General features: G+C 56.5%; 110 protein-coding genes, 2 tRNA genes and 6 pseudogenes (1 of these 118 cut by a window edge). 42 read left to right on the forward strand and 76 right to left on the reverse strand.

Annotated features, from left to right (window positions below; genetic code table 11):
* Nucleotides 1–275 precede the first annotated feature (275 nt).
* Nucleotides 276–435, reverse strand: a pseudogene (locus tag ABLV76_RS02130) (LysR family transcriptional regulator); the annotation flags it as partial.
* A gap of 227 nt (nt 436–662) precedes the next feature.
* Between ABLV76_RS02130 and ABLV76_RS02135 the strand changes: the two are divergent.
* Entirely contained in the window at nt 663–1,055 is a 393-nt protein-coding gene (locus ABLV76_RS02135) for a cyclophilin-like fold protein (RefSeq protein ID WP_348878156.1), read from the forward strand.
* Nucleotides 1,056–1,182: 127 nt separating this feature from the next.
* Nucleotides 1,183–2,400: an MFS transporter gene (locus tag ABLV76_RS02140; RefSeq protein WP_074377612.1), complete on the forward strand. Its 1,218-nt coding sequence runs from the start codon at nt 1,183–1,185 to the stop codon at nt 2,398–2,400.
* A 204-nt stretch (nt 2,401–2,604) separates the two neighbouring features.
* Here ABLV76_RS02140 and ABLV76_RS02145 read toward each other — a convergent pair whose 3' ends face one another.
* From ABLV76_RS02145 to ABLV76_RS02185, 9 genes and pseudogenes are all read right to left on the reverse strand, one after another.
* The gene (locus ABLV76_RS02145; protein ID WP_049004716.1) at nt 2,605–3,408 is read right to left on the reverse strand and encodes a carboxymuconolactone decarboxylase family protein; all 804 of its coding nucleotides are present in this window, start codon (nt 3,406–3,408) and stop codon (nt 2,605–2,607) included.
* A 15-nt stretch (nt 3,409–3,423) separates the two neighbouring features.
* Nucleotides 3,424–4,134, reverse strand: coding sequence for an antibiotic biosynthesis monooxygenase (locus ABLV76_RS02150; protein WP_182937455.1), 711 nt, complete (start codon nt 4,132–4,134; stop codon nt 3,424–3,426).
* A 34-nt stretch (nt 4,135–4,168) separates the two neighbouring features.
* Complete coding sequence (locus ABLV76_RS02155) at nt 4,169–4,708, reverse strand: NAD(P)H-dependent oxidoreductase (RefSeq protein ID WP_064187701.1); 540 nt, start codon at nt 4,706–4,708, stop codon at nt 4,169–4,171.
* A gap of 87 nt (nt 4,709–4,795) precedes the next feature.
* On the reverse strand, nt 4,796–5,815 hold the full coding sequence (locus ABLV76_RS02160) for an aldo/keto reductase (RefSeq protein WP_114506069.1): 1,020 nt from the start codon (nt 5,813–5,815) through the stop codon (nt 4,796–4,798).
* Between the two features lie 2 nt (nt 5,816–5,817).
* A pseudogene (locus tag ABLV76_RS02165) lies at nt 5,818–6,389 on the reverse strand (NAD(P)H-dependent oxidoreductase).
* A gap of 151 nt (nt 6,390–6,540) precedes the next feature.
* Entirely contained in the window at nt 6,541–7,575 is a 1,035-nt protein-coding gene (locus ABLV76_RS02170; protein ID WP_080841544.1) for an amidohydrolase family protein, read from the reverse strand.
* A 102-nt stretch (nt 7,576–7,677) separates the two neighbouring features.
* A complete protein-coding gene (locus tag ABLV76_RS02175; protein ID WP_114506070.1) occupies nt 7,678–8,625 on the reverse strand; it encodes an aldo/keto reductase in 948 nt (315 codons plus the stop codon).
* 84 nt (nt 8,626–8,709) lie between these two features.
* A complete protein-coding gene (locus ABLV76_RS02180; protein WP_023341718.1) occupies nt 8,710–9,399 on the reverse strand; it encodes a type 1 glutamine amidotransferase domain-containing protein in 690 nt (229 codons plus the stop codon).
* A gap of 14 nt (nt 9,400–9,413) precedes the next feature.
* Nucleotides 9,414–9,716: a hypothetical protein gene (locus ABLV76_RS02185; RefSeq protein ID WP_053810270.1), complete on the reverse strand. Its 303-nt coding sequence runs from the start codon at nt 9,714–9,716 to the stop codon at nt 9,414–9,416.
* A 139-nt stretch (nt 9,717–9,855) separates the two neighbouring features.
* On the opposite strand from ABLV76_RS02185, the gene ABLV76_RS02190 reads away from it, so the two are divergent.
* Nucleotides 9,856–10,755 carry a LysR family transcriptional regulator gene (locus tag ABLV76_RS02190; protein WP_348878157.1) on the forward strand — a complete coding sequence of 300 codons (900 nt, stop codon included), beginning with the start codon at nt 9,856–9,858 and terminating at the stop codon, nt 10,753–10,755.
* Nucleotides 10,756–10,791: 36 nt separating this feature from the next.
* Here ABLV76_RS02190 and ABLV76_RS02195 read toward each other — a convergent pair whose 3' ends face one another.
* Nucleotides 10,792–11,700: a LysR family transcriptional regulator gene (locus tag ABLV76_RS02195; protein ID WP_114506072.1), complete on the reverse strand. Its 909-nt coding sequence runs from the start codon at nt 11,698–11,700 to the stop codon at nt 10,792–10,794.
* 213 nt (nt 11,701–11,913) lie between these two features.
* On the opposite strand from ABLV76_RS02195, the gene ABLV76_RS02200 reads away from it, so the two are divergent.
* The 3 genes from ABLV76_RS02200 to ABLV76_RS02210 all read left to right on the forward strand — a co-directional run bounded on the left by ABLV76_RS02200 (nt 11,914) and on the right by ABLV76_RS02210 (nt 15,138).
* Entirely contained in the window at nt 11,914–12,900 is a 987-nt protein-coding gene (locus tag ABLV76_RS02200) for an aldo/keto reductase (RefSeq protein ID WP_208527191.1), read from the forward strand.
* A 46-nt stretch (nt 12,901–12,946) separates the two neighbouring features.
* Nucleotides 12,947–14,128 (forward strand): aldo/keto reductase, encoded by a 1,182-nt coding sequence (locus ABLV76_RS02205; protein WP_049004066.1) that lies wholly within the window; start codon nt 12,947–12,949, stop codon nt 14,126–14,128.
* Between the two features lie 65 nt (nt 14,129–14,193).
* Nucleotides 14,194–15,138, forward strand: a complete 945-nt coding sequence (locus ABLV76_RS02210) for an SMP-30/gluconolactonase/LRE family protein (RefSeq protein WP_135683560.1) — start codon at nt 14,194–14,196, stop codon at nt 15,136–15,138.
* A gap of 51 nt (nt 15,139–15,189) precedes the next feature.
* Here ABLV76_RS02210 and ABLV76_RS02215 read toward each other — a convergent pair whose 3' ends face one another.
* The gene (locus ABLV76_RS02215; protein WP_348878158.1) at nt 15,190–16,227 is read right to left on the reverse strand and encodes an aldo/keto reductase; all 1,038 of its coding nucleotides are present in this window, start codon (nt 16,225–16,227) and stop codon (nt 15,190–15,192) included.
* Between the two features lie 283 nt (nt 16,228–16,510).
* Between ABLV76_RS02215 and ABLV76_RS02220 the strand changes: the two genes are divergently transcribed.
* From ABLV76_RS02220 to ABLV76_RS02235, 4 genes are all read left to right on the forward strand, one after another.
* Nucleotides 16,511–17,398: a LysR family transcriptional regulator gene (locus tag ABLV76_RS02220; RefSeq protein ID WP_135719735.1), complete on the forward strand. Its 888-nt coding sequence runs from the start codon at nt 16,511–16,513 to the stop codon at nt 17,396–17,398.
* Nucleotides 17,399–17,754: 356 nt separating this feature from the next.
* On the forward strand, nt 17,755–19,638 hold the full coding sequence (locus tag ABLV76_RS02225) for a beta-glucoside-specific PTS transporter subunit IIABC (RefSeq protein ID WP_348878159.1): 1,884 nt from the start codon (nt 17,755–17,757) through the stop codon (nt 19,636–19,638).
* A 34-nt stretch (nt 19,639–19,672) separates the two neighbouring features.
* On the forward strand, nt 19,673–21,076 hold the full coding sequence (locus tag ABLV76_RS02230; protein ID WP_049004055.1) for a glycoside hydrolase family 1 protein: 1,404 nt from the start codon (nt 19,673–19,675) through the stop codon (nt 21,074–21,076).
* 164 nt (nt 21,077–21,240) lie between these two features.
* Entirely contained in the window at nt 21,241–22,743 is a 1,503-nt protein-coding gene (locus ABLV76_RS02235) for a carbohydrate porin (RefSeq protein WP_348878160.1), read from the forward strand.
* A 110-nt stretch (nt 22,744–22,853) separates the two neighbouring features.
* Here the strand turns inward: ABLV76_RS02235 and ABLV76_RS02240 are convergent.
* From ABLV76_RS02240 to budA, 4 genes and pseudogenes are all read right to left on the reverse strand, one after another.
* A pseudogene (locus ABLV76_RS02240) lies at nt 22,854–22,982 on the reverse strand (IS110 family transposase); the annotation flags it as partial.
* 148 nt (nt 22,983–23,130) lie between these two features.
* Complete coding sequence (locus ABLV76_RS02245) at nt 23,131–23,901, reverse strand: (S)-acetoin forming diacetyl reductase (protein WP_004151179.1); 771 nt, start codon at nt 23,899–23,901, stop codon at nt 23,131–23,133.
* Nucleotides 23,902–23,924: 23 nt separating this feature from the next.
* A complete protein-coding gene (gene alsS / locus ABLV76_RS02250) occupies nt 23,925–25,604 on the reverse strand; it encodes an acetolactate synthase AlsS (RefSeq protein WP_004202990.1) in 1,680 nt (559 codons plus the stop codon).
* Nucleotides 25,605–25,613: 9 nt separating this feature from the next.
* Complete coding sequence (gene budA, locus ABLV76_RS02255; protein ID WP_002908205.1) at nt 25,614–26,393, reverse strand: acetolactate decarboxylase; 780 nt, start codon at nt 26,391–26,393, stop codon at nt 25,614–25,616.
* A gap of 106 nt (nt 26,394–26,499) precedes the next feature.
* Between budA and ABLV76_RS02260 the strand changes: the two genes are divergently transcribed.
* A complete protein-coding gene (locus ABLV76_RS02260) occupies nt 26,500–27,372 on the forward strand; it encodes a LysR family transcriptional regulator (RefSeq protein ID WP_004145376.1) in 873 nt (290 codons plus the stop codon).
* A 19-nt stretch (nt 27,373–27,391) separates the two neighbouring features.
* Here the strand turns inward: ABLV76_RS02260 and ABLV76_RS02265 are convergent, their stop codons facing one another.
* Genes ABLV76_RS02265 through ABLV76_RS02290 form a run of 6 tightly spaced genes read right to left on the reverse strand, consistent with a single transcriptional unit; the run spans nt 27,392 to nt 33,116 of the window.
* Nucleotides 27,392–28,162: a 3-hydroxybutyrate dehydrogenase gene (locus ABLV76_RS02265; protein ID WP_004202988.1), complete on the reverse strand. Its 771-nt coding sequence runs from the start codon at nt 28,160–28,162 to the stop codon at nt 27,392–27,394.
* A gap of 23 nt (nt 28,163–28,185) precedes the next feature.
* Entirely contained in the window at nt 28,186–29,580 is a 1,395-nt protein-coding gene (locus ABLV76_RS02270) for a GntP family permease (protein ID WP_196531944.1), read from the reverse strand.
* Between the two features lie 44 nt (nt 29,581–29,624).
* Nucleotides 29,625–30,548 (reverse strand): 3-hydroxyacyl-CoA dehydrogenase family protein, encoded by a 924-nt coding sequence (locus tag ABLV76_RS02275; protein ID WP_130972211.1) that lies wholly within the window; start codon nt 30,546–30,548, stop codon nt 29,625–29,627.
* Between the two features lie 11 nt (nt 30,549–30,559).
* Nucleotides 30,560–31,741, reverse strand: coding sequence for an acetyl-CoA C-acetyltransferase (locus ABLV76_RS02280; RefSeq protein WP_043519898.1), 1,182 nt, complete (start codon nt 31,739–31,741; stop codon nt 30,560–30,562).
* Between the two features lie 9 nt (nt 31,742–31,750).
* Nucleotides 31,751–32,407 carry a CoA transferase subunit B gene (locus ABLV76_RS02285; protein WP_049003325.1) on the reverse strand — a complete coding sequence of 219 codons (657 nt, stop codon included), beginning with the start codon at nt 32,405–32,407 and terminating at the stop codon, nt 31,751–31,753.
* A gap of 1 nt (nt 32,408) precedes the next feature.
* On the reverse strand, nt 32,409–33,116 hold the full coding sequence (locus ABLV76_RS02290) for a CoA transferase subunit A (RefSeq protein ID WP_004202983.1): 708 nt from the start codon (nt 33,114–33,116) through the stop codon (nt 32,409–32,411).
* Between the two features lie 140 nt (nt 33,117–33,256).
* Here ABLV76_RS02290 and ABLV76_RS02295 point away from each other — a divergent pair, with 140 nt between their 5' ends.
* Nucleotides 33,257–34,147: a LysR family transcriptional regulator gene (locus tag ABLV76_RS02295; RefSeq protein ID WP_017899570.1), complete on the forward strand. Its 891-nt coding sequence runs from the start codon at nt 33,257–33,259 to the stop codon at nt 34,145–34,147.
* A 44-nt stretch (nt 34,148–34,191) separates the two neighbouring features.
* On the opposite strand, the gene ABLV76_RS02300 is transcribed toward ABLV76_RS02295, so the two are convergent.
* Nucleotides 34,192–34,332 (reverse strand): hypothetical protein, encoded by a 141-nt coding sequence (locus tag ABLV76_RS02300; RefSeq protein ID WP_348878161.1) that lies wholly within the window; start codon nt 34,330–34,332, stop codon nt 34,192–34,194.
* Between the two features lie 289 nt (nt 34,333–34,621).
* On the opposite strand from ABLV76_RS02300, the gene ABLV76_RS02305 reads away from it, so the two are divergent.
* Nucleotides 34,622–35,530, forward strand: a complete 909-nt coding sequence (locus ABLV76_RS02305; RefSeq protein ID WP_004202981.1) for a DUF535 family protein — start codon at nt 34,622–34,624, stop codon at nt 35,528–35,530.
* Between the two features lie 60 nt (nt 35,531–35,590).
* On the opposite strand, the gene ABLV76_RS02310 is transcribed toward ABLV76_RS02305, so the two are convergent.
* On the reverse strand, nt 35,591–36,808 hold the full coding sequence (locus ABLV76_RS02310; RefSeq protein ID WP_004202979.1) for an MFS transporter: 1,218 nt from the start codon (nt 36,806–36,808) through the stop codon (nt 35,591–35,593).
* A 236-nt stretch (nt 36,809–37,044) separates the two neighbouring features.
* Nucleotides 37,045–37,506, reverse strand: a complete 462-nt coding sequence (locus tag ABLV76_RS02315; protein ID WP_048324517.1) for a helix-turn-helix domain-containing protein — start codon at nt 37,504–37,506, stop codon at nt 37,045–37,047.
* 60 nt (nt 37,507–37,566) lie between these two features.
* Between ABLV76_RS02315 and ABLV76_RS02320 the strand changes: the two genes are divergently transcribed.
* The 4 genes from ABLV76_RS02320 (at nt 37,567) to chrA (ending at nt 41,619) form a co-directional block, all read left to right on the forward strand.
* Nucleotides 37,567–37,803: a tautomerase family protein gene (locus ABLV76_RS02320; protein ID WP_049003323.1), complete on the forward strand. Its 237-nt coding sequence runs from the start codon at nt 37,567–37,569 to the stop codon at nt 37,801–37,803.
* A gap of 197 nt (nt 37,804–38,000) precedes the next feature.
* A complete protein-coding gene (locus ABLV76_RS02325) occupies nt 38,001–39,194 on the forward strand; it encodes an MFS transporter (protein ID WP_228290302.1) in 1,194 nt (397 codons plus the stop codon).
* A 129-nt stretch (nt 39,195–39,323) separates the two neighbouring features.
* Entirely contained in the window at nt 39,324–40,283 is a 960-nt protein-coding gene (locus tag ABLV76_RS02330; RefSeq protein WP_077268162.1) for a chromate resistance protein ChrB domain-containing protein, read from the forward strand.
* Nucleotides 40,252–41,619 carry a chromate efflux transporter gene (chrA, locus tag ABLV76_RS02335; protein ID WP_155009017.1) on the forward strand — a complete coding sequence of 456 codons (1,368 nt, stop codon included), beginning with the start codon at nt 40,252–40,254 and terminating at the stop codon, nt 41,617–41,619. Before ABLV76_RS02330 ends, chrA begins: the two co-directional genes overlap by 32 nt.
* 136 nt (nt 41,620–41,755) lie before the next feature.
* Here the strand turns inward: chrA and ABLV76_RS02340 are convergent, their stop codons facing one another.
* The 10 genes from ABLV76_RS02340 to ABLV76_RS02385 form a co-directional block, all read right to left on the reverse strand.
* Entirely contained in the window at nt 41,756–42,238 is a 483-nt protein-coding gene (locus ABLV76_RS02340; RefSeq protein WP_004202969.1) for a hypothetical protein, read from the reverse strand.
* Nucleotides 42,239–42,346: 108 nt separating this feature from the next.
* Entirely contained in the window at nt 42,347–43,711 is a 1,365-nt protein-coding gene (locus tag ABLV76_RS02345) for a patatin-like phospholipase family protein (RefSeq protein ID WP_004202968.1), read from the reverse strand.
* 273 nt (nt 43,712–43,984) lie between these two features.
* Nucleotides 43,985–45,406 carry an FAD-binding oxidoreductase gene (locus ABLV76_RS02350; protein WP_348878162.1) on the reverse strand — a complete coding sequence of 474 codons (1,422 nt, stop codon included), beginning with the start codon at nt 45,404–45,406 and terminating at the stop codon, nt 43,985–43,987.
* Between the two features lie 26 nt (nt 45,407–45,432).
* Nucleotides 45,433–46,248, reverse strand: a complete 816-nt coding sequence (locus ABLV76_RS02355; RefSeq protein ID WP_348878163.1) for an ABC transporter permease — start codon at nt 46,246–46,248, stop codon at nt 45,433–45,435.
* 1 nt (nt 46,249) lies between these two features.
* Complete coding sequence (locus tag ABLV76_RS02360; RefSeq protein ID WP_032431880.1) at nt 46,250–47,080, reverse strand: ABC transporter ATP-binding protein; 831 nt, start codon at nt 47,078–47,080, stop codon at nt 46,250–46,252.
* The gene (locus ABLV76_RS02365) at nt 47,077–48,060 is read right to left on the reverse strand and encodes an ABC transporter substrate-binding protein (protein WP_116397436.1); all 984 of its coding nucleotides are present in this window, start codon (nt 48,058–48,060) and stop codon (nt 47,077–47,079) included. The genes ABLV76_RS02360 and ABLV76_RS02365 overlap by 4 nt, the downstream gene beginning before the upstream one ends.
* The gene (locus ABLV76_RS02370) at nt 48,060–48,941 is read right to left on the reverse strand and encodes a creatininase family protein (RefSeq protein ID WP_023318467.1); all 882 of its coding nucleotides are present in this window, start codon (nt 48,939–48,941) and stop codon (nt 48,060–48,062) included. Before ABLV76_RS02370 ends, ABLV76_RS02365 begins: the two co-directional genes overlap by 1 nt.
* Nucleotides 48,938–49,417 (reverse strand): RidA family protein, encoded by a 480-nt coding sequence (locus ABLV76_RS02375; protein WP_048324511.1) that lies wholly within the window; start codon nt 49,415–49,417, stop codon nt 48,938–48,940. Before ABLV76_RS02375 ends, ABLV76_RS02370 begins: the two co-directional genes overlap by 4 nt.
* Nucleotides 49,407–50,690 (reverse strand): amidohydrolase family protein, encoded by a 1,284-nt coding sequence (locus ABLV76_RS02380; RefSeq protein WP_064177734.1) that lies wholly within the window; start codon nt 50,688–50,690, stop codon nt 49,407–49,409. Before ABLV76_RS02380 ends, ABLV76_RS02375 begins: the two co-directional genes overlap by 11 nt.
* An 11-nt stretch (nt 50,691–50,701) precedes the next feature.
* On the reverse strand, nt 50,702–51,670 hold the full coding sequence (locus ABLV76_RS02385; protein ID WP_004202954.1) for a PDR/VanB family oxidoreductase: 969 nt from the start codon (nt 51,668–51,670) through the stop codon (nt 50,702–50,704).
* Between the two features lie 207 nt (nt 51,671–51,877).
* Between ABLV76_RS02385 and ABLV76_RS02390 the strand changes: the two genes are divergently transcribed.
* From ABLV76_RS02390 to ABLV76_RS02410, 5 genes are all read left to right on the forward strand, one after another.
* A complete protein-coding gene (locus ABLV76_RS02390; protein ID WP_002908057.1) occupies nt 51,878–52,777 on the forward strand; it encodes a LysR family transcriptional regulator in 900 nt (299 codons plus the stop codon).
* A 294-nt stretch (nt 52,778–53,071) separates the two neighbouring features.
* A complete protein-coding gene (locus ABLV76_RS02395; RefSeq protein WP_043519923.1) occupies nt 53,072–54,061 on the forward strand; it encodes an ABC transporter substrate-binding protein in 990 nt (329 codons plus the stop codon).
* Between the two features lie 11 nt (nt 54,062–54,072).
* Nucleotides 54,073–55,491 carry an amidohydrolase family protein gene (locus tag ABLV76_RS02400; RefSeq protein ID WP_048294994.1) on the forward strand — a complete coding sequence of 473 codons (1,419 nt, stop codon included), beginning with the start codon at nt 54,073–54,075 and terminating at the stop codon, nt 55,489–55,491.
* A gap of 20 nt (nt 55,492–55,511) precedes the next feature.
* Complete coding sequence (locus ABLV76_RS02405) at nt 55,512–56,501, forward strand: 2OG-Fe(II) oxygenase family protein (protein ID WP_072140470.1); 990 nt, start codon at nt 55,512–55,514, stop codon at nt 56,499–56,501.
* 688 nt (nt 56,502–57,189) lie between these two features.
* Nucleotides 57,190–58,098, forward strand: coding sequence for an SIR2 family protein (locus tag ABLV76_RS02410; RefSeq protein ID WP_348878164.1), 909 nt, complete (start codon nt 57,190–57,192; stop codon nt 58,096–58,098).
* A gap of 581 nt (nt 58,099–58,679) precedes the next feature.
* Here the strand turns inward: ABLV76_RS02410 and ABLV76_RS02415 are convergent.
* Complete coding sequence (locus tag ABLV76_RS02415; RefSeq protein WP_052469718.1) at nt 58,680–59,822, reverse strand: HNH endonuclease; 1,143 nt, start codon at nt 59,820–59,822, stop codon at nt 58,680–58,682.
* Nucleotides 59,823–60,286: 464 nt separating this feature from the next.
* A complete protein-coding gene (locus ABLV76_RS02420) occupies nt 60,287–61,210 on the reverse strand; it encodes a LysR family transcriptional regulator (protein WP_064189789.1) in 924 nt (307 codons plus the stop codon).
* Between the two features lie 116 nt (nt 61,211–61,326).
* Between ABLV76_RS02420 and ABLV76_RS02425 the strand changes: the two genes are divergently transcribed.
* The 3 genes and pseudogenes from ABLV76_RS02425 to ABLV76_RS02435 all read left to right on the forward strand — a co-directional run bounded on the left by ABLV76_RS02425 (nt 61,327) and on the right by ABLV76_RS02435 (nt 64,092).
* A complete protein-coding gene (locus tag ABLV76_RS02425; protein ID WP_348878165.1) occupies nt 61,327–62,859 on the forward strand; it encodes an MFS transporter in 1,533 nt (510 codons plus the stop codon).
* Nucleotides 62,860–63,018: 159 nt separating this feature from the next.
* Nucleotides 63,019–63,132, forward strand: a pseudogene (locus tag ABLV76_RS02430) (LuxR family transcriptional regulator); the annotation flags it as partial.
* An 822-nt stretch (nt 63,133–63,954) separates the two neighbouring features.
* A complete protein-coding gene (locus tag ABLV76_RS02435) occupies nt 63,955–64,092 on the forward strand; it encodes a hypothetical protein (RefSeq protein ID WP_229583961.1) in 138 nt (45 codons plus the stop codon).
* A 13-nt stretch (nt 64,093–64,105) separates the two neighbouring features.
* On the opposite strand, the gene ABLV76_RS02440 is transcribed toward ABLV76_RS02435, so the two are convergent.
* The 13 genes from ABLV76_RS02440 to ABLV76_RS02500 all read right to left on the reverse strand — a co-directional run bounded on the left by ABLV76_RS02440 (nt 64,106) and on the right by ABLV76_RS02500 (nt 76,532).
* The gene (locus tag ABLV76_RS02440) at nt 64,106–64,594 is read right to left on the reverse strand and encodes a DinB family protein (protein ID WP_094334033.1); all 489 of its coding nucleotides are present in this window, start codon (nt 64,592–64,594) and stop codon (nt 64,106–64,108) included.
* Between the two features lie 118 nt (nt 64,595–64,712).
* A complete protein-coding gene (locus ABLV76_RS02445; RefSeq protein WP_023318456.1) occupies nt 64,713–65,240 on the reverse strand; it encodes an anti-virulence regulator CigR family protein in 528 nt (175 codons plus the stop codon).
* Between the two features lie 368 nt (nt 65,241–65,608).
* Nucleotides 65,609–66,580: an oligopeptide/dipeptide ABC transporter ATP-binding protein gene (locus tag ABLV76_RS02450; RefSeq protein WP_130943852.1), complete on the reverse strand. Its 972-nt coding sequence runs from the start codon at nt 66,578–66,580 to the stop codon at nt 65,609–65,611.
* Nucleotides 66,577–67,557 carry an ABC transporter ATP-binding protein gene (locus ABLV76_RS02455; protein WP_023318454.1) on the reverse strand — a complete coding sequence of 327 codons (981 nt, stop codon included), beginning with the start codon at nt 67,555–67,557 and terminating at the stop codon, nt 66,577–66,579. Before ABLV76_RS02455 ends, ABLV76_RS02450 begins: the two co-directional genes overlap by 4 nt.
* Nucleotides 67,554–68,504: an oligopeptide ABC transporter permease gene (gene opp4C, locus ABLV76_RS02460; protein ID WP_017899542.1), complete on the reverse strand. Its 951-nt coding sequence runs from the start codon at nt 68,502–68,504 to the stop codon at nt 67,554–67,556. Before opp4C ends, ABLV76_RS02455 begins: the two co-directional genes overlap by 4 nt.
* A complete protein-coding gene (locus ABLV76_RS02465; RefSeq protein WP_004202926.1) occupies nt 68,501–69,460 on the reverse strand; it encodes an ABC transporter permease in 960 nt (319 codons plus the stop codon). The genes opp4C and ABLV76_RS02465 overlap by 4 nt, the downstream gene beginning before the upstream one ends.
* Before the next feature lie 44 nt (nt 69,461–69,504).
* A complete protein-coding gene (locus tag ABLV76_RS02470) occupies nt 69,505–71,208 on the reverse strand; it encodes an ABC transporter substrate-binding protein (protein WP_348878166.1) in 1,704 nt (567 codons plus the stop codon).
* 148 nt (nt 71,209–71,356) lie between these two features.
* Nucleotides 71,357–72,400, reverse strand: coding sequence for a methionine ABC transporter ATP-binding protein (locus ABLV76_RS02475; protein WP_114506145.1), 1,044 nt, complete (start codon nt 72,398–72,400; stop codon nt 71,357–71,359).
* Between the two features lie 52 nt (nt 72,401–72,452).
* On the reverse strand, nt 72,453–73,229 hold the full coding sequence (locus ABLV76_RS02480; protein WP_053810291.1) for a MetQ/NlpA family ABC transporter substrate-binding protein: 777 nt from the start codon (nt 73,227–73,229) through the stop codon (nt 72,453–72,455).
* A gap of 31 nt (nt 73,230–73,260) precedes the next feature.
* Nucleotides 73,261–73,935 carry a methionine ABC transporter permease gene (locus tag ABLV76_RS02485; RefSeq protein ID WP_004202921.1) on the reverse strand — a complete coding sequence of 225 codons (675 nt, stop codon included), beginning with the start codon at nt 73,933–73,935 and terminating at the stop codon, nt 73,261–73,263.
* Nucleotide 73,936: 1 nt separating this feature from the next.
* On the reverse strand, nt 73,937–75,163 hold the full coding sequence (locus ABLV76_RS02490; RefSeq protein WP_023318450.1) for an SfnB family sulfur acquisition oxidoreductase: 1,227 nt from the start codon (nt 75,161–75,163) through the stop codon (nt 73,937–73,939).
* Nucleotides 75,164–75,433: 270 nt separating this feature from the next.
* Nucleotides 75,434–76,117, reverse strand: coding sequence for a CatA-like O-acetyltransferase, family 1 (locus ABLV76_RS02495; RefSeq protein WP_004202919.1), 684 nt, complete (start codon nt 76,115–76,117; stop codon nt 75,434–75,436).
* A gap of 31 nt (nt 76,118–76,148) precedes the next feature.
* A complete protein-coding gene (locus tag ABLV76_RS02500) occupies nt 76,149–76,532 on the reverse strand; it encodes a VOC family protein (RefSeq protein ID WP_004202917.1) in 384 nt (127 codons plus the stop codon).
* A gap of 90 nt (nt 76,533–76,622) precedes the next feature.
* Between ABLV76_RS02500 and ABLV76_RS02505 the strand changes: the two genes are divergently transcribed.
* Complete coding sequence (locus ABLV76_RS02505; protein WP_004202915.1) at nt 76,623–77,393, forward strand: DeoR/GlpR family DNA-binding transcription regulator; 771 nt, start codon at nt 76,623–76,625, stop codon at nt 77,391–77,393.
* A 3-nt stretch (nt 77,394–77,396) separates the two neighbouring features.
* Here the strand turns inward: ABLV76_RS02505 and ABLV76_RS02510 are convergent.
* Nucleotides 77,397–78,027, reverse strand: a pseudogene (locus ABLV76_RS02510) (LysE family transporter).
* 249 nt (nt 78,028–78,276) lie between these two features.
* Between ABLV76_RS02510 and ABLV76_RS02515 the strand changes: the two are divergent.
* Complete coding sequence (locus tag ABLV76_RS02515; RefSeq protein ID WP_004202911.1) at nt 78,277–78,912, forward strand: carbonic anhydrase; 636 nt, start codon at nt 78,277–78,279, stop codon at nt 78,910–78,912.
* 47 nt (nt 78,913–78,959) lie between these two features.
* Here the strand turns inward: ABLV76_RS02515 and ABLV76_RS02520 are convergent, their stop codons facing one another.
* The 4 genes from ABLV76_RS02520 to ABLV76_RS02535 form a co-directional block, all read right to left on the reverse strand.
* Nucleotides 78,960–79,976: an NAD(P)-dependent alcohol dehydrogenase gene (locus ABLV76_RS02520; protein ID WP_348878167.1), complete on the reverse strand. Its 1,017-nt coding sequence runs from the start codon at nt 79,974–79,976 to the stop codon at nt 78,960–78,962.
* Nucleotides 79,977–80,128: 152 nt separating this feature from the next.
* Nucleotides 80,129–80,338, reverse strand: coding sequence for a YdgH/BhsA/McbA-like domain containing protein (locus ABLV76_RS02525; RefSeq protein WP_004202908.1), 210 nt, complete (start codon nt 80,336–80,338; stop codon nt 80,129–80,131).
* An 84-nt stretch (nt 80,339–80,422) separates the two neighbouring features.
* Nucleotides 80,423–81,139: a hypothetical protein gene (locus tag ABLV76_RS02530; RefSeq protein ID WP_017899536.1), complete on the reverse strand. Its 717-nt coding sequence runs from the start codon at nt 81,137–81,139 to the stop codon at nt 80,423–80,425.
* A 45-nt stretch (nt 81,140–81,184) separates the two neighbouring features.
* Nucleotides 81,185–81,619, reverse strand: coding sequence for a winged helix-turn-helix domain-containing protein (locus tag ABLV76_RS02535; protein WP_017899535.1), 435 nt, complete (start codon nt 81,617–81,619; stop codon nt 81,185–81,187).
* 400 nt (nt 81,620–82,019) lie between these two features.
* On the opposite strand from ABLV76_RS02535, the gene ABLV76_RS02540 reads away from it, so the two are divergent.
* Nucleotides 82,020–82,169, forward strand: a complete 150-nt coding sequence (locus ABLV76_RS02540) for a hypothetical protein (protein WP_002907802.1) — start codon at nt 82,020–82,022, stop codon at nt 82,167–82,169.
* Nucleotides 82,170–82,256: 87 nt separating this feature from the next.
* On the opposite strand, the gene ABLV76_RS02545 is transcribed toward ABLV76_RS02540, so the two are convergent.
* Together ABLV76_RS02545 and ABLV76_RS02550 are read right to left on the reverse strand one after the other, a co-directional pair.
* Nucleotides 82,257–83,093 (reverse strand): MBL fold metallo-hydrolase, encoded by an 837-nt coding sequence (locus ABLV76_RS02545; RefSeq protein ID WP_130972199.1) that lies wholly within the window; start codon nt 83,091–83,093, stop codon nt 82,257–82,259.
* A 7-nt stretch (nt 83,094–83,100) separates the two neighbouring features.
* Complete coding sequence (locus ABLV76_RS02550) at nt 83,101–83,616, reverse strand: hypothetical protein (RefSeq protein ID WP_049092634.1); 516 nt, start codon at nt 83,614–83,616, stop codon at nt 83,101–83,103.
* Nucleotides 83,617–83,772: 156 nt separating this feature from the next.
* On the opposite strand from ABLV76_RS02550, the gene ABLV76_RS02555 reads away from it, so the two are divergent.
* The gene (locus ABLV76_RS02555; RefSeq protein WP_032456178.1) at nt 83,773–84,657 is read left to right on the forward strand and encodes a LysR substrate-binding domain-containing protein; all 885 of its coding nucleotides are present in this window, start codon (nt 83,773–83,775) and stop codon (nt 84,655–84,657) included.
* A gap of 1 nt (nt 84,658) precedes the next feature.
* Here ABLV76_RS02555 and ABLV76_RS02560 read toward each other — a convergent pair.
* Nucleotides 84,659–85,578 (reverse strand): annotated as a pseudogene (locus ABLV76_RS02560) (AraC family transcriptional regulator).
* Between the two features lie 98 nt (nt 85,579–85,676).
* Between ABLV76_RS02560 and ABLV76_RS02565 the strand changes: the two are divergent.
* Entirely contained in the window at nt 85,677–86,429 is a 753-nt protein-coding gene (locus ABLV76_RS02565; RefSeq protein WP_348878168.1) for an SDR family oxidoreductase, read from the forward strand.
* Between the two features lie 121 nt (nt 86,430–86,550).
* Here the strand turns inward: ABLV76_RS02565 and ABLV76_RS02570 are convergent.
* Together ABLV76_RS02570 and ABLV76_RS02575 are read right to left on the reverse strand one after the other, a co-directional pair.
* Nucleotides 86,551–86,627: transfer RNA gene (locus ABLV76_RS02570), tRNA-Val, on the reverse strand.
* Nucleotides 86,628–86,631: 4 nt separating this feature from the next.
* A tRNA-Val gene (locus ABLV76_RS02575) sits at nt 86,632–86,708 on the reverse strand.
* Between the two features lie 253 nt (nt 86,709–86,961).
* On the opposite strand from ABLV76_RS02575, the gene ABLV76_RS02580 reads away from it, so the two are divergent.
* The gene (locus tag ABLV76_RS02580; RefSeq protein ID WP_004202897.1) at nt 86,962–87,540 is read left to right on the forward strand and encodes a TIGR00730 family Rossman fold protein; all 579 of its coding nucleotides are present in this window, start codon (nt 86,962–86,964) and stop codon (nt 87,538–87,540) included.
* 139 nt (nt 87,541–87,679) lie between these two features.
* On the opposite strand, the gene asr is transcribed toward ABLV76_RS02580, so the two are convergent.
* Both asr and mdtK read right to left on the reverse strand, forming a co-directional pair.
* Entirely contained in the window at nt 87,680–88,258 is a 579-nt protein-coding gene (asr, locus tag ABLV76_RS02585; protein ID WP_348878169.1) for an acid resistance repetitive basic protein Asr, read from the reverse strand.
* 177 nt (nt 88,259–88,435) lie between these two features.
* Entirely contained in the window at nt 88,436–89,809 is a 1,374-nt protein-coding gene (mdtK, locus tag ABLV76_RS02590; protein WP_004202895.1) for an MdtK family multidrug efflux MATE transporter, read from the reverse strand.
* A gap of 229 nt (nt 89,810–90,038) precedes the next feature.
* On the opposite strand from mdtK, the gene ABLV76_RS02595 reads away from it, so the two are divergent.
* Nucleotides 90,039–90,674 carry a riboflavin synthase gene (locus ABLV76_RS02595; RefSeq protein WP_004202894.1) on the forward strand — a complete coding sequence of 212 codons (636 nt, stop codon included), beginning with the start codon at nt 90,039–90,041 and terminating at the stop codon, nt 90,672–90,674.
* A gap of 35 nt (nt 90,675–90,709) precedes the next feature.
* Here ABLV76_RS02595 and cfa read toward each other — a convergent pair whose 3' ends face one another.
* Nucleotides 90,710–91,858, reverse strand: a complete 1,149-nt coding sequence (cfa, locus tag ABLV76_RS02600; protein WP_023318439.1) for a cyclopropane fatty acyl phospholipid synthase — start codon at nt 91,856–91,858, stop codon at nt 90,710–90,712.
* Nucleotides 91,859–92,152: 294 nt separating this feature from the next.
* Complete coding sequence (punC, locus tag ABLV76_RS02605; RefSeq protein WP_004202891.1) at nt 92,153–93,334, reverse strand: purine nucleoside transporter PunC; 1,182 nt, start codon at nt 93,332–93,334, stop codon at nt 92,153–92,155.
* A 112-nt stretch (nt 93,335–93,446) separates the two neighbouring features.
* On the opposite strand from punC, the gene punR reads away from it, so the two are divergent.
* Nucleotides 93,447–94,358 (forward strand): DNA-binding transcriptional activator PunR, encoded by a 912-nt coding sequence (punR, locus tag ABLV76_RS02610; protein ID WP_004202889.1) that lies wholly within the window; start codon nt 93,447–93,449, stop codon nt 94,356–94,358.
* Nucleotides 94,359–94,376: 18 nt separating this feature from the next.
* Here the strand turns inward: punR and purR are convergent, their stop codons facing one another.
* Nucleotides 94,377–95,402, reverse strand: coding sequence for an HTH-type transcriptional repressor PurR (gene purR / locus ABLV76_RS02615; protein ID WP_004202888.1), 1,026 nt, complete (start codon nt 95,400–95,402; stop codon nt 94,377–94,379).
* Between the two features lie 292 nt (nt 95,403–95,694).
* Between purR and ABLV76_RS02620 the strand changes: the two genes are divergently transcribed.
* On the forward strand, nt 95,695–95,787 hold the full coding sequence (locus ABLV76_RS02620; RefSeq protein ID WP_002907776.1) for a YnhF family membrane protein: 93 nt from the start codon (nt 95,695–95,697) through the stop codon (nt 95,785–95,787).
* A gap of 167 nt (nt 95,788–95,954) precedes the next feature.
* Nucleotides 95,955–97,124: an MFS transporter gene (locus ABLV76_RS02625; RefSeq protein ID WP_004202887.1), complete on the forward strand. Its 1,170-nt coding sequence runs from the start codon at nt 95,955–95,957 to the stop codon at nt 97,122–97,124.
* A gap of 59 nt (nt 97,125–97,183) precedes the next feature.
* Here ABLV76_RS02625 and sodB read toward each other — a convergent pair whose 3' ends face one another.
* Nucleotides 97,184–97,765 carry a superoxide dismutase [Fe] gene (gene sodB / locus ABLV76_RS02630; protein WP_004202885.1) on the reverse strand — a complete coding sequence of 194 codons (582 nt, stop codon included), beginning with the start codon at nt 97,763–97,765 and terminating at the stop codon, nt 97,184–97,186.
* A gap of 479 nt (nt 97,766–98,244) precedes the next feature.
* On the opposite strand from sodB, the gene ABLV76_RS02635 reads away from it, so the two are divergent.
* Nucleotides 98,245–98,730, forward strand: a complete 486-nt coding sequence (locus ABLV76_RS02635; RefSeq protein WP_004202883.1) for an AraC family transcriptional regulator — start codon at nt 98,245–98,247, stop codon at nt 98,728–98,730.
* Here ABLV76_RS02635 and ABLV76_RS02640 read toward each other — a convergent pair.
* Nucleotides 98,685–99,557 carry a C40 family peptidase gene (locus tag ABLV76_RS02640; protein ID WP_004189707.1) on the reverse strand — a complete coding sequence of 291 codons (873 nt, stop codon included), beginning with the start codon at nt 99,555–99,557 and terminating at the stop codon, nt 98,685–98,687. The two genes, ABLV76_RS02635 and ABLV76_RS02640, sit on opposite strands and share 46 nt — an antisense overlap.
* Nucleotides 99,558–99,897: 340 nt before the next feature.
* Between ABLV76_RS02640 and ABLV76_RS02645 the strand changes: the two genes are divergently transcribed.
* Nucleotides 99,898–100,245, forward strand: coding sequence for a Grx4 family monothiol glutaredoxin (locus ABLV76_RS02645; protein ID WP_002907768.1), 348 nt, complete (start codon nt 99,898–99,900; stop codon nt 100,243–100,245).
* A 47-nt stretch (nt 100,246–100,292) separates the two neighbouring features.
* On the opposite strand, the gene rnt is transcribed toward ABLV76_RS02645, so the two are convergent.
* The 4 genes from rnt to ABLV76_RS02665 form a co-directional block, all read right to left on the reverse strand.
* The gene (gene rnt / locus ABLV76_RS02650) at nt 100,293–100,940 is read right to left on the reverse strand and encodes a ribonuclease T (RefSeq protein WP_004202881.1); all 648 of its coding nucleotides are present in this window, start codon (nt 100,938–100,940) and stop codon (nt 100,293–100,295) included.
* Between the two features lie 137 nt (nt 100,941–101,077).
* Entirely contained in the window at nt 101,078–101,485 is a 408-nt protein-coding gene (gene gloA, locus ABLV76_RS02655; protein ID WP_004202879.1) for a lactoylglutathione lyase, read from the reverse strand.
* A 78-nt stretch (nt 101,486–101,563) separates the two neighbouring features.
* Nucleotides 101,564–102,661, reverse strand: a complete 1,098-nt coding sequence (locus tag ABLV76_RS02660) for an alkene reductase (protein WP_004202878.1) — start codon at nt 102,659–102,661, stop codon at nt 101,564–101,566.
* Nucleotides 102,662–102,714: 53 nt separating this feature from the next.
* Complete coding sequence (locus ABLV76_RS02665) at nt 102,715–103,314, reverse strand: TetR/AcrR family transcriptional regulator (protein WP_004202876.1); 600 nt, start codon at nt 103,312–103,314, stop codon at nt 102,715–102,717.
* 139 nt (nt 103,315–103,453) lie between these two features.
* Between ABLV76_RS02665 and ABLV76_RS02670 the strand changes: the two genes are divergently transcribed.
* From ABLV76_RS02670 to sodC, 3 genes are all read left to right on the forward strand, one after another.
* A complete protein-coding gene (locus ABLV76_RS02670; protein ID WP_017901094.1) occupies nt 103,454–103,696 on the forward strand; it encodes a DUF1289 domain-containing protein in 243 nt (80 codons plus the stop codon).
* Between the two features lie 48 nt (nt 103,697–103,744).
* On the forward strand, nt 103,745–104,641 hold the full coding sequence (locus tag ABLV76_RS02675; protein WP_004202873.1) for an aldo/keto reductase family oxidoreductase: 897 nt from the start codon (nt 103,745–103,747) through the stop codon (nt 104,639–104,641).
* A 69-nt stretch (nt 104,642–104,710) separates the two neighbouring features.
* Complete coding sequence (gene sodC, locus ABLV76_RS02680; RefSeq protein ID WP_017901092.1) at nt 104,711–105,232, forward strand: superoxide dismutase [Cu-Zn] SodC; 522 nt, start codon at nt 104,711–104,713, stop codon at nt 105,230–105,232.
* On the opposite strand, the gene ABLV76_RS02685 is transcribed toward sodC, so the two are convergent.
* From ABLV76_RS02685 to ABLV76_RS02695, 3 genes are read right to left on the reverse strand one after another with little or no spacing between them, the layout of a single operon-like run.
* A complete protein-coding gene (locus ABLV76_RS02685; protein ID WP_348878170.1) occupies nt 105,225–107,249 on the reverse strand; it encodes an FUSC family protein in 2,025 nt (674 codons plus the stop codon). The two genes, sodC and ABLV76_RS02685, sit on opposite strands and share 8 nt — an antisense overlap.
* A complete protein-coding gene (locus ABLV76_RS02690; protein ID WP_023318434.1) occupies nt 107,249–108,145 on the reverse strand; it encodes an HlyD family secretion protein in 897 nt (298 codons plus the stop codon). The genes ABLV76_RS02685 and ABLV76_RS02690 overlap by 1 nt, the downstream gene beginning before the upstream one ends.
* 10 nt (nt 108,146–108,155) lie before the next feature.
* The gene (locus ABLV76_RS02695) at nt 108,156–108,392 is read right to left on the reverse strand and encodes a DUF1656 domain-containing protein (protein ID WP_004202868.1); all 237 of its coding nucleotides are present in this window, start codon (nt 108,390–108,392) and stop codon (nt 108,156–108,158) included.
* A 172-nt stretch (nt 108,393–108,564) separates the two neighbouring features.
* Between ABLV76_RS02695 and slyA the strand changes: the two genes are divergently transcribed.
* Nucleotides 108,565–109,005 (forward strand): transcriptional regulator SlyA, encoded by a 441-nt coding sequence (gene slyA / locus ABLV76_RS02700; RefSeq protein WP_017901090.1) that lies wholly within the window; start codon nt 108,565–108,567, stop codon nt 109,003–109,005.
* Between the two features lie 34 nt (nt 109,006–109,039).
* Here slyA and ABLV76_RS02705 read toward each other — a convergent pair whose 3' ends face one another.
* Complete coding sequence (locus ABLV76_RS02705; protein ID WP_348878171.1) at nt 109,040–110,401, reverse strand: GGDEF domain-containing protein; 1,362 nt, start codon at nt 110,399–110,401, stop codon at nt 109,040–109,042.
* 224 nt (nt 110,402–110,625) lie between these two features.
* On the reverse strand, nt 110,626–111,093 hold the full coding sequence (gene slyB, locus ABLV76_RS02710; protein ID WP_002907749.1) for an outer membrane lipoprotein SlyB: 468 nt from the start codon (nt 111,091–111,093) through the stop codon (nt 110,626–110,628).
* Between the two features lie 268 nt (nt 111,094–111,361).
* Here slyB and anmK point away from each other — a divergent pair, with 268 nt between their 5' ends.
* Nucleotides 111,362–112,393: the 5' portion of an anhydro-N-acetylmuramic acid kinase gene (gene anmK / locus ABLV76_RS02715; RefSeq protein ID WP_017901088.1), read on the forward strand. Its footprint extends 93 nt past the window's final position; only the first 1,032 of its 1,125 coding nucleotides appear in the window; it begins with the start codon at nt 111,362–111,364; its stop codon lies off the right edge, out of view.

A 112,393-nucleotide genomic window follows, 5' to 3' on the forward strand; every position in this document is an offset into this window, starting at 1 on the left:
CCTACGAAGGGCGCGAATAGAGCGCCAAATCGCGGGCAGTTTTGTAGGCCGGGTAAGCGAAGCGCCACCCGGCAAAATAACGGCACAAGAGTGGCGCAATAGCGTAGCCAGGATAAGGCGCCACGCGCCGCCATCCGGGAACTTCCCAGCCGGCGCTACGCATAGCCGCTAGCGCGTGACGTCCCCTGGTGTCGATCACGCCTGCTGTGTGCCAGATATAGTCATTAAACTCTCAGGCGTAAATTTTCCCCGATTGAACCATGTGCTCATTAATACAGCAGTCGCGCCCCGGCAGTCGTCACTGACACACTGCGCGTGGTCCTTGTCAGCAGGCGGATTCGCATCCGTTCTTCCTGCCCGGAAATCGCCTGCTCAGGCGGGCTGGGTCACGCCGAGCTGGGCGGCAGCGCGCGTAAAGCTACCCTCACGCACCACGGTAACGAAAGAGAGTCAGTCGTTGAGATTGCGCCTGGCCATGCTCGTTTCCGGTCCATTTATAAATTTTACTCATAAGGGTATTAAGTATTCATTAGCTAGTTAACCCGCTGCATATTGCTAATAATAAAGCGATGAAAAAGTCAACGATAACCCTTATGCAAAACGCTTACCGCAGAACATCACTGCTGCTTCTTGCCGGCCTGATTTTCGTCACGCAGTCCGCTATGGCGAGTAACAACGACCGGGGAGTGGCGCAGGAGACGCTTATGAAAATTGAGATCATCGTGGAGGGAGAAACCGCTACCGCCACCCTCTATGATACGCCGACAGGCCGGGACTTTGCGTCTTTGCTTCCTCTCAGCCTGACGCTGGAAGACTATGACGATATTGAGCGTATAAGCGACCTGCCGCGCAGGCTTTCCACGGTGCAGGCACCGGACGGCATGACGCCGGAAGCCGGAGATATCACTTACTACGCGCCGTGGGGCAACCTGGCGATTTTTGCCCGGGGCAGGGCTTACGGCCGTTCACTGATCCCGTTAGGGAAAGTGGATTCCGGACTCCCGGTCCTGCAGCGCCACGGACCTCTTGCGGTGCAGATCAGGGTAGCCAACTGACCCACAGCACCTTCCATATCGCGATTATCCCTCTTATCCCGTCCCCGTATGCCGTTTCAGCTCTTCCTTCAGCGCTGAAGGCTCCGGGGCGCAGACTTCATGTTATCTACTGAAAAGAAATCCCTGAATGAGTAATAAGACAGACGAAAACAGAAAAAATAACACCGGAAGCGGGAAACAGCCTGAGCACTGGAGTGGTGTCTTTGCCATGACGCTGTGCGTCTTTGCCCTGATCGCCTCCGAATTCATGCCGGTCAGCCTGCTGACACCGATGGCGCAGACCCTTCGTGTCACCGAAGGTATGGCCGGACAGGGCATCGCCATTTCCGGGACATTTGCAGTGGTAACCAGCCTGTTTATTTCCGTGCTGGCAGGCACGCTTAACCGGAAAACGCTGCTGCTCGGTCTGACCTGCATTATGGCAATTTCCGGTGCTGTTATTGCGATGGCGCCCAATTACCTGACCTATATGGCGGGCAGGGCCCTGATTGGCATTGTGGTCGGCGGGTTCTGGTCGATGTCGGCCGCGACGGCAATGCGTCTGGTCCCGGTGCATCGTGTTCCGCTGGCGCTGGCTATTTTCAACAGCGGCAATGCTCTGGCTACCGTCGTGGCTGCCCCTCTTGGCAGCTGGCTCGGATCGGTTGTTGGCTGGCGGGGGGCCTTCTTCTGCCTGGTGCCGGTCGCCATCATCGCGTTTGTCTGGCAATTACTCAGTCTGCCTTCTATGTCGGTCACCCGTCAGGCGGCGGCTTCCCGCAACGTTTTCAGGCTGTTTCGTCGACGGGTGGTCACGCTGGGCATGCTGGGTGTGGGGATCTTCTTTATGGGGCAATTCACGCTCTTTACCTACATCAGGCCTTTCCTTGAGACGGTGACGCGGGTGGATGCCGCAACGGTGACCTTGGTCCTGCTGGTTATTGGTGTCGCGGGTTTCATCGGCACTACCCTGATTGGCCGGGTGCTGAAAAGCGGGTTCTACCCGACCCTGATGGCCATCCCTGTACTGATGGCTATCACTGCGCTGGCCCTGATTGCCTTCGGCAGTCATGTAGCCATCGTGACGGCGCTGCTCGGGCTGTGGGGGCTGATTTCCACTTCCGCACCGGTGGGATGGTGGGCATGGGTTCCGCATACCTTCCCTCAGAATGCCGAAGCGGGCGGCGGACTGATGGTGGCGATGGTGCAACTGTCCATTGCTCTCGGTTCGACGGTGGGCGGTCTGCTTTTCGACCATCACGGCTACCAGAGCACCTTCCTGGCCAGCGCCGCGATGCTGATTATCGCAACCGTACTGATCTTTCTGACCTCGCGGGCAGACACTTCTGCCGCAGACCATTCATAAACCCAGGAGTAACGCCATAACAGTTAAAGCTTACGGCGCCCATGCGTGCATATTGCCGCTGGAGCCGATGGATAAGGCCTCGTCGTGAGGAAAGAATATGTCTACGGGCGGGGTCAGTCCAAATCACTCAATGTTGCGCCCATTTGTTCGAGAACTGGTCACCCTAATTTTATGATGTACGTTAGGTTTTCGCGTTCAGTAATATTACTTTTTACTCGATGACCGATTGCGTAGTACCTCTCCGACAACAGGAGCAGCGGTAAACGCGTTTGGCCAGCCGGCATAGAACGCGGCTTGGGTAACGATCTCACCAGCCTCCTCAGCAGATAGTCCATTATCCATCGCTCTGTTGAGGTGATAGCCAATCTGTGCACTTTGTCCGGATGCGATTAAGGCGCTGACCGTAACCAGGCTTCTGTCGCGGGGTTTCAGCGCGGGTCTTTGCCAGAGATCCAGGAACAGGGGTTCAGCAGTGAACTTAACCAGGCCTGGAGATATTGAGCCAACATTTTTTTCCACTGTTTCTGAACGCTGCTTTTCTGCTTCCTGATTGAGGGGGAGCAGATCCGGAGAAGCGTCAGGAATTGCATCCGCCGTAACGCCACGAGATTCAAAAACCGTTTTAGTCACGCTGATGGCTGACATTGCATTTGGCCAACCTGAGTAGAACGCCAGATGGGTAATGATTTCTGACAGTTCCGCTGGTGTCACGCCGCTATCGAGAGCGACTTCAATATAGTGCTTAAGCTCGCCTGGCTGGTTGCGGGCAATCAGCATGGCAATGGTCACCATACTACGGTCCCTGGGCGAGAGGGAATCGCGTGTCCACAGATCTTCAGTAATGGCTTCACGGCTGAAGCGCGCCAGAGCCGGAGAGACAGCACGAATATCAGCTTCCGAAATCGCTGAAGGTTCAATTTTCATCATCGCTTTACCTCTTGTTTCCTCAGCAATAGCAAAATCAGAAATAACAAGCGACATGGCCGCCGCTGCAATTATGCTTTTCATGTTAATCCTCACTGATCAACGGTGCGGATCCTGTTTGATTCCGCCTTTGTTACGAAGAAATACCGGTTTTACCGGGATAGCGTCCTTACTGGCGCTCATATGCGCCGTTTGCCTGAGATAGTCCCGAAAGTGTGGCGTTTGTCGGTGCAGTTGATACGCTTCCTCACTGGCGTAAATCTCATAAAAATACCAGCGGTTCGGAGTCTGTGAGTCTGTAGCGGCATACATAGCTAACACGCCTTTCTCTACTTTGAGCGACTCAGCCATTTCAGGCATGACGATGTTTTTAAATTCGGTCTGAAATTCAGGCTTTACCTCGACGATCACCAGATTATTAATGGTTCGCTCATTCGGTATGAGGTGTTTGTCCCCCAGAAATTGGGGCTCCAGAATGATTTTATTTTTCCGTTCGATAATGTCAGGTGCCCGGGCAGCGAATGCCTTGTACGGGTCGCCATTCAGATGTTTGTGGTAAGCGCTTTCGTTTTCATAGAGCTCCACCATGAATGCATGACGTGGATGGTCGCTGCGTTGCAGGGCGTACATCGCCAGCGTACCTTCTTCATGAACAACCGAAGCAGAAATCGTCTGTCTGGCCACGTCTGCAAAATCGTTGCCCCGATCGGGCCTGACCCCAATCTCGAAGAGATTCATCACTGACTTATCCAGCACATCCGGTTTTGTTGCAAAAACCGGACTGCTTATTAGTATGCAAATTAAAAGCATAAGGCTCTTTTTCACGAGGCTCCTTTTACTGACATTACTGTTTAAGTCGTTCGATCAGCTGGTGCTGGTAGGAAGGTAGCTGATCGCTACGGGCGCCCTCAAAGACCAGGGGAGGAAGCCACGTCATACCTGCGTGCAGGGCGCTGGCTTTCATTGGTAAAAACACATCCGCGAGCGATACCCCGATCCTGCCGTCTGGCCCGTAAGTTGAGCTTCCCCCCGCAGCCGTACTGACAATAAGCATCTCCTTTCCCTGCCACAAACCGGGTCCGACACTCCCCCAGGTTTCATTAAGCCAGGCTTTCATCATCGGCGTAATATTGAACCAGTGTGTCGGGAAGATAAAAACGACACGACTGTGCTCACGCATCATTTTTCGCTCCGCGTCGCCATTAATCTGACGTGTGTCATAACCATACAATGTCTCAAGGTTGCGAACCGTCACGCCTTCCAGACTCTCAGCGGCTGCCTGCAGCCCTTTTGTCAGAACTGAGCGTTCCGGATAAGGGTGTGAGACGATAACGAGCGTTTTAATGTCGGTCTTTTCACGACTATGTGCATGGCTAACGGGCATCAGGAAGATAACTGCAAACAAAAACAACGCTGCTGCTCTGTGCTGCAGTAACCAGATCATAAAACCTCCTATAAAAGTGAATAAGGGCTACCGCGTCCAGACCTGCCTGGCGTCTTTGGTTTGCGGCGTGTTTTGCGCCATGATCCCCGTCAGAACATGCGGCTGGTAGGTTTCTTCCAGAAACCGGATTTCCTCCTGGCTCAGTTGAAGATTGACGGCGTTTACCGCGCCATCGACGTGATCTTTTTTTGTGGCCCCTACAACAGGTGACGTGACTTTTGTCAGCAGCCAGGCGAGAGATATTTCCGTCATGGACACCTGATGCCGTTCGGCAAGTTCGGCTACACGCTCAATAATGAGCCGATCCTGTTCAGCCGTGCTGTCATATTTCCCGCGCGCATAATCATCCTCCGCGGCTCGTCGCGTGTGGCCTTCTTTCCGGGAGAGACGGCCGCTGGCCAGCGCGCTATAGGGGGTCATGGCGATATCATCTTCAGCGCACAGACCGAAGAGCTCTCGTTCATCTTCACGCATAATCAGGTTGTAGTGGCTCTGCACGGAAACAAAGGGCGTCAGCCCTTCGCTTTCGGCAAGGGCGTTCGCCTTCGCCAGCTGCCAGGCATAGCAATTGGAAATACCAATCGCGCGCACCTTGCCGGCGGTCACGGCGGCGTGCAGCGCTTCAAGCACCTCAATAACTGGCGTGTTGTAATCCCAGATGTGATAGATGTAGAGGTCGATGTAGTCCATCCCCAGATTCTGCAGGCTCTGGTCGAGCGATCGGGCTATGGCTTCTTTTCCGCCGATCCCCGCGGCAATTTGCGCGGCGGTTCGTGGCAGAAACTTGGTGGCCAGCACCACGTCCTCGCGTTTTGCCATCTCCCGCAGCGCCCGGCCAACGTATCGCTCGCTGGAGCCGTTCTGATAGGCGATGGCGGTATCGTAAAAATTGATACCCTTTTCGAGACCGTAGCGGATAATGTCCCGGCTTGCTGTTTCGTCCAGCGTCCAGCGATGCTGGCCCGTTAACGGGTCGCCAAACCCCATACATCCCATGCAGATGCGGGAGACCAGTAAGTCACTTTTACCAAGCCGGATATACTGCATCGTTATTCTCCCTTTGGATTATTCACGACGGAATTGAGCAGATCGACAAGCCTTGAAGCGTGTTCCCGGGCAAGCGTTTTTTGCTGCGCGATTTTGTCGGCATCCCGGTCGGCATAGCTGATACCGCAGGTATAAACCGGCGCCAGCAGCTCAAGATTGCACAGCCTTGCCGTGGTCTCGAACGGAATAAGATACGCTTCAATGGCATGGCCAAAGAAACCGTCAGCGGTATAGAGCCCTGTGGCGCCCCGGTAGTGAAGGAGAGGAGCAGCTTTTTACCGCGCAGTTTCGCCGTTGAGCCATGCGCGAAGCCGTGGACAAAGACCTCGTCCAGCCATTGTTTCATTACCCCGGGTAGCCCATACCAGGAAAAAGGAAACTGCCAGACAATCACATCGGCCCTGAGCAGGCTTTCCTGCTCCGCAGCGATATTGAATTTGCCGTCCGGATAGAGCCAGTCCAGACGACGAATTTCAGCATCGGGAAGGGCGGTAGCCACTTCATCAAGGATAGTGGCATTGGCGACGGAATGGTTCAGCTCAGGATGACCTGAAACAACAAGGATATTTTTCATTTCAATCAGTTAAACATCATTGGTGAATATTTAACCCAGTATAGAGTGACACCATTATTTTTTTTAGAGCAGTAAAGGCTCATTCACTTTTAGACAAAAACTAATAATGGTCGACGGATCTTATTGTGCCCGGTCATCATGAACCCGTGAACTACGCCGTGATGCCCAGTAAACGTTCTGCATTGCGAAACGCGATGGCCTCTTTTTCAGCCTTATTGACCGGCAGACAGTCGATAAATGTTTTTACACCGTCCAGGGTCTGATAGGGATAATCGACGGAGAACAGGATCCTGTCTGCCCCCATTAACTCGTAGATAAACTGGAAGTGCGGCAGTGTCAGCATACCTGACGGGGTAACATAAACGTGTTCCTGGAAGGTTCTCGTTAGCGTGCGTGACAGACCCGTTGCAGCCAGCGGAAGGCTGTCATCAAGACGCTGCAGCCAGAAGGGCAGCATCTCCCCCCAGTGGCCACTGATTACCTGCAGGTGGGGATATTTATCAAATGCGCCCGATAACATCAGCCGTAACAAATGGATCCCGGCTTCGTGATGCCAGCCCCAGCCAAACATAGAGAGCCTGGCGTTGACCTCTGCGCTGAAGCCCGTGAAGTAGGCCTGTTGCACGCTTTTAAACGGTAATCCGGGATGAAGGTAGAGTGGCACATTCAGTTTATTAAAGCGGGAAAGCAGGGAGTCATAGTCAGGATGATCGAGAAAGCATGAAGAGGGTCGGCCATTGAGAAGTGCCCCTTTAAACCCCAGTTTTTCAACTGCGCGGACAAGCTCTTTTTCAGCCTCTTCCGGCTGTGCCCAGGGAAGTGTGGCAAATGCCGCGAAGCGATCCGGGTGATTTCTTACCGCCCCGGCAAGGCGGTCGTTTGCCGCCGTATTTAATGTTACCGCTTCATCCTTGGGTGCCAACTGGGGGAATCCGCCCACAGAAAGGATCTGCAGGGTAATTCCAGCCTCATCCATATCCCTGAGGCGGCGGCTTCCCAAATCTGCGCCTTTCGCGTTTATCAGCGCATTCTTTTCTATCTGCGGCCGGCTTCGGTCAGGATTATGACCATCAGCGACGGTTTTCCCCCAGTCGCCAAGGAAAGGCGCCTGCTCAAGCGCAACAGGCATACACGCTCGCCCTAACTCGCTGTCGAGATAATGTTCTTCGAGGCAAATGATTTTCATATTCTCACCCTTCATACAAAGCAGTAAAAGTGATGCAGATAAGGATCAGCCGGAACTGTCCATACGTGAATGTCATTCATGACAGTCTGTCCCGGACAGGCGTTACACCATCGGTTTTTCCCAGGCGCCTCGTGTATCCACTCTGGTCTCTGTGGCGAGTTGTTCCAGCAGGATGATTTCCTCCTCGCGTAACTGGATATCTGAAGCACTGGCGGCGTCCAGAACGTGATGGACTTTAGTCGCGCCGATGAGTGGAAGGGTACCTTTCGCAATAGCCCATGCGATGGCTATCTGTGCAACGCTGGCATTCCTTTCAGCTCCCATTTTTTTCATGGCGGCGGTTAATCTTTCTATCTGCGGCAGTACTGCGTTATAACTTTCGGCCCGGCCACTCCCGGCAGGCATGGGATGATTTGAATCATAACGACCACTGAGCGCGCCTTGCTCCAGGACCATGTAAGCAAAGAACGTGATGTTATTTTGTCGGCAATAATCAAGGATCCCGGCCTCTTCAGAGGCGCGATAGAGCAGGCTGTAGTGATTCTGTACTGCACTGAGGGAATAACCGGAAGCGTTAAGGATTTCGTTGGCGCGTCTGATTTGTGCCAGATTGTGGTTGGAAACACCGACGCGTTTGACCTTACCGCTTTGTAAAAGTGGGATCAGTCCTGGCGTCCATTTCTCAACATCGAGGGGATTATGGATCCAGTAGAAATCAATCGCGTCCACACCCAGGCGTCCCAGGCTGGCCTCAAGCATATCGCTGACAGGCTGCGCTGACTGTTCGTTCGCAATCTGCGGCGTGAATTTGGTGGATAAAATCATATCCTCGCGGGGGAATTGACGGACTAACGTTCCCAGCGCAGCCTCTGAACTCCCCATGCCATATACTGCTGCGGTATCCCAGAGATTGAGGCCCTTACTCATGGCCGTGGTGAACACGTCTGCCATCTGTGTATCAGAAAGATGATTGCCGAAGACGGTGTCGCCACCGGCAAAGCCTGTGCCCCAGGACCATGTGCCGAGCGCGACGAGAGGAAGAGTTTTCATATTCAGCTCCTGAAAAAAGGCCGGATCGTTGCTGACGTAAACCGGCCAAAGAGGGTGAGTAACGATGAAAGACAGATGAATGAATTAAGCTGTCTGGCGGAGCGCATTTAACAGCGCCACACCGACACCGTGCGCTGAAGCGGGATTCTGCCCCGTGATAAGGCGACCGTCGGTAACCACGTTTTCAGACCAGTTCGGGGCTTCATGATGAAGCGCGCCATGCTCGCGGAGTGCAGTCTCAAGCAGGAAGGGAACCACATCTGTGGTGTGAACTTCTTCCTCTTCCTTGTTGGTAAAGGCCGCCACGTTTTTGCCTTTTACCAGGTATTCCCCGCTACTGAGCTTTGCGTCAACCAGTGCCGCAGGCCCGTGGCAGACGGCTGAGACAATCCCATCATTTTCATACACTTCGCGGATAATACGCTGGGCATCCTGGCTGTCGCGGAAATCCCACATGGTTCCATGGCCGCCCGCAAAGAAAACGGCGCTGTAATCGGTACCGTTCAGCTCGGATAACGCAGGCGTTGTGGCCAGGCGCTGCTGAAAATCGGTTTCGTTCCAGTACCAGGCGTTGACAGGGTCACTGAGGTCAAATCCATCCACCGGCGGCTGTCCCCCACGAATGCTGGCGATCATCGTTTTTAGTCCGGCATCTTCCAGTACTTTCAGCGGATGCGTCAGCTCGGCCAGGAAAAAACCGGTCGGTACACCGGATGCACCTTTAATTGGATGGCTGGAGACAACACACAGCACGGGTTTATCTGCAGGTTTCATATCGGGCCTCACTTTTACTTTTTGAATTCAGCGGCAAAAAGATTTTCCCAGTTAATAAAGGAGCCAAGCGGAATGCACTCGAAGCTTAATAAGCCTGCTTTTGCCAGCGGAAATTCGGCCATGACGTTCACCGCTTCATCGACAGAGTCACATTCAAGAAAAATAGCGACGCCAGGTCTGTCCTGACGGAAGTAGATGTCGCGGATGAACCCGGATTTATACAATCCCCAGGCGTGCAGGGCTTCAGCGTTAAGGTGTGGAGCATATTTTTCCAGCGATGCTCCAGGTGCGGGGATATCCAGACATAAAATTCGCATCATAGTCTCCTGAACTCAGGTCGTTTTAGAAAGAGATAAAAGTATAAGAGGCGAATTTCATGAAGATTAGAGGAGCATTGACTTAAGCATCTTTAGACTGTACTTAATAATCTGGCGGAGATTGCTTAAGGAACACATTATGAATAATGCCCTGTATAACCAGATACGCATCTTTCAGAGCATTGCACGTGAGGGTAATATTTCGGCAGCCGCAAGAAAACTGGAAATTACGCCTCCTTCCGTCAGCAATGCGCTTAAGCTGCTTGAAGAGCATATTGGCCATCCGCTTTTTGTGCGTACGACCCGCCGTATTGATCTGACGGAAACCGGGCAGCTGTTGCTGGAACAGACCGCTGCGGCGGTGGAGTCGCTGGAAAATTCGCTTGAAAGCATTCGCGACCAGAATCAGGAGCCCTCTGGTATTGTGCGAATCACACTCTCGCGTTTTGCCTATTTGTTAATTCTTAAGCCTGCAATGGCGAAATTCTGTCAGCAATATCCGGGCATACAGCTGGAAATATCGGTCCATGACGGTACCGTGAATATCATCGAAGAGCGTTTTGATCTGGGGATCCGTTTTGGCGATATTCTTGAAGGCGGGGTGGTGGCGCGGCCGTTAATGAAACCCTTTCGTGAAGGATTATATGCATCCTCAGCTTATATCAGCGAGCATGGAATGCCTGAGGTGCCGGCAGACCTCAGTCAACACAAGCTGATTGGCTACCGTTTTATCACTAACAACCGCATCCTTCCGTTGCTCCTGAACGACCACGGAGAACAACTGACGGTTGAGATGCCCGGGCAGTTAATCAGTAACGATATCGATGTTATGGCTGACGGGATCCGTAACGGGCTGGGAATTGGACGCCTGTTTGAACCCATCTGGCAGTTACAGCCCGACAAGGAGCACTTTATCCCCGTGATGGAGTGCTACTGGAAAACCTACCCGCCAGTTTATCTCTATTATCCCAAAAACGCGGGTAAAACGAAAAGAGTGAAGACCCTGATTGATTTTCTGCTATCCGCTACGAGGCGATAAAGACGTTAACTCATTGTTCAGTATGGAGGCGCTATTTCACAACCCCAGCGGCCTGGCCTCCTGTATAAACTCAATCAGAAGACGAAGCCCGGTCGGCAGTTGCCGGCGGCTTGAATAATAGATATGAAAACCTTCCTCCAGCGGGGACCATTCCGTAAGCACCAGGCGGAGCCGCCCATCCTTGACATAGGGAGCAACGAGAGGCTCCGGAAAATACATCAGGCCAGCCCCGCCCAGTACGGCTACAAGGCCCGTTTCGGCATGATTGACCGTCACTGAGCCTGGCACTGTCATTTGGTATGTTTCGCCGTCTCGCTTAAGTTCCCAGCGATAAACCCGATCGTCGCCGAGACGATTGCTGATGCAGCGATGGCGTAATAAATCATCCGGATGTTCAGGCGTTCCGTAGCGTTCCAGGTAGTCGGGGGAGGCCGCGATAACCCAGCGAATATCGGCGGATAAACGCCGGGCAACCATGTCCTCCGGGACGGTGCCACCATAGCGGATACCGGCATCGAAGCCCGCATCAGTGACGTCAACCATACGGTTGCTGGCCACAATATCGATTTCAATATCGGGATAGCGATCCATAAAAGCGGGCATGACCGGCGCAAGCAAAAGATTTGCCGCTTCAACGGCGGCATTGATGCGGATACGTCCGGTAGGGGTATTGCGATACCGGTTAAGCGATTCAAGCGCGCCTTCTATGGAGTCGAAAGGCTGAAGAACAGACTGAACCAGTTCCTCACCAGCTGCCGTAGGGGTGACGCTCTTGGTCGTGCGATTAAGCAGGCGAACCCCGAGCCGGGTTTCCAGTCCCTTCAGGGCATGACTCAGCGCTGATGCACTGACGCCTAATTCAATTGCCGCACGGCTGAAGCTGCGATGACGTGCAATCGCCATGAAATAAATGAGATCGGCAACATCAGCTCTGCTTATTTGCATACAGAATAGTTTTCCTTGTGCGTTAAGACCCGAATGCGTTGATAAAGAAATGATATACACCTTAGACCGACCAGGGCTAATCCGTTGCTGAATTTTATTCACAAGTCCATCCACTCATGTCCTCTCACTGAACATGTTGTGCTTCGTTATTCTTGAAAATTATGCACTCTGGCTGGTGGGCCAGGGCGGAACATTCACCTAACGGAGCCGTTTATGAACTATACGCATCTTGGCCGCACTGGCCTGAAAGTCAGCCGCCTTTGTCTCGGAACCATGAATTTTGGTGACGTCACCGACGAGAAAACCAGTGCCCGCATTCTGGATGAAGCGCTTGAGGCGGGTATCAATTTCATTGATACAGCGGACGTGTATGGCACCGAACAATCCCCCGATATCCAGCAAGGCTCAGGGCTGTCCGAGGAAATTATTGGTCGCTGGCTTCAGCAGGGTGGCCGCCGTGACCGTATTGTTCTGGCGACGAAAGTCTATCAGCCTATGGGACCTGGTCCGAACGATCGCCGGCTTTCTGCTTACCATATTCGCAAGGCCTGCGAGGACAGTTTGCGACGTCTTAAGACCGACCATATTGACGTCTATCAGATGCATCACATCGATCGTCATACACCGTGGGAAGAGATCTGGCAGGCCATGGAACTGCTTGTTCAGCAGGGAAAGGTTCTTTATATCGGTAGCAGCAATTTCGCCGGCTGGGACATTGCGACTGCGCAGTCAGTCGCCACGGCCCGTCATTTCCTGGGCCTGGTCGCCGAGCAAAGTCTCTACAATCTGACTGCCCGAACTATTGAGCTGGAGCTCATTCCCGCATGCCGTCATTTTGGCCTGGGACTGATCCCCTGGAGCCCACTTGCCGGAGGGTTGCTTGGCGGCGTACTGAAAAAGATGGCAAGCGGGCGCCGAGCAAGGCCCGCGTTTGCCCGCCAAATTGAACAGTATCGTCCGCAGCTGGAAGCCTATGAAGGATTATGTGAGAACCTCGGCGAAACCCCTTCCGATGTGGCGCTGGCCTGGCTCCTGCAGAATCCTGTCGTTACCGCTCCACTGATTGGGCCTCGTACGGTGGAACAACTCCGGGAGGCGCTTCACGCAACGACAATCACCCTATCAGACGACACCATGAGCTGTCTCGACGAAATCTGGCCCGGCCCCGGGGGAGAAGCGCCCCAGGCTTATGCCTGGTAATGACCAAATGAATGAATCCTTACTTCGCTATAGGGAGTTCCAGTTTATGAGCAAGATGATGCATGACCAGCCTTCTGCTGCCGTACCCGCTTCCCGGGACCGGCGCAATTTTCTGATCGCCGGCGCCGGTCTGGCGTTGGCCGCAACCACCCTTGGCAGGAGCGGCGCCGTGATGGCGAAACCGGCTGGTCAGGACACGCCGAACGTCCCTGCGGATGCTGTTCCGGTGCAGAAGGAAACCTTACCCATGCGTAAACTCGGCTCGCTGGAGGTTTCCGGTATGGGACTCGGGTGCCTGCCGATGGTGGGGTATTACGGCGGTGGTCCGCGCGATCGTAAAGCCATGGTTTCGCTTATCCGGGCAGCCTTCGAACAAGGTATCACCTTCTTTGATACTGCCGAGGTGTACGGCCCCCATCTCAGTGAAGAATTTGTCGGGGAAGCACTGTCCCCCGTTCGCGATCGCGTGGTGATTGCCACCAAGTTCGGTTTCGGCGTTGAGGAGGGGAAGCCAACTTCCCTAAACAGCCACCCTGACCATATCCGCCGCGCCGTAGAAGGCTCACTAAAGCGTCTGAAAACGGACCACATCGATCTTCTTTATCAGCATCGCCCCGACCCGAATGTGCCGATCGAGGATGTGGCGGAAACCGTAAAGGCGCTGATCCAGGAGGGGAAAGTGAAACACTGGGGACTGTCGGAAGCGAGTGCCAGGACAATCCGGCGCGCACATGCGGTACTCCCTGTGACTGCAGTGCAGAGTGAGTATGCCATGTGGTGGCGGGAACCGGAGACGCGGATATTTCCGACGCTCGAAGAGCTGGGTATCGGTTTCGTACCTTACTGCCCGACCGCCCGCAGTTTCCTTGCCGGGGCAGTCAATCCAGATCAGCGGTTCGACAGCACAGATCGGCGGCATAACCTGCCACGCTTCCAGCCCGATGCCCTGGCCAAAAACATGGTGCTGCTTGAATTCGCGCAGTCCTGGGCCCGTCGCAAAAACACCACTCCGGTTCAGTTCGCGCTGGCCTGGGTAATGGCCCAGCGACCCTGGATTGTCCCTATCCCGGGTACGACGCAATATCCGCACCTGATAGAAAATAGCGGCGCACCGCAAGTCCGGTTGACGGACAGCGAGCTACGCGAAATCGATGCGGCGCTTGCCAAAATCCCATTGCAGGGCGGTCGCGCCGATCCGTTTACCGAAAGTCAGTTTGATAAAAGTTAATACCTGCTGTCACAGGGAGACTGCAGGTGAAGTCTCCCTCTGTATTATTGCCGGGGATAAACCACATGAATGGACTAAATCATAAAGCGCTTACATGCAGTGCCGTCCCCATACCGCCCTGGGAGCGTTCTCTTCAGGCCGTGGAGGCCCAGCCGTACTTCAGCGTTTCACAGGCGTCGCTCGTGCTCGAAGGGATCGTGTTCGATCGGAACAATAACCTGCTGTTTGTTGATGTGGCGACGGGGCGCGTGTTTAAGCTCACCCCGGAGCGGCAGCTTTCCATTGTCCTTAAGGAGAATACGCTCGGTGCTTCCGGCCTGGCGGTACACAAGGATGGACGGATCTTTATCGCCTCGGTGGGCGATATGCAGCGAGGTTCTGTTCGGGCTATCGAACCCAACGGCACCGGTGAGCAGATGATTGTTGCTCCTGATGCCGGATTTCTTGTCAACGACCTGGTCTTTGATAATCAGGGCGGATTTTATTTCACTGACAGCCGGGGAAATTCAGCCGATCCACAGGGTGGAGTGTTCTACGTTAGTCCCAATGTCGGGTCAATTCATGCCATCCTGCCTGGGCTCGCAGTCGGGAACGGCATAGCGATTGACCCTGACGGTACTCAGATATGGGCCACAGAACACGCTAAAAACAGGCTTCATCGCGTAAGACTGTCAGACGCCACCACGGTCGCCCCGTTTGGTTCAGTTGTTACCTATCAGTTCACCGGGCCGGCGCCAGACGGGGCCCGTGTCGACAGCGAAGGCAATGTATATGTGGCCATCTCAGGCCAGGGCCGCGTCATGGTCTTCAACCGCAACGGACTGCCGATTGGGCAAATTGTGCTGCCTGACCGCGACAAAGGCCATAACCTTAAATCGACAAGCCTGGCGATCCGCCCCGGGCATCGCGAGTTGTTTATTGTCGCCAACAGCGGGAGCGAACCTGGTGGAGCGATGATTTTTCGATCGGGCGCATTCGCGCCGGCACCGTTTCCCTTTTCACATCAGTGACCGGGAATGAGTGGTCTGGCAGACCCGGCAACGCCGGGCCAGGGCAGGGTGTTAACAGTTCTGGATTGCTGAAGGCGGCGTGAGGGAAGGCGGCGTATCCGGAAGCGGGGGAATGATCCCGTCAACGGGGTGCGGCAGATACTGTGCCTCGAGTTCTATGATTTCGGCATCGCTCAGAGAAAAGTCCAGCGCGCTGATAGCCGTGGAAAGATGTTCTGGTTTCGTTGCGCCAATGATCGGTGCTGTGATGACGGATTTTGATAACAGCCAGGCAATTGCAACATGAGCTCTTGGCACCGCGTGCTTTTCGGCAATGCTGGCAACAACATCAATAACGGGCTTATCCAGAAGGGCTGCGTTCTCATACATTTTTAACGCAAAGGCATCGTTTTGCGTTCGTCGGGACGTGACACTCCAGTCGCGCGTGAGCCTGCCGCGTGCCATCGGACTCCAGGGGATCACCCCAATGCCCTGGTCTTCACACAGGGGCAGCATCTCGCGCTCTTCTTCCCGGTAAAGCAGGTTGTATTGCGGTTGCATCGTGATAAATCGGGTCCAGCCGTTACGCTCAGCGGTATGCTGCATTTTTGCAAAGCGCCAGGCTTCCATAGAAGATGCGCCGATGTAACGTACTTTTCCTGCTTTAACGAGGTCATGCAGAGCCTCCATGGTCTCTTCAACAGGCGTGGAGTGGTCAAAGCGGTGAATCTGAAAGAGATCCACATAATCCATGCCTAAGCGCATCAGGCTATCGTCAATAGACTGAAAAATGGCCTTGCGGGAAAGAAACCCGGTATTGGGTGAGTTGCGCCACGGAAAGAAGGTCTTTGTCGCTACAACGATCTCGTCACGTCTGGCCATTTCTCTCAGCGCTTTTCCAGTAATCTCTTCAGAACTTCCGCCTGAGTAGATATTCGCGGTATCAAAAAAATTAATGCCGGCTTCAAGCGCCTGGCGAATGAGCGGACGTGACGCCTTTTCATCCAGGGACCAGGGTTGAGGCAACCGTTCAGGTTCGCCATAGCTCATACAACCGAGACAAAGACGGGAGACGTTCAACCCGCTACGACCCAGATTCACATACTTCATTCGGTGTTCCTTCTTTTATTGCCAGCAATTCTGTATGTGACAGGGTATTGCACTGGTATGAAGGGAACCAGCATGCGCCATTGAATGGTGTTATGAGTTTTTTTCACAAGTAGTCGACAATGGAATTAAAATCGAAGTACAGTCCCGACAAAGTAACATCGGTGATCGCATCAAACATCCCTGCTTTCATAATGCGCTATCGGTAACAAAATCTCCATGGGCTGTTAACACTTATTAATATCTCAAGTATAGTTGGGATTCATATGTTAAATTTGGTGGCTATATGGACCTAAAAATTCTACGTTACTTCCTGACCGTTTCAAACACTAACAATATTACCAAGGCTGCGGATTTGCTACACATTACGCAGCCAACATTAAGTCGCCAGCTAATAATGCTTGAACAGAGCCTTGGTGTGGAGTTGTTCGAAAAAAATGGCAGGGCAATGACCCTCACACCAGAAGGTAAATTATTAAAGAGTCGCGCCAGAGATATTTTGGATCTTGCTGCACTAACAATAAAAGAACTAACCGAAAAGAATGTTTTAGTTTCTGGTGAAGTTACCATTGGAATAGTGGAGTCACAGGGTAGCGAATTACTTTTAGACTTAATTAAACCCTTCTCTTTATCTTACCCTAACGTCAGGTTTAACTTCTATTCTGGCATAACAGAATATATCATCAAAAAAATGGATGAAGGAGAGGTTGATATTTGTGTGTTATTAGACCCGGTTGATACATTAAGTTATAACGTCATAAGATTACCCACATATGAAGAATGGGGTGTGCTGCTACCCGTCGACGATCCTTTAGCCAAAAAGGAAAAAGTTGAAATGAAAGATCTGATCCATCAGCCACTGATGCTTCCAGCGAGGCCTTCTGTTATTAATGAAATAGAAAACTGGTTTGGCCGCTCGAAATATCATATTAATATATTAGGAACCTACAACAGTCTTGTCATACCTATTCAAAGCGTCAGGAAAGGTATTTGTTACGTGGTATGTATTGATAGCCCACTTGTACGTAATGTGAATGGATTAACTTTTCGGCAGTTTAACCCGATAAGACGTACACAAAGCCTGGTTCTATGGAAAAAAGGCCGTATATTTAATACCGCAACAGATTTATTTGTTAAAACGATTTCACGTTATCTGAACCAACCTGAATACTAATAGCCATCGTCTAATGATTAATGTCAGGGGGATTTAACCGGACAAACAGCCAAAACATGAACTCTTTATCTTCATTATAGTTGTGATATCCATCACATTATTTAAAGGAGGTTGAATTCTTATGCTGTAAAAGTAGCATCTGGATCGCGTTTTATGATTATGGACATACTGAAATCGACCAGTAACAGTAGTTTATGTAAAAGCGAAAAAAACAAACCCGATGATTATCAAGAGGTTTTGTTGCTGTGTCATTACGATTACCATGCCTGTGAGGCATAGTAATGCATAGTTTAAAGGTATTTGATTCAATATTTTTCAACTGTTAGATTCCCAGCATCAAAAACTGGAGAATCTTAATGAGCGGTAAATACCATAATCTGATAACCTCTATAATTTCTCATATTGGCGGGATTGGGAATGTAAAAGATTTAACCCATTGCCAAACTCGGTTGAGATTTGTTTTGGTTGATAATAATATTGACATTGCTAAATTGAAATCCCTTGAAGGGGTAATCAATGTCATTATGAGTGGAGGTCAGTGCCAGGTGGTTGTCGGCACTCATGTTAAGGATGTTTTTGATGCATTTAATGACGCGTACCCAGCACGCAGCTCCAGCAGTTCTAATATATCCACATCGAAGAATAGAAAAATAAGTTTAAGTTCAGTTATGGACTTTATCTCTGGAACATTCAACCCTCTCATACCCGCTATTTCCGGGGCAGGGATGGTAAAAGCATTGCTGGCTTTACTTGTCGTGTTTAACCTTATTGGTAAGGAAGAGAAGACCTATGTAGTTATAAACTTTATGTCTGACGCTGTTTTTTACTTTTTGCCAATTTTACTTGCCTATAATGCGGCATCAAAATTAAAGTGCAATCCAATACTTGCCGCAGTGCTTGGTGGTATTTTACTTCATCCTCAATTTGTCCAGTTACGATTGACAGGCGATCCAATAGAGATTTTTGGGTTGCCTGTTAGGCTCGTAAACTATGGTTCCTCTGTTGTTCCAATTTTACTCATTGTTTGGCTACAGTCATTTGTTGAACGTTTTTTGAATACAATAGTGCCTAATGCCATCAAGATTATCTTTGTCCCTATGTTGACTCTGATGTTTGTCGGTATTATAGGGTTAACGCTGCTTGGTCCACTGGGAGGGTATATTGGAGATTATATTGCATTAGCTTTTGTGGGTTTACAATCTGTCGGTAGTTGGACAGTGGTTTTCCTTGTAGCAACACTTTGGCCAATATTAGTTATGTTTGGCATTCATTTTAGCATTACGCCACTTTCTATTGCACAACTTACAACATTAAAAGTCGAAAATATTATTGGTCCAGGTGCGATGATAGCCAATATCAGTCAGGCCGTTGCTGCGCTGGTTGTTGGTTTTAGAACTCAGGAGAATACTACTCGTCAAATCGCACGTTCTTCAGGAATCACTGCACTAATGGGGATTACAGAGCCTGCACTCTATGGTGTAAATTTACCAAAAAAATACCCGTTAATCGCTTGTATGACAGGAGCCGCTTGCGGTGGTTTATATGCCGGGATTACAGATGTGTATCGTTATGCCGTGGGATCATCGGGACTTCCAGCCCTGCCTTTATATCTTGGCGAGAACCTGTGGAACATCTTTAATATTCTTATTGCATTACTTATTTCCGTTATAGTAACGGCTATCCTTACCTATATTCTTAGTCTGAAATACGAACCGGCTTTAGTGTGTACCGGTAATGCTGAAGCACCTGCAGAATCGCACATTTCAGCAGAAAAAAATAATATAGAAGGGATAATGAATCCAATAAAAGGGAATGTAATCCCATTAGAAGAAGTAGAGGATGAAGTTTTCTCTTCCGGTGCCCTTGGAAAAGGATTAGCCATCGTTCCTGTTGAAGGAAAGGTATTGGCACCATTTGACGGTACCGTTGTTTCAGTTTTCCCGACTTTACATGCTATCTGTCTGGAATCAAATAATGGTGTTGAATTATTGATCCATGTAGGTATTGATACCGTGTCATTGAAAGGGGCGCCCTTTAAGTCTTACATTGAAAAAGGACAGAAGGTGACTTCAGGACAACTCATGATTGAATTTGATATTGGGGCGATTAGCGCAGCCGGTCTTTCTCTGCACACCCCTGTTATTATTACTAATCTTGAAGAAACTTCAGAGCTTGAATATACACAAGACCAACACAAGGTAATTGACGCCACGAAAAAGATAATGAGCGTCAAGTTATAAATGTATTCCGAATCAATAATATTAAGGGCTTAATATGCTATACAAAAATCTTAAAGTTTTTCCGGATGAATTTTTATGGGGAGCATCGACTTCAGCTTTCCAGGTTGAAGGAGGGTGGAATTGCGATGGCAAAGGTCCTTCGGTCCAGGATGCCCTTGGTGCCCGGCATGCTGACATTACCGATTTTACTGTAGCGAGCGATCATTATCATCGCTATAAAGAAGACGTTCGTTTATTTGCTCAAATGGGATTAAAAAGTTATCGTTTTTCAGTTTCATGGTCGAGAGTATTGCCTCAGGGGCAAGGTGAAATAAACGAGAAAGGGGTTGATTTCTATAATAATTTAATTGATGAGCTGTTGCGTTACAATATAGAGCCTATATTGACTCTGTATCACTTTGACTTGCCATTGAAACTTGAAGAGCAAGGTGGATGGAGTTCAAGAAAAACCATTGATGCATTTATAGAATACGCGAGATTGATATTTGATCGTTTTGGTGACCGGGTAAAATATTTTTTAACTATAAACGAACAAAACGTAATGATTTTACACGGTAATGCCATTGGAAAAAAACATAACAGCAAAAAACACGCTTACCAGGAAGCACACCATATGTTTGTAGCACAGGCAGCAGTGATGAAACTGTGCCACGAACGTGTGCCTGAGGGTAAGATTGGACCAGCACCAAATATTATATCGGTATACCCAGCGTCCTGCCATCCAGAGGATATTATTGCAGCAGACAACTGGATGGCAATTCGTTGTTGGCTTTATCTTGATATGGCAGTTTATGGCCAATATAACAGCCTTGCCTGGTCATATTTATGTGATCGAGGTTATCAGCCTGATGTCCTGGAGGGAGATGATGAAATACTGAAGAATGCTAACCCTGATTTCATTTCTATTAATTATTATGCCACAATGACGGTCAGTGCGAGTCGTAATGATGGTCATGATATTACCTTCCGCGAAGGTGATCAGCAGATCACCTATGGTGAGGAAGGTATTTATCGGGCAGCAGTTAACCCTTATCTCGAGAAAACAGATTATAACTGGCTGGTCGACCCTATAGGTTTTCGCACGACTTTAAGAGCCGTATGGGATAAATATCGATTACCCATCATGATCTCTGAAAATGGGTTAGGTCAACATGATTGTCTTGTAAATGGTAAAATTGATGATCAATACCGCATTGATTATTTACAAAAGCATATTGAACAAATGCAGCTTGCAATAACCGATGGTGTAGAAATTTTCGCTTATTGTCCCTGGGCCGCTATAGACTTAATCAGCACCCATCAAGGCTATGGCAAGCGGTATGGATTTATATATGTTGATCGTGATGAATTTGATCTTAAAGAGCTCGCCAGAATCCCGAAAAAAAGCTTCTGGTGGTATAAAGATGTGATTAGCAAGAATGGCTTGTCCAGGCCCTGAATTATTTATTTGATTAATTATAAAGTATACCCCATCTGGTTAACCTAAAAATTAGATGGGGGGATGCTGTTTATCTTTTATTTAACAGATGATAGTGTTCATAAATACTTATTGTTAACGCTTGGCAAACAACAATAAAATCAAAATCACAAGGGTACTAATTGATGGCAATCAAGAACAGCCTTACAAAGCTTATATGTATTTCTGCACTTCTACTAGTTAATGCTTATGCTATTTCTGCACCGACTCTTTCGCCGGAGGATATTGATGCAATTGTTCGGAAGTTAAAGGAAAAGTTATCGAACGACGATAAGTTAAAATTCAAAGAGAATGACAACAAAAAATTAATTGCGAATAAAATAACGACAGGTGAACCATTATCCGCCTCGACGAATGAGGCAGGTACATTTAATAATATGTCGGATAGTGAATTCCACGATCTTGCGTTAAAGATTAAGAAGGAAATAGGGTTTAATTATTCCGGTTATTTTCGTGCAGGAATGGCAACAACAACCAATGGTGGTCCGAAAGACTATGCCATTGGTAGTCTTGGACGATATGGTAATGAAAACACGGGGTGGTTTGATCTCACCTTTACACAGCGAGTGTTTAAAGATCAAACTAGAGAGGCTGAAGCAATCGTTACTCTGGACGGTAATGTTAGCCAGTCAAATTCCAGTGGATGGTTCGATACACCCTCTGAGAAGGGCAGTTATCTACAATTTTCAGATATGTATCTAAAAACCACGGGTTTTATACCACCAATTCCTGATGCAATATTGTGGGTTGGTAAGCATAAAATTGCTAAAAGAGAACTCCAGATGCTTGACTGGAAATATCATAATGCAGTAACCGCAGGCGGTGTAGGCTTAGAAAATATCACATTGCCTGTTGGTAGTTTGGATATTGCATTACAACGTCAGGATAAGGATGCTGCTGATGAAACAGTCAACACGAATTTCATTGATTTTCGTTATAATAAAATACCTGTATCTCATAATAAGACATTGGAAATAGATGGTAAATATCATATGGCAAATAAAACAGATAGCCAGAATGATATCGAATTTAAAGATGCTGCAATGGGAACTATCACTTTAACCACACAACATGATGATGGTGGTTTCAATGAATTTGGGTTTCAACTTGGTAATAATTCGATTGCTAGTAGCATGGCTAAAATAAATGACTCAGAACCGGGCTATTTGTATATACCAGGCAGTGCCAGTGGCTATACATGGCGCTTTATCACACAAGGGGAAAATTATTTATCCCCCAATATAATAATGGCCAGCACAGTAGTTGCTGGGATGGCTAAAAATATTCATACCATTGAAGATAAACATCCACACTCTGACTCGGAATTTTTGCGTGCAGTGGTTCGGCCAGCCTGGATTTGGGATCAGTATAATCAAACAGGAATAGAGTTGGCTTATTTTAATCAAAGAAATACTAATATCGACGGAACTCTTCGAGAATCAGGCTATAAAGCAACAGTTTATCATGCACTTAAAGTTGCAAATAGCATGTTAAAATCACGCCCGGAAATTCGCTTCTATACCACCTATATGGATGCAATTCATAACGAAATTACTAATTTCAGTTTCAATGACGATAAAAGCCGTCAGTTAAGCTTTGGCGTTCAGGCAGAATTGTGGTGGAGATGAACGGCCTATATATTTTATCACATTTTTATAACAATGATTATTCACTGTAAAAATTCACTGGCCATCCAATACATCCGATAATTGAATGGAGGCCAGTCTCTTAACAGAAGGTAACCGGCATCATGTAACTCAGTAGCCAGCCGTTCGTGGTAAACACCGGTGGCCTCCATCACCACATGAACATCTTCCGGACCGCAGTGCTGGAGCCTGAGCCAGCGAAGTATATTTTCAACTGAATTGCCCATGTCGTGCCAGAAGCGTAACTAATAACGCCAGAAGCCCTCAAATATTGATGCTTCGTTTCGCCAGGATGCTTACACTTACACCCAAACCAAAAAAAGCCCCTGCGTACAAGCAGGGGCAAGCCATGTCAGAGCTTATTTTTTATTAGTTAAATACCATCCCGCCGTCGATCAGCAATGACTGACCGGTCATGTAATCAGAATCCGGGCTGGCAAGATAGGAGACGCAGGCGGCGACATCTTCCGGCTCGGATAGCCGACCGAGGGTGATGCGTTTGGCGAACTCGGCGGTACCGTAGCCCAGCGGTTTACCGGCGGCTTCTGACACCTGGCGGTCAATTTCGGCCCACATCGGCGTTTTGACAATCCCCGGGCAGTAGCCGTTGACCGTGATGCCCAGCGGCGCGAGGTCGCGAGCGGCGGTCTGGGTTAAGCCGCGCACCGCGAATTTACTGGAGCTATACACCGCCAGCTCCGGGTTGCCGACGTGGCCGGCCTGGGAGCAGGCGTTGATGATTTTCCCGCCGTGCCCCTCTTTCTTAAAGGCTTCGACCGCCGCCTGAATGCCCCAGATCACCCCTTTGACGTTGATGTTGTAGACTTTATCGACAATTTCCGGGGTAATGGACTCGATCGGCGTGGACGGCGCCACGCCGGCGTTGTTGACGATGACGTCGAAGCCGCCCAGCGTTTTGCGCGCCTGTTCGACGGCGGCGAACACCTGATCGCGGTCGGAGACATCCACTTTCACCGCCATGGCGCGGCCGCCGGCCTGGTTGATTTCGGAGGCGACCGCTTTGGCGGTGGCGTCGTTATAATCGGCAATGGCCACGGCAAATCCATCCTTCACCAGACGAAGGGCGATAGCTTTACCAATCCCCTGGCCGGCGCCGGTAACAAGTGCGACTTTTTTCATTTTCCTTTCCTTATTGTGATGACTTACAGAATCTGACTCAGATGCAGCTGGCCCATCAGCAGCGGGTTATCGCGATAATCCACCGGAATGGCCACCACCGCCGGGCCGTCGACGTCCATCGCCGCGCGCAGGGTCGGCTCCAGCGCCTCGGCGCTTTCCACGGCAAACCCTTTGGCGCCGAAGGACTCGGCATAGGCTTTAAAATCCATCGGCCCGAACTCGACGCCGGACAGGCGCTGATATTTTTTCTCTTCCTGGATGGCCACCATGTTGTAGCCGTTATCGACCCAGATCAGGTGCAGCACGTTGGCTTTCAGGCGGACAGCGGTCTCCAGCTCCATGCTCGACTGCAGGAAGCCGCCGTCGCCGGAGACGGAGACCACTTTGCGCTCAGGATTGACCAGCCAGGCGCCGATGGCCCAGGGCAGGGCGACGCCCATGGTCTGCTGGCCGTTGGAGATCATCACCTGACGGGCGCGGAAGCTGTACAGGTAGCGGGCAATCCAGATATGGAAGCTGCCCATGTCCACGGTCAGCGTGACGTCGCTGTTGACGATATCCTGCATGGCGCGAACGATGCGCAGCGGATGCAGAGCAAACTGATTCAGCTGCGCGCCGCGGCGGTCCAGCAGTTCGCGCTGGTGCTGGCGGTCGCGGAGGATCTCCGCCGCCTGCGGGGAGAGCACCAGCCGGCGATCGATATTTTGCGCCAGCTTGTTGAGGGTGCCGGCGATATCGCCCACCAGCTCGACGTCCGGGGTGTAGTTGCGCTCTTCATAGGCGGGCAGGACGTCGATATGCACCAGCGTCGCGTTGCCGCTGTTCCACATCGCCGGTTCATATTCCACCGGGCTGTAGCCGATGCAGATCACCAGGTCGGCGAGCTGCAGCAGACGGTCCCCGGCCTGGTTGTTAAACAGCCCGACCCGGCCGGCGAAGCGAGAGAAGTTATCCTGATTCACCGCCCCGGCGGCCTGATAGGTGCTGGTGACCGGAATATGGCTGGCCTCCAGCAAACGGCGCAGCGCCGCGCTGTTCTCCGGCTGGCTGGCCATCAGGCCGAGCAGGAAGATCGGGTTTTTCGCCTGAGCGATAAGCTTCGCCACCTGGTCGATGGCGGCATCCGGCGCGGCGCCCATCTGCGGGGCCCCGCTGGCCGGCAGTACTTTGCCGCTGACCGGGCCATCGACCACATCCTGCGGCAGGCTGACGAAAGCGCTGCCCGGGCGGCCCTGCTCGGCGGCGCGGAAGGCGTTGGAGACCACTTCCGCCAGCGCGTCCGGCGCGGTCACCTCGACGGCGTATTTCGTCACCGGGCTGAACATCGCCACCGTATCCATACTCTGGTGGACCTGTTTGGCTTTATCGGCGCGTTTCACCGCGCCGCCCAGGGCCACCACCGGGTCGCCTTCGCTGTTGGCGGTGGCCATACCGGTGATCAGGTTGGAGCAGCCCGGGCCGGAGGTGACCAGCGCCACGCCGGCTTTACCGGTAATGCGCCCGACGGCGGCGGCCATAAACGCGGCGTTGGCTTCGTGGCGTACCGGAATAATGCGAATGGAGGAATCCAGCAGTGAGTCGAATACCTTGTCGATTTTGGCGCCAGGGATACCGAACACCTGACGTACCCCCTGGGCTTCCAGCTGGCTGACGACGAGATCGGCGCCGTGCGCCCACTGGCGTACCGGATACTGTTTGTCCATGTGACCCCCTTAACTTTCTACGGAACGGATGGCGGCATCGAGATTATCGGGATGCAGATTGGCCTGCAGGAACGCGCTGTCGGCGGGCAGGTCGATCATCAGCTTGTGAATTTCGCCGAAGGTCAACACCCCGTGGTCGAGCTGGTAATCCAGCAGGTGACCGCCGCCTTTGCGGTCATCGGTAATAAAGTGCTCGTGATACCCGGCGACGTTGATCCCCTGCATATGCTGCGGGGTACGGAAGCCGACCAGTACCCCTTCGCGCTGGTTAAAGCGGAACACCGGCTGATCGTCGAGGACGTCGGTCATCGCCCGGTACGGCGGCGTCTGGCGAGGCACGGTGCGGGTATGGGCATGGCGGAAATGGCCATCGATGCGCAGGGCGCAGAACAGGTTGTCAGAGGGAATTTGCTGGTCGATCACCTCGTGCAGCTGCTGGCGGCTCACCGGGTGGTCGAAGGTTTTCCGGTACTGCGGCTGGAACCAGGTCATCACCGCGAACGGCGTTTTCTGCTCCGGCTGCGCTTTGCGCGCGCTGCCGTCGGCCCGCAGCTGATAGACCTGACTGCTAAAAGCGATCAGCTCCCCGTCCAGCTCATTAAAGGTGCCGAGACCGAAATCGCCGTGCTTCAGCAGGTCGGCGATGGTGGTGCTCCCTTCGTAAACCCCGCTTAGCAGGGCGCTCATGAGCGATGTCTGATAGAGCACGCTCTCGGGATGCTGCGCGGAAAACGCCCGCAGGGTTTCGCATAGACTCTCTTCGCAGGTGCATTCAGCAGAATGATTCATATACCACTTCCTCGTTCAACAAATATAAGAAAGGTTAAATAAATGTTGACCCGATTCAGCTCACAGTTCCAATATAGAAACCATGCTGGTTTGAGACGTTTTCGATATGGAACTTCGTTATCTTCGCTATTTTGTCGCCGTCGCCAGGACGCGGCACTTCACCCAGGCCGCCAAGGAACTGGGTATTTCACAGCCTCCGTTAAGTCAGCAAATTCAGCGGCTTGAGCGCGAGGTGGGGACCCCGCTGTTTCGGCGTTTGACCCGCGGGGTGGAGCTCACCGAGGCCGGTGAGTCGTTCTATGAGGATGCCCGTCAGATCCTCGCCATGAGCGATGCGGCGCTGGAGAAGGCCAAGGGCATTGCCCGCGGGATGAACGGCAGCCTGTCGCTAGGCATTACCAGTTCTGATGCTTTCCACCCGCAAATCTTCACGCTGCTGCACCGTTTTCAGCTCGACCACCCCGGGGTGACCCTGCACCAGATGGAAGACAACATGGCCAATCTGATGACCGCCCTGAGCGAGGCCGAGCTGGATATTGCCTTCGTCCGTCTGCCGTGCGAGAGCAGTAAGGCCTTTAATCTGCGGATTATCGATGAGGAGCCGATGGTTATCGCGCTGCCGCGCGATAACCCGCTGGCGACGCAGCCGACCCTGGCCCTGGAGCAGCTGCGCGACGTGGCGCCGATCCTCTTCCCGCGGGAAGTGGCTCCGGGGCTGTATGAGCTGGTGTACAACAGCTGCCTGCGCGCCGGCATCGATATGGAGCGCGCCTGGCAGTCGTCGCAGATTTCGTCGTCGCTGAGCATGGTCAATGCCGGGTTCGGCTTCGCGCTGGTCCCGCAGTCGATGACCTGCATCCAGCAGCCGAACGTCAGCTATCACCCGCTCAGCGGGGCGCCGCTGAAGACCGATATCGCCATCGCCTGGCGGCGCTTCGAGCGCTCGCGCACGGTGAAACGCTTTCTGGCGATGTTCTGATCTTCGCGACGCCTGCGGCTTACTGCGCCACCCAGCCGCCGTCCATGTTCCACGCCGCGCCGCGCACCTGGGCGGCGGCGTCGCTGCACAGGAACAGCGCCATTTCGCCCAGCTGCTGCGGGGTGACAAACTCCCCGGAAGGCTGTTTTTCCGCCAGCAGCTGGGCGCTGGCCTGCTCCGGGTCGACCCCCTCGGCGATGCGCTTATCGATCTGCTGCTGCACCAGCGGGGTCAGCACCCAGCCGGGGCAGATGGCGTTGCAGGTGATGCCGCTGCGCGCGGTTTCCAGGGCCACGGTTTTGGTCAGGCCGACCACCGCGTGCTTGGCGGCGACATAGGCCGATTTCTCTTTCGACGCCACCAGGCCATGCACTGAGGCAATGTTGATGATGCGCCCCCAGTTGCGCTGGCGCATGCCCGGCAGCGCCAGGCGGGTGGTGTGGAAGACGCTGGAGAGATTGATCGCGATGATGTCGTTCCATTTGTCCACCGGGAACTGCTCCACCGGGGCCACGTGCTGGATGCCGGCGTTATTGATCACGATATCGACGCCGCCGAAGGTGCTTTCGGCATAGCGCATCATCGCCTCGATCTGCCCGACGTCGCGGAGGTCGGCGTCGTGATAGCCGGGGATCTTGCCCAGCGCGGCGACTTCAGCCCGGGCGTGGCTGCTGTCGCCGAAGCCATTGAGCACCAGCTGGGCGCCTGCCTGCGCCAGCACTTTGGCGATCCCTAAGCCGATGCCGCTGGTGGAGCCGGTGACCAGCGCTGTTTTACCGTTTAAATTCATCATATTTCTCCTTCAGTCGGGTCTCAGACAATGCCGGTCACATAGAACGTGGCAATGACAAACAGTACCGCGAGGCTTTTGATCACCGTGATGGCGAAAATGCCGCCGTAGGCCTGGCGATGGCTCAGGCCGGTGATCGCCAGCAGGGTGATCACCGCCCCGTTATGCGGCAGGGTATCCATGCCGCCGCTGGCCATGGCGGCGACGCGGTGCAGGACCTCCAGCGGAATATTGGCGGCGTGGGCGGCGGCGACAAAGGTCTCGGACATCGCCGCCAGGGCAATGCTCATTCCCCCGGAGGCCGAGCCGGTGATCCCGGCCAGCACCGTGACGCTGATCGCCTCGTTTAACAGCGGATTGGGAATAGCCGCGAGGGCTTTCGACAGCACCAGGAAACCCGGCAGGGCGGCGATAACCGCGCCGAAGCCATACTCAGAGGCGGTGTTCATCGCCGCGAGAATAGCCCCGCCCACCGCCGTCCGGCTTCCTTCCGCCAGCCGGCCGCGAATATTGCGGTAGCCGCAGACCAGTACCAGCACAATGCCGGAGAGCAGCGCCGCCTGTACCGCCCAGATGGCGGTGATTTTCCCCACCTCGGTGACCACAGGCTTCGCCAGACCCGGGAGGGTGAGCTCATGGCTGGCGCCGTACCACTGCGGGATCCAGTGGGTAAACAGCAGATTCAGCACCCCCACCAGCAGCAGCGGGGCGATAGCGATCAGCGGATGCGGCAGGTTGATGTCATCCGGGGTCTCCGGCTCATTTTGCAGGTCGGTCCCATAGCCTTCGCCGCTGGCCTGCGCTTTGCGGCGCTGGCGCTCCAGCCACAGCAAACCGAAGAGGATAATGAACAGCGAGCCGATAAGCCCCAGCCACGGGGCCGCCCAGGCGTTGGTGCCGAAGAAGCTGGTGGGAATAATATTCTGGATCTGCGGCGTGCCGGGCAGGGCGTCCATGGTAAACGAGAAGGCCCCGAGGGCGACGGTGGCTGGGATCAGCCGTTTGGGGATCCCGCTCTGGCGAAACAGCTCGGCGGCGAAAGGGTAGACGGCAAAGGCCACCACAAACAGCGATACCCCGCCGTAGGTCAGCAGGGCGCACACCAGCACGATCACCGGGATCGCATGGCGGCGTCCAAGGATGCGGATGGCGGCGGCGACAATCGACCGCGAGAATCCCGACAGCTCAATCAGCTTGCCGAATACCGCGCCCAGCAGAAACACCGGGAAATAGAGCTTCACAAAGCCGACCATTTTTTCCATAAACAGGCCGGTAAAGGCCGGGCCGACCGCGCCCGGGTCGGTGAGTAGCACCGCGCCGAGGGCGGCGATCGGCGCAAAGAGGATCACGCTGTATCCACGGTAGGCTGCCAGCATCAGTAATGCCAGCGCGGCCAGGGCTATTATCACACTCATCACGACGTCTCACTCTCATTGTTATTGTAGGGGTACAGAACGAGATACTAGGGTTTCAGGGCGAAGCGCAGCTGGTGTTCCCGGCGCGACTGGATGCGCTGGCGCCGGGCCTCGTCCCAGCGGTAAAAGCCTTGCCCGCTGCGGGCGCCGGTGTCGCCTCGCGCTACTTTCTCCGCCACCAGCGACATCATCTCGGTGCCGCTGGCCAGCTGCGGCAGCAGGTGCTGGCAGATATCCTGGACCGTCGCCAGGCCGGTCATGTCCGCTGCCTCCAGCGGGCCGACCATCGCATAGCGGCGCCCCAGCGAGGCGCGCATCACCTGGTCCACCACCTCCGGGGACGCGATGCCGCTGTGGACGATATGCAGCGCTTCGCGCAGCAGGGCGAACTGCAGCCGGTTGCCGACAAAGCCCGGCGCGGCGCGGTTGAGCACCACCGCTTCCAGCGCGCAGGCGGCGCAAAAGTCGCTCACCTGGCGCGCCAGATGAGGCAGGGTGGCGCTCCCGGGCACCACTTCCACCAGCGGGATCAGGTGCGGCGGATGCCAGAAATGGGCGATCAGTAGCCGTTCCGGGAGGCGCATGCCCTGCGCCAGCTGATCCGGCGGCAGGCCGCTGGTGTTGCTGGCGATAATCGCCTCGTCGGCGATCAGCGTTTCCAGTTCGGCATACAGGGCGTGCTTCAGCCCCAGCCGTTCGGGGATCGCTTCAATCAGCAGCGTGGCGTCCGCCAGCGCTTGCAGCGCCGGGGTAGGGGTTAAACGGCTCAGCACGGCGTCGCGGTCGGCGGGAGCCTGCTGACCGCTCGCCTCCAGCTCGCGCAGGATAGCGCTGGCCACCGCCGGAACCTCAGCGAGACGCTGCGGGTCGGTGTCATACAGGCGGACGGCGTGACCGTGACGGGCGAAATGGCAGGCGATACCGACGCCCATCAGTCCCGCGCCGAGTACCGCCAGGCGTGGTGTAAACATAGTGGCTCCTGTTAACGTTGTAGGGTCATGGCGATGCCCTGGCCGCCGCCGACGCACAGGGTTGCCAGCCCTTTGCTGGCGCCCCGGCGCTGCATCTCATGCACCAGGCTGACGAGGATCCGGCAGCCGGAGGCGCCGATGGGATGGCCCAGGGCGATGGCGCCGCCGTTAACGTTGACCTTCTCGCTGTCCCATTCGAGCAGCTGGCCGACGGCCAGCGCCTGGACGGCAAAGGCCTCGTTGGCTTCGATCAGATCCACCTCGTCCAGCGTCCAGCCGGCGCGCTGCAGCGCCTGGCGGCAGGCGCTCACCGGGCCGATGCCCATCACCGACGGGTCGACCCCGGCGACCGCCGCGCTGACAATGCGCGCCAGCACCGGCAGCCCAAGCTCGTGCGCTTTATCGACGCTCATCAGCAGGACCGCCGCAGCGCCGTCGTTCAGCGATGAGGCATTCCCGGCGGTGACGCTGCCGTCAGCCGGGCGAAACGCCGGGCGCAGCTTGGCCAGCTGCTGCTCGCTGGTCTCCGGGCGCGGTTGCTCATCGTCGGTCACGACACGCGGAGGTTTTTTGCCCTGCGGGACGCTGACCGGGACGATCTCCTCGCGAAAGCGTCCGGCGGCGATAGCGGCCGCCGCTTTGCGCTGGGAGCTGGCGGCGAAGGCGTCCTGGCGCTCGCGGCTGATGTCGAAGGCGTCGGCAAGGTTCTCGGCGGTAATGCCCATGTGGTAGTCGTTAAAAGCGTCCCATAGGCCGTCCTGGATCATGCTGTCCTGCAGGCTGGCATGGCCGAAACGCAGGCCGTCGCGGGCGCCATTCATCAGATAGGGAGCATTGCTCATGCTCTCCTGGCCGCCGGCGATAACGATCTCGGCGTCGCCGCAGCGGATCGCCTGCACCGCCTGCTGAACCGCTTTCAGCCCTGAGCCGCACACCAGATTGACGGTGACCGCTGGAGTGTCCACCGGCAGGCCGGCCCGCAGCGCGGTCTGGCGCGCCGGGTTCTGCCCGCAGCCGGCGGTGAGCACCTGGCCGAAAATCAGTTCATCGACCGCTGCGGCGGGCAGCTGGCAGCGTTCAAGCAGGCTGCGCACCACTGCCGCGCCGAGGTCGACGGCGGAAAGCGGGGCGAAGGCGCCGCGAAAGCTGCCGACCGGGGTGCGTACGGCAGCAACTATGGCAATATCGGTCATGGTCTCTCCTTAGCTGAAGCGCATTTCGCGCACGTCGTCGGCGACGATCAGCCGTCCCGCCGTTTTACGCATCACTTCGTCGGGGCTGACCCCCGGGGCCACTTCGCGCAGGACAAACGCCCCGTCGACAATGTCCAGCAGGGCCAGGTCGGTGAGCACCCGGCGAATGCAGCCCACGCCGGTGAGCGGCAGGGTGCACTGCGGCAGCAGTTTGGATTCACCGTTCTTTGAGGCGTGGGTCATCACCACGATGATGTTCTGCGCGCCGGCCACCAGGTCCATGGCGCCGCCCATCCCCTTGACCATTTTTCCGGGGATCATCCACGAGGCGATATTCCCTGCGACGTCGACCTCAAAGGCGCCAAGAACCGTAAGATCGACGTGGCCGCCGCGGATCATGGCGAACGACTGGGCCGAATCGAAGATCGCCGCCCCGGTTTGCGCGGTGACGGTCTGTTTGCCGGCGTTGATCATGTCGGCGTCGAGGGTTTCCTCATCGGGAAACTCGCCCATCCCCAGCAGGCCGTTCTCCGACTGGAGCATCACTTCAATGCCGGCGGGAATGTAATTGGCCACCAGCGTCGGGATACCGATCCCAAGGTTGACGTAGTCGCCGTCGCGCAGCTCCTGGGCGACGCGCATCGCCATTTGTTCGCGGGTTAACATCTCAGTGCCCTCCGGCGCGCAGGGTGCGCTGTTCAATGCGTTTTTCGAATTGCCCGACGATCAGCCGGTCGACATAGATCCCCGGGGTGTGAATGGCGGAGGGCGGCAGTTCGCCCGGCGGCACAATCTCTTCCACCTCCACCACCGTAATGCGCCCGGCGGTGGCCATCAGCGGGTTGAAATTCTGTGCGGTATGGCGATAAACCACATTGCCGTACCAGTCAGCCTTCCAGCCCTTCACGAGGGCGAAATCGCCGCGAATAGCTTGTTCAAGAATGTAATTTTTACCGTCGAACTGGCGCACCTCTTTGCCTTCGGCGACCGGCGTGCCATAGCCGGTGGCGGTGTAAAAGCCGGGGATCCCCGCGCCGCCGGCGCGGATTTTTTCCGCCAGCGTTCCCTGCGGGGTGAGCTCTACCGCCAGCTCGCCGCTCAGCACCAGCTGTTCAAACAGCGCGTTTTCCCCGACGTAAGAGGCCACTACCTTGCTGACCTGGCGCGACTCCAACAGCATGCCGAGACCGAAGCCATCGACGCCGCAGTTGTTGGAAACCACCGTCAGCCCCTTCACCTGGCGACGCTTCACCTCGGCGATCAAATTCTCGGGTATACCGCACAGGCCGAAGCCGCCGGCGAGCAGCGTCATGCCGTCCGTTAACCCTTCCAGCGCCGCTTCGTAGCTGGCGACGCGTTTATCCAGTCCTGCCATCTTGTCTCTCCTGCCTTGCGATACCCTTATCATTGGCGCGGGCGACTGATTTGATAATTTTGAATTTGTGACTCACTCATTTGGAAATTTAATTAATTTCCTGTTAACTAATTTCTTTCAATTAGTTAACAGGATGAAAAATGAGAATGAGTGTCAAACAGTTACGCGCGTTTTTAGCGGTAGCTCACACTCTCAATTTCGCCCACGCCAGCGAAAGGCTGAATCTGTCGCAGCCAGCGCTCAGCCTGACCATCAAAGGGTTGGAGGAGGCGCTGGGGGGCGCGCTGCTGCAGCGCAGCACCCGCAAAGTGACCCTCACCCAGGAGGGGGAACTCTTTCTGCCGATGGCCCGTCAACTGCTGGCCGACTGGGATAACGTTGAGGAGGCGATGCGCCAGAGCTTCACCCTGCAGCGCGGCAAAATCTCGGTCGCCGCGATGCCGTCGTTCGCCGCCAACGTTCTGCCGGAGGCGCTGAAAGCCTTCCGCGACCGCTATGCCGGGGTGAACGTCACGGTGCATGATGTGATCAATGAGCAGGTAATCGAGATGGTGCGTGAGGGGCGGGTAGAGATGGGCATCGCTTTCGAGCCATCGCCCAACCACAACCTGCTGTTTACCCCGCTGGCGGTGGACCGCTTCGTGGCGATCGTTCCCCGGCAATCGCCGCTGGCGAAGAAAAAAAAGCTCACCTGGCAGGAGCTGTTAACTCTCGACTTTATCACCCTCCAGCGTCCCTCGGCGGTGCGCCTGATGCTGGAGGAGGCGCTGGCGCGCAGCGGGCGTCAGCTGGACGTGGCGCTGGAGAGCCACCAACTGGTGACGGTGGGGAGGATGGTAGCCAGCGGTCTGGGAGGCAGCGCGGTGCCGGCGCTATGCAAAACGCAGATGACCTCGCTGGGGGCAGTGTGCATTCCGCTCAGCGATCCGCCGATTGAAAAGTGCGTTGGGGCGATCCATGCCGGACATCTGCCGCTGTCGAAGGCGGCGCAGGCGCTGCTGGATACGTTGAAAGGGTATTTACCCACCTGAGGGGGCGTGGGGAAAAAAAACCGGCCCGCAGGCCGGTTTGATAATCAGATTTTGCAGGCGTCGCCGCAATCGTCATCGGCAACGATCGCCTGGGCATTTTTGTCCGCTTCTTCCAGACGCTCCGCGTTGCGCTCTTCCGCTTCATCCAGGCCGCTGAAGACCAGGTTGTCGAGATCAATTTCCATAAGTTACCTATCGTTGCTGGTTTTGAATCAGCGTCAAGTATAGGGCATAACCGCCTGCGGAGGTAACCGCTCTTCGCGCCGAACGCACAGAGCGTTAAGTCCGCCGGCAGCAGATAAAACCCACCATAAATAACCGTTGACAGGATGGCGTTAGCTTTAAATATCTCCACCAGAATAATTTCCTGCCTAAATATTAAATGAAAGGACAACGAAGGTGTAATTAAGCATTGACGAATGGCTTTTATGTTAATATGGCCGCGATTATGGATGAATCTATGGATCTTAATCAATGGAACATACTGTTACAGGCGCCATCAAAGAATGGCGTAAACATAATAAAGTGATCGGTCAGGTCAAAATAAGCTATAAAAAATTCTTACGAAAATGCAGAGAGCTCTCGCTCGCAGGAGGTAAATACAGAGAATATCAAGGACTTTGCGCCAAATATCAGTGCGCACGATTGACCGCCGTGACCCAGGGACTGGTGCCTTTCGAGGATAAACCCTTTAAGGCCTATCTTAATAAACGGATGTCAAAACGGCGCAAGCTGGATATTGCCCACGGTTCGCTGAATTTTATCGAGAAAACGTTTCAGCCCGATGTGCTGCCGCAGCTCTATAACGTGGCGGATTTTGGCCGGACGATGTTTGCTATTCCTTTGAAAAATGGCGAAAAGCTTGACGTTAAGCTGTTGGCATCGCCGTTTCAGGAGGAGGGTGAGCTGATGCTGCAGCTGTTTCTCGGCGACCGGCGCGTTTATAGCGTCTGTTTTTCCTGTACCGACGATGGCCGCGCTTATATCGGCGGAATACAGGGCGGGAAAGATATCACCAATGATGAGGTGAAGGTGCTGACCAAAGAGCTGCATGGCGCGCGGCCGAAAAATATCATCATGAGCGTGCTGTATGGTTTCCTGCGTTATTTCGGCATCACTACGGTCTACGCGATTGATTCCGATTACCACGTGAAAAGCGATCTGGTGAAAGCCAGTTATTCATCGCTGTGGCTGGAAATGGGCGGAGAGAAACAGGCTCGCGGCTGGTATAAACTGCCGGCGCAGGAGATCAAAAAAAGTCTTGAAGAGGTAAAAAGTAAACACCGCAGCCAGTTTATTAAGCGCGAAGGTGTCAAAGAGCTGATTCAGCTCGAAATGGCGAACGCTCTGCGGCAAATAACCTTGAATCCGCAGATGAATTAACGCCTTTCCCACGTCAGGCAGGCAGCAGGGGGCTGTTGTCCGCCTGACGATATCCTTTCTTTACTGGCCGCTCTCGCCGATCGGCGGCGACACCGAGTTGGTGAGCAGCGGGGCGCTGCGCCACCACACTATCAGCGCGACCAGCGCGATAACGCTCAGCACGCCGAAGGCGGTAGCAAAAGAGTAGCGCCCGGCGATAGCGCCGGTTAACGCCGGACTCATCGCCGCCCCGGCGCCCTGCATTAGCATCACCACGCTTTGTCCGGCGTTAACGTGCCCGCTGCCGCGCAGCAGCGAGACGATAAAGCTGGGCACCGCCACCCCCAAAATCCCTGCCGCCAGACCATCAAGAATTTGCACCGGGACCATCATCGCCGGGGCGTCGCTGGCGGCCGCCAGCGCCGCGCGGATGGGCATGATCAGCAGCGCCAGCAGAATGCATCGCCAGTAACCATATTTGTCGATGCTGCCGGCGACCCGGATGGCCACCGGGATCATTACCACCTGCGAAATAATCACCGTGGCGGCGGCAAACAGCCCCGGATTGAGGTGTCCCGGCGCGGCGGCGATCCGCATGCTGAGCATCGGCAACAGCGCGGCGTTGGCGAGATGGAACAGCATCAGGGTCACGCCGGCGATCAGCAGCGGCGTATGGCGGAACAGGATGGCAAACCCAGGCACAGCGGGCGTGACGGCCGACTCGAGGCCGCGGGCGGCGTCATCGTCAATATCGCTGCTGCGGATTGCCAGCAGGGCGATCAGGGTAAACAGGGTGGTACAGGCCATCAGGATGAAAATGCCGCCGATGCCCCAGTACCAGGCGATGGCCCCGGCAATCAGCGCAGTGAAGAAATTCCCCGCATGGTTGAAGGCTTCGTTTTTTCCCATCTGAGCGCTAAAGCCGCGCTGTCGGGTCAGCCCAAGGGTGATCCCGGCGATTAACGGTCCGACAAAGGCCGCGCAGATCCCGCTGGCAACCTGTGAAAGGGCCACCACGCTGGTCTTCTGACTGAACCAGAGCAGGAGGGTGGTCAGGGTGATCGCCAGGCAGACCCCGGCCAACAGCACGCGCTTATGCCGCGAGGTGTCGGTGATGAAGCCGGCGGGCAGGGTCGCCAGCAGGCCGGCCACGCCGCCGACGGTCATCAACAGGCCGATGTCCTCCGCCTGCCAGTGACGCTGGGTGAGAAAGATCCCCAGAAACGGGCCGAGGCCGTCGCGAACGTCGGCGATAAAGAAGCTGGTCAAACATAAAGCCCGCAGTGAACGAAGCGACATTTTCTTCCTTTAGCATGAACGATCCGCGGATCAGCGGCGGACCAGGGCGGTCATGGCGTGCGCCACGAATAATAGCCGGGATCGGACCCGGCAGAGAGCCTCATTCTTTATCGCACCGTTCGATGAAACCAAAATGTCACCCAGTCGTCGGGTAACGTGGCAATGCAACATACCTGCTCGTCGCGGCTTCCGCCAGAGGCCTACGAAAGTTCTGTATCAGGGCAACCGCGCCGCTCTCAGCGTTCGTCTGCCTTAACGATCTGAAGCGCGGCGGGATTCGCCACGCTGCCGCTGGCGGTGACGAACCCGGGATGGACGGCCTCGCCGCTGGCGCTGTCCACCAGCGCAATATGCGGCGTGCTGTGCAGCACCTGCTGGTGGCCCCATTCCATCAGGGCGAACAGCACCAGCGCCAGGCTACGGCTTTTTTCGGTGAGAACATATTCATAGCGCTCGCGCGCCCCCGCTTCCCGATAGGGGACTTTGCGAAGCAAGCCCATTTCGGTCATGGTTTTCAACCGGATGGTGAGCGTCTGGCGGGTAATATGGGTATGCGCCTGCATCGTTTCAAAGCGCGTCACGCCGTAAAACGCCTCGCGGAGGATCAGCAGCACCCAGCGGTCGCCCAGTATTTTGGCTCCTTCCGCCAGGCCGCACAGCTCAGGATCGAGGTAGGGCAATGATTTATTTTTTGACATCGTGAGATTGGCCTTCTACTCTGAGTTTGAAATTTAGACTTAGATGCTAAGGAGCATAGCGTGCCATTTGTTAACGTGCAAACCATTAAAGGGATCATGACCGCGGAACAGAAAAGTGAGCTGCTGCGGCGGATGACCGATCTGCTGGTGGAGATTGAGGGGCAGGGCGATCCGCAGTTCCGCCAGTCGGTGTGGATCCGCATTGATGAACATGACCCGGAGCAGTGGAGCCTGGGGGGCGTCCAGCCGACGGAAGCGATGATTGCGGCTAAATTCGCCGCGGCGCGGCGCGACTGATCCCGTGAAAAAAGCGGGCGGCGAAGCCCGGCCCGGCTATCTGGCGCAGAAGAGGGCCAGGTCGCCGGGTAATATTGCTATTCGCTATGGTGCAAAAGCGTATTTTGCGGCTAAGGTAACGGTCAGGGAACCCAACAAACAGGGCGCGATGCCAGACGACCCGCCTGGCGCCACTCTCAAACTGGTGAAAACAACGGATGTCTAGCGAACAGATGCTGCCGCTGGCGGCGCAGAACAACAATATCATCCGCCTGGCCGTCGCTCAGGCGCTGGCCGGCGCCAACTCGGTGGTGTTCTACGCCACCGGCGCTATCGTCGGCAATACTATCGCCCCCAGCCCGTCGCTGGCCACGCTGCCTATCACGCTGTTTGTGCTGGGGATGGCGGCCTCGATTCTGCCTTTCGGCGCGCTGGCGCGTAAGCGGGACCGCAAAGCCGCGTTTATGGCCGGTACCGGCGCCGGGGTGGTTACCGGTCTGGCGGCCGCTCTGGCGGTGGTGCTGGGCTCTTTTCTGCTGTTTTGTTTCGCCGCGATGCTTGGCGGCGCCTATGCCGCGGTGGCGCTCAGTTTTCGCTTTGCCGCCACCGACGGCGTCGCTCCGGAACGTCGCGCCCGCGCGCTGTCGCTGGTGATGGGCGGCGGCGTGGCCGCCGGGATCATTGGCCCGATGCTGGTCACCGGCACCATGCACCTCTGGCCGACTCATACCTTCGCCTTCACCTTCCTCGCTCAGGCGCTGGTGGCGGCGCTCGCCGCCATTCTGCTGGCAGGCGTGACGCCAGCAGAGCCCGCGGCGGCCAGCGTTCGCGGAGGGCGGCCGCTGCGCGAGATTGTCCGCCAGCCGGGCTTTGCCACCACGGTGTTCAGCGGCGCGGTGGCCTATATGGTGATGAATTTTCTGATGACCGCCGCGCCGCTCTCCATGCATATGCACGGCCTTTCCCAGCAGGCCGCCAACCTCGGGATCCAGTGGCATGTGATGGCGATGTACGGTCCGGGATTTGTCACCGGCCGGCTGATCCAGCGCTTCGGCGCAGCGCGCATGGCGGCGGCGGGATTGCTGATCACCGGCGCCTCGGTGGCGGTCGGTCTCAGCGGCGTCGGGGTGTATCATTACTGGCTGTCGCTGATTTTGCTCGGCATCGGCTGGAACTTTGGCTTCACCGGCGCCTCGGCGAAAATTATCGATTTCCACCGCCCGGAAGAGAAGACCCAGGTTCAGTCGCTCAACGATTTTCTGGTCTTCGGCGTGATGATCGTGGGTTCGTTTTCGTCCGGCGTTCTGCTCAACGCCTTCGGCTGGAACGCGGTGCTGTGGGGCTCCCTGGCGCCGGTGGGGCTGGCGCTGTTCACCCTGCTGCTGCGCCCGTTATCGCCGCCCCGCGCTTAGCGCCTGGCCTGCCGCTGCGCGGGCCCTCGTTTTGTGCTTTTTAGCTATGCATTGCTGAAATTCATCTTAACCTGCGCGCGAATAAACGTCACACACGCTACATGCTGTAGTAATCTCTACATCATGACAATGCATCTCTTGATCCTTAACCTGACGACGTCTCAAGCCACGCTGCGGATGCGTGTCTGGCGAACCCTGAAGCAGAGCGGGGCGGCGGTCCTGCGCGACGGGGTCTATCTGCTGCCCGACGTGCGCCAGGGCTATGACATTTTCCTCAGCACCTGCCAGGCGATCCGCGCGGAGGGCGGGGCCGGGTATGTGTTTACGATTGAGTCGGCGGAAGAGGAGGCGCTCAGGCCGCTATTCGATCGTCGCGAACAGTATGATGCGCTGTTGCAGGATCTGCTGGCGCTGCAGGGGGCGTTATCCGCCGACGGACTGGCGGCTCAGCTCAAACAGCTGCGTAAAATTCAGCGTGACTACCAGCGGATCGCGGCTATCGATTTTTTCCCGGGGGCCGCCCGGGAGCAGGCCGCTGAGCGACTGGCCACCCTCGAGCAGGCGATTAATCAGCGGCTATCGCCGGACGAGCCGCAGGCGGTTGCGGGCGAACTGAGCCTTCTGGATAGAGAGGCCTTTCGCGGCCGTTTGTGGGCCACCCGCCGACGCCCGTGGGTCGATCGTCTGGCCAGCGCCTGGCTAATTCAGCGCTTTATCGACCCTGATGCGCGGTTCCTGTGGCTGGCCGCGCCTGAGGACTGCCCGGCGACGGCGGTTGGTTTTGATTATGACGGGGCGCCGTTCAGCCACGTTGGCACGCGGGTGACCTTCGAAGTTCTGGTCCGGCGCTTTGCTCTGGAGGCCGCTATCCCCGACGCTCTGGGCCGGCTGATCCACTTCCTGGACGTCGGTGGGGTATCCACCCCGGAGGCGGCGGGGGTGGAAAGCATTCTTGCAGGGCTGCGGGAAACCATTACGGACGATGACCAACTGCTGGCGGCAGCCTGCTCGCTGTTCGACGGCTTACTGAAGTCCTGTGAAATGAGGTCTGGTAATCATGAGCAAAACGGTGGTTCTTCCGCAGACTGACAGCCCTTCCGTCGTCGCTTCCGTATCCTTCTGGCAGGCATTTCGCTTCTGGCTGAAGCTCGGCTTCATCAGCTTCGGCGGACCTGCCGGGCAGATCGCCATGATGCACCAGGAGCTGGTGGATAACCGACGCTGGATCTCGGAAGGGCGATTCCTGCACGCGCTCAACTTTTGTATGGTCCTGCCGGGCCCGGAGGCCCAGCAGCTGGCGACCTATATCGGCTGGCTGATGCATAAAACCTGGGGAGGCATCATCGCCGGGGTGCTGTTTATTTTGCCCTCGCTGGTGTTGCTCATCGCGCTGGCGTGGATCTACCTCGTCTGGGGAGATGTCGCGGTGGTGGCGGGGATTTTTTATGGCATCAAACCCGCCGTGGCGGCGATCGTGCTGCAGGCGGCGCACCGCATCGGCTCGCGGGCGCTGAAAAATGGCGCCTACTGGGCCATTGCCGCCGCAGCCTTTGTCGCTATTTTTGCGCTGAACGTACCTTTTCCGCTGATCGTCCTGACCGCGGCGATCGTCGGGTTTATCGGCGGACGGGTGGCGCCGGCGACCTTCGGCAAAGCCGACGCCCATCGCGCGCAGAGTCAGCCTGGCGGGGCCGCCATTATTGATGACGCGACGCCGATCCCAGCCCACGCCCTGTTCAGCTGGCGGCGCACTGCCCGGGTGCTGATCGCCGGGATACTGCTGTGGCTGGTGCCGATGGCCACCCTGGCGCTAATGCTGGGCTGGGCGCACCCGCTGACCCAGATGAGCTGGTTCTTTACCAAAGCCGCGTTGATGACTTTCGGCGGGGCGTATGCCGTCTTGCCTTACGTTTACCAGGGGGCGGTGACACACTATGGCTGGCTGAGCGCAGGGCAGATGATGGACGGCCTCGCCCTGGGGGAATCCACCCCCGGACCGTTGATCATGGTGGTGACCTTTGTCGGGTTTGTCGGCGGCTACACCAAAGCGGTGTTGGGCGTGGATGATGTGCTGCTGGGGGGCATCGCGGCGGCGTGCCTGGTGACATGGTTTACCTTTTTACCCTCGTTTATCTTTATTCTCGCCGGCGGGCCGTTTATTGAAACCACGCATAATAAAGTGGGATTTACCGCGCCGTTGACCGCCATTACCGCCGCGGTGGTGGGCGTTATCCTGAATCTGGCGCTGTTTTTTATCTGGCATAGCGTCTGGGGACCATCCGGTTTCGACCCATGGTCTGCGGCCATTGCTCTCGCCACCGCCGGGCTGCTGTTTCGCTATAAGTGGAAGCTGACCTGGGTACTGGCCGCCGCCGCCGCGGTAGGGCTTATCGTCCATATGGCGGGACTGTCCGGCGCAGGGTGAGGTCGGCTTCGGGCTGAAAAGGCGGGAGGCAGGGACGGTATGGGGAAAGGGGCCGATGCCTGGTGAAACAGTCGTCGGCCGGAAGGTGTGGTAATAGCAATGTCTCTATTTCTCAAAGCATCTATAAGACTTCGCGTTACCAAAAGCGAGCTGCGTAATTAAAATGCTTCATCTGATGTTCATCAACATATGAGCTAGTTTCATCGGTGACTACAGGATTTGTGGAGACGGTGTTACCTGAGATATATAACGGGATGCCTGCCTTATTTTTACCTGTGTAAATCCCGGCGTGATCTCCTGGCTTTTTGCCGTTAGACTGGGCGGGATAATCTACTCTTAAAACAATATCGCCAACGGCAATGTCGGAAATATTTATTATTTTTCCGTGCGCTAATGACTCCTGATAGAATTTCGCTACGCTGGCGGTTTTAGGCAGGCCGGGAATACCAGCCTGACAGCTACACCAGTAGACGAAAGCCATACACCATGGCGAGCCGGAGGGGCTACCCACGTAGTCGAGATAGGTATTTACCATCGGGCCAGAGTTGCTGTTAAGTGGTTCCTCTTTAACATTAAGCTGACTTCTTGCTGCGTTTATTAAGTCATTACCATTAGGCATGTTCTTATCCTCATCAGGTAGATTGTTAAATTGTGGATGGCAGAGAATGATTTTTTCGAGTTTCGCTCCTTATCTGGCTGAACTTTTCTGTTTTTATCTTTGAAGTATTTATTTGTTCTTGAAGTATCTATTTAATTTTGTAAGGGGAAGGCTTGTCTGATAAGCGGAAGTAATATCTCGCCTGATTTTTTTGTAATTATGCCAATCAAAATTAATAAGAAATTGATAAGCGGTTTCTGCGCCAAGTCTAAACAATTTAAGTTTGTTGGCATCGCACATACTGAAGTCTAACCAGCCAATGTCTCCAGTGTCTATGAATGATACTAGCTTATTGTAATCAGGGTTTTTTTTAATGAAATCGTAATTCATGGCATGTCTGGCGGTGTTGAACGATTGAGCAAATATATCAAGGGTGCTATTAATTTCATGACTGTGATCGTCAAGTTGCAGTTTGACACCAAATGTGGGTCTTGCTGGAATTTTTGTGGGGTTGTGAAAAACATCAATCGGAAAGTTTGACATGATGCCGCCATCAACAAAACAAGCGATAGGTGGCGGAAATCGAGTCGCTAATCTGCTTTGAAAACTAATGCCGGTATATTTTTGCCATTTCAATTGTAGATTATTATCCATATGAGGTATTTTTACCGTGTAGGGCTGAAAAACAAAAGGGATAGACATAGAGCAGCGGCAGAACACCGCGGGATTTACATCGTTCGTTTTTTCCCAGTATAGTTCTGCCATGACAGGAAGTTCAACTTTATATTCGGTGGCTAAATCTGCTGTTATCAGGCATAAATAGTCATGATTTACATCCAGTTCATCAAGGGATTGTTTACCTTCAAGTTGGGATGATTTATCAATGCTGGTGCTTCTAAGCTTCCATCCGTATGGAGTCGTCGCCATTCTTTTTCTAAGATCGTTTACTGTATAAATATTAAAAGATGATAGCTGTTTTTTAAGCCAGGACTCAAATTCATCGCCTCTATTAAGTCCTTGCATTATTTTTAAGTTGTCCGTTGTCGTAAGAAACCTTAAAAATGCACTAAAATATTTAAACCCTGACTTGTTTTTAGAGTTCATTAAGCCTGTGGCGGTATCCATAAATTTCTTTGGGTCATAATCTCCGTCCTTTTTCCCATCAATAAATGTATTTATTGGCATGTTGGCGATCATATCTATTAGGCGTTCGCTTTTTTCTTTCTCAGGTACATCTATGGCAGATAATAACAAGGCGGCAATTGAACCGGCTGACGTGCCTGCGATACCAATGAATCTTATCCCTGCTTGCTCTAAAATATATATGTAACCTACAAGGGCTAATCCGAGGACGCCGCCACCCTCCATTACCAGATCAACGTATTGATGGCCATTTTCATCAATAGTGTCACTGAATTCTTTATTGGACAGGGCGGTGGCTTTATTTTTTATTTCTTCAACTTCTTTTAGGTAGCTATTCACGGATAATGACATTTTAATTTCCTTAGCAACGGATCTGATCATTGTTGATCATACAAGGGAATTTATTGGCCGTTATCAGAAGACCTCTTTTTTGCTCAAAGAGAAAATTGAGAAAATGCTGTGAACAATTTTTAACGGCCGTCTCGTCAACTACAGAAAAGTATAACGGAGGAAACAGAGACGCCACTCATTCATATGAATGAGTGGCGTAAAAAAACTCGCCGTGCGGGCAGGGGAAGAGAGACGGGCCCGCTCCGCGTTAGCCCGCACGCGGAGCGGGGGCGATCAGGTCGCGGGGCTTTCGCGGGTGGCCCGCGCCAGCGGGTTGCTGTCCAGCTCCAGCTGGTCGCGCAGCGCCCAGCCGCGCAGCTTGCCGGGGTTAAGCAATCCTGCCGGGTCGAGAGATTGTTTAACCGCCACCACGTCAGGGCGGATAACCCCCTGTTTGCCGTCCTCAACCTGCAGTACGTGGGGATTGTTAATTTTGACGTCGTTATCGCGAAATATCTGCATGATCGCGTTGAGACGTTCGGGCGTGGTATAGCGCACCAGCTGCAGACCGCTGGCGGTAAGGTTGCCTTCGATATCGCGCAGAAATTCAATATGGGACATTACCTCCCCGGCGAAATGCTGCTCCATCTGTAAAATTTGCTGCGGATAGCGCAGCGGATCAAACGCCGTCTGTAGATAGGTCAGCGTATTGTCCACCTTGAGCGCATGCAGGGTGGTGTGGTTCCAGCAGTATTCCATTAACGAGGCGTTTTGCGTCCGGGCCTCGTCGCTGGCCTGACGGATGGCGTTGTTCCCGCGATGGCGCGGTAACAGGCTGGCGCAGAGTCCTTCGCTCTCCACGGCGATCAGGCTGATAACCGCATGCTGGCCGGCGCGGTAACGATCGTTCAGGTGGCTAAAATAATCGGCGATCGGCGTGGCCAGCAGCGCCACCTGGCGCTTCACCAGTCCCGGGGAGCGGACGCAGGCGTTGGCATAGTTCAGCGCATCGGTGAAATCGTCAAACACGTCCAGGCGTTCTATCCACTGGTGCGCGGGAGCCAGCGCCAGCTCAACCTCGAGAATGATGCCGTTGGTGCCGTAGGCGTGATGCAGCAGCAGCGCTTCGGGAGCCGGGACGGTCAGTACGCGAGGGACCGGCTCGACGGTCATCACTTTGACGCTGAGCACATTGCCGGGCGCCGCCAGCGGCCCATAGTTGATGGAGCCGATGCCGCCGAACCCGCCGCCGTAGAGGCCGCCCAGGCTCGCCAGGCGATAGGTCGACGGCATACAGCGCAGCTCCCAGCCCGTCGGGCGGGCGGCGGTTTCGATGTCCGCCAGGCGAATGCCGGCCTGGGCTCTCACCGTGCCGTTGCCGAGGGCGACGATCTGGTTGAGCCCGGTCATATCCACCAGCATCCCGCCTTCGAGGGGGACCAGTTGGCCGTAGTTGCCGGTGGCGCTTCCGCGCAGGGTCAGCGGCAGCTGGTGCTGCGCGCAGGAGGAGACCAGTTGCCGCAGCTCCTCTTCATCGCGCGGGCGAACCACCGCGTCCGCCTGTTTTCCCGCCAGCTGCTCGGTGAGCACCGGACTGAACCAGTGAAAATCGCGGGAAAGCCGTTTGAGTTTCGCCGGCTGCAGGGTCCACTCCAGCGCTGGGAGTGCCTGCTGGATCGCCGCTATCGCTTGTTGACGCTGTTCATCAGTCATCATTCTTTTTCCTGTTCGTCAGCAGAACATTAATGAGATTGCACGGATTCGCTTTCATGCCAGGCGCTGAGCGCCCGACGCGAGACCCAGGACATCACGCCGAACAGCGCAATCCCGGCGAGAGAGATCAGCAGCAGCGCGGCAAACATCAGCGGGATATCCAGCTGATAGCCGGCCTGCAGGATCTGATAGGCCAGCCCGGTATTGGTCCCGCCAGTGCCGGCGACAAACTCCGCTACCACCGCGCCAATCAGCGACAGCCCGCTGGAAATACGCAGCGCGCCGAAGAAATAGGGCAGCGCCGAGGGGATACGCAGTCGCACCAGCGTTTGCCAGCGGCTGGCGTGATTGAGGCGGAAATAGCTCAGCAGGCCGGGAGAGACGCTGCGCAGTCCCTGGGTGGTATTGGAGATGATGGGGAAGACCGCCATCAGGATGGCGCACACCACCAGCGAGAGGGTGGCGTCCTTCACCCAGATGATGATCAGCGGGGCGATGGCGACGATCGGCGTCACCTGCAAAAACACGATGTAGGGAAACAGGGCGGTTTCCACAAACCGGTTCTGCACCAGGATAAACGCCACGGCGGCGCCGATGACAATCGACAGCAGAAACGAGATCAGGGTGATCTTAAGGGTAAACAGCAGCGCCAGCAGCAGCGGCGTGAGATGCGTCCACAGGCTGTCCAGCATCACCAGCGGCGACGGCACCAGAAAGGCCGGGATGCGGAAATAGCTTACCGCGCCCTGCCACAGGAGCACCACCGCCACCGCGACGAGGGTCGGATAGAGAATTTTGAGAAAACGCGGATGCTGGATCCACGGCGTTGCGGTTGTGGTTTTCATATTATGGCTCCATACCAGACTGGCTGGCCTGCAACAGACTGTCCTGCAGCTGACGGGCATACAGGGAAAAGGCCGGACTGACGCGGAACGCCTCGCTGCGCGGGAACGGCTCCCGGATGGCGATATCTTCCACCACCCGTCCGGGACGGGCCGCCATCATGATCACCCGCTGCGAGAGAAACACCGCTTCGTGGATCGAGTGGGTGACGAAGACCACCGTCAGGTTCTGCTCCTGCCACAGACGCAGCAGATCGCTGTCGAGCTTGTTGCGCGTAATTTCATCCAGCGCGCCGAAGGGCTCATCCATCAGCAGCAGCTTTGGCCGGGTGACCAGACCGCGGGCGATGGAGACGCGCATTTGCATGCCGCCGGAGAGTTCGCGCGGCAGGACGTCGGCGAACTTGCCCAGCCCCACCAGTTCAAGGACTTCACTCACCCGGGTATTACCTTCCGCGCGCGGCACGCCGGCCAGATCCAGCGGCAGCCTGACGTTATTGCGCACGCTGCTCCACGGCATCAGGGTGGCTTCCTGGAAGACAAACGAGAGCGGATGCTGGGCCTTTTCCCGGCTGTCGCGCCGCCACAGCATCAGCTTGCCGTCGCTGGGCTCCACCAGGCCGGCGACCATCTTCAGCAGCGTACTTTTACCGCAGCCGGACGGACCGAGCAGGGTAATGAACTCCCCCTGATTGATGGTCAGGTTGACGGGCAGCAGCGCCCGGGTGCCGTTGCTGTAGATCTTCTCCGCCGACAGCACCTCAATGGCCGGCGTGGCGGAGGCGGGCGTAAAGCGGGTGTCGCTCATCACGGTCAGTTTCGGGGCGGTATTCATGGCATCACTCCGGCGTCTTTGACCATCTCCAGGGTGTAAGTCTGCTCAAACGGCACCTTGCTGGCGTCGATCAGTTTGTTTTTCACCAGCATGTCCCAGGTTTTTTTCAGCCGCGGCTCGGTGATGATGCCGATGCCGCCGGTCTTAGCATCGCCGCCGGTCACCAGCTGGTAGTGCTTCATCTGGGCAATGCCAAAGGCGATCTGCTCGGCGCCCATTTGTGGATTCGCTTTGCCGATCAGGTTGTTGCCGGGGGTGGGATTCTGCAGGTAGCTTTTCCAGCCCTCCATGGAGGCTTTGACGAAGGCCGCCACCGCCGCCGGACGTTTGCGGATGGTGTCCGCCATACAGATGATCGAGTTGCCGTAGGGCGGGTAGCCCCAGTCGCTGAGCGGATAGACATAGAACGGCTGCCCGCCTTTGGCGACGGAGAACGGCTCGGAGGTGACGTAGCCCTGCTGCACCAGATTTTTATCGGCGAGGAACGGCTGGACGTTAAAGGTATAGGGGCGCACTTTGCTGCCAGCCAGACCCAGCTCGCTCTTCGCCCACGGCCAGAAGGAGGTATAGGCCTCGGTGGCGAGCAGGAAGGTTTTGTCTTTAAGCTCAGCCGGGTTGCTTACTTTGTCATGGGTGATAAACACCGTCGGCGAGTGCTGGAACACGGTGGCGACGGTTACCGCATGCACCCCGGCCTGCCAGGTCTCCAGCGCCTGGCCGTTGTCGCCAAGGGTGCAGTCCGCCTGACCGGCCGCCATCAGCTGCATAACGTTGATCTGCGGGCCGCCCATTTTAATTTCGACATCGAGACCGGCGTGTTGGTACAGCCCGGTGGCCTGGGCCTGGTAAAACCCGCCGTGCTCCGCCTGGGCATACCAGTTGGTGAGAAACGTAAACTTCTCCGCCGCGAAGGAGGAGGCTGAGGTGGCGAGGGCGGTCACGGTCAGCAGGGTAAAAACGGGCGTCGATCTGGTATTCATCAGGGCTCCTTGGAATCAGCAGCGAAAGAGGGGGGGAGGGACTGGACAAAGCCATGCCAGTGCTGTTTGCCCCAGGTCGGTTCGCGACGTTCGACCCAGGCCATGCGGTGGATCTCGATGATTGCCTGCGCCCAGCTGGCGGCGAGGGAGTCGAGCAGCCCTTCGCCTTGCTCCCGCGTCGCCGGGGTCGGGTCGCCAATCACCCCGCTGGGGCCAAAGTCATACGCTGCCCATGCCGCCGCCGGGCGGCCTTTCGACAGGGTCGGGCAGGGGAATTCCGGCGGGAAGTTGGCGACCGCCCGCTCCATATGAACGCACTCCGGCGCCAGCGCCAGCATCAGCGCCGTTTCGCTATGGCCGGCGTGCATCGCCATCCGCTGTTCATGCGGGCTGAGAAACTGTTTTTCGCAGTTAGGCACGTTGAACACATCGTGCGGGATGGCGATAAAATCCCCGTGGCGCAGGCGCATTTCCCGGCAGGCGATCTGCAGGATCTGCGGCTGGCCGCCGTGGCCGTTGATCATCAGCAGCTTGCGAAAACCGGCCCGATAGAGAGATTCGGCGATCTCCAGCAGCGTATGCAGCAGCGTATCGCCGCTGAGGGTCAGGGTGCCGGGAAAATGCAGATGCTCCTCTGACTTACCGTAGACGATCGGCGGGATGGCGTAGGCCGGGATCGCCGCCGGTAGCCGGGCGAGGGCATGGCCCGCCACGCCGGAAGATATCACGCTGTCCACCGAGCAGGGCAGATGCGGGCCGTGCTGTTCGATCGCCCCGGTAGGGAGGACGATAACCGTATTGCTTTTATCTGGCAGGGCGGCCACGTCCGTCCAGCTCAGAAAAGGGAGAAAGCGCGCTGCAGGAATGTAACCGTTAATCATCGCGGTGCCTCGGAGTGAATTGGCTGGGGTAACCAGACGGTTGCTTCGACTTCAATCAATACCGTGGCGTCGGGCAGCATTTCGCTGACCTGCACCACGGTGGAAACGGGCGGCTGGCCGGGATAAAACAGCTTTCTGACCCGGCTGTAATAAGGAAAATGGTCAAGGTTGCGAAAGTACTGCACCAGCTTGATAACGTCGCTCATCTGCCCTCCCGCGGACTCCACGGTGCGGCGGATGCTTTCCAGGACGTACCAGCTCTGGGCGAGTATCGGCCCCTGTTTCGCATCGGTTGAAAATTCGCCGGTCGCCCCCAGCAGCTCCCGCACCGGCTCAGGCACATCCTGAAAGCCGTTGACGATGGTGCCGGTCAGGGGATTGACCGGAATAATGCCGGAGAGAAAGATAAAATCGCCGGCTCTGCGCCAGGCGGCATACCGCGCCAGCGGCGCCCCCGCGCCTGCTTCAAGACTCATGTGCCATCTCCTCCTGCCACACGCGCCGGTGGGTTAACCTGCCGTGGTTAACCACCAGACGGGCGGCGCTGTTTAAAGGCCAGGTAAAACGGTCGCTACCCGGGAAAATCACCACGCTGGCCGCCGCCCCGACGGCAAAGGGCGCCGCGTCTGCCGGCGAACCGGTTAGCGCCGCGCGATCGCAGATCAGCCGCGACTGCCGGTCGAACGGGTCGCTAAGCTGGGCGCTGAACAGGCCGCAGGCCAGGGTGTCCAGCGGGTCGTAGCTTCCCGCCGGACAAAAAGCGTCCTGCACGTTGTCGCACCCAAGCAGGGTGGCCACGCCGGCGGCCTGCGCCTCGTGCAGCAGGGTGATCCCCCGCTGGCGCGGCGTGCGGCCGAACGTCGCATCCTGCAGCAGCAGGTTGGTCATCGGCAGGGCGATAAGGGTGACGCCGTACGCCGCCAGCTGACGCAGGATTTGCGCCGCCTGCGCGTCGCTGCCGGCGGCCAGCGCGCAGCCGTGGCTGCAGCAGATATGTCCGGGGAAAGGGTGGCGGGAGAGATGATCCGCCAACCAGGTCAGCCCCTGAGACACCTCGCTGAGCTCCTCATCGATATGCAAATCCAGATCCAGTTTCCAGCGGGCTGCGCTATGCAGCAGGTTTGCCATGGCGGCGGCGTCCCAGTTGGAGGAGTGGATGAAGCCGCCCAGCAGGCAGCGCTCCCCGCTGTTGGCGACCGCACGGGCAATGGCCTCGGCATCCGCCGGATCCTGAAACAGGGGCAGCGGGACCAGCGCCACCCGCTCCAGGGTGATGCCGCCGGTATCGAGGCGGGCGATCTCCTGCCAGGCGTCCGGCGCGTCGGCGGTAAACCAGTCGATATGGCTGCGCAAATGGGTCACGCCATTCGCTGCCGCCCGGGCCAGCGCGGCGGACGCCCGACGTTGAATATCCGCCCCGGTCCAGTGTCGGCGATCCTCATGCATGGCGTGGATCGCCGGCAGCAGCCCGGCCTGCGCCGGACGGCAGCGTTCAATGGTAAAGGTTTTATCCAGATGGGCATGGGGTTCCACCAGACCGGGGAGCGTCAGGGCCCCCGCCAGGTCCCACAGGCCGGGAGTCGGCTGGTCGGTTGGGGTCAATGCGGCGATCCGGCCATCGCGAAAGACCAGGTCCGCCAGCAGCGGTTCACCGTTGGCCTGCGTCGGCCAGCCGTCGGGCAGCGCCCAGGCCGGGAGTCGGGCGCGGCTGATACCGATGAGCGGCGCGCAAGAGGAGGAGAATGTCATCGTCAGTCTCCTCACAGATCCAAAACCAGACCCGGCGATTTCGCCCGCGAACAGCAGAGCGTGATCTGGTCGTTGCCAGCTTTCTCTTCCGCCGTCAGCACGCTGTCCCGGTGCTCGGGGATCCCGTCGAGGACCCCGGTAATACATGACCCGCACATTCCCTGTTCGCAGGAGAGCATGACCTCCACCCCGGCGTGCTGTAATACCTGAGCAATGGTTTGATCCGCGGCGACCTGCAGACGCTGCCCGCTGGAGGCCAGCTCAATATAAAAAGCGTTTTTCGCCGCAGTATTATTTTCCGCCGCGGGAGTGAAGCGCTCGAATACAAATTGCGACGGCGACCAGCGATATTCATCCATGACCGACCGCAGTCGCTGAATAAAGCCCTCCGGGCCGCAGGCCACCACCGCGGTATCAGGATCGGGCGCGGTTAAGCATGGGGGGATCTGCTGGCGAAACGACTCGCCTTCCTCGCTGCAGTGAATCGCCACCGTGCCGCTCGCGGCCAGCTGAGCCAGGCGCGGGGAGAAGGCGGTCTGGCGCGAGCTGGCGACATAATAATGCAGCTCCAGCTCACCCTTTCTGGCGGCAATCGCGTCAGCCATCGCCAGCAACGGCGTGATGCCGATACCGCCGGCAAACAGCAGGTAGCGCCCGGCTTGCGGCAGGGGGAAATGGTTGCGCGGCTGCGAAATGGAGAGCCGATCGCCGGCTTTGAGCTGCTGGTGCAAATAGCGTGAGCCGCCGGTGGAAGCGTCCGCCAGCCTGACGCAAACTTCATAGCGATTTCCGCGGTCAGGCATGCCGCACAGGGAATATTGCCGCGGGCCAACGCCGGGAATAATAATATCGATATGCGCCCCGGCGGAGTAGGCCGGTAATATTTCCCCGGCCGCTGCCTGCAATATTAAAGACAGATTTCCCTCGCCGTTAGGCCGTATTTCCCCGACCGAGACCGAAATAAAATCGTGGCTGTGCATTACCGTTTACTCTCCCTCATTCCGCTGTCTGCAGGGCGGCCAGGGTCGGCGAAGAGATAACTCCCCTTCGCGGTGAACTGTCCGGCGTGCAAGAAAATGGGTGAAACGATCGTTTCTCCGCTATGAATGCTACGGTATTGTGATAAAACTGTTGCGTCCAGAGCTTTGATTCGCACAACCCGTTGCAAAAAAGAGAGCACCCAAACCATGTTTGCCTTCTCCCGATTTCTGCTCTATTTCACCGAAGTGGCCCGTCAGGGATCGTTTCGTAAAGCGTCAGAGGCGCTGCATGTGTCGGCGTCCTCTATCGACCGTCAGATTTTGCGCGTGGAACAGGAGCTGGCGATGCCGCTCTTCGAGCGCCATCCCACCGGGCTGAGGCTGACCGCCGCCGGGGAGCTGCTTCTGCACGCGGCCAATAACTGGAAAAAGGACTTTACCCGGGTCTGCGAGCAGCTGGACGATCTGCGCGGGCTGCGGCGGGGGCATGTGCGCATCGCCACCATCGATGCCATTAACCGGCATTTCTTTTCGACGATGCTCAAAGAGGTGCATAAACATTATCCCAACATCTCTTTTACATTGACCACCATCAACAATATCCACATCCAGCAGGCGCTGATCTCCGGCGAGGCGGATTTCGGCATCATGCTCAATCCCCAGACCTCTCGTGAACTGCAGGTCCGGGCGTTTGCTGAGATGAATATGGGGATTGTGGTGCCCACCGGCCATCCGCTGGCCAGCCGCAGCGCGGTGCGCTTTAGTCAGTGCCTCGACTACCCCTTTATCCTGCCGTCCGCCCCATTGATGATCAGCGAGCCGGTGGAGGCGCTGGTGAACATCAGCGGCAACGAGGTAAAGGAGGTGGCGGTATCGAATAACATTCACATGATCCGCACCCTGATCAAAGAGCAGATGGGCATCGGCATCCTGTGTCGGCTGGATATTCTCGATGAGATCGAGTCCGGCCAGCTGGCGTTTGTGCCGCTAACCGATCCGCAGCTTAAGCCTTTCACCCTGGCGCTGTGCGTCTCGCCCGCCCGCCAGCTTTCCCTTGCCGCCTCGATGATGTTGAACCAGCTGGAGATGCTCTTCAGCCAGCTGTGAGAGACCGGCAGGCACTAAAATCATTCATTAGCGCACCATAATGGTGCGTTTTTTGTGTGCATGAATCAAAGGTTGCATGCCCCAGGGCGGCGGCGCAGGCGATTTTGCGCGGCCGCGCGCGGGCGATAAAATCTGGCATTGTTTTTGTATAGCTAAGTGTGAGTAGAAGCGGTCAGTACGGGTTATCCATACGGGACATTGCTCAGTCACCATGTCGCGGTTCAATGTTGACCGGGATGGGAGGCTGAGCCACATTCGCTCGCTCCCCCTCCCGGCGTAAAGAGGAGAGGGATAATGAAAACAGGCGCACGCCTTCCCCGGGGTTTACGCTGGCTGGGCCTGATGGCCCTCGGCGGTGTCTCGCTGGCCGTTCAGGCCGAGGAGAAAATCGTTCTGCTGACCTCCTGGTACGCTCAGGCGGAACAGGGGGGTTATTATCAGGCTCAGGCCACTGGGCTGTACAAAAAATATGGTCTCGACGTCGAGATCCGCTCCGGTGGCCCCCAGGTCAACGGCATGCAGTTGCTGTTGTCGAAGCGGGCCGATGTGATCATCGGTTACGACCTGCAGCTACTGGAAGGCATTCAGCGCGGCTTCCAGGCGAAAGCCATTGCCGCGCCCTTTCAGTACGATCCCCAGGGGCTGCTGACCCATGCCGATGTCACCTCCCTGCAGGGGCTGAAAGATAAAACCATTCTGGTCTCCAGCTCCGGTCAGGCGACATGGTGGCCGTGGCTGAAGGCGCAATACCAGCTGAGCGACGCTCAGGTTCGCCCCTACACCTTCAATATTCAACCCTTTGTCGTCGACGACGCTGTCGCCCAGCAGGCTTATGTCAGCTCCGAGGTGTTCCAGGTGCAGAAGGCTGGGGTGAAGGCGAACTTCTTCCTCTTTTCTGAGCATGGTTACCCTCCCTATGGCGGCATTCTTATCGCCCGCCCGGACACCATCGCCGAGCGTAAAGCGGCGATGGCGAAGTTTGTCCGCGCTTCAATGGAGGGCTGGGTGAGCTATCTCAAGGATCCGGCGCCGGGCAATGCGCTGATTAAGCAGGACAACCCCAAAATGACCGACGATCTGCTCGCCTGGGGCGTGACCCAGATCCGTGAGCATCATCTGATCGACGGCGGGGATGCCGCCAGTCAGGGCTGGGGGACGATGACCGACGCGCGCTGGCAGAAGACCCGCGATTTTATGGTCAGCGCCGGTCTGCTGGCGGCGGCCACCGACTGGAAACAGGCCTACACCACCGAATTTGTTCAGGCCATGCAGGTTAAACCCTGAGGAGCGACGCCATGTCATTAATTATTAAAAATGCCCATGCCATCCTCAGCGGTCTGCCCGGAGAGGCGGCGCGGCTGGCCGGGCCAGATATTCGCATCCGCGACGGCAAGATTGCGGCCATCGGCAGCCTGACGCCGCTTCCGGAAGAGCGACAGATCGATGCCCGCGACTGTGTGATCTATCCGGCATGGGTGAACACGCACCACCATCTTTTTCAGTCGCTGCTGAAGGGCGAGCCGCAGGGGCTGAACCAGAGCCTGACGGCCTGGCTGAGCGCCACGCCGTACCGCTTTCGCGCGGCTTTCGATGAACATACCTTTCGTCTGGCGGTGCGCATTGGCCTGGTGGAGCTTCTGCGCTCGGGCTGCGCCAGCGTGGCGGATCACAACTACCTGTACTGGCCAGATATGCCTTTCGATACCTCGGAGATTGTCTTCAGCGAAGGGGAAGCGCTGGGGATGCGCATCGTTCTGTGCCGGGGTGGGGCGACCCAGGGTCGGGCGGTGGAACAGGATCTGCCGGTGGCGCTGCGTCCGGAAACCTTCGACGGCTATATGGCGGATGTCGAACGGCTGGTCAGCCGCTATCACGACCCCCGGCCCGATTCTCTGCGCCGGGTGGTGATGGCGCCCACTACCGTCCTGCACTCCGCGCCGGGCGCCCAGCTGCGGGAGATGGCGAAGCTGGCCCGCCAGCTGGGGATCCGGCTGCACAGCCATTTATCGGAAACCGTCGATTATCTTGACGCCGCGCGGCAGAAATTCGCCATGACGCCGGTGCAGTTCTGCGCGGAGCATGACTGGCTGGGAAATGACGTGTGGTTTGCCCATCTGGTGAAGCTGCTGCCGGAGGAGATTGCCCTGCTGGGCCGCACCGGAACCGGCATCGCCCATTGCCCGCAAAGCAACGGTCGGCTGGGCAGCGGCATCGCCGATCTGCTGGCGCTGGAGCAGGCCGGGGTCCCGGTCTCGCTGGGGGTGGATGGCGCTGCCTCCAATGAGGCGGCGGATATGCAAAGCGAAGCCCACGCCGCATGGCTGCTGCAGCGCGCGCGCAAGGGGATGCTGGCGCAGCCGCGCTACGCCGGAGGCACCTTCGAGGGCGGGGCCGATGCGGCCACGGTGGAGGATGTGGTGCGCTGGGGCAGCGCCGGCGGGGCGCAGATCCTCGGCTTAGCGCAGAGCGGCACTCTGCAGGTCGGCATGCAGGCGGACCTCGCCATTTACCGGCTGGACGATCCGCGCTACTTCGGCCTGCACGACATGGCCATTGGGCCGGTGGCCTGCGGCGGGCGCGCCGCGCTGAAGGCGCTGCTGCTGAATGGCCGGCCCATCGTGGAAGATGACGCCATTCCCGGTCTCGACCTTGACGCGATGCGCCACGACGCGCTGGCGGCCGTCCGTACCCTCCAACAGCGCGTCGCTGTTTAACTGATAACAGGATAATGAAGATGAACGCAACTACTCAGAATCAACGCTACGCCTTACAGGAACTGGAAAAAGAGGCGTTGATGGGCGCCGAGGGTGAAGAGACCTTCGCCCGCGAAGTGCGCTGTATCGACCTGTCGAACTTTGCCGAAAGAAAACATGATATTGCCGAACAACTGTGGGAGGCGGCAGTGGAGATCGGCTTCTTCCAGGTCAGCCACCATGGTATTCCGCTGGCGGAGATCCGCCAGGCGTTCAGCACGACCGAGGCGTTTTTCAACCTGCCCGACGAGGTGAAGCGCCAGTATCCGCTGGCCGGCAACGCCGGCTGGGAAAGCAAAGCGCAGGTTCGGCCGTCGACCCGCACGCCGGATCAAAAAGAGTCCTATCAGATAACCCGTCCGCTGATGGATAGGCGCTGGCCCAGCGATCGGGAGCTGCCAGGCTTCCGACAGACGATGCTCGGGTTTGAATCGCAGTGCTGGCAGCTGGGGATGAAGATCCTCTCCTGCTTTGCGTTAAAGCTCGGTTTTCCGGAATCGTTTTTCACCACCGCGCACGATCCGCAGCGTGACACCTATCAGAGCACCTTGCGCATGCTGCACTACTATGCAACCGAGCAGTCGCAGCAGGGAATGTGGCGGGCCGGCGCGCATACCGATTTTGACTGTCTGACGCTGCTGTTCCAGCGCCCCGGTCAGGGTGGCCTGCAGGTTTGTCCCGGTAAAGACCGCGAAAGCCAACAGTGGACCAGCATTGAGCCGCGCGAGGAGGTGATCACCTGTAATATCGGCGATATGCTGATGCGCTGGAGCGACGACCAGCTGCCGTCTAACTTCCACCGGGTGAGAAACCCGCTGCCCCACGAATATCAGGGGCCGCGCTACAGCCTGGCGTTTTTCTGCCAGGCCAATAAAGATGTCGAGATCCTCGGGCCGCAGAGAAAGTACCCGCCCATCAGCGCCGAGGATTATCTGCAGCAGCGGATCCAGGCCAATTTTGCCAAAGGGTAAGATGCGCTCTTGAATGGTATACCTGCCGCCGGCTTTCGCTGGCCGCGCGGCAGGACATCCGGCGCTGAGCTTTTCAGCTACCGTGTTAAGTTCCCTGGTGTCGTTGAAATATCTGAAGAACATCCCCCTAAGCGTCAGCAGCAAGCTACCTTGGTTAAGGCCCTGAAAATCACGTCCTTTACGTCGTAAACGCCGTAAAGCCAGCTCACCGGGGTTAAATGGATTACCTTAACTTCTTTATTGCTGTTAGCAGGTTAAGGCTAACCAGGGCAGGGGGCAGAATTTATAGCTCGGTAACCGGCTACGCCGGGCTTTCGGCGCCATTTGACTCCACAGACACATGTAACCTCATCTGGCGCCTCCATGCCGCTGACGCGGTATTCAGAAGCTTCCCGATGCTGTAGGTGTTAACGTCTGCTTTGTGCCAGGAGCGGACGGTGCTAACTCACAAACTGCGTAGGGAGTAAACCAATGAACAGATGTTATCTCGTTCTCATTTTCTGACTACGAAGAGCACTCTGTAGGATATTAATAGGTATAGTTGTCTAAGACTTTCATGGGGGGCATATTCGAAAACATTAGTTGCTAGGCAAGATCAAACTTATCGGTGCCGAACATGCCAATGACTGGTATTAGAATAAATATCAGTAGTATAGTGTAAGAAATGTATCTAACATAAGGGATAGAAATGCGCGATTATTCACTACTTATTGGAAACGGCATAAATAATATTACAAATGGAAATTCTTGGCTTGATGTTTTAAATAACCTAGGGACAACATATGGGATAAAAATTGACACTCATGAAAAACCATTTCCACTAGCCTATGAGGAGATTTATTTTAATATTTCAAATAAGCAAAAAAATGGATTTTCAGAAAATAAAATAAAAGATTCCATCGCATCAAAGATAAATGCAATAAAACCAAATGAAATCCATCAAAGAATAATTGAGTTAGAATGCAATAATATTTTAGCAACAAACTATGATTTAGCTTTTGAATATTGTTTAGATGATAGCATCAAGCCTAATGATTTAAAAAATGAAGGTGTAATAAAAGAAAGTAAATACAATATTTTCAGGCATTATCAGGTGAAAAACAAAAACATATGGCATATACATGGAGCAGTGAATAACCCAAACTCAATAATTCTTGGCTATGAACATTACAGTGGTTATTTGCAAAGTATGCGGGGGTATACAACTACCGGAAGTCAGTATTCCAATAAATCGTTCAACGAGCCGCTTACAAAACGGTTGCAAGCAAATAATATTGGTAATAGCTGGATCGATGATTTTTTTACTAAGGATGTATATATCTTAGGCTTGAATTTGGATTTTGTTGAAATTGATCTTTGGTGGTTACTTACATTTAGAGAAAGGACTAGAATTGCAAAGAAAATAAGCTTGCAATATGAGGTGACATATTACATTCCTGGTTATTATTATAATGACGCTGCTTCCAAACCAAAAATCGATCTTTTGAAAAGTGTTGGGGTTATAATTAATCATGATTTCGGGTTAGTGTTCAAAGGGAAGGAAAAGGAGTATTACCTCGATGTAATCAAAGATATTCAGAATAAAACTAACAGATAATCTTTTCTCTATAAAGAGAACGGTCAAAGAAAAATATCCTTTGACCGCTGAGATGAGCATTTAGTCCGTTCCTCGCTCATAGCGGATCTTCAACTCAGGTAGCTTGTCTGCTCTGTGCCAATCAATGCGGCTCAAGCCAGTAAGGTAGCTAGTTTTTGTAGGCCGGGTAAGGCGTAGCCGCCACCCGGCAAAAAAATGGCACAAAAGCAGCACAACAGTGAAGCCTAGATAAACCGCCACACACCGCTATCCGGAATTATCCCTGTTGATGCTACGCTTAGCCGCTACCATGTTAAGCCACAAGTATAGCAGGAATAACTGAAGAACATCACCCTTAGCGTCAGTAGCAAGCTGTCGATCCCCTCCTTTCCGTCGCAAGCGCTGTAGAATCCTCTCAATGAGGTTAAAAGGATTTCCTAAACCTCTTCAGTGCGGAACGCGAGTTAAAGCTAATCAGGACAGGAGGATAGGCAGAATTTATAACTCCATACAAAATGCTCTTATCGAACGGTTCAACCGGACATGCTGGTGACCCAGCACAAGAAGCTGATATTCATCACCTTCGCTTGCATAATTGGGTCCTATTGATTTCTTCTACCGCCTCTAACCAAGTGTTCAATATATGGATTAATTTTTTGCATTACCAATGCTGTAAATTCAGCCGCAACTTCTTTTGGTATAATCTCGCCTTCATTTATTCCGAGTTGTTTGGATGCATGTTCAAATCCTGTTTCAACTGCTTTTTCCAAAGAGCGACTTCTATCTCTTTCCACTATGATAGTTAGTGCATAATGTATTGCTGCCTCATAAACTTTATGATTAAAACCGCCCCCCTCCAAAATCAATGAAAACTCTTGCGGATTGACTTCTGAATTTACTTTTACATCAACTTGGGTGCCATCTAAGGGGTTAATTGAGTACATTTTATTTATAATACCCCCATGGTAGCACTCACTCAACAAAACCACTACTCGAAAGAAACCAAAATATTCAATGTAAGACCAAAGCAATTTGGTTTTTGGATCTCCATGTAGCGATACACAATGGAAAAGTTTATCCTCAGGTCGTCCCTGGATTAAGTCGGATAGATAGGCGAAACCAAAAGGAATAGTTTCGAGATCTTCATTAAGCAAGTATTGTAGAGCTTTATCGCAATGATTGTTTTCAACACCGCATACTGACGCAAATGCAAATGCTGTTTTAACCAAAGAACGGCCAGCATCAGGGCCGCCAAGGGACAAACTGAAATGAAGAGGTGAATCTAGATAGTCAGTGGTTACATCAAGCTCTTTTAAAGCTCTTTCAACATCCAGTTTCGGATATTTTCGTGAGATGCCCTTGAGCCGTTCTTTAGCTTCATCAATATTTTTTGCTATTAGGCTAATTTTTACAGCATCGCCTTCTACTTCTTCGAGATACGCAGACTTCTCTATCGTGAGAGTTCCATCATTCAGAAGCCAATATTTCTCACCTTTAACTGTTTGCACTATCTGCTTAGGAGGCTTACCTCTCTCTCTACTGATACCCACAGCCAATGAAAACCAATTTAGTTGTCTAGCCAGTTCCGCATCCCATTTTTCACCTAGCTTGTTATTACAGGTGTTACAGATAAACTCTACTGTTTTCTTTCTGCCACCTAATGCATTCGGAATAACGTGCTCTTTAGTCCTATTTTTTCCTGAGAGAGACTTATCGCAAAAAGCACATTTCTTAACAGTAATCATTATGTTTCCCTCTTAAAAAATGAGCGTGAGCATCTATTAGCATCACCTTGGCTTATGGCCAATTATCTCATATTTAAAATAATGACCAAACTGAATGAAAGCATATATTCATTGATATTGCCTATGAGTCTTATCATGTTAATTTTTACGTATTGCGACGATATAGTCGATGAGAATTCCCTCTTTCATTTTCACACCTTGCCATCAAAAAATACCTATACTTCTAATAATATAGCATTAATCCGACAACATGAATTACATATCCTTCCAGCCAGCCAACGTCCGCTCCTCGCTCGCAGCGGACCTTCAACTCAGGTAACCGTTCACCCTGATGTGCTGGTGTGAAAGGTGAAGCGGAGGGCCATGTGCTGCAGATCAGGATTCAGCGGTGCAGACTTTTCTGACCTTAGGGGAAGGGGGCGGCACACTCTGCTTCAGTGGGGGTAGCTAATCATCACAAATTGTTAGATACAAGGAATAGGGCTTGCCGATACGGGTGACAAGGGTATCTCTGCCGCAGCCATAAAATCGATAAAACAGCGTATTCGCGGTGACAGGTAGCGGCTGGCGGGCCACAGGACCGAGAAATGCCCATCCTTGACGCAACAGCCGGGCAACACCTCCTGCAGTTGTCCCTCGTTGATGGCCTCGCGCACGACAAAATCAGGCACATAAGCGATGCCCATCCCCGCCGCGCTTAAGCGAATGGCGGCCTCAATGTTATTGACTGTCATAATGGCAGCGGCCCTGAAATCTCCCGTCAGCCGCATATCGCGCAGTTCCCAGGGCTGGATCAGCCCTGTCGCGGGGAAGCGAAAAAAAATACACTTGTGCGCCGCTAATTCCGCTGGCGAGCCGGGAACGCCGTATTCCGCCAGATAGGCCGGACTGGCGCAGAGCACAAAACGAAAGCCCCCCAGCTTTCTGGCGATCAAGCGGGAGTCCGCTAGTTCGCCGCTGCGGATAGCGACATCAAATCCTTCATCGATCAGATTGACCAGCCGGTCACTAAAGTCGAGATCCAGTTCAACCTGCGGATAAAGACGGCTAAAGGCGGTGAGGGCGGGGAGCAGCAGGCGGTAGCCGATGACAGGCAGTGAAATCCTCAGTTTACCGGTGGGCTGTGAGAGACTGCTGGTCAGCTCAGACTCGGCCTCCTGGATCTGCTCCAGGATACTCTGGCAGCGGGTCAGAAACGCGGCCCCCTCCGCCGTCAGGCTGACGTTTCTGGTGCTACGGTTGAACAGCCGGACCCCCAGCTTATGCTCAAGCCGGGCGACATTCTTACCCACCGCCGAGGCAGATATCCCCAGCAGCCTGGCGGCCTGAACAAAGCTTAGCGTTTCGGCGGTGCGGACAAAGGACGTCAGCGAAGTGAGGCTGTCCATCGATTATAAACCTTTTGTCTCTTAAGAAGATATTTTCAGTCTATTTATCGGCAAGAACATCCGCAATAGGATGGCGATAGTTTATTCATTCCTTGCCGACTGATGAGGGCCGCCCGATGTTACTCACCGCCAGAACACCTTCCCGATACGCCAGCGCCCTGGCCGCGCTTTCTGTCTTTATGGCGGCCTTGCTGCTGCCGTTAAGTTTTACCGGCGGCGTCATGACCACCCCCGCGATACAGCAGTCGCTGGGCGGCTCTCCCGCTGCGCTGTCGTGGCTGACCAATGGCTTTATGCTGACTTTCGGCAGCTTTTTGCTGGCCGCAGGGGTGAAGGCGGATGCCATCGACAGAAAACGTATTTTTATCGCCGGCGCCGCGCTGTTTTGCCTGAGCAGCCTGCTGTTTTGTCTGACGCACAATCTCTTCCTGTCAGGCGTGCTGAGGGCGCTGCAAGGTCTGGCCGCGGCGATGATTTTAGCCAGCGGCAGTGCGGCGCTGGCCCAGCTGTATGACGGCGCTCAGCGGACGCGGGCATTCAGCATCCTGGGCACGGTGTTCGGCGCCGGCCTGGCGTTCGGCCCGCTGCTGATCGGCTTCATGACCGACGCGGTGGGCTGGCGCGGCGTATACGCCCTGTTTGCGCTGCTCTCGGCGATGGTTCTGCTTATCGGTCTGGCGTATCTGCCGGCGGCAGAAAAAAACCAGCCGCGGACACCCGACAACCTCGGCTTAATCCTGTTTACGCTGGCTCTGATGCTGTTTACTGCATCGCTTATGGTCATTCCGGCCCGCGGCTTTTTATCGCTGACCACGCTGGCCTTGTTCATCGCGTCGGCGGGACTGTTCGTGGCGTTTGCCGTACGCTGCCGGAGGGTGAGCAACCCGGTGCTGGAACTCTCCCTGCTGCGCCATCCGCGTTTTGTCGGCGTACTGTTGCTGCCTGTCGCCACCTGCTGTTGCTACGTGGTCCTGCTGATTGTTGTTCCACTGCATTTTATGGGCGGAGAGGGGATGAGTGAGTCGCAGAGCGCGCTATATCTGATGGCGCTGACCGCGCCGATGCTGATTTTCCCATCCGTTGCGGCCCTGCTCACCCGCTGGTTTTCACCGGGGCGGGTATCCACGGGAGGGCTGACGATGGCCTCCGTCGGGTTGCTGTTGCTGGGCGATGCTTTTCACAGTAACCATCTTTCGCAATTGGTGCTGGCTCTGATCCTCTGTGGGGCGGGGGCGGCGCTTCCCTGGGGGCTGATGGACGGCCTGGCGATATCCGCTGTGCCGGTGGCGAAAGCCGGTATGGCGGCAGGCCTGTTCAACACCGTTCGCGTTGCCGGCGAGGGGATCGCCCTGGCGATAGTCTCCGCGGTATTAACGGCAAGCAATACCCTGACCCTGCAGAGTCGCGTTCACGGGTATACCCCCGAGGTGATTCACCGCGCCGCAGGCTGGCTGGGAGCCGGCAATATGCCGCAGGCGGCTGCGCTTTTGCCTGACTTTTCCCTCCGGGCGCTGCGCGAGAGCTATGACTCTGCTTATACGCTACTGTTTAGCGGGCTGGCGGTCGTCACCCTGCTGTGCGCCCTGATGGTCTGGCGGACGCTATGCCGGAAGGGGAGCGATTTCCAAACCCGCAACAGCGGATCCTGAGCCCCCTTGATAACGCATCGGCGTCACGCTCCCGGCAACCGCCTTTCCCGGTCCGCTCAGCGAACCGGGACTGTCATTGTTTCGCTGGCGGAACTATGCTGATCAGGGCGGCCACATGCGCCGCTCCGGCCGCGGAAACAGTGACTCACAGGTGGCGGTATGGCGAGTGATCCTGAACTGATTTATATCGAGATCCTGGAAACGGTGCTGATGGCCACCCTGGATCCCGATTTGTGGAAATCGGCATTGCAGAAACTGGCGTTCCTCACCGGCCATCAGTACGCGGCATTTCTGTTCTACGATAAAGGCAATGCGCACCTGTTGACCGATTCACTCCTGCTCGAGGAAAAAGTCTTTACCGCCTATCGCGACGTGTTTCTGGCCATCGATCCCGCCGAAAAAATATTGACCGCGTTACCGGTCGGGCAAATGTACCGGGACCGCGAGTATTTAGGCGATAAATTTATTGCCGGCAGCGTCTATTACAATGAGTTTCATCACCCCAACGATCTGAATAATCTTACCAGCGTCAAGCTGTGCACCCTCAATGGCTATGCCACCTATTTGTCACTGATGACGGCCAATACGGCGGCTTATCCACAGCCGGCGCAGTTTGAGCTGTTCAGGCGTTTGATCCCGGCGCTAAAAACCGCCTGCCAGCTTCACGCCCGATTTGAACAGCTGCGAGACACCATACAATACCAGAGCGCGGTGATGGACAACGGGATCTACCCTGTATGGCTGGTGGATCATGGCGGTAAAATTCTCTACGCCAGCGCGCATGCCGAACGCTACCTGCGCGCCAACGCCCGCCTCTCCTGGTATAACGGGGGCGATACGCTGTGCCTTGATACCGACAGCAAAAAACTGAAACGGGCTATCGAGCAGGCCACCCGGACGGCAGAGCCGCCGAGGGCAGGCGTGTGCTATACCGCCGGGCGTCAGCCGAAACCGATCCTCGTGATCCCGGCGGCCCGCCAGACCGGGATGGCCTGCGTGATTATTCCCGAGCCGTTTCTCACCGGCAGCGCCTTGATGGAACTGTTTAACGTCAAGCCTGCCGAAAATGCGGTGGCGGAGCTGCTGGTGCGGGGCATGACGCCGGATGAGTGCGCCTTACATCTGGGCGTATCTATCGCCACCATCAGAACCCACCTTAGCGCCCTGTACCGGAAAACCCACACCCGTAATCAGGCAGAACTGCTGCTGATCATCCGCGCGATTCACGGCTGATGGTCTCGCATCCTCAGGAATGATGGTCGCGCAGGAAAACGGTCAGCACATCTTTCGGCGGCACGCCGCCGCATTCGCCAATCATCCAGCCTACCGCGCCGCGGTGATAGGCGCCGTGAAAGAGCATGTGGTTCAACATCTCCATCGCGGTCATATTGCCGTCGCCGCCGTCGACAAATTTGAAGGCGATACGTTCGTGGAAATCGGCGGGGGTCATGGCGCTGACGTAGTGAATGTATTCGTCCGTACAGGCGGTCATTGCCGTTTCCAGCGCATCAATGGTTGGCGTCTCGGGGGTATTCAGCGCGGTGTAACCGTGCGTCCTGCCGCGCAGATTCGCCCGGAAAATCATGTCAACGACATGGATATGGTTCATCAGCCTGAGGGTCAGGTGGCGTTTTTCGCCATGTACTGTTCCGTCTATCGTGCGGATCGCCTGTAAGGTGGCAAGGTCAATCCAGCGCTTGTACTTCAACAGCGTCACTACAGTGTCTTTGTCCATAGTCGGTCCCGGGTTGGTTGAGCCATTATCTTAGCGATGATGCCAGCGAGTTGTCACTCGCCAGCGCAAGGCACAAAAAAAGCCTCGCCGGGGCGAGGCTTTTCAATAAGCAGGTGAGTTAGTCAAACACACCGTTAATCACGGCGGTGACAATGGCAGTGCTCAGCGCTACCAGCACCAGGTCATCGCCGACCGCCCTCCATTCATAGCCCGGATAATAGGGCAGATCGTTAATCATAGAAGCTGGCAGGGTCTTTTTCGCGATACCCGGAGGGAGCGGTTTGCCGCGGGCGACATTTTTGGCGATACCCGGAGGCAGCGCCTGATAGCCGACCAGACCGTAGTTCACGGCCAGGGAGCGCGCCCGTGAGAAACTAATATCGCTGTCGACGTGGTCGGGCTTGCCGTAGTTTTTGCGGTTGCCATGATCGGCGGTGGACTGACCTTTATTTTGTCCTTTATTACCATGGTCGCCGCTGTTACCGCTGTTACCATGATTGCCGCTATTGCCATGGTTACCACTGTTCCCGTGATTACCTCCGCCATTGCCATTACCGTTACCCGGGTTGGCATAGGCCGGTGCCGCCATGACGGCGAGAGAAATAACCGCCGCCAGTGCTGTTTTAATAGTGCGACGCTTAAGCATGATCTTGCTTCCTTAATGTGGAGTACACGCTTAAAAAATAAGATAACGCTATGCCTCAGGCAATCTCATAGAGTCTTATTTTTTTCCGGGATTTCACGGGAAGGTCATTAAGGGATAGCGGGACGCGAACGAGCAATTCCATTGCTGCGTTTTGACAGACGGGCGACCGCGCCCCGCTAAATTTGTCGCCGGCAGGATCGCTCCCGGGCGTGTCGCAAAAAAATGCCCGAAGCCATCGGGCAAAAATGAACAAAAATATTACGCTTCATTCATAACGCGTCTCACAAGACGGAGCGGATAGTAAATCCTGGCGCCGCTGCGCACAATCGACCGGTTGTTTAGAAATAAATAACCCCCGTCGGCCGCGCTCAGGACGCGACCCAATGGCAGGCCACTCGATGGCCAGGGGCCACCTCGCGCAGCGCCGGAGCTTCTCTGCGGCACAGATCGCCGGCCTGCGGGCAGCGAGATGAAAAGCGGCAGCCGGCGGGAGGATTGATCGGATCCGGGATCTCGCCTTGCACCAGCGCCTGCGGTTCGCTGTGCGGGTCGAGGGTCGGCACCGCGGCTAGCAGAGCGCGGGTGTAGGGATGGAGGGGGCGGCTGAACAGCGCATCGCGGCTGGCGCTTTCCACCAGTTGCCCGAGATACATCACCGCCACATCGTCACATAAATGCTCCACCACCCCGAGGTCGTGGGAGATAAACAGAAACGTGACGCCGCGGTCGTCGCGCAGGTCGGAAAACAAATTGATGATCTGCGCCTGAATCGACACATCGAGGGCCGAGATGGGCTCATCGGCGACGATAAAATCCGGGTTGAGGATCAGCGCCCGGGCAATACCGATCCGCTGGCGCTGGCCGCCGGAAAACTGATGCGGAAAGCGGGCGTAGTGTTCCGGCGCCAGGCCGCAGATCTTCATCACGTCGATCACCCGGTCATAGAGCTCATCGCGGGTGCAGAGCTTGTGCTGCAGCATGGCTTCGCCTATCGCCTCGCCAATACGCAGCCGCGGGTTCAGCGAGCTGTAGGGATCCTGAAATACCAGCTGCATCCTCGGCCGAATGGCGCGCAGGGCGGGCCCGGTCAGGTCGGCCAGCTCCTGACCGTGAAATTTCACGCTGCCGGCGCTCTTCTCGTACAGGCCAAGCAGGGTTCGGCCGACGGTGGTTTTGCCGCTGCCGGACTCGCCCACCAGGCCAAAAATAGTGCCCGGACGGATGTTAAAGCTGACGCCGTCCACCGCGCGAAGCTCGCCGGTCTGCTGGCCAAAGAGGCCGTCGCGCAGCGGAAAATACTTCTTCAATCCATCCACTTCAATAACATAGCGATCGCTCATGCTGTCGCCTCCGCAAATTCGCTATAAAAGCAGGCGGCCCGCTGGCGCTCGCCGAGCAGCGGCGGAATCGCCTCCCGGCAGCGCGGCGTCGCCCGTTCGCAGCGCCCGGCAAAAGCGCAGCCCGCCGGCAGGGCGGCCAGATCCGGCACCTGACCGGGAATCGAGTACAGTCGCCGACGCCGCTCGCCCGGCACCGGGCGGGAGGCGATGAGCCCACGCGTATAAGGGTGCTGCGGATGGCGTAGCACCTCCGCCGTGGCGCCCTGTTCCACGATCCTCCCGGCATACATCACCACCACCTGTTCGGCCATCTGCGCGATCACCCCCAGGTCGTGGGTAATCAGCATCATCGCCATCTGGCTGGCCCGCGCCCGGTCCCGCAGCAGGCGCAGGATTTGCGCCTGCACGGTGACGTCCAGCGCGGTGGTCGGTTCGTCGGCAATCAGCAGTTTGGGCTGACAGCTCAGCGCCATGGCGATCATCACCCGCTGCAGCATGCCGCCGGATAGCTGGTGGGGGTAGCTGGCCATCAGGCTGTCGCCGCGCGCCAGGCCGACCTCGCTTAGCAGCCGGGTAGCCAGCTGCCAGGCGGCTTTCGGCGTGGCGCCGAGGTGGCGGATCGCTGGTTCGCACAGCTGTTCGCCGATGGTCAACACCGGGTTCAGGGCCGACATCGGTTCCTGAAAGATCATGGCCAGCTGGTGGCCGCGCAGGTCGGCCATCTGTCTGGGGTTCAGCCGCAGCAGATCGCGGTCCGCGAAACGAATTTCGCCGCCGTCGATGCGCGCTGCCTGCGACGGCAGGAGGCCCATCAGCGCCATGGCGGTGACGCTTTTGCCGCAGCCGGACTCGCCCACCACGCCAACGGTTTGCCCGGCCTGAATCGTGAAAGAGACGTCCTGCACCGCGCGCACGCGATGACGTTCGCCAGCGAAAGAGACGGAGAGATGATTAAAAGAGACTAACGGTAGGGTCATTTCAGCCTCGGTTTCATATTGGGATCCATGGCGTCGCGCAGGCCATCGCCCAGCACGTTAATGGCGATCACGGTGAGAAAGATGGCGATCCCAGGCGGCATCCACAGCCAGGGACGGCGCTGGAAATCGATCAGGCTATTGGCGGCATCCATCATATTGCCCCACGACGGCGTTGGCGGCACCACGCCGAGGCCGAGATAGCTCAGCGCGGATTCGCTGAGAATGGCGTTGGCGACAGCCATGGTCGCCATCACCACCAGAATCGGAATGGTATTCGGCAGCAGGTGGCCGAACAGCCGGCGACGCGCCGACAGGCCCAGTACCCGGGTGGCCAGCATAAAATCGCGTTCGCGCAGGGAGAGACATTGCCCGCGCACCAGCCGCGCCAGTCGGGGCCACTCCAGCAGGCTGAGCATTACCACCACCATATAGATGCGCGAGTCCGGGGAAAAATCGAGCTCGGAAAGCATCGCCCCGGCGACAATCAACAGCGGCAATCCAGGGATGGTCATCACCAGGTCGGCCACGCGCATGATCACTCTGTCGGTTAACCCACCGACATAACCCGAGAGGGCGCCGAGCAGATAGCCGAGGAATACCGACATCACCATGGTCAGCAGGCCGATAATCAGCGAGATGCGCCCGGCCAGCAGCAGGCGGGTGTAGACATCGCGACCAAGGAAATCGGTCCCCAGCCAGTGTTCCGCGCCGGGCGGTTGGTTGATGCTCAGGGCGTCGGTGGCATCATCTTTCCACGGCGACCAGACGGGCCCCAGCACGCACCACACCGCCATTACGGCCAGCAGGATCAGGCAGAACATGGCCAGCCGGTTACGGCGCAGCTGTCGCCATCCCTGGCGCCAGGGAGAGGGGGTAATGTGCGCCAGCGCCGGGATAGCCGCCTGCCGCTGGCGGCGACGGGAAGCAAAGTAAGACAGGATCATCATGACCTCACCCGAATACGTGGATCGGCCCAGGCGTACAGCACGTCGGCGAGCAAATTACCGACTATCGTCAGCACCGCCAGAAACAGAGTAAACCCCATCAGCACCGGATAGTCGCGGGCGGCCAGCGAGTCGATATGGATGTGGCCTGCCCCCGGCCAGTTGAATACCTTTTCGGTAATGATCGCCCCGGAGAACAGCCCCGGCAGCTCAAAGCCCAGCAGGGTGATGATCGGCAGCAGGGCGTTGCGCAACGCATGTTTAAGGATCACCGTGCGCTCATGCAACCCCTTGGCGCGGGCGGTACGGATAAAATCCATTTTCACCACGTCGAGCATACTGGCGCGCACATAGCGCGTCAGGCTGCCCGCCTGCAGCATCACCAGCGCCAGCACCGGCAGCGCCAGGTGGGCAGCCACTTGCAGCACATACTGCCAGCCGCTTTCGTCGCTGCCGGTATTGGTCATCCCGCCTACCGGCAGCCAGTGGAGATCGACGGCAAACCATTTAATCAGCAACAGGCAGAGGAAAAAGGTGGGGAATGACATGGCGGCAAACACCGCAACGCTCACCAGATGATCAAACCAGGAGCCAGGTCGCAGGGCCGACACCACGCCGACCGCCAGGCCAATGCCCCAGTAAAAGACCAGCGCGACGCTGGCCAGCAGAAAAGAGTTCCAGATGTACTGATTGAGCAGTTGGCTGACCGGGATCTGATACTGCAGCGAAAAACCTAAATCGCCTCGCAGAAGCTGTCCCAGCCAGTGGAGATAGCGGGTGAACAGCGGCTGGTCGAGGCCATAGATCGCCTTCAGCTCCGCAGCGCGGGCGGCGGTCAGGGTAATATTGCCATCGATAAAGTCGCCGGGGGTTTTGGCAAACAGCATAAAAATAATGAACGAGGCCAGCAGTAGCATCGGCAGCGTTTGCAGCAGGCGCCTCAGGATGAAATTTTTCATGACGATCTCGCATCAGCCGCCGGTTAACCCGGCGGCCAGGGGATTTACTTAACGATTTTCACATCCGGCAGGCTGCCGGTCAGGCCGTTGTAGATATCCGGTTTAAAGCCGGTGACGCGGGCGCTGCTGGCGGAAAGGATGTTGCGATAGCCGAGCAGGATCACCGGCGGATCGTCGGCCAGCACTTTATACAGCTGGTGATAGATCGGCTTGCGCTTTTCGATGTCGAGCACCGCGTTGCCGGCGTTAATCAGCTTATCGACCTCCGCGTTGTGGTAGCCGGACTCTTTAGCTTCGCTGCTGTAGAAATCCCATACCCCGTCGTGCGGGTCGTTGAGAGTGCTGGTGCTGAACGAGGCGAGATCGTAATTTCCGGCTTTGCGCTGCGCCATCAGAGCGTTGAAATCCACCACCTGCGGCTTAAGCAGCACGCCGATCTGCCGCCAGTTCTCTTTGGCGATGGGGATCAACGCATCGTTGAGCACCTTCTTGCTCACCAGCAGGGTTAGCTCCAGGCGCTGGCCCTCTTTGACGCGGATACCGTCGGCGCCAGCTTTCCAGCCGGCCTCATCCAGCAGCTTTTTCGCCTGCGCCGGATCGTAATGGTAAGGATTGACGCCTTCTGCGTTAAAGGCCCAGGAGATCGGGGCGATCGGCTCGATGGCGACTTTGCCGTACCCCTGATAGACCACGTCGATCAGCTTGTGCCGGTCCAGGCCGTAAATCAGCGCCTGGCGTACCCGCTTATCCTGCAGCGCCGGACGATGAACGTTGAATTCCACCTGGCTGTAGTCGCTGGAGCCGTAAAGATTAATGTTGGCGAAGCCGAGCATCTTCAGCTGTTCGATATCGTCAGGACGCGAGGTAAAGGCGTCGTAGTCGGTCTCCCCGGTCTGGAACAACTGGAAGTTGGTCGACGGATTGGTCACGCGATAGATAAAGCGCGGCGTTGGCGGCGTCCCACGGTAAAAATGGCTATTGGCATGGAAACGAATTTCCTGACCGGGAATATAGGTATCGTACACGTAAGGGCCGTTGCCCAGCGGCTTGCCGTGCAGTGAGCGCAGATAGTCGAGATGTCCCCGTTGATATCCTTTGCCGTACCAGGCTTTCGACAGCACTGGCCCGCCAATTTTGGCCAGCGTGGTGGCGCCTGGCTGGGTGGTGGTCACCTGAAGAGTGAGCGGGTCGATGACCTTCAGGCCGCTGACGCTGTCAGCCTTGCCGGCTTTGTATTCTGCGCCGCCAGCGATATTGGCCAGGGTGATGTCGGTATCGCCATCATATTTGGGGTCGAGCAGGACCGTCAGGGTAAAGGCGACATCTTCCGCCGTCAGCGGTGAACCATCGCTGAAGGTCAGACCAGGGCGCAATTTAATGGTATAGACTTTACTGTCCGGGCTGACCGTCCAGCTCTCCGCCAGCCCCGGGACCAGCTTGCCCTGGCTGTCCCAGTCGATCAGGCGTGAAAAAATGACGTTCGTGACGTTCTCATCCCAGCCGTTGACGAAAAAGTAGGGGTTAAAGATCCCCTGCGGCTCGGAGATCCCGGCCACCACCGTGTCTTTACGCAGCTTGGCGCTGGTCGGGATCTGACTGGCGTCAGTGGCCGGGGTGATGCCTTCTTTCAGGAGACCCTCAGCAAAGACAGCAGAAGAAAATGCTACCACGCCGCCGAGCAGGGCCACTTTTAGCGCCAGGGCGAAGCGGGTTTTTTGGGTTTTTAATCCTTGTTGTAATCTGGACAAAAGTGCTACCTCATCAAGTGATTGCGTGGTGATTTACAATTCATGACGAAAGATAAGAGGCGCACTTCGCCCTGTCTAACACTGAAACGCTATGATTTATAACCAATTATCCTTAGCAAAGGATCGGAAATATAATTCCATTCTATGGCTATGGCGCAGTGGTTTCCGCTGCCTGAAGAGGGTGGGTCAAAATGCTGTCCGCGACCCAGCCATCCTGCACCAGCGCGCTGGCGGCCAGCGGCCCGCTCAGCCGGACCTGCAGCTGGCCGATGACCCGGCCCTGGATACGCTCGCAGTTGCTGTACAGCAGGCGGGCGTCGCCCCCCAGCAGGCTGGCGATATGCTGCAGATTGGGTTCGCGACCGCTGCTGCCGTCAAACCGTAAGGTCACGATCTGCTCGCCGTCGCGCAGCGATGGCCCGGCCTCCGGGCGGTCGGGGTGCTGCAGGCCGAGCATAGCGCGCGTCACCGGATGCTGCGGGTTGCCAAACACGCGCCAGACCTCCCCCTGTTCGACAATGCGTCCGCCTTCGAGCACGCTGACCCGATCGCAGAGGGTGCGAATAACCTCCATTTCGTGAGTGATCAGCACGATAGTCAGCCCCAGGCGCTGGTTAATCTCCTTCAGCAGGGTTAACACCGACAAGGTGTTTTCCGGATCCAGCGCCGAAGTTGCCTCATCGCACAGCAGAATTTCCGGTTGAGTGACCAGCGCCCGGGCGATGCCGGTTCGCTGTTTCTGGCCGCCGGAAAGGCGGGCAGGGTAGCTGTCGCGCAGGGCGCTGAGGCCCACCAGCTCAAGCATTTCCGTTACCCGCCGCTGACGTTCGCCGGCCGGGATGCCAGCCATCTTCAGCGGCAGCGCAATATTCTGCGCCACGGTTTTGGTGGCCATCAGGTTAAAGTGCTGAAAAATCATCGCCACCCGCCGACGCAGGTCGCGCAGCTGGCGCGTGGAGTAGCGAACGGTCGACTCGCCGTGGATGAACATCTCGCCGCTATCGGCACTTTCCAGGCGATTAAACAGGCGCAGCAGGGTGGATTTTCCGGCGCCGCTGCGGCCGATGATGCCGAAAATTTCGCCCTGACGGATGGTCAGGTCAATGTCCTGTAGCGCCTGCACGCCGTTAGGATAGGCTTTGCTGATACCAGCAAACTCAATATGGATCGGTGGGGCGGGGATATGCGTCACGATGATGCGCTCCGTTAGCCCGGGCAGCGGCTGTCGCCGCTGCCCGCGGTGATTAAAATCCGGGTAAAATTTTGCCCTGATAACGCGTCAGAATGAACTGACGAACGGCGTCCGAATGCAGCGCTTGCGCCAGTTTCTGAATGCCCGGGTCCTGAATATTGTCCGGACGCGCCACCAGATATTCGACGTACAGATCGCTGCCTTTTTCCACCAGCAACGCTTTATCGGTGTCGATACCAGCCTCCAGCGCATAGTTGGCAAAGATAAAGGCGAGGTCGACCTGCTTCACCGCCCGCGCCAGCATGGCGCCCTCCAGTTCGCGGATTTTAAAGTGATGCGGGTTGCTGGTGATGTCCTTCGTTGCCGATTGCGGATTGTGCGGATCCTTGAGGGTAATCAGCCCGGCGTTGCTTAACATCACCAGCGCGCGTCCGGTGTTCACCGGATCGTTAGGAATGGCGATCGTCGCCCCGTCAGGCACCGCGGTGAGACTCGTGTATTTGCTGGAGTAGGCGCCGAAAGGTTCGATATGCACCCCGACCACCGGAATAAGGTTGGTATGCCGGGTCTGGTTGTAGTTATCGAGAAACGGACGGTACTGGTAGTAGTTAGCGTCGAGGTGTTTCTCCGCCAGCTGCTGATTGGGCTGTATAAAATCGTTAAATACTTTGATCTGTAAATCGACGCCTTCCTTTGCCAACACGGGCTTCACAAACCCCAGGATTTCCGCATGCGGTACCGGCGTGGCGCCGACGATCAGCGTCTCGTTAGCCATTGCTGTGGTGGAGAAGAGGGCCAGAAGTCCGGCGGCGATAATGGATTTTTTCATGATAATGATTCCTGAAACCTGGAAAGGTAAGTTATTTGCGGCTGACGTAGCGCACCAGGCGGTCGCCGCTCATTTGCAGAAGCTGTACCAGCGCAATCAGCATCAGGACGGTGACCACCATCACGTCAGTCTGAAAGCGCTGATAACCAAAACGAATGGCCAGATCGCCCAGCCCGCCGCCGCCAATCACCCCCGCCATCGAGGTGTAGTCGACCAGCAAAATGGCCGTCACGGTCACAGCGGCGATCAGCCCGGCCCGCGACTCCGGCAACAGCGTGTGCCAGATAAGCTGCCAGGTGCTGCCGCCCATCGACCAGCTGGCCTCCACCAGGCCGTGCTCCACCTCGCGCAGTGCGGTTTCCACCAGCCGGGCGAAGAACGGGGCGCAGCCGGCGACCAGCGGCGGAATGGTTCCTTCCACCCCCAGCGAGGTGCCGGTCAGCAACGTGGTCAACGGGATCATAACAATGAGTAAAATGATGAACGGCAGGGAGCGCAGCACGTTGACGCACAATGACAACAGGCGGTAAAGACGCGGGGCGTACAGCAAACGCGGCTCGCCGGTGAGATAGAGTACGATCCCCAGCGGAAGGCCCAGCAGCACGGTCCAGCCCAGCGACCAGGCCAGCATGGTGAGGGTATCGAGGGCGGCCTGGGCCACATCGCTCCAGTCGATTTGTGCGAAAAATGCCAGCAGACTCGTCATATCAGTTCCAGTCATGTCGTTGCGGACGAATACCGTTCAGAACCCAGTTTCCGAGCAGCTGATACTTCCAGCGTACCGGGTCGTGCAGGGTGTGCACCCGGGCATTGCGCCAGTGGCGATCGAGGTTGAGCGACTCACCGGTAGCCCGCGTGCCCCCCAGCTCAAACAGGCGGCTGGCGGCCTCCAGCGCCACTTCAGTGGTCCAGATTTTGGCGCGGGCGACGGCCAGCGACGCCTCGGCGACATGTTCCTCACTGAGGTCATTTTTATAGCGGTCGAGCACCCGTCCGGCCCGCTCCAGCAGCGCGTCGGCAGCGGCAAGACGGCTATCCAGCTGACCGATATGGTAGATAGTCAGCGGGTCGTCACTGGCCCGCGCCACACCGGCGTCGATCCACGGTCGGGCGCTGTTGCGCACGAACGCCACGGTATCGTCCAGCGCCGCGCGGGCGATACCGGCGTCTATCGCCGCGGTGGTCAACTGGGCGAAGGGGCCGGCAAGGGTCGGGCTGGCGTAGGACTTCCACGTTGGGAAAAGGTGGAAGGGATTGACCGGAAGATTATCGGCCAGTACGGTGCCGCTGGCGGTAGTTCGCTGACCGAGGCACGCCCAGTCATCGACCACCGTCAGCCCCGGGCTGTTCTGTGGCACAAAGGCGAGCTGGGCGCGATCGTCAGCATCCAGCGCCAGAATGCCAATCCAGTGGGCATACAGTGATCCGGTGCAATAGCCTTTACGGCCAGTGATCCGCAGCCCCTCGGCGCCTTGCACGATACGGGTACGAATATCGAGGACCGTTTTCCCCCCGGTTTCCGACAGGGCATTGGCGAAGCGATAGCCTTGCAGTACCTGGGCGAAAAAGAACGCCTGCTGGTCGTCGCTGCCCTGCAGACGAATATCTTCCAGCAGGCAATAGTGGTTCTGGGGAATCTGACCTAACGATGGATCGGCCGCGGAAAGAATGGCAATGACCTGCGCCAGGGTCGCGGCCGAGACCTCGGCGCCGCCAAAGCGGCGCGGCACCGTAATACCCCACAGCCCGCTGTTGGAGTAGGTATTGACGATCTCCACCGGGACGATACCCGTGCGGTCGCGCTCGGCGGCGCCGGGTTTGAGCACGGCGGCGATCTCATCGGCGATGGCGAGGGCTTCCGCATCGCTGGCAATAATATGCGCCTGCGGCGAGGACTGGGTGTAAGGCAGAGCGGGTGAACTGGCTGACATCATCTTCTCTCTTATTCAGTGAATAGCTTATGCGTAAATTGGATAAATAAATTATTCATAATGCCCATGGGTTATATGTATGAGTAAGCAAAACACGTGCCAGCGAGAGAGGAAGGCAGGTTGGCGATATTTAGCGGGGTGGCTATGTCTGCTGACGGAGCGGACTGCTGCAAATGCAGCGCGCTTTTGCGCTGCCTGTTGCAAAGGCGACAGTTAGGGAAAAGCGACCTCCGGACAGAGGGAAGACTGCCCGGCGGTGAGTGTGGCGAGTTCTCAGCGATCCTTCGCCGTAGGGGGGAGCAGTGAGGGGGCGGTCGCGGTTAGCGGCTGCCAGAGCCGCTCGGGGTCACGAAACCCCGCTTCGACGAGGGCATAAAAGCGGCTGGCATGGAGACCATCGACGAAGGCATGGTTAAATCGCCCGGCTACCGGGATCACGCCGTTCTGCAGTTTCCCCCAGGTGAGCGCAGGAACCGCGGCGCCCACCGCGTATTCCGCATGGGTCATCGAAGTAAAGTGGAGCCACGGCAGACAGCTGGCGCAGATAAAATGTTCGCCATCGACGATGAGCGGCGCCGGCGATGTCTCTCTTGCCGCGACGATCTTCGGCGTTGCCGCGGCGCTGAAGGCGGTGAACTCGGCAGCGTTGTCGCACCATACCTGGCGGAAGCCCTCCTCGACGGTCATCACCGGCGTCATGACCGCCAGGCTGTCATATTCAATCACCTCGCCATCGCGCACGCGCTGCCGGAGCTGCGGCACCCCGTTGGCCGCGCGCAGCAGGGCATAGAGCGCGAGCTGAAAAAATGAGACCCGCCGGTCCTTCGCACATTCGTACAGGCGCTGCGCCTCTATCGGAACGCAGAGATTAAAGCTGGGGTTGGCAAATTGTCGGTAAAAGGTGAAATGGTCCCGGCGGGGCCAGGCCGCGGTGTCGATGATCCGGTAACGTGCCATGGATGCCTCCTTATAGCTGGCGGTCTACTGACTATGCGACGATTTCAATCAGGTTGCCATCGGGATCGGCGATCACCGCCTCATAATAGCCGTCGCCGGTGGTGCGCGGGGGTGAAACCAGTATTCCCGCCGCTCCGGCGCGTTGGGCAAGGGCATCGACCTGTTCTGCACCGCCCACCGAGAGGGCCAGATGCGCCCAGCCGGTATGGTTATTATCCGCGCTGGCCTGCTGCAGGCCAGGCTTGGTCATCAGCTCGATCACTACTTCGTCGTCGATGGTGACAAAATAGGAGGCAAATCCGGGGTTGGTCTGGCTGAGGTATTTTTCATTGATACTGGCGGCAAAGAACTCGACCCAGAAGCGGGCCTGAGCCTCAAGCTGTTGGGTCCACAGAGCGAAATGGGCAATTTTCATGGTAAACCTCCGGGCTGGAACATTGACAATCACAGCAGGGCAGACGATCATGCTTACTGTTGCTCGTTTATGATTATTTAAGGAGTTGCCTTGCTCGATTATGCTGCTTTTCCCCAACAGCGACAAGCGCTGATTTGCCAGATCCTGCAGGAAAACGGCAGAGTGGTGTGTGCGGATCTGGCGGCGCGTCTTCAGGTGTCTGAGCATACTATCCGCCGCGATCTGCATGAGCTTAGCCGCGAAGGCGTCTGTAAAAAAGTCTACGGCGGGGCGGTGTTGAGCCTGCCGGAAGCGGGAGACTACAGTGAACGGAAAGATAAAAACCGAGCAACAAAACTCAGGATCGCGCAGCAGTGCGCCCGGCTGGTGAAACCCGGCGGCACTATTTTCATTGATACCGGCACCACCAATCTGGCGATGGCCGAGGCGCTGCCCGCCGAGCTGGCGCTGACGGTGGTGACGAACTCTCCGGAGATCGCCGCGGTGCTGGTGAAAAAGCCGCTCTACGACGTGGTGATGCTCGGCGGCCAGGTACAGCGGGCAAGCGGGGGCTGCGTTGGGGCCGCGGCGGTGGCTCAGGTGCAGGGGATGTTATTCGACCAGGGGTTTATCGGCGGCTGCGCCATGGCGCCAGAGTCAGGCCTGACCGGTTTTGACTATGCCGACTGTGAGTTTAAGAAAGCGGTGATTAAGCAGTGCAGCGAAATTATCATCGGCCTGACCTCGGATAAAATTCCGGCGGTGGCGCGGTTCGTGGTGGCCGCGAGCAGCGATATCGATGTGCTGGTGGTGGAGGAGAATATTAGTCGCGAATATCGCGTTGCCTTTCAGCAACACGATATCCGTATCCATACCGTGTAGCCGCTAGCGGGTGAGAGAGGTAGCGATAAGCCGCAGGCCCAGCGCCCCCAGCACCGTCGCGGTGGCGATATCGATTCGGCGCTTCAACCGCAGGTAGACCCGACGCGGGCGATCGGCGGAGAGCACCAGCACCACCAAGTGAATACCAGCTAACGTCAATCAGAAAACTCATCAGCGGCACGATGTAATAGAACGCGGTGGGGATCTGCGTCGGCAGCAGGGCGGTAAAAATCGAGGCAAACACCAGCGCGGTTTTGGGATTGCTCAGCTGGGTATACAGCCCGTCGCGGAAGGTCTTCAGCAACGAATGGTTGCCGGCCATGCCGCTGGCGGAAAAATCCATCGGCTGCGCCGAACCGCGGAAAATCTTATAGCCCAGCCACAACAGGTAGAGCCCGCCCGCTACTTTCAAGCCAATAAACAGCTCTGGCACCGCGGTGAGCACCTTCTGCAGGCCCAGCATCGCCATAATAGAAAAAATGGCGGCGCCGGCGCCGGTGCCGAGGGCGGTCACCAGACCGTGCAGGCGCGAGCGGGCGACCGCATTGCGCGCGACAAAAATAAAGCTCGGGCCGGGACTGATCACGCCCATGATCAGCACCGCGGCAATGGCCATCAGGCTGGATAAGAACATAGCAACTCCTGGTGTGTTCGCCGCCGTCAGGCGGTCGGCAACGTGGGGACGGTACGAGCAGACAGAGTAGCAAACTGGCTCAGGAAAGCACGTGAAAACCCTGTGGAATAGGCGAGGCTGAATGGGCATCCGCGGCGCGCGTTTTCTGCGCAACTGTTTGAATAACGATTCCCATTCTTGTCAGCAATGGTAAACTGAATAACTGTGATCTTTGTCATACCGTAATAACTACAGAGAAGAGACACTGCTATGCAACATATCATTGAGGGCTTCCTCAACTTCCAGAAAGAGATCTTCCCCCAGCGTAAAGAGCTCTTCCGCAGCCTGGCTTCCAGCCAGAATCCCAAAGCGCTTTTCATCTCCTGCTCTGACAGCCGTCTGGTGCCGGAACTGGTTACCCAGCAGGAGCCGGGACAGCTCTTTGTTATTCGTAATGCCGGGAATATCGTGCCGTCTTTCGGGCCGGAGCCGGGCGGTGTATCCGCGACCATTGAGTATGCCGTGGTTGCGCTGGGCGTGACTGATATCGTGATCTGCGGCCACTCAAACTGCGGGGCGATGAAAGCGATCGCCACCTGCCAGTGCCTGGAGCCGATGCCGGCGGTGTCTCACTGGCTGCGCTACGCTGATGCTGCAAAAGCGGTGGTGGAAAAGAAAACCTGGGCCAGCGAAACCGATAAGGTCAACGGCATGGTGCAGGAAAACGTCATCGCTCAGCTGAACAACATCAAAACCCACCCGTCGGTGGCCGTCGGCCTGCGCGACCATACCCTGCGCCTGCACGGCTGGTTCTACGACATTGAAAGCGGCGAGATTCAGGCGCTGGATAAAAACACGAAATCCTTTGTTTCGCTGTCGGACAATCCGGACGTCTTTTTCGAATAAAGCCGTTCCCAGGGCACGGAGGCCCTGTTCATCTCATCTCCTCACCCCTACCACTCCACGGAAATTTTGCCGAAATGGGCGCCGCTTTGCAGATAGCGGAAGGCGTCTGGTAAGGCCGCAAAATCAAACACTTTATCGATGACCGGCCGCGACGCCTGCAGGTTCAGCGCGTTGACGTAGTCCTGTTGTTGCCGGCGATGACCCACCACCAGCCCCTGCAGCCGGGCCTGTTTACTCATCAGCAGATGGGTGGGCACATGACCTTCGAAGCCAGTCAGGACGCCGATGAGGGCGATGTGTCCGCCAACACGGACGGCTTCGAACGACTGGCTCAGGGTGCCCGGTCCGCCGAGCTCGAGGATAATATCGGCCCCGCGATGACCGGTGATGTCCTGCACCGTAGCACCCCACGCCGGGGTGGTGCGGTAATTGATGAGATGGTCAGCCCCCAGGGCGCGCGCGCGGGCGAGCTTTTCATCTGATGAGGAGGTGACGATGACCTGCGCGCCCATGCTTTTCGCCAGCTGCAGGGCGGTTATCGACACGCCGCCGGTGCCGAGCGTCAGCACCGTATCGCCCGCTTTTAGCCGCCCCTCCACCACCAGCGCGCGCCAGGCGGTGAGGCCGGAGGTGGTGATAGTCGCCGCTTCCCTGAAGCTCCATCCGTCAGGCGCATGGGTAAAATGGCTGGCCGGTCTGACCACATACTGGCAGGCAAACCCCTCGGCGCCGTCGCCCGGGGTCTGGCTGAAGTCCTTCACCTGCGGGCCAGGACGGCCATCCAGCCACTGCGGGAAAAAGCCAGCCACCACCCGGTCGCCTGGCTGAAACTCGCTGACTCCGGCGCCAACCGCTTCGACCACCCCCGCGCCGTCCGCCATCAGGATCCGCCGATCGGCGGTAGGAATCACCCCCGTCGCTACCAGCAAATCATGATAATTCAGGGAGGTGGCGTGGAGCGCTACGCGGATCTCGCCTGCCGCCGGCGCGCCGGGGTCGGCAAGATCGACAAGCTGCAGATTGTCCAGTGAACCGGGTTTGTTGACGATCCAGGCTTTCATCATCGGGTTCTCTTTTCCGGGGGATACGGTAAGTATTGGCCCGGAATTGGCTGAACGCCACAGCGCGCCGCTCAGGCAATCACTGCCCGGAGAAAGAGGCGAAAAAAAAGCGCCGTTTTTGACGGCGCTTTTTTCATTGCGAAAGAACGAAGAGATTATTTGCTCAGCTCAGCCGTCATATGGACGCGATTATTAAACTGGGCGCTGGTGATTTTATAGGACGCACCCTGCTCAGCGGCCTGGGCGGCGATTTTGGCTTCAGCACGGTCCAGGGTGGAGGCGGTGGCGCTGACGCTCTGGGCGAAGCTAACGGAAGAGAACAGTGACAGTGCAGCAACAGCAACGAAAGTTTTGATGGATTTCATGGTCGTATTCCTTAATCTGGTGTCTGATATAGGGCTTGTCGCCCTGATGTGATAAAGAATACGCGCAATACCTGGAGGTTAAAATCAAAACAATTTGCGAAACTCATTCAAATTATATGAATGATTTTCGGCCGGTCGCGATGCGGCACGTCGTTGCCGGGCTGGCCGTACTCCTGGTCTATAGCAGCTGAGATCGGCGCAGAGGTGGCTAAACGTGGCCTCCGCGGTCATAAAATGATGAAAATGAGTATGGCTGACGAGGCGAAAATTCATTTTGATCCGCTCCAGTCCGTTATAAACCCGCTTGCGATTAACCCCCAGCGCGTCCGCCATCTGATTAATTGACTGTCCGTCGACCACGCCACGAATCATCTGCATCTCCAGGTCATTAAGTGGGGCTCGCAGCCGGGAGGAGTGACTCTGACGCTGATGGCGCGGCGCGAAAGGGCGGCTACGGTCTGCCAGCCGGCGCAGAAGGCGGCCGATCTCGTGAACGCTTTCCCGCTGGCTGACCCACAGGAGGGTATCCGCGTAAAAGGCGCGTCCGCGTCTCACATTGTTGGCGGAGGTAAATCCGACCACCAGACCGGGATAGCGCTGGGCTAATTCAGCAGCGGCCTGATAATCGTGATAGTTTTCCAGCGCTAAAATAATTACATCCATCCCGGCCAGATCGGGCAGATGGCTGAGCGGCAGTGAATGAATAATATTCAGACCGGGCAGGGTTTCCTGAATATCTCTGAAACACTGGGCGAGGCCGATATTAAAATAAATATTATTGCTGTGAATTAAAATATTCAAAGAATAAATCCTGTTGCAAGCGATCTAAACGGCGTGGAGAGGAGATTAGTTGCGAACCAGGAGCTTATTCATATCAGCAGGCGAGTTATTTATATAATTCATCATGCCCGGCGGTTTGAAGGAATAAATTTCGGCTACGCAAGCAGGGTTAATATAATACCCTGCGCATTTAACGCGGACAATTAACGTGCTTTCGACCCCCGCCTGGTTTAAGCGAGATTTTAGGGTCTGGATAACCTGCCATAATCGCTGCGCGGACGGACGGAGATTATTTTTTTCCCAGACGTTAATCATTAACTCTTCATCGCTGACCAGACGTTCTCTGCCATGCGCCAGCAAATACTCCAGTAAACAAGCCATGGTGCTGCGCAGCTGAACCTGCGTTCGCGTCCCACGTAACGCGATAATTTCCCGATGATGCAGGCAGTAGAAAATATTATCCGCTAACTTATAGCCAAGTAGTTTATAGCCTGTAGTCATCCACCACTCCCTGACAAATCCCCGTATTGCCGGTGCAGAGTACCCGCCTGCGGCGGTCTGACCAAGTGAATTTTATTAGCTAGAATAATCAAAACAATTAACCACATTAGCATACATAACTAGAATAAAAATCTGATAATCTTGCCCTCTTCTGTTGGATTATGTGGTATAGGAAAAGTCTTAATCAAGCGGTGGCCGAAGTTAAACGGTTGAAAATATAGGTGGCGAAATCAAAAAATCGCACTTACATTGATCTAGATCAATTTAATACCTTTCAGGTGGCAATCACCATTTACATAGCAAAACAAAGATTGAAATAACTACGTTTAAGCGGTGATAAGCTGATTCTGAACTTATGGAATTACCCAGGGAACTGTTCATTACTTTCAGGAGCGTTTTTATGGTCATTGCAACTCGTAAGCCTCTGTGCAACAAACGCTGGTCCGCCAGCCCGGCCTCTCAGGATCTTCAGTTGACCCAACTGCGTCACCCATGGGTCGCCACCAAAGCCAGCTGCAAAAGTAAAAAAGGCTGGAAGAGCCGCGGTTAACGGCTAGTCCACTTCCCCAGACACCACGTCCCGGTCGCGTTAATGTCACGACCGGGGTTTCGCTGTGATCGGTGTTCGCCGCGAAGGTCACACCGGGCGCAGGCAGTAGCCTGAGGCGGTATTCTCCACGCGGGCGAAACCTGGCAGGCCAAGATGCATACCGGCGATGAGCCACCGTTCGCGGGCGGCCTGGCGCAGCAGACTTTCCCGTGTATGCCGGGCCTGGTCAGGATCGACGTCAAATGCCACCGACACCTCTGGCCGGGCGCTCTGGATCGAGGGAAAGTGGACGATATCCCCCCAGATTAGCAGCGACGTTCCGCCCGCCTCAAGGCGATATCCGGTATGCCCTGGCGTATGGCCGGGCAGGGGACATGGCCGGATCCCGGCTACCGGCTCGTCTTCATCAATATCACGAATTTGCGTCGCACAGATCGCCATTATGCGGCGGACGAGCAGCACGTTACGTTGTCCACGATCGCTGGCGTTGTACAGTGTCGATGGCGCCAGCCAGTAAGCGCTTTCCCGCGAGGGTAGGAACACCATGGCGTTGGGATAAGCCGGTGTACCGGCGGCGGTCAGCAGGCCGCCGATATGGTCCGGGTGCGCGTGAGTGAGAAGGATGGTGTCAATTTCCTCAGGGCGCACGCCGAGCAGCGCCAGATTGGCAATAAGCGCGCCGCCGACGCCGTTGGCCCCGCCGGTGCCGGTATCCACTAGCACCGTGTGCCCGCGTCCGCGGATCAGGTAAGCGCCGATCTCGATGGCCTCCGGCGAGGTTAACCCGGCCTGGCGCTGCAGACGCGCCGCCTCTTCAGGGGCGATCCCCGCGAGTAGCGCCAGCGGCGCTGTCATCTGACCATCACTGATGGCGCTTATCGTCAGGTCGCCTGCTGTCAGGGTATAAAAGGGAGCAGGTGTCATGTTGACCTCACGCTTGCTCCGCCGGGTGACGCAACCTGGCGGTAATGGGCTGATAGATAAAGACCGCGGCAGAGGTGACCCGGTGATGCAGGTCGTCACGCGGGACGATGGCGGCATAGCGGGTATGCCGGCTGGCCAGACCCCCGGGCTGCAGGACGATCGGCGCAGCGACGGGCAGGGCTTCCGCGGTATCGCTCAGCAGCAGCACCTCGTCAGGAGCCACCTCCCGCAGCGCGTGAGTCGTGAGATAGAGGTGGCGATGCCAGTCGGCGATCGCCGATTGCCAGCGGGCAAAATGACCCCCACCATTGCGGCGATAGGCGTCGCTGTCGAGGACGGCGGCATCGCGGATATCGTGTAGGGCCAGGTAGCGAGGGCAGCCCTCGCTGAACGCGCAGAAGCGCTGGGAGGCATGAAAACCGGGCACCGAGACCAGCGCCGGCAATTTTTCCCGATTGTAAAAGGTATTCCACGCCGCTTCGCTTTGCGGGTCGGTGTAGGCGCATTCGACGACATAGAGCATAGTGACCTCGAGAGACAGATGATTCAGCGCATAACGCGTTTTAGTGAGTTTTCTTCATCCTATCCGGCAATAATGGCGCTGAAAAACGATGTTTATTCATCACTCAGTGATATTATGTCACTGACTTTCAATGGGCCCGCACAAGGAGCATTGGCTATGCGTCGTAAAATCCCCAGCAGCGCTGCGCTACTGGCCTTTGAGGCCGCCGCCCGCCACGGCAACTTTGCCCGCGCAGCGGCGGAGCTCGCGTTAACAGAAGGGGCCATCAGCCGGCAGATCGCCCGTCTGGAAGCGCTCCTCGACAGCAAACTCTTTGACAGGATCGGGAGCCGGGTACGGCTCAATCCGGCCGGCGCCCGCTATGCCAGACAGGTCCGCGAGATCCTCAGCAGGCTGGAGCGGGAAACCCACGACGTTAGCGGGATGCCCGCCGATGGCCGCAGTCTCGAGATCGCCGTGCTCCCCACCTTCGCCAGCCGCTGGCTCATCCCCCGGCTCGGGCAGTTCACGGCGCAGCATCCGCATATCGTGGTCAATATCGCCGCCCGCAGCGACCCCTTTATTCTGCCGGGCAGCGGATTTGATGCGGCCATCCATTTTGATCACCCGGCGTGGACCGGAATGGATGTGACGTTTTTGTTTGCGGAGTATCTGCTGCCGGTCTGTCATGCCGCGCTGCTGACGGATGACGATCTCCCGGGGCTGCTGAACCGGCTGCCGCGCATTCATCGGCGGCAAAACCCGGACGCCTGGCTGCACTATGCCCGCGAGTGCGGTCTGGCGCTGGATAACCCGGCGCAGGGGCCGCGCTATGATCTGCATGAGATGGCAATCGCTGCGGTACTCAGCCAGCAGGGCGTGGCCCTGGTGCCGAAGATGTATGTGGAGAGCGAACTGCGCAGCGGGACGCTGGTCGCCCCATGGCCGGGCTTGCCGACGCTGGCCAAGCGCTTTTGCCTGATCAAACCCGGCGGCGGCGAGGGGGAGCCGGCGCTGCAGGTGTTTGAGCGCTGGCTGCAGACGACGATTGCGGCAGGTTAACTTATGGCGGGCCTGGGGGGCGCTGCGCCGCCCGCTGGCGGGCATATTTGCCCGGCGATATCCCGGCATATCGGGTAAAGGCCACGCTGAACGCGCTGGTCGAGCCATAGCCGAGGCGCTCGGCGATATCCGTTATGCTGATGCCCGTCTCGCCCAGCCACTGCATGGCCAGGGTCATGCGCCAGCTCAACAAATAGCCCATCGGGGTCATTCCGGTCAGGCCGGTAAAGCGTTCAAATAACGTCGAGCGAGACAGCGCGCAGTCGGCGGCCAGGGCGTTGACGGTCCAGCGTCTGGCGGGGGCCTGATGCAGCAGGCGGATTGCCTGGGCGACCCGCGGGTCGCTCAGGCCGCGCATCAGTCCGGGGGTGGCGAGCGTTCCGCAGGATCGGATGGCCTCGATAAACAGCAGCTCAACCATCCGCGCCAGAACGAAAGATTTGCCTGCGCGATCCGCCTGGGCTTCCTCTTTCAGCAGCCCGACAAAGGTGGCCAGCCGCGGCTGGTCGCGAACCACCACTAAGGCGGGCAGCAGGGAGGTTAGCAGGCTGGCGTTATCCGAATCGGCAGCGCAGTGGCCAATCAGCGCCTGCATCTCCGCTGGCTGGTCGAGAGCTCCCAGGCGAAAGTGTTCCGCCGCAAGCTTCACCGGGGTGGTCTCCAGCGCCGGTGAAGGCGGCGGGGTCAGGCTGGTTAACGCGAAGCGGTACGCCGCCGGGATCAACATAAAATCCCCGGCGCGCAGGATCTGCGGCGCATGCTGGTCTATTTCCAGCCGACAGCCGCCTTCCAGTACCACGCCGTAGAACGACATTCCCTGGTCTGAACGTTTAACGCGCCATTCTCCCGCCCCTCAATGGTTTTGGTCAGCACCGCTCTGAGATTGAGCATCGCTATGATTTCCGCCAGCGGGTCGCTCATTTCCGGACTCCTGCTAAAGAATAATGGATTATTGACCCTATATCGTCCGGAGCGGGCTGTCTATGATGAAAAGGAAGAAACCAATCGGAGACAGAGATATGCAAACGATTATGATCACCGGCTGTTCATCGGGTTTTGGTCTGGAGACGGCACGTTATTTTCTTGAACAGGGCTGGAAGGTTATCGCCACGATGCGGGTTCCGCGCGAGGATCTGTTGCCGGCCAGCGACCGTCTGCGGCTGGTGCGTCTTGACGTCACCTCAGCGCAGAGTATCGCCGAGGCGATTGCCGAGGCCGGAGAGATTGACGTTCTGGTCAATAACGCCGGAGTGGGGATGCTCAACGCCCTGGAGGGGGCGTCGCGCGAGGCGATAGCGAACCTGTTTGCCACCAACACGCTTGGGACTATCGCCATGACCCAGGCGGTACTTCCCCGGTTCAGAGCGCGCCGTAGCGGGACGATCGTTAATATCACCTCGGCGGTCACCCTGCAGCCGATGCCCCTGCTGGCGGTCTATACCGCGAGTAAAGCGGCGGTGAATGCCTTCACGGAGTCGCTGGCGCTGGAGCTGCGGCCCTTTAATATTCGCGTCGGTTTGATCCTGCCGGGACGCGCTCCCCAGACCCGCTTCGGGGAAAACGCGCGTCGAACGATGGGCCAGCTCCCGGAGAGCTATGCGCCGCTCGGCCAGCAGATCCTCGACAGCATCCAGGATAACGCCAGCGTGACGCAGGCTGTCGATGTGGCTCAGGCCGTCTGGCGGATGGTGAAGGATCCTCAAGCCCCTTCGCGGTTGCCGGCAGGGGAGGATGCCCTGGCGATGGCGCAGGCTATTCATAGTCGCGAATAATCGGGTTTCGCTTTGTCGCTGGCAGGGTTCGATGACGTTCAGGCTGGAAGCGCAGAAGGCGTGCGTTTTCCGGTCACGATGCAGCAGGCTAATGTTGAGAGGGAATGATACGAAACGAGATTGGTGCGTCTGAATGGACTCGAACCATCGACCCCCACCATGTCAAGGTGGTGCTCTAACCAACTGAGCTACAGACGCATTATGGTGCGTTTAATTGGACTCGAACCAACGACCCCCACCATGTCAAGGTGGTGCTCTAACCAACTGAGCTACGAACGCAATGTTGTGGTGACAACGGGGACGCATATTAGCGGCAGGCAGGGGATGTGGCAAGAGGTAAACGTCACTTTTCTTGTACATTGTATGCGATTGCGGATCTTTTACCCACTCCGGCGATATTTTACTGAACCACAAGGATATTTCTTCGCCAGCAGGCGCCTCGCCTCTCTTTTCTTTGCCGGTCTCACCCTGCGCGTAAGGGTTGCCGTTGTGTTAAATTATCGCCCACCAGAAGAGAGGAGTAATAAGGAAGATGAAATCGATTGGTATTTTCTGCGGTTCTTCAGCTGGCGAACATCCGCTGTATCTCGAAACCGCCCGACGGGTTGGCCACATGCTGGCGCAGCAGGGACTGGCTGTTGTCTATGGCGGCGGCAAAGTTGGCTTGATGGGGGCGGTTGCCGATGCGGCGCTGGAGGCCGGGGGCACGGTCATCGGCGTAATGCCGCGCGGCCTGGTGGAGCGGGAAATTGCCCACCGCGGGTTGACGGAGCTGCATGTGGTGGAGGATATGCACGAACGGAAAACTAAAATGGCGGCGCTGGCCGACGGCTTTATTGCTCTGCCGGGCGGAGCGGGGACGCTTGAAGAGATTTTCGAACAGTGGACCTGGGCGCAGTTGGGCATCCATGAAAAACCGTGCGCATTCCTGAATATCAAGGGGTATTACGATCCGCTGCAGGCGATGGTCAATAACATGGTACGGGAAGGATTTATGCACCCGCGCTACGCGGAGATGCTGCCGTTTGCTGCTTCGCCAGAGGAGATTATCGCCGGTTTCCGCGACTATACGCCGCCGGCCCGTAAATGGGTTCAGCAGCCCGCTATTTAAACATCAAGCGAAGGGTAAACAGCGCGCAGACGATGAGCATAACCAACAGCAATTCGAAGCGATAGCGTTGCAGCATGATGTCCTCCTGAAAAAAAACCGGCGCTATTCAGCGCCGGTTTATTACCTTAACGCCTGACCGTTATGCCGCCGGTTGTACCGCCGGTTTGGCTGCGTGGTGCGCCGCTTTATGGTGCTTCTTCGCCGCCTGGGCTTTCTGCGCTACGGCCGGTTTTGTCGCCGCTTTATGGTGTTTCTTTGCTGCCTGGGCTTTCTGCGCTACGGCCGGTTTCGCCGCGGCTTTATGGTGCTTCTTCGCCGCCTGGGCTTTCTGCGCTACGGCCGGTTTTGTCGCCGCTTTATGGTGTTTCTTTGCTGCCTGGGCTTTCTGCGCTACGGCCGGTTTCGCCGCGGCTTTATGGTGCTTTTTAGCTGCCTGGGCTTTCTGCGCTGCTTCCGGTTTCGCCGCGGCTTTGTGATGCTTCTTCGCTGCCTGGGCTTTCTGCGCTACGGCCGGTTTTGTCGCCGCTTTATGGTGTTTCTTCGCTGCCTGGGCTTTCTGTTCGGCTGCCGGTTTCGCCGCCGCTTTGTGATGTTTCTTGTGGTGAACGGTGGTGTGGCTGGCTGCGGTAGCCGGGGTGGTGGTCGCGGCGTCGGCTGCGAAAGCAACAGATGACAGACCCATAGCAGCGGCAACAACCAGAGCTAATACTTTTTTCATGCTGAAATCCTCGAATTGGTTTCCTGAGTAACCCCACTGCGGGGCTGTTGGCCACACTATATGCATCTCCGGGGCGCTCATCAGTGAGTCTTTGGTGTCGGGGAGTAACGGAATGTACAACGTCGGAACATAACTGAAGAAAGAAAAAGCCCACCGGGGTGGCGGGCTTTGGCAGGATTAGCGCGCGGCGCGCTGTAAGATGATGCTGGAGGGCTGGCGCTGCAGAAAACGCATCCGCAGCATCATCATAATAGCGGCGGAGGTCAGGCCGATGATAAATCCGCACCAGAAGCCGGCGGGCCCCATGCGGGGGACAATCACGTCGGTCAGCGCCAGCAGGTAGCCGCTGGGTAAACCCAGCACCCAGTACGCGGTAAAGGTGATAAAAAAGATAGACCGCGTATCTTTATAGCCGCGCAGGATACCGCTGCCGATCACCTGAATAGAGTCCGAGATCTGGTAGACCGCCGCCAGCAGCATCAGATGCGAGGCCAGCATCACCACCTCCGGGTTATCGTTGTACAGCAGGGCAATTTGCTTACGCATCAGCACGGTAAAGATAGCGGTAAACACCGCCAGGCAGACGCCCACGCCCACACCCGTACGGGCGGAAACCTGGGCATCGATCGTTGAGCCCTGGCCGAGGCGGAAGCCGACGCGAATGGTGACCGCGGCCGCCAGCGACAACGGCAGAACGAACATCAGCGAGCTGAAGTTCAGCGCAATCTGGTGGCCGGCGACGTCAATGATCCCGAGCGGGGAGACCAGCAGCGCGACGACGGCAAACAGGGTCACTTCGAAGAATAGCGCCAGGGCGATGGGTAGCCCCAGCTGCACCAGCCGCAGCAGGACGGCGAAATCGGGGCCGCTGAAGCCCTCGGCGCAGCGGATATCGCGCATCGAACGCGACCGGCGCACCCACCACAGCATGCTGGCAAACATCACCCAGTAAACGGAGGCGGTCGCCACGCCGCAGCCGACGCCGCCCAGCTCTGGCATGCCGAAATGGCCATAGATAAAGATGTAGTTCACCGGAATGTTGACCAGTAAACCGATAAAGCCCATGACCATTCCGGGCTTGGTTTTTGCCAGCCCTTCACACTGGTTACGGGCGACCTGGAAGAACAGATAGCCCGGCGCCCCCCACAGCAGCGCGCGCAGATAGCCAACCGCTTTCTCCGCCAGCAGCGGGTCGATATTATGCATGGAGCTGATGATATACCCGGCGTTCCACAGCACGACCATGATCAGCACCGAGACCAGCCCCGCCAGCCAGAAGCCCTGACGCACCTGCGGCGCGATACGCTCCCGCCGCCCGGAGCCATTAAGCTGCGCCACCACCGGGGTCAGCGCCAGCAGCAGCCCATGGCCGAAGAGAATGGCCGGCAGCCAGATGGAGGTTCCGATGGCCACCGCGGCCATATCGGTGGCGCTGTAGCCGCCCGCCATCACGGTATCGACAAAACCCATCGCCGTCTGCGCTACCTGCGCAAGAATGACGGGTATAGCCAGAGCTAATAACTGACGCGCTTCAATGAAATACTTCTGCACGTGAACACCTTTGTATTGTTGTTATTTTGAGACTAAAAAAGCCGCCGTAACTGGCAGCAAGGGGATAAAAATGAGGAAATTCCAGTCTATTGTAGCGAGGATTAGCCATTAAGCCAGTGAAAAAAGAGTCGAGGCACGAAGCGCGCTGGCAACCGCTCAGCCCTCCTGTTATTGTTCCCGATAGCGAAAACGGTAATGATACCGTCATGATTTTCAACAGGAGCCAAACATGTTTACTGGTATTGTTCAGGGAACCGCGAAAGTGGTCTCCATTGATGATAAACCCAATTTTCGCACCCACGTGGTGGAGCTGCCGGCGCATATGCTGGAGGGGCTCGAAACCGGGGCATCGGTAGCCAACAACGGTTGCTGTCTGACGGTGACCGACATCAACGGCGCGCGCATCAGCTTTGATCTCATGAAAGAGACGCTGCGGATTACCAATCTCGGCGATATTCAGGTAGGGGATGAAGTTAACGTCGAGCGGGCGGCGAAATTCAGTGATGAAATCGGCGGGCATTTGATGTCCGGCCATATTATGACCACCGCGGAAATCGTGAAGATCCTCACTTCCGAAAATAACCGTCAGATCTGGTTTAAAGTACAGGACCCGACGCTGATGAAATATATCCTTTATAAAGGATTCATCGGTATCGATGGCATCAGCCTGACGGTAGGTGAGGTGACGGCAACCCGATTCTGCGTGCATCTTATTCCGGAGACGCTGCAGCGGACCACGCTGGGGGCGAAAAAGCTGGGCGACCGCGTCAATATCGAGATCGACCCGCAAACCCAGGCGGTTGTCGATACGGTCGAACGCGTGCTGGCGGCGAAAGAGATGGCGGCAAAGGTCAGTGAAGCCTGAAAAAAATCCCCCGCCGGTGAGCGGGGGACTGTGTTTTAACGGGCGACGCGCAGTCCGTGTTCAACCCCGCGCGAGAACACCACCTGCCAGAGCTGAATGTCGCGGGCGCGGAAGGCGCCGGCGCAGGCGTTCAGGTAATAACTGAACATGCGTTTGAAACGCTCTGAATAGTTATCGGCAATTTCCGGCCAGCTGGCGAGGAAACGCTCATACCAGGCCATCAGGGTGGTGTCGTAATCGGCGCCGAAGTTGTGCCAGTCTTCCATCACAAAGTGCTTCTCGCTGGCATCGGCGATCTGCCGTACCGACGGCAGGCAGCCGTTGGGGAAGATATATTTATTGATCCACGGGTCAACGTTATGGTCGGTGACTTTGGAACCGATGGTGTGCAGTAAGAAGCGGCCGTTGGGTTTTAAATTACGATCGGCGACCTCAAAGTAGGTGGCGTAATTTTTGGGACCCACATGCTCGAACATGCCGACGGAGACAATGCGGTCGAAGCTGTCGTGCAGATCGCGATAATCCTGAAGACGAATCTCTACGTCAAGGCCATCGCAGCGCGCCTGGGCCATCTTTTGCTGTTCGGCGGAGATGGTCACGCCGACAACGCTCACCTGGTAATTTCGCGCCATATATTCGGCAAGACCGCCCCAGCCGCAGCCGATATCCAACACTCGCATGCCTGGCTCGAGCTCCAGCTTACGGCAGATGAGATCCAGCTTATCCTGCTGCGCGGCTTCGAGGGTCTGCGCCTCTTTCCAGTAACCGCAGGAATATTGCATGTAGGGATCCAACATCCGGCTGAAAAGATCGTTGCCGAGGTCATAGTGCTCTTTGCCGACAATCCAGGCGCGTTTTTTACTTTGCAGGTTAAACAGGCGAGCGCCTGCGATGCGGAGTGTGTCTTTGAAATGATGAGGGAGTTGTTTTTCCAGCCCGGCGCGGAGCACTTTATGGAAGAATATATCCAGACGCTCGCAGTCCCACCAGCCGTCCATATAGCTTTCACCTAAACCCAGCGACCCCTCCTGCAATACGCGTTTAAAAAAAAGAGGGTTTTTAATCCGCAAGTCTGACGGCGCGGAGCCGTTGATTTCAATTCCCGCACGGCCCAACAATTCAGCTGCAATCCGGTACCAGTCATCATTTGGTACACTTACTTCTTCTATACACGATGAACTCATAGCTTCTCCATCACGCCCAAGTGATCAGAACCTTAAAACAGCGTAGACGCTTTTTTGGCTTTGTGAGAAATCTCACGGATAATCCGTGAAGTCGCTATCCGACGTAGAACAGAGGAAGGGAGATAACCCTTGCCGAAAGGCCTTCCATGGTGAAACGGAGGCATCCTGCATCCGTTAATCTGTTAAATATTTTTTATTTATGTGAACCCGGATCCAGTATAGGACGCTAAGTACTGGCTTTCAATAAAAATATCTTAGCGTGCTAATCACTGGTCCGGGCTCTGGCGACGGGCGTCAGGCGTGGGAAGAGTGGGCCGCCAGCTCTGGCGTCTGCTGCAGTCGATAACCCACTCCGGCTAACAAAATAGAGACCAGCATCACGCTGGTGGTGGTCAGCAGCGGCGTGGCGATCAGCGCGGAGACTAACAGGCTGGTCAGGAAGCACAGGCCAAGCTGGAGCGTGTTCTGCAGCGCCGCCGCGCGGCCGGTTGCCTGCGGGAAAGGCTTCAGCGCCTGAGCGACCACGATAGGGTAGATCCCGCCGTTGACTACCGCCATCAGGCAGAACGGGATCATTAACGCCACCAGCGAGGCATGCGTTTGCAGACCCACCAGCCAGGTGGCGGCGACGCTGACGGCGAAGATCACTAACAGCCACGGGAGCATCTGTTGTCCGGACCATTTTTGCAGCAGCGCGCGACAGCCATAACCGCCCACCAGAAAAGCGATGGTCTGCGGGATATAGCTCAACCCGATAGCGGTTGGGCCGTAGCCCATCTCATGAAGGATAAACGGCGAACCGGTAAGCCAGGCGAAGAAGCTGGCGGAACAGGCGGCGTAGATCAGGACGTTGCCGCTGTATTCCCGGGAGCGCAGCAGCGCGAGAAAAGTGATTTTCTTTTCAGTCACAGTGGCCGACTTAGCGGCGGCTTTCAGGCGCAGGGCAGGCAGCATCAGCAGCAGGGTGATGGCAAACAAGGTGGCGAAGATGGCCTGCCACTCGAAATGCACCAGCAGCCAGCTGCCCAGCAGCGGGGCCAGCGCAGGGGACAGCCCTACCAGCGGCATAATGGTGGCGAAGATGCGGTTGGTGCGCTGGGCGGGATAGTAATCGGTCACCATCGCCTGCCAGGTGACCGCCGCGGCGCAGACGCCAATCGCCTGCAGAAAGCGCAGCGCCAGCATCAGAGTGGCGTTCTGCACCCACAGCATCCCCAGGCAGCCGACCGCGAAAATCGCCAGGCCGCTCAGCAGCACCGGTTTGCGCCCGTAGCGGTCCGACAGCGGCCCCCAGAACAGCTGGCCCAGCGCGAAGCCGGCCAGGAACAGGCTCAGGCTGGCGCTAATGGATGCGGCGGAGGTGTCGAGATCCTGCTGCATGGCGGCAAATGCCGGCAGGTACATATCGGTGGCCAGAAAGCCCAGCACGCTCAGACCGGCCAGCCAGACTAAAAATCCTTTCCCAGGTTGTGACATAACGTTCTCTTTTTTGGAGTACAGGTACGATGCCGCAGAGTGTAGGGAGTGCATGGTGGCTTGTGAAACGCTAATATTTGTCACATGCATTCAAAAATTTTGCAGGCAGAAAATGTGGTCTGAATACTCTCTGGAAGTGGTTGATGCCGTCGCCCGTAACGGCAGCTTCAGCGCGGCGGCGCAGGAGCTGCACCGGGTGCCTTCCGCCGTCAGCTATACCGTGCGTCAGCTCGAAGAGTGGCTGGCCGTCCCCTTGTTTGAGCGCCGTCATCGTGACGTGGAGCTGACCCCTGCCGGGGTCTGGTTTTTACAGGAAGGGCGCTCTGTTATCAAAAAAATGCAGATCACCCGCCAGCAGTGCCAGCAAATCGCTAACGGCTGGCGTGGGCAGTTGTCAATCGCGGTGGACGATATCGTGAAACCCGCGCGGATGCGCCAGATGATCGTGGATTTCTATCGCCATTTTCCCGACGTCGAACTGATCGTTTTCCAGGAAGTGTTCAACGGCGTATGGGATGCGCTGGCCGACGGCCGCGTGGAGCTGGCGATTGGCGCAACGCGTTCTATTCCTGTCGGGGGGCGCTACGCGTTCCGCGATATGGGGATGCTGAGCTGGGACTGCGTGGTGGCGAGCGATCATCCGCTGGCGAAGATGGCGGGTCCGCTGAGCGATGATGTCCTGCGCAACTGGCCGTCGCTGGTGCGGGAGGATACCTCGCGTTCATTGCCCAAAAGGACAACGTGGCTGCTGGATAACCAGAAGAGGGTGGTGGTCCCCGACTGGGAATCGTCGGCCACCTGTCTGTCGGCAGGGCTCTGCGTCGGCATGGTGCCAAGCCATTTCGCCCGGCCATGGGTGGATCGCGGCGAGTGGACCGCGCTGGCGCTGGAAAATCCGTTTCCGGATGCGGCCTGCTGTCTGACCTGGCAGCAGAATGATGCTTCACCGGCGTTAAACTGGATGCTGGACTACCTGGGGGACAGCGACACGTTGAATCGGGAGTGGCTGCGGGCGCCGGAGTGATCCGCGCCCGCCAATGCTTTAGCGACGATAGTCGACAAACGGGCCATCCGCCACCGAGCGGCGTTCGACCAGCCGAGGGTGCACTTCGATAGACTGCGACTCTTCGCGCTTGTTGACGATACGATCCAACAACATATTGAACGCGGCTTCGCCCAGCGAATCTTTCGGCTGATGAATGGTGGTTAACGCCGGGCTGAAATAGCGGGCGTTGCGCACATTATCATAACCGATCAGCGAAATGTCCTGCGGCACGCGCAGCCCCATTTCATCCGCGGCGCAGATGGCGCCCATCGCCATAATGTCGCCGCCGCAGAAGACCGCCGTTGGACGGTGCTGCTGGCTGAGGATCTGCTGCATGGCGCGGTAGCCGGACTCCGGCTCGAAGTCGCCCTGTACAATCCAGTTTTCCGGCACGCTGATATGCGCCTCTTTCATCGCCTGCATGAAGCCGGCCAGTCGCCCCGCGCCGGTGTTGCGCTCCAGCGGGCCCGGGATCACGCCGATTTCGCGGTGACCGCGTTCAATCAGGTAACGTCCGGCGATATACCCGCCCTGGAAGGCGTTATCGATCACCGCATCGGTAAAGTCGGCTTTGGCTTCGCCCCAGTCCATCACCACCATCGGAATATGGCGGTACTCTTCCAGCATGCTCAGGACGGAATCCGGATATTCCGAACACATCACCAGCAGACCGTCGACGCGTTTTTGCGCCATCATCGACAGATAGGCACGCTGTTTTTCCGGGTCGTTCCAGGCGTTGCCGAGGATCAGAGTATAGCCCTTCTGGAAACAGCTCTTTTCCACGGACTCAATGATTTCAGCGAAATAGGCGGCTTCGCTACTGGTCGCCAGCAGGCCAATCGATTTTGTATGATTGACTTTCAGGCTGCGGGCCACGGCGCTCGGCGAGTAGTGCAGCTCTTTAATCGCCGCCCATACCGCATTACGCGTCTCTTCGGCAACGAAACGGGTTTTGTTAATTACATGTGACACAGTTGTAGTGGAAACGTTTGCGCGCTTCGCTACATCTTTAATAGTTGCCATTACATCTCACTCCATGCCTTGACCTGATCGCCTGATCATCGATACGTAAACGTTTGCCTACACACACCCTGAATACAATTTTCAACATTGCATCACGTCGGGAAAACGACACAGAACGACAGGAAGGGGTCAATGGCCGATACGCTTTTAAATTAGCGTGGGATTTTGTCCGATCTTGGGGCAAAGTGGAAGAGCAAAAATGTGCATCGCCCTAAATCCCGGAAGATTTTTGCGATTTTTTGTGCAAAAATGAGCAAGCTCACTTTTGGTGTGGGGATAACAAGAGGGAAAAATGATGGATACCAATTTAAAGTTTTCGCTGATCACCACGATTATTGCTCTCGGCGTGATCGTCGCATTCAGCCTGACCGCCATTCTGCACTAATGCTCCAATGAGGGAGGAGCGCGGCTTCCTCCCCGTCTCCCGCCATTATTATCAATTCTGCAAAAATCTTTTGTCATTTCGTTCACTTTTGTTTTTTTGTGATTGATGTCATGCTTTTGGCTTCTGATGTTATGCCGTCCTTCCTGACGGTCTGATGGAGTCATTGAATGAAAATCAACTTTCCTTTACTCGCGCTGGCGATCGGCGCCTTTGGCATCGGTACCACCGAGTTCTCCCCAATGGGATTGCTGCCGGTGATTGCCAAAGGCGTGGACGTTTCAATACCGGTGGCGGGAATGCTGATCAGTGCATATGCCATCGGCGTCATGGTCGGCGCGCCGCTGATGACTCTGCTGCTGTCGCATCGCGCCCGACGCAATGCGCTGATTTTTCTGATGGGGATCTTCACCGTCGGCAACCTGCTGTCATCCATTGCGCCGGATTACACTACGCTGCTGCTGTCGCGCATTATTACCAGCCTCAACCACGGCGCCTTTTTTGGCCTGGGGTCGGTGGTGGCGGCCAGCGTGGTGCCCAGGCACAAGCAGGCCAGCGCGGTGGCCACCATGTTTATGGGCCTCACCATCGCTAATATCGGCGGCGTGCCTGCCGCGACCTGGCTTGGGGAAACCATCGGCTGGCGGATGTCCTTCCTCGCCACCGCGGGGTTAGGCCTGCTGGCAATGGTGAGCCTGTGGTTCTCCCTGCCGAAGGGCAGCGCGGGCGAGCGGCCGGATGTCAAACAAGAGCTTTCGGTCCTGTTACGGCCGCAGGTGCTCTCAGCCTTGCTGACCACCGTGCTGGGCGCCGGGGCGATGTTTACGCTGTATACCTACATTTCGCCGGTCCTAAATACGCTGACCCATGCTTCATCGCTGTTTATTACCGCGATGCTGGTGCTGATTGGGGTTGGTTTTTCGCTGGGCAACTATCTGGGTGGCAAATTCGCCGACCGGTCGGTCTCCGGCACGCTGAAAGGCTTTCTGCTGCTGCTGATGGCGATCATGCTGGCGATCCCGCTGCTGGCGCAATCCCAGGCGGGGGCGGCCATCAGTATGATCGTCTGGGGCGCAGCCACCTTTGCGGTGGTGCCGCCGCTACAGATGCGAGTGATGCGCGTGGCGCATGAGGCACCGGGGCTCTCATCTTCGGTGAATATTGGGGCGTTCAACCTTGGCAACGCGCTGGGCGCCGCCGCCGGCGGGGCGGTGATCTCCGGCGGACTGGGATACGCTTTTGTGCCGGTGATGGGCGCGATCATTGCCGGTCTGGCGCTGCTGCTGGTCTGGTTTAGCGGACGAGCGCAGCCGGAAGAGGCCTTTGCCAGTCAGTCATAAACGGGTGGGAAAGCGCTAAAAAAAACCGCAGCCGGGGGGACCCAGCTGCGGTTTGTCGTTTATGCGGCCAGGTTAGCGGCAACAAACTTCCAGTTAACCAGCGCCCAGAAGTGATCCAGATAGCTTGGACGGGCGTTGCGGTAGTCGATGTAGTAAGCGTGTTCCCAGACGTCAACGGTCAGCAGCGGCTTGGCGTCGGTGGTCAGCGGGGTACCGGCGTTGCTGGTGGAGACGATAGCCAGGCTGCCGTCGGCATTTTTAACCAGCCAGGTCCAGCCAGCGCCAAAGTTTTTCGCCGCGGCGTCGGTAAATTTGGCCTTAAACTCAGCGAAGCTGCCGAAGGATTTGGCAATAGCGGCAGCCAGCTCGCCTTCCGGTTCGCCGCCGGCGTTCGGTGCCAGGCAGTTCCAGTAGAAGGTGTGGTTCCACACCTGCGCCGCGTTATTGAAAACACCGCCTTCAGAGGTGCGCACGATCTCTTCGAGCGATTTCCCTTCGAATGCGGTGCCTTTGATCAGGTTGTTAAGGTTAGTGACATACGCCTGGTGGTGTTTACCGTAGTGGTATTCCAGGGTTTCTGCGGAAATGTGCGGCGCGAGGGCGTCTTTTGCATATGGTAATGCAGGTAATTCAAACGACATTGCTACTCTCCTTATAACTTTTTTGTTTTATCTCACATTGACAAGATGAGGTTTTCACCTGAATCGAGTGCTTACCGGCCGACGCTGTCGCGTCCCGGCCTGTTATTGTATTGAGAATGTTAACATTTGCCGCAGGCAGTGAAAAGCCTTACAACGATAAAGGCTATTATCACAGGCGCAACTGCCGAAGGCTTAACCGTTTTCTGCGGAGCAGAGCGTAAGACGCCCGTAGATGTTGCAAAAATGTATAAGTTAAAGGGGGCAGGGTCTACATTCTCTCGCCGCGATGGTTCATTTCTCAGCACGTCATTCGAAGATCCCTGCAGCGCAAGCGCCTGAGTGGAAATAAGCATTCTAAATCAATTAATTAATGATGCTATGCTTTCAGGTAATCGCCGCTATGCCAATAATTCATTGTCTATTTTTATATTTGTATGACAAATATAGCCGCCGGCAGCAATTTCCACAGGATGGCTACGATGGCAAAAACAGATGAAGTGGTAAGCCCGAAAATGATCCCGGTAGTGCAGGGGATCGTTGACTGGATCGAAGCACATATTTTTGACACCCTGCCGGTGAGCGCGATAGCGAAAAAGTCCGGCTACTCGCACTGGTATTTCCAACGGCAATTCGCCATGGTGACCGGCTGTACGCTGGCGAGCTACGTCAGCCGACGGAAGATGACCATCGCGACAATCTACTTAACGCAGACCGAGGCCTCGATGCAGAGTATTTCTCAACGTTTGGGGTACGACGGGCAGGCGGCATTCTGCCGCACCTTTCACCGTCACTTTGGCATGTCGCCCACCCGCTATCGTCGGGAAGGGCCGGTCACAGAGGCGAATATGCAGTTTCCCCTGACGGTAGGGGCGGAGAACGGGCAGGTGAAGAGGGCTGCCGCCGTAGCGGCAGACCGGGATCAGCGAATGGTTTTCGGGGTCATGACGCGCCGGGCACCGACGTAATGGCGAACCCAGTAATCTTCGCTCAGGGAGGTGATTTGTATATCGCGACCTGTGCGCGGTGACTGAATGAATTTCCCGTTGCCGACGTAAACGCCTACGTGGTCGGCAGTGCCGCGTCCGCGGGTGCGGAAGAAGACGAGGTCGCCGCTCTGCAGTTCGTCACGATCGACCGGACGCGCATCGCGCAGGTGATACATTTCGTTGGCGGTACGCGGGATATGAATCTTGACCAGGTCTTTGTAGGCGTAATAGACCAGCCCGCTGCAGTCGAACCCGGTGCGCGGGGAGGTGCCGCCCCAGCGATACGGTTTACCCAGCTGGCCCATCAGTTTGTTCATGGCGGTACTCTGCGCTTTTTGCACCCGGACTTTATGCGCATCGGCGATCGTCAGATTCGCTTCGCTGGCCTCGGGTTTACAGCGCTTTTTATAGCCCTTACGCACCACGCATTTGCTTTTGACGCTGTTCAACGCCAGGGTAGGCTCGGCGCTGGCGGCCACCGTTTTCGCGCACTGCTTTTTATACCCTTTACGCAGCACGCATTTTTTCGTGGCGCCGACGGCCTGACGATGAAGCGCGGTTTGGCTTGCTGCGGTAGTGCGGGTAGGGAGCCGGGTGCTCGAGGACTTTTTACTGGTGGTTTTAGCGGTGGTTTTACTTTTTTGACTGGTTGCTTTTTTCTTGCGCTCTGAGCCGCTTTTCGCGGGCAACGCCTTTGGCGAGGCGGAGGCGTGCGTATGCCCTGAAGCCTGAGCCAGTGGTGTGAATGAGATAGATGTGAACAGTAATGCACAGAGCGATATCGCGATTTTGTTTAGCCGCGCCACTGAGCAATCCCCTGATTAATTACAGACATGTACAAATGCCTGACGATGAATGACAAACCGGAACGATTCTAAAGCATAAAAACCCGGAAAGTTAATATTCTTTTGTATCAAAAATGTCGATTGGTTAACGATTGCAAGAAAACGCGTCAGACATTGACCGCCTCGCACAGAAAATGCGCAACGCGCGCCTGCCCGCGGCGTCAAAATGATATTTTTAAGGCAACTTCGCGCAACAGAAGATAAAATATGAATAGTGAAAAAAATGTTATTATCGGTCCTGCCCTCGGGACGCTACAATGACAAGTTACTGCCGTAGAAAGAAGTTTAAGGAAGCACGACAATGAGCTCGACTTTAGAAAAGATCCAACGCCAAATCGCTGAAAACCCGATCCTGCTGTACATGAAAGGTTCGCCGAAGCTGCCAAGCTGCGGTTTCTCCGCTCAGGCCGTTCAGGCGCTGTCCGCCTGTGGCGAACGTTTCGCTTACGTTGATATTCTGCAGAACCCGGATATCCGCGCTGAGCTGCCAAAATATGCTAACTGGCCGACCTTCCCGCAGCTGTGGGTGGACGGTGAACTGGTGGGCGGCTGCGATATCGTCATCGAAATGTACCAGCGCGGTGAACTGCAGCAGCTGATCAAAGAGACCGCGGCGAAATATCACACTGACGAGCCGAAAGCGGAATAATTCCCGCTGTCAGTAAAAAAGCGACTTCCTGGAAGTCGCTTTTTTTATCACTCCGGCGTCGCTACCGGCAGCGGCCAGCCGCCCAGACGCTTCCAGCGGTTCACTATCTCGCAAAACAGCTGCGCCGTCTGCTCGGTATCGTAGAGGGCGGAATGGGCCTGCGCGCCGTCGAACGGCATACCTGCGGCAATACAGGCTTTCGACAGCACCGTCTGGCCCAGCGCCAGCCCGCTCAGCGCGGCGGTGTCAAAGGTGACAAACGGATGGAACGGGTTGCGTTTTAGCCCCGCCCGTTCGGCGGCGGTCATGGTGAAGCTGTGGTCAAATGTGGCGTTGTGCGCCACCATGATAGCCCGACTGCAGTCGCTCTCTTTCATCCCTTTGCGTACCATTTTGAAGATGGCATGCAGGGCATCGTATTCGCTAACGGCGCCGCGCTCTGGATCGTGCGGGTTAATCCCGTTAAAGGCCAGCGCTTCGGGCTGGAGATTGGCGCCCTCGAAAGGTTCAACATGGAAATGCAGCGTTTCATCGGGCATCAGCCAGCCTTGCTCATCCATCTTCAACGTAATGGCGGCGATCTCCAGCAGGGCGTCGGTTTTGGCATTAAATCCTGCGGTTTCAACATCAATCACCACTGGATAAAAACCGCGGAAACGGTCGCACAGACCATTCAGTTGAGCGTTCTCGGACATCAGATTCTCTTAGCTGGTAAAAAGTAGCGCGCATTATGGCAAATTTTGCCACGGCTTGCAGCAGGCAGGGGTGAAAACAACGGGCGCCGCAGCGCCCGGGCGAGCGATGAAAATAAAGACGCTATGGTCGGGAGGGGTTAGTTGCCCAGCCCTTTGCCGGCGTCTTTCTCTTCAATCAGCTCAATTTTGTAACCGTCAGGATCTTCCACGAAGGCGATAACGGTGGTGCCGCCTTTTACCGGCCCGGCTTCACGGGTGACGTTGCCCCCGTTCTGGCGGATCCGCTCGCAGGCTTCGGCGGCGTTGTCGACGCTCAGCGCGATGTGACCGTAGGCGGTGCCCAGCTCATAGCTGTCCACGCCCCAGTTGTAGGTCAGTTCGATCACCGCGGTATCGCTCTCTTCGCCGTAGCCGACGAAGGCGAGGGAGTATTTGTACTCCGGGTTTTCGCTGGTGCGCAGCAGCTTCATGCCTAACACGTTGGTATAGAAGTCGATAGAACGTTGCAGGTCGCCAACGCGCAGCATGGTGTGGAGTAAGCGCATAATGTCCCCTATGCAGTTTATTTGCTAGATCAGAGCGTTGAGTATAGCGGCGATACGTCGCCGCTATCAATGGAGGGATTACAGCGTAGGATAATCGGTGTAGCCTTCCGCGCCGCCGCCATAGAAGGATTCCGGGCGCTGCGGGTTAAGCGCCGCTTTTTTCTGCAGGCGGGCCACCAGATCCGGGTTGGCGATGTAATCGCGGCCAAAGGCCACGGCATCAATCAGCCCTTTGTTGATCAGGTCGTTGGCTTTTTCAACGGTGTAGGCGCCAGCGCCAATGATCACGCCAGGGAAGCGGTCGCGAACTTTCTGACGGAAAGCTTCGCTATACGGCTTGCCGCCCGCCCAGTCCGGCTCGGACATGTGCAGATAGGCGATACCGCGTTTCGCCAGCTCGCTAATCAGATACAGCGCGTCTTCTTCTTCATTCGGGCCATTATCCACATTCTGGAAGCTGCCAATCGGCGACACGCGGATGCCAATCCGGTCAGCGCTCCACTCTTTGCTCACGGCGTCGACCACTTCCAGCACCAGACGGGCGCGGTTTTCCACGCTGCCGCCATACTGGTCGGTACGCTGGTTCGCCGACGGCGAGAGGAACTGGTGCAGCAGATAGCCGTGGGCCGAGTGCAGTTCAACCAGATCGAAACCGGCGTCACGGGCATTGCCCACCGCCTGACGGAAATCATCGACGATCCCCGGGATCTCTTCGGTTTCCAGAGCGCGAGGCATCGAGGTGTCGACGCGGATGGCGTGGCCGTTTTCGTCGCGCAGCGAGGTGCGGGTGCCGGCGCTCAGCGCAGACGGCGCTACCGGTGCGGCGCCGCCGGGCTGCAGGCTGCTATGGGAAATTCGTCCGGTGTGCCACAGCTGCACGGCGATATGGCCGTTTTCCGCGTGAACGCCGGCGGTGATTTTCTGCCAGGCGGCAATCTGCTCCGGGCTGTGCAGCCCTGGCGCGCCGGCATAGCCTTTGGCCTGGGCGGAAATCTGCGTCGCTTCGGTGATGATCAGCCCGGCGCTGGCGCGCTGACGGTAGTATTCGCCCATCAGCGGGGTAGGGATATCGCCCGGCTCGATGCTGCGCAGACGCGTCAGTGGAGCCATAAATACGCGATTAGGGACGGTGACGGCACCGACTTTCAACGGGGTGAATAATTTTGATTCCGACATAATGACTCCTGAGTAGACCGGTCGTCTAGGAACTGATGAAATAAAAACGCCTGTTATACAGCAGGCGCCGCAATAATCTGTTTCGCGTGGGCAAGGGCGCTCTCCAGCGGCGTTGCGCTACGCGTTATTTTGGCCTGCAGGTTGGCGCCGAGCCACAGGGAATAGAGTACCTGCGACAGCGTCCTGGCCTCGCCGTCAAAGGTCAGACTGCCTTCCTGACGCCCTTTCTCCAGCGCGTCGCCCAGCAGGGCGATGATCTGGCTGGCGCCGTGGTCCATGGCGGTGCGCATGTCTTCCGACAGATCGCAAACCTCTGCCGACAGCTTGACGGTGAGACACCCGCTAATAATCCCCTGCTGGTAAAACTGATTCAGCGTGTGCTGATAGTAGGCCAGCAGCCGATCGCGATAGTTGCCCTCGCCATGGGCGAAGTGATCGACAAGGCGCTGCAGATATCCGGCGTAATGGTTTTCAAGCAAGGCGACGCCGAAGGCTTCTTTAGAGCGAAAGTAATGATAGAAAGAGCCCTTGGGCACTTCCGCCGTCTTCAGGAGTTCGCTCAAGCCCATGCCGGTAAAGCCGCGATGCATGCATAGCTGCTCGCCGGTGGCCAGGATATGTTCTCGGGTATCGCAATCGCTGTGTCTGTTCATGGCGCACACTGTAGTAGACCGATTGGTCTAATGCAAGACTTAACGCAAAAATGTTAGCTGGCGCAGCACGGAGTGAACAAAATTTGCGTCGGCGCAGGGAAACGTCTTCAATGAAAGGAGATGAGGGGACAGGAGGCGTGTGGTGGCAGAGCAGTTAGAGTTTTTCCCGGTGCAGAGCCCGTGCCGGGGAATTTGTCAGACCGATGAGCGCGGCTACTGTCGCGGCTGTTTCCGTAGCCGTGAGGAGCGTTTTAACTGGCAAACGATGAGCGATGCGCAGAAACAGGAGGTATTGCGTCTGTGCCGTCAACGCCTGCTGCGCAAAATACGCGCGAACAGACCAGAGGCGGCGGAAGAACCGCAGCAACCCTCACTGTTTTAAGCCAAAAATTACGTATACTCAGAGCACTTTTTTATTGAGGAAGCGGTTATGGTTCAGCGTATTGCTATGGCTCCCCAGGGGCCGGAATTTTCGCGTTTTGTGATGGGCTACTGGCGTCTGATGGACTGGAAAATGTCGCCAGACGAGCTGGTCGGCTTTATCGAACAGCATCTCGATTTAGGCATTACAACCGTCGATCACGCCGATATCTATGGCGATTACCAGTGTGAATCCGCCTTTGGTGAAGCCCTGAAGCTGGCGCCGCATCTGCGTAGCCGGATGGAGATTGTCAGCAAATGCGGCATTGCCACCCGGGCGCGCGCTGAAAACACCATCGGTCACTACATTACCGACCGGGACCACATCGTGCTCAGCGCCGAGCAATCGCTGCGCAACCTGGCAACGGACCATCTCGATCTGCTGCTGATCCACCGGCCGGATCCGCTGATGGACGCCGACGAGGTGGCTGAAGCCTTCCTCGCGCTGCACCACAGCGGCAAGGTACGTCATTTCGGCGTCTCGAACTTTACCCCTGCCCAGTTCACCCTTCTGCAGTCGCGCCTGCCGTTTACGCTTGCTACCAACCAGGTGGAGATCTCGCCGGTGCATCAGCCGTTGCTGCTTGACGGTACCCTCGACCAGCTGCAGCAGCTGCGTATTCGTCCGATGGCCTGGTCCTGCCTCGGCGGCGGCCGCCTGTTTAATGAAGAGGGCTTTCAGCCGCTGCGCGACGAGCTGGCCCAGGTGGCCCACGAGCTCAACGCCGACAGCATCGAGCAGGTGGTTTACGCCTGGGTGATGCGCCTGCCGTCGCAGCCGCTGCCGATTATCGGCTCGGGTAAAATTGAGCGCGTGCGCTCGGCGATTGTGGCCGAAAAACTGAGTATGACCCGCCAGCAGTGGTTCCGTATCCGCAAAGCCGCGCTCGGTTACGACGTGCCGTAACGGGCATTTCGCCTCCGGAAAGCAGTTCCTGGTTTACACTTAACAGAGAGACAGCCATCCGGAGGTGTTATGCAACGATGTATTCTCGCTATCCTTTCCCTCGCATTTTGCGCTGGCGCGCAGGCCGTCAGTGAAGATGTGCCACTTAATCTCGTGACCAGCCAGGGCGTTGGTCAATCCATCGGCAGTGTGAAAATCACCGAAACCGACCGCGGACTCGAATTTGCTCCTAATCTGCGGGCGTTACCCCCGGGCAAGCACGGCTTTCATATTCATGCTGAAGGCAGCTGCCAGCCGGCGATGAAAGAGGGCAAAGCCGTGGCAGCCGGAGCGGCGGGCGGACATTACGATCCGCAACATACCGGTAAACATGAAGGGCCGTTGGGCACCGGGCATCTTGGCGATCTACCGCTGCTGGTGGTCAACGACGCGGGTGTGGCTGACCAGCCGATTATCGCTCCGCGTCTGAAAACGCTGGCGGAAGTGAAAGGCAAAGCGCTGATGGTTCATGTCGGCGGCGATAACATGGCCGACAGTCCGCAGCCGCTGGGCGGCGGCGGCGAACGGTTTGCCTGCGGGGTGATTAAGTAATCTTTTCGCCAATCGTTCCGGCGACCGGAGCCTGTTCCAGCTGCGACAGCGCGCAATACAGTCGCCATATCGCGGCGGCCAGCTCCCGGGCCGCCGGCTGATGATGGTGGTTCAGAACTTCGCAGATCCGCAGCAGCTCCTGCAGCGTGGAGGCCAGCGGCCGCTGCTGCACGCCACGCTCGCTCATCACATCGCGCAGCAGGTTGATACACAGGTCGCGCACCTGGGCGAGAGGATCGGAGCGCGTTTCCCACTCGCGAAGCTGCCAGACCACGTGGGAGCAGTTCAGCAATACCACCCCCCAGCGCAGCAGCCAGCGGCGAGCCAGCGCATCCTGGCTCTGACTGAGCTGGCTGACATGGTGATATACCAGCGATTCAAATTCGTGCTCGCTGTGCTGGGGGTGGCGGCTGAGCTGATCGACAAAGTGACGCCGTAACGCTCTGATATGGCGTCGACCTTTACGGGCGTCCGAGCCGGGACTGAGCACCGCAAAGGCCAGCCATGCAAAGCCCACGCCGACAATCTTACTTAAATTGTCATTAAAAAAGGCCGCATAGTCGTAAACCGGTGGGTTGGTGACGGAGATAAACGAGCCCATAAAGACGATAAGCTGCCCCCACAGGCCGGCAAATTTTGGCCACTGCAGCTTGAGTAACTGCATGGTGGTCAGCAACGGGAACAGAAACAGCAAGAACTGCCACAGGTCGGTTATCTGCACCATCAGGCCAAATTTCACCACAAAACTGAACAGCGACAGCAGCACCAGGGTCTGCATCAGCAGCGTCAACGAACGAAACGGCGAGGCGGAAACCGAATAGAGCACGCAGCAAATGGAGGCCAGGGTCAGGGCCGCCGCGCAGCTGGTCCACTGGGTACTGATCCCCCACGCGCCAATCGCCACCAGCGCGCAAAAGGTACGGATGCCGTTGAGCAATGCCTCTGCCTGGTCGGTGTGGCGGGCCAGCGCGGGCGCGGAAGGGACATTGAACTCGGCGATCGCCGAGGCATTTTCAACCCGGCTGATCCAGCGGCTGCTTTCCAGATAAATGCGGCAGAAATAGCGTAACCGCGCCCAAAAGGCGAGGTGGCGGTAATCCGCGTCCGGCGGCGGCGCCAGCGGCGCCAGAATGCGGGCGACGTGATAGCTGTCAGCACTGGAGGTGGCGAGCTCCGCGAGCAACGATTCCAGCACCTGGCGGGTATTGGCCGGGGCGTCAGGCCAGTTCAGCAGCATACGCCGCAGACTGGAAATGACGCTGGTCATGCGGAGCTGCTGGTGCAGCAGGTAGTTCAGCAGGGGATTTTGCCGACGGAAGCGGTAGTGGCTCCAGAAGGCCTGGATGCGCAGCAGGTTCATGGTCAGGATCTGGCCAATTACGCTTTCATGGGCGGTGCGGATGGCATCCGTCGTTTCCGGGACCCACAGCAGACTGGCGTGCTCCAGCAGGCGGGCGTGCATGGTTTTCAGGGCCGTCAGCAGATTGCTGCCATCGGAGGTGCTGGGCAGGATCATCATCATCAACCCGCCGCACAAGATCCCAACGATGACTTCGCACACGCGCGACTGGGCAATCACCCATAGCTCGTAGCTGTCGCTGATATTAATCACCGGAAAGGCGATGATGGCGCAGGTATAGCCCGCCAGCTGAAAGGCGTAGGCCACGTTATTGGTGAACAAGGCGCAGGCCCAGGTGCACAGCGCCAGCCAGCCGGAGATACTGAACAGGAACAGCCAGGGATCGTTGAGCGTATGGCCCGCCAGCAGCAGGGCGGCGCAGGCGCCGAGAAGGCTGCCGGCAATGCGGCCAAAACTTTTACTGATCACCCCGCCGACGGTGGGAAAGCTGACCACCGCCGCGGAGGTCATCGCCCAGTAGGGCTCATCCAGATCCAGTGCGTAGGCGATGCTTAACGCGAGACACATGGCGATGCCGTTGCGTAGCGCGTATCGCCACTGCGGTCGGGTGGCTTTAACCCAGGGCAGCGTGCGCCATGACAGGGTCTGCAGATTCATCACTGTCCGCCGATCGAGACGGTGCAGGTGGTACCGGAGACCAGAGTGACATCGGCCGGCAACGTATCAAAGGCAATCCGCACCGGCACGCGCTGGGCGAGGCGGACCCAGGGGATATTCGGTTTGATATTGGCCACCAGCCCGGTTCCCTGTTCCACGCTCTGGTCGACAATCGCGCGACCGATGCTGGCGACATGCCCCTGCAGCGTCTGCTGATTGCTGTAGAGAATGATTTGCGCCGGATCGCCGATGCGAATATGGCGCAGTTTGGTCTCTTCAAAGTAGCCCAGCACGTAGAACGAATGGCTGTCCACCAGGGCAAAGACCGGATGGCCGGTGGTGGCGTAATCGCCGACCCGGGTGGAGAGGTTAGTCACCCAGCCGTCTACCGGCGCTTTGACGACCGTCTGGCTGAGCTGCCACTGCGCATGTTTCAGCGCCGCCTCGCTGACACCGACTCCCGCTCTGGCGGCCGCCAGGGTAGTGGTGGCGGTATTCAGGGCGGTATTGGCGTTTTCAAGGTCTTCAGCTGAGATGGCATTTTGCGACAGGTTTCTGCGACGGCGGGCTTCGCTGGCGGCTTTGCTTTGCTCCGCCTGCGCTTTCGCCACCTCAGCTTGCGCTTTCGCCAGCTGCGCCTGGGCGTTCAGCACCGCGATGCGGTAGGGGGTGTCGTCGATGGTAAACAATACCTCACCGGCCTTGACCTGCTGGTTATCGGCCACGTTCAGCTGCAATATACTGCCGGAAACCTGAGGGGTGATCCCGACCTGCTCGGCGCGCACTTTACCGTCGCGGGTCCAGGGGGACTGAGTGTAGAAATTCCATAACAACCACGCGGCAACCAGAGCGATGGCCGCCACCAACAGTGTTGAAAGATATTTTAATTTTTTCATAGCAGGAAGATCACCAGGCAATCAGTAACACCAGGGCCAGACAGACCGAGAGCGCGAACAGGGAGAGATCCATCAGCAGTGGATGCCAGATGTCGCCCGCATACATCCAGTCACGCAGCTGGCGATGTAAAAACAGCCAGATAAAGAAGCCCAGCAGGACGGCTTTGAACAACGGAGGGAAATAGACGGATGCGCCGAACACCAGGTCCTGCAGCGGCAATCCGGATGAATTAAGACTCAGTTTCACAAGCAAAAATCCTTTGCCATAACAGGGATAACCTCAGGACGTGCTACTCTTTAACAGTGTAAATCATTGTTTTGGTTTTTGTTGAATCAAGTAATTCATTTGTTTTGATTATTCAAATGCTGCACACTATTCTAAAATCAGTATAATAACTTAGCAAGCTAATTATAAGGAGATGAAATTGGAATCGCCACTTGGTTCTGATCTGGCACGTTTAGTTCGCGTCTGGCGCGCGCTAATCGACCATCGCCTGAAACCTCTGGAGTTAACGCAGACCCACTGGGTTACGCTGCATAACATCCACCAGCTGCCGCCTGAGCAGTCGCAGATCCAGCTGGCGAAAGCCATCGGTATTGAACAACCGTCCCTGGTGCGCACGCTCGATCAGCTGGAGGAGAAAGGGCTTATTTCTCGCCAGACCTGCGCAAGCGATCGGCGAGCCAAACGCATCAAGCTGACGGAAAAAGCCGAACCGCTGATCAACGAGATGGAAGAGGTGATAGGCAAAACCCGCGATGAAATCCTCGCAGGGGTCTCGAAGCAGGAAGTGGAAACGTTGCTTCACTTAATTCGTAAACTTGAACAAAATATCCTCGATCTCCAGGCAAAAGATTAATCGTTTTGCGGCCCGGTTTATCCCGGGCCTTTTTTTACCTGCCCTGGCGTCGCCAGATTACCACCCGGTTACGTCCGCTGTTTTTTGCTTCATACATGGCTTCGTCCGCGCGTTGGACGCACTCTTCGGCTGTCACACTGCCGTCATGGGTCGTATACACGCCCATACTGATGGTCATCCGCTCTGGCAGAGGGGGTTGTTCGGCGCTGACCGCCAGGCGGATGCGCTCGGCGATCGCCTGCGCCTCGTCCTCTGCAGTGTTGACCAGCAGCAGGGCAAACTCCTCACCGCCAATGCGGGCGGCCGCGTCATCCTTACGCGAATGGCTGTCCAGCACCGAGGCGGCAAACTGGATCACCTTGTCGCCGGCGATGTGGCCATAGTTATCGTTGATGCGTTTAAAATGGTCGAGGTCGCAGATGATCACCGACAGCGGATGCTGGGCCTTCACCTTTGCCAGCTGCTGGTTGAGGGTATCGTAGAAGAAGCTGCGGTTGTAAAGCCGGGTCAGCGGGTCGCGTATCGAATTCTGGTATGAGTTGACATACTTGTGGTTAGACTCGCGATAGAGGATAAAGACGTCTACCAGCAGCACCAGGATCAGGAACAGGGTGCACAGCGTTTCAAAAAAACGCGCCTGATACCAGGCCTGATCGAGCTCCCCAACGGCAGAGAGCAGCTGGAAAATGGTGAACAAATATGCGCTGCAAAAAAAAGCGCCGCTGTACCAGAAAATATTGCGAAGTTTGCTAAACCAAATTATTAAAATCAGCGCGATAAACCAGACTGCCATCAGCAGCCAGCCAATAATACTTCGCCACAGCGGCGTAAAAGTATGGCTCAGATCGTCAATAAACCTAATGCTCAACCATGGCGAGTGGCTGGAGAAGATCCATGACAAAAAAATTATCATTAACGTAAAAACAATACATGCCGCGAAAGTCATTACATGGGCTTTAAAGGAGTGCATGATCCGTCGGCGAAAATAATACAAAATAATTGACGACGTGAATAAGACGGCCATCATTATATTGCGAAAGAAATAATATATCACAGCGTCATTTTGTTTCACCACCGGCGCGGGATTACAGCTGAGCCAGTCCGGATAGCTACTGAGGGTGCCCAGCATCAGTAACGCCGAACAGGCAAAACCGAAAGCGACAGGCGTCAGATACAGGCGACGCTTGCTGCTCCAGTATTTCATGCCCATAAAACAGGCAATAGTGATATGAAAAACCATCAGAAAACTGGTCAGCAGGGGAAATAGTATTGATGAGGTGCTGTTGAATCTGGTCTCAAAAGAGCTGGTTAACCCGGTAATGCCGACTCCGGCCAGCAAACAAATAAAAAAATAAATGATAAGACGTCTAACAACATGACTCACATGTTTGGTCATAGGCAATATTCCAGAATAATAAACAACAGCAACGAGGTTGGGTTGGCTTAATAATATTAACGGTTATAAGAGTAGTGGGGGCTGTGGGCAAAGATATTGCGCAGGCGCAATGATTGATGAAATATTAAAATTAATATGTGTTATCGCTAATACAAAACTTTTACGGCGAGATAAATGTGGGTGATAAGTACGATGCGGCGCAACTGGCCGCATCGTGACAGGTGTTAGCGAGGAGAGACGGTGACCTGGCTGCCGCTGCCGGCAATGGCTACGCGCTGTCCAACAGAGAACGGGGTGCTGCCCTGTTTCTGTACCACCATGATGGTGTTGCCATCATCTTTACGAATTTCCAGTTCCACGCCCTGGGTTTTATTCATGGCGCCCTGTACGCCCTGACCGGCTACGCCGCCCGCGACCGCGCCAGCCGCAGTGGCCAGAGAACGTCCGGTGCCGCCGCCGATGGTATTCCCGAGGAAGCCGCCCAGAACCGCGCCGCCAATCGCCCCGATGGCATTGCTGTCGTCGCCGCTCTGGATCTGTACGGCGCGGGTATGCACGATGGTACCGTATGTCACGCTCTGCACCTGTTTGGCTTCAGATGCGGAATAAACGTCGCCGGACAGGCCGCTGCTGCTCACACAGCCCGCGAGCGTAAAACCAATCATCGATACAGCCAAAACACGTAAAATCATTTATGAATCTCCTGTTCACCGAAGGTGTTCAATTGAACGTCCATGCGGTTAATTATATGGCATTTAGTCGTCGGCGGGCATAGCTTCCCCCCGGGATATACAAAAAATAATAATTAATGGTGCTTCAACCTAAACTAAACGCCGGTTCTTTACGATGTTCTCCGAAATGTCTCTCTATTGTTAAAAAGTATTATTACAACATAGCATTAGCAGACACTTTATGATGGAGTGAGACGCATACGAGGGTCATGGAATGAAGGAAAAACGTATGAGATCGGGTCGCTTTATTGGCGTTATGTCGGGTACCAGCCTTGATGGTATTGATGTCGTTTTAGCCGCTATCAACGAAAACATGGTGGCGCAGCAGGCCAGTCTCACCTGGCCCATCCCACACGCGATAAAAGAAGAGATCCTGGCGATTTGTCAGGGCCAGTCGCTGACCCTCTCGCAGCTGGGGCGTTTGGATACCCGCCTCGGAAGGCTGTTTGCCGAGGCCGTGCTGGCGCTGATGCGTCAGGAAAGTCTCAAACCCGCGGACGTCATCGCCATCGGCTGTCATGGGCAGACTGTATGGCACGAGCCGCAGGGCGATGCCCCGCACACGCTGCAAATTGGCGATAACAACCAGATCGCCGCCCATACCGGCGTCACTGTGGTGGGGGATTTCCGTCGGCGTGATATGGCGCTTGGCGGGCAGGGGGCGCCGCTGGTGCCGGCTTTTCATCATGCGCTGCTGGCGCACCCCGTTGAGCGGCGGATGGTGCTGAATATTGGCGGGATCGCTAATGTGTCGCTTCTGGTGCCGGGCCAGCCGGTGCGCGGCTATGATACCGGGCCGGGCAATATGTTGCTGGACGCCTGGATCTGGCGTAAGCAAGGTAAACCTTACGATAAAGACGCCCAATGGGCCAGTGAAGGTAAAGTGCTCCTGCCGCTACTGCAGGATATGCTGAGCGATCCGTGGTTTGCCTTGCCGGCGCCGAAAAGCACCGGTCGGGAATATTTCAATTACGGCTGGCTGGAGCAGCATCTGGCTCGTTACCCGGGGCTGCGCGGACAGGATGTGCAGGCAACCCTCGCGGAATTAACCGCCGTGACCATCAGTGAGCAGGTATTGTTAAGCGGTGGCTGCGAGCGTTTGTTAGTGTGCGGCGGCGGCGCGCGTAACCCATTGTTAATGGCGCGCCTGGCGGCCCTGCTGCCGGGAACCGAAGTCTCCACCACCGATGAAGCGGGGATCAGCGGCGATGATATGGAAGCGCTGGCCTTTGCCTGGCTGGCCTGGCGCACCATCGCTGGC

The sequence above is a fragment of the Klebsiella sp. GB_Kp047 genome, from assembly GCF_040065235.1.
Classification (GTDB): domain Bacteria; phylum Pseudomonadota; class Gammaproteobacteria; order Enterobacterales; family Enterobacteriaceae; genus Klebsiella; species Klebsiella quasipneumoniae.

Excerpts from the sequence above, each read along its gene's own strand:
- ABLV76_RS02205 (WP_049004066.1), top strand. The coding sequence starts at position 12,947 with ATGAGCAAGATGATGCATGACCAGCCTTCTGCTGCCGTACCCGCTTCC.
- ABLV76_RS02555 (WP_032456178.1), top strand. The coding sequence starts at position 83,773 with ATGCGTCGTAAAATCCCCAGCAGCGCTGCGCTACTGGCCTTTGAGGCC.
- ABLV76_RS02455 (WP_023318454.1), bottom strand. The coding sequence starts at position 67,557 with ATGACCCTACCGTTAGTCTCTTTTAATCATCTCTCCGTCTCTTTCGCT.
- ABLV76_RS02565 (WP_348878168.1), top strand. The coding sequence starts at position 85,677 with ATGCAAACGATTATGATCACCGGCTGTTCATCGGGTTTTGGTCTGGAG.
- ABLV76_RS02550 (WP_049092634.1), bottom strand. The coding sequence starts at position 83,616 with ATGCTCTATGTCGTCGAATGCGCCTACACCGACCCGCAAAGCGAAGCG.
- opp4C (WP_017899542.1), bottom strand. The coding sequence starts at position 68,504 with ATGATGATCCTGTCTTACTTTGCTTCCCGTCGCCGCCAGCGGCAGGCG.
- ABLV76_RS02540 (WP_002907802.1), top strand. The coding sequence starts at position 82,020 with ATGGTCATTGCAACTCGTAAGCCTCTGTGCAACAAACGCTGGTCCGCC.
- slyB (WP_002907749.1), bottom strand. The coding sequence starts at position 111,093 with ATGATTTTACGTGTTTTGGCTGTATCGATGATTGGTTTTACGCTCGCG.
- ABLV76_RS02330 (WP_077268162.1), top strand. The coding sequence starts at position 39,324 with ATGCATCTCTTGATCCTTAACCTGACGACGTCTCAAGCCACGCTGCGG.
- ABLV76_RS02465 (WP_004202926.1), bottom strand. The coding sequence starts at position 69,460 with ATGAAAAATTTCATCCTGAGGCGCCTGCTGCAAACGCTGCCGATGCTA.
- ABLV76_RS02645 (WP_002907768.1), top strand. The coding sequence starts at position 99,898 with ATGAGCTCGACTTTAGAAAAGATCCAACGCCAAATCGCTGAAAACCCG.
- ABLV76_RS02435 (WP_229583961.1), top strand. The coding sequence starts at position 63,955 with ATGACGCCGGATGAGTGCGCCTTACATCTGGGCGTATCTATCGCCACC.
- ABLV76_RS02245 (WP_004151179.1), bottom strand. The coding sequence starts at position 23,901 with ATGAAAAAAGTCGCACTTGTTACCGGCGCCGGCCAGGGGATTGGTAAA.
- ABLV76_RS02425 (WP_348878165.1), top strand. The coding sequence starts at position 61,327 with ATGTTACTCACCGCCAGAACACCTTCCCGATACGCCAGCGCCCTGGCC.
- ABLV76_RS02515 (WP_004202911.1), top strand. The coding sequence starts at position 78,277 with ATGCAACATATCATTGAGGGCTTCCTCAACTTCCAGAAAGAGATCTTC.
- ABLV76_RS02375 (WP_048324511.1), bottom strand. The coding sequence starts at position 49,417 with ATGAGTCTTGAAGCAGGCGCGGGGGCGCCGCTGGCGCGGTATGCCGCC.
- ABLV76_RS02200 (WP_208527191.1), top strand. The coding sequence starts at position 11,914 with ATGAACTATACGCATCTTGGCCGCACTGGCCTGAAAGTCAGCCGCCTT.
- ABLV76_RS02175 (WP_114506070.1), bottom strand. The coding sequence starts at position 8,625 with ATGAAAACTCTTCCTCTCGTCGCGCTCGGCACATGGTCCTGGGGCACA.
- ABLV76_RS02305 (WP_004202981.1), top strand. The coding sequence starts at position 34,622 with ATGGAACATACTGTTACAGGCGCCATCAAAGAATGGCGTAAACATAAT.
- ABLV76_RS02220 (WP_135719735.1), top strand. The coding sequence starts at position 16,511 with ATGGACCTAAAAATTCTACGTTACTTCCTGACCGTTTCAAACACTAAC.
- budA (WP_002908205.1), bottom strand. The coding sequence starts at position 26,393 with ATGAATCATTCTGCTGAATGCACCTGCGAAGAGAGTCTATGCGAAACC.
- ABLV76_RS02140 (WP_074377612.1), top strand. The coding sequence starts at position 1,183 with ATGAGTAATAAGACAGACGAAAACAGAAAAAATAACACCGGAAGCGGG.
- ABLV76_RS02300 (WP_348878161.1), bottom strand. The coding sequence starts at position 34,332 with ATGGAAATTGATCTCGACAACCTGGTCTTCAGCGGCCTGGATGAAGCG.
- sodC (WP_017901092.1), top strand. The coding sequence starts at position 104,711 with ATGCAACGATGTATTCTCGCTATCCTTTCCCTCGCATTTTGCGCTGGC.
- ABLV76_RS02685 (WP_348878170.1), bottom strand. The coding sequence starts at position 107,249 with ATGAATCTGCAGACCCTGTCATGGCGCACGCTGCCCTGGGTTAAAGCC.
- ABLV76_RS02195 (WP_114506072.1), bottom strand. The coding sequence starts at position 11,700 with ATGCAAATAAGCAGAGCTGATGTTGCCGATCTCATTTATTTCATGGCG.
- ABLV76_RS02400 (WP_048294994.1), top strand. The coding sequence starts at position 54,073 with ATGTCATTAATTATTAAAAATGCCCATGCCATCCTCAGCGGTCTGCCC.
- ABLV76_RS02265 (WP_004202988.1), bottom strand. The coding sequence starts at position 28,162 with ATGAATTTAAACGGTAAAACAGCGCTGGTCACCGGCTCCACCAGCGGC.
- ABLV76_RS02690 (WP_023318434.1), bottom strand. The coding sequence starts at position 108,145 with ATGAAAAAATTAAAATATCTTTCAACACTGTTGGTGGCGGCCATCGCT.
- ABLV76_RS02485 (WP_004202921.1), bottom strand. The coding sequence starts at position 73,935 with ATGACGAGTCTGCTGGCATTTTTCGCACAAATCGACTGGAGCGATGTG.
- ABLV76_RS02405 (WP_072140470.1), top strand. The coding sequence starts at position 55,512 with ATGAACGCAACTACTCAGAATCAACGCTACGCCTTACAGGAACTGGAA.
- ABLV76_RS02155 (WP_064187701.1), bottom strand. The coding sequence starts at position 4,708 with ATGCCCGTTAGCCATGCACATAGTCGTGAAAAGACCGACATTAAAACG.
- punC (WP_004202891.1), bottom strand. The coding sequence starts at position 93,334 with ATGTCACAACCTGGGAAAGGATTTTTAGTCTGGCTGGCCGGTCTGAGC.
- ABLV76_RS02185 (WP_053810270.1), bottom strand. The coding sequence starts at position 9,716 with ATGCGAATTTTATGTCTGGATATCCCCGCACCTGGAGCATCGCTGGAA.
- cfa (WP_023318439.1), bottom strand. The coding sequence starts at position 91,858 with ATGAGTTCATCGTGTATAGAAGAAGTAAGTGTACCAAATGATGACTGG.
- asr (WP_348878169.1), bottom strand. The coding sequence starts at position 88,258 with ATGAAAAAAGTATTAGCTCTGGTTGTTGCCGCTGCTATGGGTCTGTCA.
- ABLV76_RS02295 (WP_017899570.1), top strand. The coding sequence starts at position 33,257 with ATGAGAATGAGTGTCAAACAGTTACGCGCGTTTTTAGCGGTAGCTCAC.
- ABLV76_RS02275 (WP_130972211.1), bottom strand. The coding sequence starts at position 30,548 with ATGTTTACACCACGCCTGGCGGTACTCGGCGCGGGACTGATGGGCGTC.
- ABLV76_RS02420 (WP_064189789.1), bottom strand. The coding sequence starts at position 61,210 with ATGGACAGCCTCACTTCGCTGACGTCCTTTGTCCGCACCGCCGAAACG.
- ABLV76_RS02520 (WP_348878167.1), bottom strand. The coding sequence starts at position 79,976 with ATGATGAAAGCCTGGATCGTCAACAAACCCGGTTCACTGGACAATCTG.
- ABLV76_RS02230 (WP_049004055.1), top strand. The coding sequence starts at position 19,673 with ATGCTATACAAAAATCTTAAAGTTTTTCCGGATGAATTTTTATGGGGA.
- ABLV76_RS02350 (WP_348878162.1), bottom strand. The coding sequence starts at position 45,406 with ATGATGACTGATGAACAGCGTCAACAAGCGATAGCGGCGATCCAGCAG.
- ABLV76_RS02235 (WP_348878160.1), top strand. The coding sequence starts at position 21,241 with ATGGCAATCAAGAACAGCCTTACAAAGCTTATATGTATTTCTGCACTT.
- ABLV76_RS02495 (WP_004202919.1), bottom strand. The coding sequence starts at position 76,117 with ATGGCACGTTACCGGATCATCGACACCGCGGCCTGGCCCCGCCGGGAC.
- ABLV76_RS02325 (WP_228290302.1), top strand. The coding sequence starts at position 38,001 with ATGTCTAGCGAACAGATGCTGCCGCTGGCGGCGCAGAACAACAATATC.
- ABLV76_RS02225 (WP_348878159.1), top strand. The coding sequence starts at position 17,755 with ATGAGCGGTAAATACCATAATCTGATAACCTCTATAATTTCTCATATT.
- ABLV76_RS02385 (WP_004202954.1), bottom strand. The coding sequence starts at position 51,670 with ATGCACAGCCACGATTTTATTTCGGTCTCGGTCGGGGAAATACGGCCT.
- ABLV76_RS02150 (WP_182937455.1), bottom strand. The coding sequence starts at position 4,134 with ATGCTTTTAATTTGCATACTAATAAGCAGTCCGGTTTTTGCAACAAAA.
- ABLV76_RS02395 (WP_043519923.1), top strand. The coding sequence starts at position 53,072 with ATGAAAACAGGCGCACGCCTTCCCCGGGGTTTACGCTGGCTGGGCCTG.
- ABLV76_RS02415 (WP_052469718.1), bottom strand. The coding sequence starts at position 59,822 with ATGATTACTGTTAAGAAATGTGCTTTTTGCGATAAGTCTCTCTCAGGA.
- sodB (WP_004202885.1), bottom strand. The coding sequence starts at position 97,765 with ATGTCGTTTGAATTACCTGCATTACCATATGCAAAAGACGCCCTCGCG.
- ABLV76_RS02160 (WP_114506069.1), bottom strand. The coding sequence starts at position 5,815 with ATGCAGTATATCCGGCTTGGTAAAAGTGACTTACTGGTCTCCCGCATC.
- ABLV76_RS02445 (WP_023318456.1), bottom strand. The coding sequence starts at position 65,240 with ATGCTTAAGCGTCGCACTATTAAAACAGCACTGGCGGCGGTTATTTCT.
- ABLV76_RS02340 (WP_004202969.1), bottom strand. The coding sequence starts at position 42,238 with ATGCCTAATGGTAATGACTTAATAAACGCAGCAAGAAGTCAGCTTAAT.
- ABLV76_RS02620 (WP_002907776.1), top strand. The coding sequence starts at position 95,695 with ATGATGGATACCAATTTAAAGTTTTCGCTGATCACCACGATTATTGCT.
- ABLV76_RS02365 (WP_116397436.1), bottom strand. The coding sequence starts at position 48,060 with ATGAATACCAGATCGACGCCCGTTTTTACCCTGCTGACCGTGACCGCC.
- ABLV76_RS02660 (WP_004202878.1), bottom strand. The coding sequence starts at position 102,661 with ATGTCGGAATCAAAATTATTCACCCCGTTGAAAGTCGGTGCCGTCACC.
- ABLV76_RS02490 (WP_023318450.1), bottom strand. The coding sequence starts at position 75,163 with ATGATGTCAGCCAGTTCACCCGCTCTGCCTTACACCCAGTCCTCGCCG.
- ABLV76_RS02480 (WP_053810291.1), bottom strand. The coding sequence starts at position 73,229 with ATGAAAAAATCCATTATCGCCGCCGGACTTCTGGCCCTCTTCTCCACC.
- ABLV76_RS02180 (WP_023341718.1), bottom strand. The coding sequence starts at position 9,399 with ATGAAACCTGCAGATAAACCCGTGCTGTGTGTTGTCTCCAGCCATCCA.
- ABLV76_RS02190 (WP_348878157.1), top strand. The coding sequence starts at position 9,856 with ATGAATAATGCCCTGTATAACCAGATACGCATCTTTCAGAGCATTGCA.
- ABLV76_RS02675 (WP_004202873.1), top strand. The coding sequence starts at position 103,745 with ATGGTTCAGCGTATTGCTATGGCTCCCCAGGGGCCGGAATTTTCGCGT.
- punR (WP_004202889.1), top strand. The coding sequence starts at position 93,447 with ATGTGGTCTGAATACTCTCTGGAAGTGGTTGATGCCGTCGCCCGTAAC.
- ABLV76_RS02450 (WP_130943852.1), bottom strand. The coding sequence starts at position 66,580 with ATGAGCGATCGCTATGTTATTGAAGTGGATGGATTGAAGAAGTATTTT.
- ABLV76_RS02145 (WP_049004716.1), bottom strand. The coding sequence starts at position 3,408 with ATGAAAAGCATAATTGCAGCGGCGGCCATGTCGCTTGTTATTTCTGAT.
- ABLV76_RS02545 (WP_130972199.1), bottom strand. The coding sequence starts at position 83,093 with ATGACACCTGCTCCCTTTTATACCCTGACAGCAGGCGACCTGACGATA.
- ABLV76_RS02595 (WP_004202894.1), top strand. The coding sequence starts at position 90,039 with ATGTTTACTGGTATTGTTCAGGGAACCGCGAAAGTGGTCTCCATTGAT.
- ABLV76_RS02135 (WP_348878156.1), top strand. The coding sequence starts at position 663 with ATGGCGAGTAACAACGACCGGGGAGTGGCGCAGGAGACGCTTATGAAA.
- ABLV76_RS02635 (WP_004202883.1), top strand. The coding sequence starts at position 98,245 with ATGGCAAAAACAGATGAAGTGGTAAGCCCGAAAATGATCCCGGTAGTG.
- ABLV76_RS02310 (WP_004202979.1), bottom strand. The coding sequence starts at position 36,808 with ATGTCGCTTCGTTCACTGCGGGCTTTATGTTTGACCAGCTTCTTTATC.
- ABLV76_RS02525 (WP_004202908.1), bottom strand. The coding sequence starts at position 80,338 with ATGAAATCCATCAAAACTTTCGTTGCTGTTGCTGCACTGTCACTGTTC.
- ABLV76_RS02580 (WP_004202897.1), top strand. The coding sequence starts at position 86,962 with ATGAAATCGATTGGTATTTTCTGCGGTTCTTCAGCTGGCGAACATCCG.
- ABLV76_RS02285 (WP_049003325.1), bottom strand. The coding sequence starts at position 32,407 with ATGTTAACCCGCGAACAAATGGCGATGCGCGTCGCCCAGGAGCTGCGC.
- ABLV76_RS02355 (WP_348878163.1), bottom strand. The coding sequence starts at position 46,248 with ATGAAAACCACAACCGCAACGCCGTGGATCCAGCATCCGCGTTTTCTC.
- ABLV76_RS02625 (WP_004202887.1), top strand. The coding sequence starts at position 95,955 with ATGAAAATCAACTTTCCTTTACTCGCGCTGGCGATCGGCGCCTTTGGC.
- purR (WP_004202888.1), bottom strand. The coding sequence starts at position 95,402 with ATGGCAACTATTAAAGATGTAGCGAAGCGCGCAAACGTTTCCACTACA.
- ABLV76_RS02410 (WP_348878164.1), top strand. The coding sequence starts at position 57,190 with ATGCGCGATTATTCACTACTTATTGGAAACGGCATAAATAATATTACA.
- ABLV76_RS02440 (WP_094334033.1), bottom strand. The coding sequence starts at position 64,594 with ATGGACAAAGACACTGTAGTGACGCTGTTGAAGTACAAGCGCTGGATT.
- ABLV76_RS02290 (WP_004202983.1), bottom strand. The coding sequence starts at position 33,116 with ATGGCAGGACTGGATAAACGCGTCGCCAGCTACGAAGCGGCGCTGGAA.
- ABLV76_RS02210 (WP_135683560.1), top strand. The coding sequence starts at position 14,194 with ATGAATGGACTAAATCATAAAGCGCTTACATGCAGTGCCGTCCCCATA.
- ABLV76_RS02500 (WP_004202917.1), bottom strand. The coding sequence starts at position 76,532 with ATGAAAATTGCCCATTTCGCTCTGTGGACCCAACAGCTTGAGGCTCAG.
- ABLV76_RS02215 (WP_348878158.1), bottom strand. The coding sequence starts at position 16,227 with ATGAAGTATGTGAATCTGGGTCGTAGCGGGTTGAACGTCTCCCGTCTT.
- gloA (WP_004202879.1), bottom strand. The coding sequence starts at position 101,485 with ATGCGCTTACTCCACACCATGCTGCGCGTTGGCGACCTGCAACGTTCT.
- slyA (WP_017901090.1), top strand. The coding sequence starts at position 108,565 with ATGAAATTGGAATCGCCACTTGGTTCTGATCTGGCACGTTTAGTTCGC.
- rnt (WP_004202881.1), bottom strand. The coding sequence starts at position 100,940 with ATGTCCGAGAACGCTCAACTGAATGGTCTGTGCGACCGTTTCCGCGGT.
- alsS (WP_004202990.1), bottom strand. The coding sequence starts at position 25,604 with ATGGACAAACAGTATCCGGTACGCCAGTGGGCGCACGGCGCCGATCTC.
- chrA (WP_155009017.1), top strand. The coding sequence starts at position 40,252 with ATGAGCAAAACGGTGGTTCTTCCGCAGACTGACAGCCCTTCCGTCGTC.
- ABLV76_RS02535 (WP_017899535.1), bottom strand. The coding sequence starts at position 81,619 with ATGACTACAGGCTATAAACTACTTGGCTATAAGTTAGCGGATAATATT.
- ABLV76_RS02345 (WP_004202968.1), bottom strand. The coding sequence starts at position 43,711 with ATGTCATTATCCGTGAATAGCTACCTAAAAGAAGTTGAAGAAATAAAA.
- ABLV76_RS02170 (WP_080841544.1), bottom strand. The coding sequence starts at position 7,575 with ATGAAAATCATTTGCCTCGAAGAACATTATCTCGACAGCGAGTTAGGG.
- ABLV76_RS02705 (WP_348878171.1), bottom strand. The coding sequence starts at position 110,401 with ATGACCAAACATGTGAGTCATGTTGTTAGACGTCTTATCATTTATTTT.
- ABLV76_RS02315 (WP_048324517.1), bottom strand. The coding sequence starts at position 37,506 with ATGTCAAAAAATAAATCATTGCCCTACCTCGATCCTGAGCTGTGCGGC.
- ABLV76_RS02260 (WP_004145376.1), top strand. The coding sequence starts at position 26,500 with ATGGAACTTCGTTATCTTCGCTATTTTGTCGCCGTCGCCAGGACGCGG.
- ABLV76_RS02380 (WP_064177734.1), bottom strand. The coding sequence starts at position 50,690 with ATGACATTCTCCTCCTCTTGCGCGCCGCTCATCGGTATCAGCCGCGCC.
- ABLV76_RS02280 (WP_043519898.1), bottom strand. The coding sequence starts at position 31,741 with ATGACCGATATTGCCATAGTTGCTGCCGTACGCACCCCGGTCGGCAGC.
- ABLV76_RS02370 (WP_023318467.1), bottom strand. The coding sequence starts at position 48,941 with ATGATTAACGGTTACATTCCTGCAGCGCGCTTTCTCCCTTTTCTGAGC.
- ABLV76_RS02665 (WP_004202876.1), bottom strand. The coding sequence starts at position 103,314 with ATGAACAGACACAGCGATTGCGATACCCGAGAACATATCCTGGCCACC.
- ABLV76_RS02360 (WP_032431880.1), bottom strand. The coding sequence starts at position 47,080 with ATGAATACCGCCCCGAAACTGACCGTGATGAGCGACACCCGCTTTACG.
- ABLV76_RS02390 (WP_002908057.1), top strand. The coding sequence starts at position 51,878 with ATGTTTGCCTTCTCCCGATTTCTGCTCTATTTCACCGAAGTGGCCCGT.